Below are 89,525 nucleotides of genomic sequence, written 5' to 3' on the forward strand. Positions count from 1 at the left end.
GGGGGCTTTCCTGTGGGAGCGACGTGAGTCGCGAATACGGGATGTGGGGCGCCTAGGACCCCACCACCGTCGTGCGCGGGCTGAAGCCGATGGCGCCGTCGCTGCGGGCGGAGACGATCATCTTGACCATGCTGCCGGGGATCATCACTTCGATCTGTACGGTCTTGCCGTCCGGCGCGAGGCCTTCCAGGGTCATTTCGATCAGCGCGCCGGCGGTGTCGATCTCGCGGCACAGGATGTGCGGTTCGCCGCCTTCCACCTGTACCAGATAGGGCTTGATCGCCTCGCCCAGCGCTTCCAGCGCCTGCGGGAAGAAGAACACCGCGTAGCCTTCATTTCCGTTCATGGTCCGATCCTTACTTGAGTTCGATGCCGAGGGCTTCGGCGGCGTCGCGCGCGATGGCGCGGGCGGTATCGACGTCGGCGGCGCGCGCCAGGGTCACGCCGACCCGGCGATGGCCTTCCACGCGCGGTTTGCCGAACAGGCGCAGCGCGGTGTCCGGCGCCGCCAATGCCTTGTCCACGTTCGAGAACACCGGCACGCCATGGCCGTGCGCCAGCACCGCGCACGAGGCCGACGGGCCCTGCTGGCGGATGACCGGAATCGGCAGGCCAAGGATGGCGCGCGCGTGCAGCGCGAACTCGCTCAGTTCCTGCGAAACCAGGGTGACCAGGCCGGTGTCGTGCGGACGCGGCGAGACTTCGCTGAACCACACCTCGTCGCCCTTCACGAACAGCTCGACTCCGAACACGCCCCAGCCGCCCAGGTTGTCGGTGACCGCGCGCGCCACCGCCTGCGCGTTTTCCAGCGCGCGCGCCGACATCGGCTGCGGTTGCCAGCTCTCGCGGTAGTCGCCGTCGCGTTGCAAATGACCGATGGGTTCGCAGAACGAGGTGCCGCCGGCGTGGCGCACGGTCAGCAGGGTGATTTCGTAGTCGAAATCAATGAAACCCTCGACGATGCAGCGGCCGGCGCCGGCACGGCCGCCGGTCTGCGCGTATTCCCAGGCCGGCGCGATGTCGGCGGCTTCGCGCACCGTACTCTGGCCCTTGCCGGAGGAGGACATCACCGGCTTGACCACGCACGGCAGGCCGATGGCGGCGATGGCCTCGCGATACTCCGCCTCGGTGTCGACGAAGCGGTACGGCGAGGTCGGCAGGCCGAGGGTTTCGGCGGCCAGCCGGCGGATGCCTTCGCGATCCATGGTCAGGCGGGCGGCGCGCGCGGTCGGGATGACCCGGACAGCGCCCTCGGCTTCCAGCGCCACCAGGGTGTCGGTATGGATGGCCTCGATCTCCGGGACGACCACGTGCGGGCGTTCCCGCGCGACCAGCGCGCGCACCGCGGCCGGATCCAGCATGTCCAGCACGTGCGAGCGGTGCGCGACCTGCATGGCCGGAGCGTCGGCATAGCGGTCGGCGGCGATGACTTCCACGCCCAGCCGCTGCAGTTCCAGCGCCACCTCCTTGCCCAGTTCGCCTGACCCCAGCAGCAGGACCCGGGTGGCGTGGGGGCTGAGCGGGGTGCCGAGGTCGACCATGGGACGGAATTCCGATGCGGGGAGGGAGCGGCATTCTACCGGCCCGGCTCCCCCGCCCTTCCCGGCCGACGGACGGCACTTGCCAAGTGATATCATTTTGATATCTTTCCAGCCAACAAGGAGAGACCACCATGAAAGAGAATCCCATCCGCTCGCTGCCCGGCATCCCCTTCCTGCTCGCCCTGCTGGCCGTGACCGCCCTGGCCGTCTGGCTGTTCGTCAGCGGCATCGGCCCCGATCCGAAGTACTCCGGCGTCGTCTCCGGCGCGCGCATCGCCGCCGGCGTCATCCTGGGCGTGTTGGCTTTCTTCAGCCTGATCGGCCTGTACACCGTGCAGCCCAACCAGGCCGCGGTGGTCAGCCTGTTCGGCAAGTACGTCGGCACCGTCAAGGACAACGGCCTGCGCTGGAACAACCCCTTCTACTCCAAGAAGAAGGTCAGCCTGCGCGTGCGCAACTTCGAAAGCGGCAAGCTCAAGGTCAACGAGCTGGACGGCAGCCCGATCGAGATCGCCGCGGTGATCGTGTGGCAGGTGGTCGATGCCTCCGAGGCCGTCTACAACGTGGACGACTACGAGAGCTTCGTGCACATCCAGTCCGAATCCGCGCTGCGGGCGATGGCCACCAGCTATCCCTACGATCAGCACGAGGAAGGCCAGTTGGCCCTGCGCAGCCACGCCACCGAGATTTCCCAACACCTGAAGAACGAACTGGCCGAACGCCTGGCCGACGCCGGCGTGCAGGTCATCGACGCGCGCATCAGCCACCTGGCCTACGCGCCGGAAATCGCCCAGGCCATGCTGCAGCGCCAGCAGGCCAACGCGGTGATCGCCGCGCGTACCCGTATCGTCGCCGGCGCGGTCGGCATGGTCGAGATGGCGCTGGCCGAACTGCAGAAGAACGGCGTGGTGCACCTGGACGAGGAGCGCAAGGCGCAGATGGTCAGCAACCTGCTGGTGGTGCTGTGCGGCGATCGCAGCACCCAGCCGATCGTCAACACCGGCTCGCTGTACTGAGCCGGGCGGAAGGCAGGCGTCGTGGCCGAGAAGAAAGCCTATCCCCTGCGCATCAGCGCCGACGTGCTGAACGCGGCGCAGCGCTGGGCGGATGACGAGTTGCGTTCGCTCAACGCGCAGATCGAATACGTGCTGCGCGATGCGCTGCGCAAGGCCGGGCGCCTGCCCAAACCGTCGCCCTCGCCGGACGCCGACAGCGACGACGAGTAATCCCGCCACGACAGGCGCAAGGTCGCGGTCCACCGCGACCCGGACAAGGAGAAGGACATGAGCAAGCGTTGGACCTACCAGGTCATCGAAGTGAAGCCCGGCCTGATGGGCGGCCTCAAGCGCGAGGATCTGCAGAACGAACTCAATCGGCTGGGCGCTCAGGGCTGGGAACTGGTCAATACCATCGTGCCCGCCCCGATGGCCGCGGTGCAGATGGTGTTCAAGAAGGAGGCTTGAGATGCGCGTTGCGTTGTGGATTGTGCTGGCGCTGGGCGCGCTGTTCTCTTCGGCGGCGCTCGCCTCCGACGCATCCGTGGCCGATGCGCCCGCCCCCCTCGCCAAGCGCCTGCTGGACCACCTGGAAGCTGGCGAATACGCCGCCGCCGAAGCGATGTTTTCACCGGAAATGGCCGCGGCGGTCCCGCAGGACAAACTGAAGGCGACGTGGGAATCCCTGCACGCGCAATTCGGTGCGCTGCGCTCCCGTGGCGAACCCGAAATCTCCCCGCATCAGGACGCGCACTTCGTCGTGACCCGGCTGGAGTTCGCCAAAGGCCCCATCAACGCGCAGGTCGCGGTGAACGCAAAGGGACAGATCGCCGGTTTCCTGCTGAAACCGATGCCGGTGCAGCCGCCGGTTGCCACGCCCGTGCCCGCCGACGCGTCCTACCTTGAGCGCGACCTTAGCGTGGGCAGCGGCGAGCGGGCGCTGGCCGCCACCCTGGCGATGCCCAAGGGCGCCGGTCCTTTTTCCGCGGTGGTGCTGGTGCACGGCTCCGGCCCGCAGGATCGCAACGAAACCATCGGCCCCAACCGCCCGTTCCTGGACATCGCCCGCGGCCTGGCCGCGCAGGGCATCGCGGTGCTGCGCTACGAGAAGCGCAGCAAGGCGCGTCCGCAGGATTTCACCGGCGGCAAGTTGTTCACCGTCGATGACGAGGTCACCGACGACGCGGTTGCCGCCGTCGCCACCCTGCGCGCGCAGCCCGGCATCGACGGCAAGCGCGTGTTCGTGTTCGGCCACAGCCAGGGCGGCATGCTGGCGCCGCGCATCGCGCAGCGCTCGGGCCAGGTGGCCGGCCTGATCCTGTTCGCCGCGCCCGCGCGTTCGCTGCTGACGATCCTACCGGAGCAGAATCGCTACCTGCTGGGCCAGCGCGGACCGCTGGACTCGGCGACACAGGCGTTCCTCGACAAGCTGGACACGCAGATCGCCCATGTGCGCAGCGATGCGCCCGACGATTCCACCCAAACGCCGCTGGGGCTCCCCGCGCGCTACTGGCGCTCGCTGGAAGCCATCGATCAGGTGGCCGAAGCCAAGGCACTTCAGCTCCCACTGCTGCTGTTGCAGGGCGGCCGCGACTTCCAGGTCGTCGATGCGGACTGGCAGCGCTGGCGCAGCGGACTGGCCAACGATCGCCAAGCGACCTTCCGGCACTACCCGGCCCTGAATCACCTGGGCATCGCCGGTGAAGGCGCCGGCACGCTGTCCGAATACCAGCGCCCCGGCCAGGTCGATCCGCAACTCATCGCCGACACCGCGCGCTGGATCAAGGAACACTGAGCATGACCCGCGATTTCCCCGTTGCCCCGCTCGACCGCTGGACCTTGCTCGGCCTGTGGCTGCCGATGACCAGCGCCATGGCGATTGCGGTGGGTGCCGTGCTGTGGAACACCAGCGAAGCCGTGCCACGCGGCTTGCTGTTCACCCTGCCCTTCATGCTGCTGGTCGGTGTGGTCCTGCACGTGCTGCTGCGCCGTCGCCGCATTCTGCTGGAACATGGCGAGCTGAAGATCACCGCGACCATGTTCCGCAAACAGCTTCCGGTCAGCGCCATCGATCTGGACAAGGCCCGCATCGTCAATCTCGACGAACACACCGAACTCAAGCCCGCGTTGAAGACGAATGGTTTCAGCCTGCCCGCGTTCACCGCCGGCCACTATCGCCTGCGCAACAAGGCCAAGGCGTTCTGCCTGATCAGCGACCGCGCGCGGGTGCTGGTGCTGCCGCTGCGCGACGGTCCGCTGGTGCTGCTGAGTCCCGAGAAACCGCGGGAATTGCTGGACGGTCTGCGCGAGGTGGCGGCTTCCGCGCCACGCGGCTAAGCTGCCGGGCATGCCTACCCCCCCGGTTCCGCTCACGACCCGCCTGCTCAACACACCCGACGTGGAGTTGTGGCCCGGCGGCCTGCTGCGCGCGCGCGGTAACGCCGATGCGCGCATCCTCGCGCGCGCCCGGCGGGTGCTGCGACGCAAGCGCGACGGCCGCTACCTGGCCGCGGAGTTGCCCGAGGGACTGATGCCGCTGATACCGGGGCTGCCACGCGAGTCCGGCATCGAGGCCGCGCTGGATCGACTGGATCACGATGGCGGCGGACGTGGCCCGTGGCGGGGCGAAGCCAGTGAACTGCCACTGGACGCGCTTTGCGACCACCTGCATGCGCTGGGCCTGGATGACGGCTACGGCGAACGTACCGGCCTGCCACTGGTGGCCGAACCGGACACGCTGGCCTTCGCCGGTTTCGATCGCTACCGCCGTGCCCTGTGGCTGACGCACGCCGCCGCGCGTGGCTGGCTGGGCCTGCGCGACGCCGCCGCGCGCGAGGGCGTGGTGCTGGAGGCCATCTCCGGCTATCGCAGCCACGACTACCAGCTCGGCATTTTCGAACGCAAGCTCGCGCGCGGGCAGACGGTGGAGGAGATCCTCTCGGTCAACGCCGCACCCGGCTACAGCGAGCATCACAGCGGCCGCGCGCTGGACATCGGCGCGCCGGACGAGCCGCCCGCCGAGGAGAGCTTCGAGCACACCGCCGCATTCGCATGGCTGGTGGCGAACGCCGGCGCATTCGGCTTCTCGCTCAGTTACCCGCGCGACAACCCGCACGGCATCGTCTACGAGCCGTGGCATTGGTGCTTCGCCGCTGATGTCGCGGCCGATGCGAACTGAAGCCGAACGCCAGCGCCGACGGCTGTTGCAGGCCATGGCATTCGGCGGCGCGGCCGCCGCCGCCGGCTGCCGTCGCGACAACGCGGAGGCCGGTACGGTCAGCGACGTCACCGATATCGATCACATTCCGGTCGCCGGCCAGATCCGCCCCACCACCACCGCCGTCCTGCAGCAGGCGCTGCGCCGGACCCGCGGGCCGATCTCGATTGGCGGCGCACGCTACAGCATGGGCGGGCAGATCGCCACCGACGGTTCCACCCACGTCGATATGCGCGGCATGAAGCGCCTGCTTCGCCTGGATGTCCCGGCGCGCACCGCGCGCGTGCAGGCCGGCATGTGCTGGCGGGATCTGCAGGATCATCTGGACCCGCACGATCTGGCGGTGCGGATCATGCAGAGCTACAGCAATTTCTCGATTGGCGGCTCGCTGTCGGTGAACTGCCATGGCCGCTACGTTGGCGCCGGTCCACTCGCGCACTCGGTGCGCGCGCTGCAACTGGTGACCGCCGACGGCGGGGTACACGAACTGGATCGGCAGCGCTCTCCGGAACTGTTTTCCGCCGTGCTGGGCGGTTATGGCGGCCTGGGCGTGGTCACCGAGGTGGAACTGGATCTGGACGAGAACTTCCCGATCCGGCGCGACGCGCAGCGGGTGGCGCTGGACGAGTATCCGGAGTTCTTCCGCGAACACGTCCATGCGCGACCCGGCATCCTGCTGCACAACGCCGATCTGATGCCGCCGGATTTCGACCGCCCCCTCGCGATCAGCTGGACCCGCACCGATCAGCCGCTCACCCTCGCCGAACGGCTGGTGCCGCGCCATCTCGACTACGGGCGTGAGCAGAACCTGATCTGGACCGCGTCCGAACTGCCGGGCGGCGGAGCGTTGCGGGAGAAATTCCAGACCGATCGGATCCTGCGCGAGCCCGTGGTGGTCATGCGCAACCACGAGGCCAGCCTGGACGCCGCTTCGCTGGAACCACGCACGCGCATGGTGTCCACCTACCTGCTGCAGGAGTACTTCATCCCGGTGCGGTCATTCGCGATCTTCGCCCGCAGGATGGCGGCGATCCTGCGCCGGCACGAGGTCAACGCGCTCAACGTCTCGATCCGGCATTCGCCGGCCGATACGGTATCGCTGCTGAAATGGGCGCCGCAGGAGGTGTTTTCCTTCGTGCTGTACCACAAGCAGCGCGCCTGGTCCGGCGCCGACCGGCAGGCCGGCACTTGGACCCGGCAACTGGTCGACACCGCGCTGGCGCTGGGCGGACGCTACTACCTGCCCTATCGGCTGCATGCCACGCCGGAGCAGTTCCACCGCGCCTATCCGGAAGCCGCCGCCTTCGCCGCGCTCAAGCGCCAGGTCGATCCGCAACGCCGTTTCCGCAACCGCCTGTGGGACAAGTACCTGCCCGCTTGAATCCAACCATCCATCACGCGTCTGGGGAGAATGCCGTGACCGACACCAATCCGTATTCCACGCCTGCCGCGGCGATTTCCGCCACGCAGGTACCGGACATTGAGATTCCCGAAGAAATCTCCCGTCCCATCAAGCATGGCTGGGTGGCTGCCTGCGTCACCGGCGCATTGACGCTTGTCCTGACGTTGCTGTCGCAATTCGGCGCCTCGGCCAATCGCACCGAGCTGTGGAACCTGCTGGACGTGGGCCTGGTCGCTGTCCTCGCCTTCGGCATCTACCGCAAGAGCCGGATCGCCGCCACCCTGATGCTGTGCTATTTCGCCGTGTCCAAGATCCTGATGATGATCGCGGAAGGCATGCCGACCGGCCTGGTGGTCAGTTTCATCTTCCTCATCTTCTATTTCCGCGCGACGGTCGCCACCTTCCGCTACCACCGCTTCCTGCGCGAAGTGAAACGCAGCCCGCCGCCGCCACGTCGCCGCCTGAGCGACGATCCGTTCTTCCAGGCATCACCGGCAGCCTCGGCAAATGCGGCGCCAGGCGTCCCCGGCGATACGGGAACCGGTACGCCGATGCCCTGAGATCTCCCGCGGAAAACGGAAGGCTTCCGCCACAGGAAGAGAAGGCCGCTTAGCGAGTCGCACTACCGCTATCGCCATCATCCCGCTGGAAGCAACGGACTTGAGCGAGATCAATGTGCCGCGCGCGTGGGCTGCCGATACTCGCGGCGTTCTCCCGACGTGGCCGCCCCGATGTTCTCGACCCATGCCAGCTATCGTCCGTCGCTGGTTGCCCTGCACTGGCTGACCCTGCTGTTGCTGAGCGGCGTCTACGCCACCATCGAGTTGCGCGGCCTGTTCCCGCGCGGCAGCGATGCGCGCGAGCTGATCAAGACCGCGCATTTCCTGCTCGGCATCAGCGTGTTCGGCCTGACCCTGCTGCGCCTGCTGGTGCGGGTGTCGTCACCGACACCGCCGATCGCGCCGGTGCCGCCGACCTGGCAGAGATTGGCGGCCGGCACGATGGCGCTGGCGCTGTACGGGCTGATGCTGGTCACGCCGGTGCTCGGCTACCTGCTGCTCAATGCGGAAGGTACTTCGCCCACGTTGGGCGGCTGGGCATTGCCGTCGCTGATGGCCGCACAGGAAACCCTGGGTGACGGGCTGAAGGAATGGCACGAAACCATCGCCGTCGCCGGCTACTGGCTGATCGGGCTGCACGCGCTGGCGGCGCTCTATCACCATCATGTCCGGCACGACGACACCCTGCTGCGCATGACGTTCCGGCGCTGACGCGCAACGCGGAGCCTGTTCCGCCGCGGCGCCCAGGGACCGGACGCCGGGGGTTCGGCGGAGCAGGCTCCGCCTTGCGCACCGCCGCGTAGAGCGGAGCTTGCTCCGCTTCCAAGGCATGCCGGATCTTCCAAAAGCAGCGGAGCGAGCTCCGCTCTACATAGCCCATTGCGTAGAGCGGAGCTTGCTCCGCTTCCACGGTACGCCGGACCCTCCCAAAGCAGCGGAGCGAGCTCCGCTCTACGGGGTCAATCCTGGGAGCGCTTGGTGGGCGTTTTGGCCTCGGTGCCGAAGTCGGCGATGCGCCACAGGTACTGAGCGGCATAGGTGCGGTACGGACCCCAGCGCTCGCCGCGGGCCACCAGTTCCTTCGGGGTCGGCGCGATTTCAAGCTTGTCGACGAACTGCGCGCCCTTGCGCACGCCCAGATCGTCCACCGGCAACACGTCGGGGCGACCGAGCCGGAACATCAGCATCATTTCCACCGTCCAGCGGCCGATGCCGCGGATCGGCACCAGCGCCTCGACGATGGCGTCTTCGCTCATGGTCGACATCCGTCGCAGGTCGGGAATCTCGCCGCGTGCCTCGCGCGCGGCCAGGTCGCGCAGGGCCAGGGTCTTGTTGCCGGACACGCCGCAGGCGCGCAGCGCGATGTCGTCGATCCGGCCAAGTGTGTCGAAATGCAGCCGGTTGCTGCCGATCGCGGTTTCCACCCGTCCGACGATCGTTGCCGCCGCCTTGCCGCTGAGTTGCTGGTACAGGATGGCGCGGGCCAGCGCATCGACCGGATCGAACGGCTTGCGCCAGGTCGGTTGCGGTTCGATGTAGCCGATCCGCTTCATCCACGTGCCCAGCTTGCGGTCGCGCCGGCTCAGGTGATCGAAGGCCGCCTCGGTATCGAATCCGCGCGAATAGCGGGGCATGGACTTACCTGCGCACCGCGTCGATGGCCCACAGCAGCCAGCCCGCCATCAGCGCCATGCCGCCGGCCGGCGCCAGCTGGGTGGACAGGCCGGCGAACACCGCCGCGATCAGGCTGCCGGAAAACAGCAGCGTGCCGGCCAGCAACAGGAACAGGCCGGTCTTGCCCAGCCAGCGGGTCGTTCCCGGCGCCAGCGCGGCCAGGGCGATGCCATGACCGAACGCAAACAGCGCAGCGGTTTCCAGCCGCGACTGGGCCGCCGCTTCGCTGATCGCATGGGCGGCGTAGGCCGACAGGCCGACCGAGGCGCCGGCCAGCAGGCCGCCGCACAGGGCGAACACGGAGGGTTTGCGTTGGCGTCGGTCGTAATGCATCAGCGTGGCGTCCTGCGGGTGCCGGCAGCCGTCCTTCCGCGCGGGAAAAACGGCCGCACAAAAAAACAACGCGCCGCAATGAGCGGCGCGTTGTCGGGTTCACGCATGGGACCTTGCACGAACAAGGCAGGAATCCCGAAGCGGATTACTTGATGGCCCAGTAGATGTCGAACTGGCCGTCGGCCTCGAACGACTTGTCCACGCCGCTCTTCCAGGACTCGTACGGACGATCGACCACTTCGTAACCGTTGGTGACGGCCCAGGCACGCAGCGCGCTGCGGTTGGCGTCCAACTCGGCCATGAAGCCGGTGTAGTTTGCGAATGCGGAGCGGTGGGCCTTGGTGACCACGTGCTCGACCGGGGCGCCGGACGGGATGGTGACCTTCAGGTCACCGGTCGAGGCGACCGGAGTGGAGGTGGCCGGCACCGGAACCGGGATCGGGTTGCCATCCTTGTCCTTGGCGTCGGCGCTCGGAGCCTTCGGACCGGTGCCCGCCTTGCGGACCGGCAGGGCGACGTCGAACGCGTACTTCTCCGCGCCGAAATCGGTGGTGATGATGCGGACCGGGCCGGCGGCTTCCAGGCCATTGGCGTCCATCACCCGCTTGATCCACTCCTGGTTGGACTTGATCGAAGCCTTGATGGCGTCGTTGTTGCGGTCGATGTTGCCGGCGTTGACGACCAGCAGGTCCTCGGCGGGCAGCTCGACGATCTTCAGGCCGGTCAGCTTGCTGCCTTCGGTACGGTAGTCGAAGTTCGGCACGGTGGCCAGCATGTTGGTCAGCTTGGACAGGCCGGCCTTGACCGCGTCGCCGACGTGGCGGCTGACGTACATGCCGGCGTAGCGGCCGATCAGGTTCCAGCCGTAACTGACTTCATAGGTCTGGGTGATCTTGACGTTGCGGTTGTTCTTGCCGGTCGGCTCCAGGTTGAACGCGGTGACCTTGTCCGTACCCAGCTTCTGATCGGTGATCGCGTAGACGATCTTGCCGGTGCCGCCGTTCGGCGCCGGGCGCTCGCTGGCGGTGATTTCCCAGCTGCCCTTGCCCCACTGGCCCTTGGAATCGTAGTCGACGCGGGCGCCGACGCCGGCGTGGCCTTCGTCGCCACCGGAATAGGAAAGTTCGTTGGCGGCGTGCGGCAGCAGCGGGTTCCAGTCCTTCAGACGGCGCACGTTGTTCAGCGTGTCGAACACGATGGTCATGCGGCGGTTGGTCTCGGCGCTTTCCTCAAGCTGACGCTTGGAAGGCAACACCAGGCCGATCACCAAAAACAGCGCCAGGACCAGCGCCAATGCAATCAGGAACTCGATCAAACGGGTCATTCAGGGAGTCTCCGGGGGCCGGTGCCTCGGCCATTGAAAATGTGCACCGCGCATCCTATCAGGCTTGGCGGGTTCCGCGCAGCCCATTCCGGTGACGGATCGCGCCCTTGTTCCGAACGCCCGGAAACACGCGCCCTTCACGCCCTTTTCGGGACCGCAACGGCCCCGTCGGCGGCGCCGGGATGCCGGCGCCTCATAGGCAGACCAATCGCGACCGGACCGCCGCCGGTCGCCGCCCCGCTCAGACCAGTTGCAGCTCGAACGCCTTCAGGACCGCGCGGGTGCGGTCGCGCACGCCGAGCTTGGAGAGGATGTTGGAGACGTGGTTCTTGATGGTGCCCTCGGCCACGCCCAGCGAATTGGCGATCTCCTTGTTGGAGAAGCCGCTGGCCATCAGCCGCAGGATTTCGGTCTCGCGATCGGTCAGCGGGTCAGGGCGATCCAGGCTGACGAAATCGTTGCGCATGTGCTCCAGCCCGGACAGCAGTCGCTGGGTCACCGCCGGCTGCACCAGGGATCCGCCATCGGCCACGGTCCGGATGGCACCCACCAGTTGTTCCAGCGATACGTCCTTGAGCAGGTAGCCCTTGGCGCCGGCCTTCAGTCCGGCCAGCACCAACTGGTCGTCGTCGAAGGTGGTCAGGATGATCGCCGGCGGCAGCTGGCCGGCGCGGGCCAGCGCCTGCAGGGCCTCCAGGCCGGACATCACCGGCATGCGCATGTCCATCAGGACCACGTCCGGCTTGACCTGGGGAATCAGCTCCACCGCCTGCTTGCCGTCCGCGGCTTCGGCGACGACCTCGATGCCGTCGTCCAGCGCCAGCAGCGAGCGGATGCCCTGGCGCACCAGGGTTTGGTCATCGACCAGGCAAACACGGATCACAGGCTACCTCCAGGGGCTGTCTCGGACAGCGGTTCGGTTTCGGGTTCGGCGCGCAGCGGGAGCACGCCGGTGCTCTCGGCCGCGGGGAGCCGGATGTGCAGGCAAAAGCCCTTGCCAGGCTGGGTTTCGATGTCCAGGGCGCCGCCGTACTGGGCCAGGCGCTCGGCCATGCCGCGCAGGCCGTTGCCGGAGATCACGGCGTCGGCGCCGGCACCGTCGTCGCGGGCGTCGATGAGAATGCTCCCGGCCTCGCGCCGGCAATGCACCCACAGGTTGCGGGCGCCGGCGTGGCGGACCGCGTTGGTGATGATTTCCTGGGTGCAGCGCAGCAAAACGTGGGCGCGCTGGGGGTCGTCCAGGGTCAGCGGTTCCTCGATGTCCATGTGGATGGCCAGCGCCGGCACCTTCTCGGCCAGCGGCAGCAGGGCCGCTCCCAGATCGATGGCGCCGCTGTCGCGGAGCTGGCTGACCGCCTCGCGTACGTCGGTCAGCAGCAGCCGGGCCAGGGTATGGGCCTGGCGCACGTGTTCCTGGGCCCGGCCCTCGGTGATGTGCCCGGCCACTTCCAGGTTCAGGCTGAGCGCGGTCAGGTGATGGCCCAGCAGGTCGTGCAGTTCGCGGGAGATGCGGGTGCGCTCGTTGACCCGCGCGCTCTCGGCCAGCAGTACCCGGGTGGCGCGCAGTTCCGCGTTCAGCCGGCGCTGCTCCTCGCGCGCCTCGGCCTGCTGGCGGGCCACGTAGGCGGTGATCAGCACGAACGCGGCGAAGCCCACGTAGAAGGCCGACTGGAACAGGGCCTCCCAGAAGTTGAAGTCCTCCAGGGCCATGAATGACCACACCAGCGGCGCGTGCCCCAGCAGCAGCCAGGCGATGGCCACCCGCAGGTTGAGCAGCCAGGGCAGCACCCCGGCCACGATCACCATCAGCATGGCGCTCAGGCCGGTCCGGCTATAGACGCCCACCGCCACGGCAGCCAGGGTCAGCACCAGCGCCAGCGGGATGTTCCAGGCCTGGGACACCCGCGCCCCGCGCGCACCCAGCGAACGGGTGGCGAACCAGTAGCAAATGCCGAAGGTGAAATAGGCCAGCGCGGTCAGCGGAATGTCCACGCCCTTGCCGTCCGCGCCGCTGGACGGCGGCAGGAACCACACGTTCAGGACGATCGGAATACCGACCAGGGCCCAGGTATACAGGCCGGTGGCGCGTAGCAGGCGGGTGTGGCTGAGTCGTCCCAACATGGGCGCAGTTTAGGCGCAATCCCCGGCCCCGGCCGTCCATCGAAAGTCATGCGACAGACCGCCGGTCCGCCCCGGCCGGTTCACGGACCGCTTACCCGGAAGCTGCCACCCTCCCGCCACAAATGCGATAATCCGCCATCGGCCGCCGCGCTGCGGCCGCCCGAACGAAAGCCTTTTGCAAGACCTCCCGCCCCGGAGCCGAGTAATGTCGATTGTCATCCGCGACGTGCGCGAGCACGAGCTGGATTCCGTTCTAGCCCTGAACAACAATGCCGGACTGGCGATCCTGCCGCTGGATTCGGCCAAGCTTCACCGCTTCTACGCGCAGGCCGAATACTTCCGCGTCGCCGAACGCGACGGCAACCTGGCCGGCTTCCTGGTGGGCTTCGGCTCCGATGCCGACCATGACAGCAGCAACTTTGCCTGGTTCCGCGAACGCTATCCGCAGTTCTTCTACATCGATCGCATCGTGGTCGCCAGCCGCCGTCGCGGCGGTGGCGTCGGCCGCGCGTTCTACGCGGACGTGCAGAGCTATGCCGAACTGCGCTACCCGCAGCTGGCCTGCGAGGTGTTCCTCGATCACGGCGCCGATCCGGCGCTGCTGTTCCATGGCAGCTTCGGCTTCCGCGAGGTCGGCCAGAACACGATGGCCGACGTCGACGTGCGCGCCAGCATGCTGATGAAGGAACTGTGCAGCTACCCGTGGGTGCAGGAAACCTACGGCGACGCCCTGCCCGACCTGCCCTGGGCCCGTACCCGCGCGCTGGCCGCCTCGCGCACCGAACGGCCCACCGGGACATGAGCGTGACCTCAGCGAACCTTGACTACGAACAGGCCGGCGAACTGAAGATCGGCCAGGTCGGCATCGCCAACCTGCGGGTCAGGACCCTGGATGTCGAGCAGCTCGTGCGCGAGATGCGTGAACGGGTCGAACGCGCACCCAAGCTGTTCGGCCGCGCCGCCGTCATCGTCGATTTCGGTGGCCTGATCCGCACCCCGGACGTGGACACCGCGCGCGCGCTGATCGACGGCCTGCGCGGCGCCGGCGTCATTCCGGTGGCGCTGGCCTACGGCACCCGCGAAATCGAGCAACTGGCCGAACAGCTCGGCCTGCCGCTGCTGGCCAAGTTCCGCGCCCAGTACGAACGGGTCGACGCGGCGCCACCCGCGCCCGCCCGCCCGGCGCCCGCGCCGGAGCCGGCTCCCGCACCCGCCAAGCCCGCCGCGGCGGCCAAGGCGGCCGCCAACGCCGGCAAGCCGGGCCTGATGCAGAAGACCCCGGTGCGCTCGGGCCAGCAGCTGTACGCGGAAAACCGCGACCTGACCGTGCTCAGCACCGTCGGCGCCGGCGCCGAAGTCATCGCCGACGGCTCCATCCACATCTACGGTGCCCTGCGCGGCCGCGCCCTCGCCGGCGCCCAGGGCAACACCGATGCGCGGATTTTCTGCCGCGAGTTCCACGCCGAACTGGTCGCCGTCGCCGGCCACTACAAGGTGATGGAGGAAGTACCCCAGGAACTGCGCGGCAAGGCCGTGCAGATCTGGCTGGACCAGGACCAACTCAAGATCGCCGCCCAGGACTGACGCGGCCCTACCTCACTAGAAGAACGACCAAGGAGAACACCATTGGCTGAAATCATCGTAGTCACGTCCGGCAAGGGCGGCGTCGGCAAGACCACCACCAGCGCCAGCATCGCCTGCGGCCTTGCCCGTCGCGGCAAGAAGGTCGCGGTCATCGACTTCGACGTCGGCCTGCGCAACCTGGACCTGATCATGGGCTGCGAACGCCGCGTGGTGTACGACTTCGTCAACGTCACCCAGGGCGAGGCCACGCTGAAACAGGCGCTGATCAAGGACAAGCGTTTCGAGACGCTGTACGTCCTGGCTGCCTCGCAGACGCGCGACAAGGACGCGCTGACCAAGGAAGGCGTGGAGAAGGTGCTGAAGGACCTGGGCGACGACGGCTTTGACTACGTGGTCTGCGATTCGCCGGCCGGCATCGAGAAAGGCGCGTTCCTGGCGATGTATTTCGCCGACCAGGCCATCGTGGTGGTCAACCCGGAAGTGTCCTCGGTGCGCGACTCCGACCGCATCCTCGGCCTGCTCGATTCCAAGACCCGCCGCGCCGAGAACGGCGAGCCGCTGAAGGCCAACCTGCTGCTGACCCGCTACAGCCCCGCGCGCGTCGAGGGCGGCGAGATGCTGAGCATCAAGGACGTGGAGGAGGTGCTGGGCCTGAAGACCCTGGGCGTGATTCCCGAGTCCGGTGACGTGCTCAACGCGTCCAACAAGGGCGAACCGGTGATCCTGGATCTGGAGTCCCCGGCCGGCCAGGCCTACGACGACACCGTCGCCCGCCTGCTGGGCGAGGAGCGCCCGCTGCGTTTCACCACCCTGGAGAAGAAGGGCTTCTTCAGCAAGCTGTTCGGAGGTTAAGGCATGGGTCTGTTCGATTTCCTGCGTACCAAGAAGAACACCGCCGAAACCGCCAAGAACCGCCTGCAGATCATCATCGCGCAGGAACGTTCCTCGCGTGGCGGTCCCGACTACCTGCCGCTGCTGCGCCGCGAGCTGCTGGAAGTCATCAAGAAATACGTCAACGTGGATGCCGAGGCGGTCAAGGTCGATCTGATCAAGGACGGCGAACACGACGTGCTCGACATCTCGGTCGCCCTGCCGGAAGGCCAGGGCTGACCGTATTGCACGGAATTCCCCGGGTAGGAGCGGCCTCCGGCCGCGAGCTTCTCCTGCCCGGCTCCGCGGTTGTGGGCGANAGAAAAAAGCTCGCGGCCGGAGGCCGCTCCTGCGTTGTCTTGATCGGGAAGAAAGAGCTCGCGGCCGGAGGCCGCTCCTACCTTGAATTGATGGAATGGGCTTCGAGCCGATGAACACCACCGACGCATCCGTTCCCGAAGTCCTGCGCGTGCGTGATCGCGTGTTCGCGGATCTGGCGGATCTGCTCGCCCGCTACGATCTGCGCCTGCATCGGGTCGCCGACGGCGAGAAGATTCCCGGCAGTTTCTGGGGCGAGCCGGAGGCCGGCGTGATTGCCGACAACGTCTACGTCCGCGGCGACACCCCGCTGCATTCGATGCTGCACGAGGCCTGCCACCTGATCGTGCTGACCCCGGAACGGCGCGCGGCGGTGCATACCGACGCCACCGATTCGGACATCGAGGAAGACGCCACCTGCTACCTGCAGATTCTGCTGGCCGACGGCATTCCCGGCGTCGGCCGCGAACGCCTGATGGCCGACATGGATGCCTGGGGCTATTCGTTCCGGCTGGGCACCACCCGCGACTGGTTCGAGGGCGACGCCGAGGACGCGCGCCAGTGGCTGGGCGAACGCGACCTGCTGGCACCGCGCTTCGGCCAGCGGCACGCGGCCTGAGATGTCCGCCAGGCCGCACGCCCCCTACCCACCGCTGGGCGCGCACTGGGACGGCCTGACGGTATTGGCACGCGGCGCCAACCGCCTGTGCGCGCTCGATCCGGACGACGCCGGGCATTGCCTCAAGTTCGAACTGCATCCCGATGAACGCCCCGCGGCGGGCCTGCGCGCGCGCCTGCGGCGTTCGCTGGCGCGGAGACTGCCGGCGCTGGGCGAAAACGCCACCGAACTGCGCGCCTGGCGGCGCCTGCGCGCGCGCATCGGTTCCGCGCTCGACGGCTGGCTCGCGCCCTGCACCGGCATCGTCGCCACCAGATGGGGCCCGGCGCTGCGCTGCGTGCTGGTGCGCGATGCCGACGACGCGATCGCACGCAGCCTGTACGCGCACCTGTTCGAAGGCACCCGCTCGTCGCCCGATTCGCTGTGCGCGGCGGTCGACGCGATGGAACGTGAATTGCTGGCCCACGACGTGCCGCTGTTCGATCTGAATGCCGGCAATTTCGTCGTTGCCGGATCCGCCACACAGCCCCGGCTGGTGTGCGTCGACGCCAAGTCCACCCTGAGCGGCAAGGAGATCCTGCCGTTCTCGCGCTGGTCGCGACGCTTGATGCACCGCAAGATCCGGCGCCGGGCCGGGCGGTTGCGCCAGCGCATCCGCGCCGCCCTTGCGGACGCACCGCCTCCGCACTAGCCTTCCGGGTTCCTGCGCCTGCCGCACCCTCGAAGGACTTCCCGTGAAGCAACGCCATCTCCTGCTCGCACTCGCCGTCGGCGCCAGCGTGCTGGCCCTGTCCGCCTGCAAGAAGGACGAATCCAAGGATGCCACCGCACCGGCCGCCGCCCCCCAGGGCGAAACCGCGGATCAGTTCATCGCCCGAGTGAACCAGGAACTGCGCAAGATGTATCCGGAGATCACCGCGTCGCAGTGGTTGTCCAACACCTACATCAACGACGACAGCCAGTTGCTGGAAGCCAAGTACAACGAGCGCTACCTGGCGCAGCTGAACGTGTGGATCGAGCAGGCCAGGAAGTTCGAGGGCCAGCAGATGTCGCCGGAAACCGCGCGCGCCATCCAGTTGCTCAAGCTCTCCACCGCCATGCCCGCGCCGAAGGATCCGGCCAAGCTGGAGGAAATCACCAAGTTGGCGTCCAAGATGGGCGGCATGTACGGCGCCGGCAAGTACTGCACCGGCGAAGGCGACGCGAAGAAGTGCCGCGACCTGGGCCAACTGGAAGACGTGCTGCGCAGCAGCCGCGACTACGACGCGCAGCTGGACGCCTGGCAGGGCTGGCACACCATCGCCCAACCGATGCGCAAGGACTACACGCGCTTCGCCGAACTGGTCAACGAAGGCGCCAAGGAACTGGGCTATGCCGACGCCGGCGAGATGTGGCGCAGCGGCTACGACATGACCCCGGCGGAAATCGCCGCCGAGACCGATCGCCTGTGGGGCCAGGTCAAGCCGCTGTACGAACAGCTGCACTGCTACACCCGCACCAAGCTGCAGGCCACCTACGGCGTGGAGAAGGGCCAGGTCAACGGCATGCTGCCGGCGCACCTGACCGGCAACATGTGGCAGCAGGACTGGGGCAACCTGTGGGACATGCTGCAGCCGTACAAGAACGCCGGCAGCCTGGACATCAGCGAAGCGCTGAAGGCGCAGTACCAGGCCGATTTCGTCAAGGAGCTGGGCAAGGCGGGCCCGGCGCCGACCACCGAGCAGCAGTTCCAGGCCGAACGCGCCGCGCAGTTGGCGGTGGCCAAGCAGATGACCGAGCGCGCTCAGGATTTCTACGTCTCGCTGGGCATGCCCAAGCTGCCGGAGAGCTACTGGTCCAGGACCCAGTTCATCAAGCCGCTGGACCGCGACGTGGTCTGCCACGCCAGCGCCTGGGACATGAACATGGGCGGCGAGCCGGGCGGCGGTCCGGACGTGCGCACCAAGATGTGCATCAAGCCCAATGAGGAAGACTTCACCACCATCTACCACGAACTGGGCCACGTCTATTACTACCTGGCCTACAACAAGCTGCCGCCGCTGTTCCAGAACGGCGCGCATGACGGCTTCCACGAAGCCATCGGCGACACCATCGTGCTGGCGATGACCCCGGACTACCTCAAGTCGATCGGCCTGGTCGGCGACCAGCAGCAGAGCCACGACGCACTGATCAACGCTCAGATGCGCATGGCGCTGGCGAAGGTGTCGTTCATGCCGTTCGGTCTGATGATCGATCGCTGGCGCTGGGGCGTGTTCGACGGTTCGATCAAGCCGGCCGACTACAACAAGGCATGGTGGGATCTGAAGGCCCGCTACCAGGGCGTGGCGCCGGTGAACGCGCGCGGCGAGGACTTCTTCGATCCGGGCGCCAAGTACCACGTGCCGGGCAACACCCCGTACACACGCTACTTCCTCTCGCACATCCTGCAGTTCCAGTTCTACAAGGGCCTGTGCGACGCCGCCGGCTACAAGGGTCCGCTGTACAACTGCAGCTTCTACGGCAACAAGGTCGCCGGCCAGCGCTTCTGGGCGATGCTGGAGAAGGGCGCCAGCCAGCCGTGGCAGGCCACGCTGAAGGAACTGACCGGCACCGAGAAGATGGACGCCAACGCGGTGCTGGAGTACTTCGCCCCGCTGCAGGAATGGCTGAAGCAACAGAACGAAGGCCAGACCTGCGGCTGGCAGCCCACGCCGCCGGCCACCACCGCCGCGGCGCCTGCCGCGCCGGCGAAGGCGGAACCGGCCAGGAAGCAGGGCTGATTTTCGCTTGAAGCGATACGACAAGGCCGGCGCAAGCCGGCCTTGTTCGTTGTGACGCGCACGCCCATGGTCCACGCCGCCATCGCTGATACCATTCCCCGACCAGGGACGAATCAGGGGGACCACCATGGGCAAACGAATCCATCTCGGTTGGACAATGCTGGCATTGGCCTGCGCCATCATCGCGCCGACGGCCTGGGCGCAGAGCGTGCCGGGTGAAACCAGCCGCACGCAGGCAGCGCCGTCCGCGCACTGGCGCACACCCGATTTCAACACCCTGCAGAGCGCGCGCGTGCGTTATCGCGAAATGCCGATCCAGCGCCTGTTCAATCTGCAGAAACGCAACGCGGCACGGCAGATGAAACCGGTACAGGTCGGCATGGGACGCCGGCTGAGCACCGAAGGCGTCACCACGCTGGCCCAGCCTGCGCTGAGCTGGCGCGCACTCGGGCACGGTGCATCGACAGCGCGCGTGGAGATCAGTTCGCCCGACGCGCTGGCCGTGCGCGCCGGCCTGCAGGTCACCGCCCTGCATCCGGACGTGGAACTGCGTTTCGCCGGCTCCGACCATCCCGACCGGATTGTCGCGGTGGTGACCGCACGCGAAGCCCAGCGCCAGGTCGATGCGCAGGGGCTCTACTGGACGCCCAGCACCGATGGCCAGACCCAATACATCGAAATCTACCGTCCCGCGCACGTCGTTGCGGCCATGGCACGCCTCAATGCCCCGCAACTGGTGCACCTGCTGGCCAACAGCCGCAGCGACTTCAAGATCCTGGAAAAGATCGGCGAGTCGGAAAGCTGCAACATCGACACCGCCTGCCGGGTCGCCGAACTGGGCGACCGTTTCGTCCGTGCCAAGAACGCGATCGCGCACATGCAGTTCATCAGCAAGGACGACAGTGGCCAGACCGGCGTGTTCATCTGCACCGGCACGCTGCTCAACGACACCGCGACCGGTACCCAGACCCCCTATTTCTATTCCGCGCATCACTGCATCAGCGACCAGGGCGTGGCCTCCACGCTCAATACGTTCTGGCGCTACGAAGCCACCAGCTGCAACAGCGGCGTGTCGCAAGCCGTTACCCAGTTGACCGGCGGCGCCACCTATCTGTACTCCAGCAGCGACACCGATGCCCTGCTGTTGCGGCTGGCCGACCCGGCGCCGGCGGGTGCCGAGTTCAGCGGATGGGACGCCGCCGCCCTTCCCGCTTCCAGCACCATCCTCGGCATCCATCATCCGTCGGGCGACGCCAAGAAGGTTTCCTCGGGCCAGCAGATTCCGGCCAGCAGCGACGCCACCCACAACGGCGTGGCCTGGCTGAGCGGCAGTACCGAGGGCGGCAGCAGCGGATCGGGCCTGTTCACCCTGCACGCCGATGGCTATCGGTTGCGTGGCGGCCTGCAGGGCGGCGACGCCAGCTGCGCGAATAGCGGCTCGACATCCAATACCCAGAATCGCGACTGGTATTCGCGCTTTGACGTGGCCTATCCGCATATCCGGCAATGGCTCGCGCCCACCACGCCGATCCTGATGAATGGATCGCAGCCGTTGATTCCGGGCCAGGCCAATGCGGTGTCCGCCGGCAGTGCGCCGGCCGTTCCCCGGTTCAAGACTCGCGCCGTCTTCAAGCAACGTGGCGTGTTTCGCCGGTATCCGACCCCCAGCCCGTAGAGCGGAGCTTGCTCCGCTTCCCGCCGCCTCGCGCTCCGGCCCCGTCATCCCGGCCAACGCATTGATGGCTTGATCCACTGATGTCGTGCGGTTCCGGGCGTGCGTGCCCTGTCAGCGGAGCAAGCTCCGCTCTACGGGTCCGGCTTCACTGTCACTTCAAGCGCAACGGCGATGGTGGGCGCCTCGTTCGCAACGGAGTGTCCGCATGCCCACCGTGTTTGCCCACGCCCTGGTTCCCGTCGCCGTTGGTCTTGGTCTGGGACGCCGGCGTATCCCCGCGCGCTTGCTGATTGCGGGCGCGGTGGCGGCGATGCTGCCGGATGCGGACGTGGCGGCGTTCAAATTCGGTATCGCCTACGCCGATGCGCTGGGGCATCGCGGCGCCAGTCATTCCCTCGTGTTCGCGCTGCTGTTGGGCACGTTGACGGCGCTGTGCCATCGCCCGCTGCGTGCGAAGGCATGGCCCGCCTTCTTCTTCGTCGGCCTGTCCGCGCTGTCGCATCCGCTGCTGGACATGCTGACCAACGGCGGCCTGGGCGTGGCCCTGCTGTGGCCGTGGTCGGAGCAGCGTTTCTTCGCACCCTGGCAGGTCATCGAGGTATCGCCGTTCGCGCACCGGTTCTTCAGCGCGCGCGGCGTGGAGGTGCTGTGGTCGGAAGCCCGCTGGATTGGCGTGCCGGCGTTGTTGCTGATGGCGACGCTAGCCACACCACGTTTCTTGTGGGAGCGACGTAAGTCGCGATGAAGCATCCAGCTGTCGCGACTCATGCTCCTTTGTAGGAGCGACGTGAGTCGCGACGAGGCATTCCCCCATCCGGCCGCGACTGACGTCGCTCCTACAAGGAAACCATTCAATGCTGGGTGGGGGCGGCGTCCGGTTCGGAATCGGCGTCTTCGGCGCCGGCGCTCATCTCGGCTTCCAGCTTCTTCTCGAAGTCCTCCAGGCTCATGCCCTGGGCGGCGGCTTCGATGACGGCGGTGTCGCGCAGCTCATCCGAGTAAACCAGCCGCACCGGCTGGCCGTTGGCTTCGTGCAGGGCGGCGGCGCGCTTGATCATCGTCAGCACCTCGGCGGCGCTGTCGGAACTGCCGGCGATGCGGCCGTCCATGCCCAGCACCCACACGCCGGCCTGGCGCACGATGCCGGCCAGCAGATCGCCCTGCGGATTTCGCAGCTCGGCATGCGGCTCGATCGCCGGGGCATTGGCGCGAGCCAGGTTGCGTGCCTTGATCGCCCTGCGCTTCTTGGCGTCGCGGCGGGCCTTTGAATGGGTGGACATCGGGGATTTCCTTGTCGGAGCTCAGATCTGATCGGTGGGTTCAAGCGCGGCGGGTTCTTTCGGACAGGCTTCGGCGCGTCGGCTTACCTGCGCTTCCCAGCGCCACATCGCCCAGCCGGCCAGCGTCAGCACGCCCGCGCCCAGCGCCAGCCACAGCCCGTGCCGGCTCAACAGCGCGGAAACCACGCCGGCGATGATCGTGTTGACCAGCAGGTTGCTGAAGGCCTGCAACGACGACGCCGCGCCGCGCTGGCGCGGATACATGTCGAGAATGGCCAGGGTGAGGATCGGGAAGATCAGTGCCACGCCGAACGCCGACAGGCACATCGGCAGCACCGCCCACGGAATGCTGATCGCATCCCCCGCCCATGCGTTGTAGGCGATGTTGGCGAGCGTCGACACGCCCATGCAGGCAAAGCCGATGCGGGTCAGCTGGGTGCCGCTGATGCGGCCGGCGGCGCGGCCGGACACAAACGCGCCCAGGGTCATGCCGCCGATGGTCGGCAGGAACAGCCAGGCGAACTGCTGCTCGTTCAAGCCCAACCGATCCATCACGAAGATTGGCGCCGAGGCGATGTACAGGAAGATGCCGCCGAAGCTCAGCGAACCGGCCGCCGCCAGCCGCTGGAAACGCGGATTCAGGGCGATGGCGAAGTAGTCACGCAACAGGTGCTTGGGCGACACCTTCACCCGCACTTCCGGCGGATGGGTTTCCGGCAGCCACAGGCCGACGGTCAGCAACAGCAGCAGCGAGAAGCCGGCCAGGAACCAGAAGATCACCGGCCACGCGCTCCAGCCCAGGATCCAGCCGCCGATGATCGGCGCGATCGCCGGGGCGATGCCGAAGATCATCGACACCTGGCTCATCAGCCGCTGCGCGTCGTCGCCATGCAGCACATCGCGGATCACCGCGCGGCCGACGATGAAACCCACGCCGGCCGAGAAACCCTGCAGCGCGCGGAACAGCAGCAGCGTGGTCATGTCGCGCGACAGTGCGCAGCCAATCGACGCCAGCAGGAACAGGAACAGCCCGCCCAGGATCACCTTGCGCCGGCCGAACGCATCCGACAGCGGGCCGTGCACCAGGCTCATCAACGCGTAGGTCAGCAGGTAGATGCTGATGACCTGCTGCATCGCCAGCTTGTCCGCGCCCAGCTGCGCACCCATCGCGTTGAACGCGGGGAAGATGGTGTCGATCGAGAACGGGCCGAACATGGCCAGCCCGCCCAGCAGCAGGGCCAGGCGGCGGTTGGACGGCAGCTTGCGGACGCCGGTCATGGCGCGCTCCCGACCGCCGAAGGGTCCACCGGCGGCGAAGTCGGCGGGCCCTTCAGCTCGACCGTGTTGCCTTCCGGGTCCCGCAGGTACTGGGACGGTCCCATGCCGTCGGCGCCGTAGCGCTCACCGAATTCGGCCAGGGTCGCCCCGGCCGCTTCCAGGTACGCCGCCAGCGCCTCGCGGTCGAACGGTTCCACCCGCAGGCACAGGTGGTCGACGTTGTGGCCTTCCGGCCCTGGCGCGGCCCCGCCCAGCCGGCCCAGCTTGCCGTCCACCGGCACAAGGTCGATCAGCGACTCGCCGGCCCGCAGTTGCAACAGGCCCAGCTCCGGCCGGTCCCGCTCCACCGTGCAGCCCAGCACCCCGCAATAGAAGGCGCGCATGGCCGCCAGGTCGCGGACGCGCAGGACGATGTGGTCCAGGCGCAGGAGTCGGAAAGGGGGCGCATTCATGAACAGGGATGGCCGGCGCGGGGGGCCGGACATGGTAAGGCCAACCGGGACGATGCGGGCGGCCGCAGGCTATAATCCGCGCCGCAAGACCCAGGTGGGAGAAGCGGGGAAACCCGCTGCCGAAGGCGCAAACGCCCGTAATCGCTCAGGCCCGATACCACCCCCGCTGCAAACACTCTGGAGAGATCGGCCACGCGCCGGCGCCGAAGGGGCACGAAGCACCACCGCGACCTCGTCCGCGGCGCTTCCAAACTCTCAGGCAAAAGGACAGAGGGGCACCCACGTGCGCACTTCGCACGCCCGGCTTCATGCCTTTTCCGGATGCCCCTGCCCATGTCCCAGACTCCGTCCTCGCTTCGCGATCTCGAGCACCACGACGCTTTCATCGCCCGCCACATCGGTCCCAACGACGCCGAAATCGCGCACATGCTGCGCGTGGTCGGCCACGACTCGCTGGAGGCGATGACCGACGCCATCGTGCCGGCCAACATCAAGTCCGCCGCGCCGCTGGCCCTGCCCGAAGCGATGACCGAGGAAGAGGCGCTGGCCAAGATCCGCGCCGTCGCCGACCGGAACCAGGTGTTCAAGAGTTTCATCGGCCAGGGCTACTACGGCACCCACACTCCGAAGGTGATCCTGCGCAACATCCTGGAGAACCCGGCCTGGTACACCGCCTACACCCCGTACCAGGCGGAAATCTCGCAGGGCCGCATGGAAGCGCTGATCAACTTCCAGACCATGATCACCGACCTGACCGGCATGGAAATCGCCAGCGCCTCGCTGCTGGACGAAGCCACCGCCGCCGCCGAGGCGATGACCCTGGCCAAGCGTTCGGCCAAGTCGAAGTCCAACGTGTTCCTGGTCGCCGGCGACACCCATCCGCAGACGATTGAAGTCCTGCAGACCCGTGCCGAGCCGCTGGGCCTGACCGTGGACATCGTCCGTTCGACCGAAGCGTTCCATGAAAAGCTCGCCGCCGGTGACTACTTCGGCGTGCTGGTGCAGTACCCCGCGTCCAGCGGCTGGCTGGAGGAATGGGGCCGCGACGCGGAGATCATCCACGGCCACCAGGCGCTGTTCGTGATGGCCACCGACCTGCTGGCGCTGACCCTGCTCAAGACCCCGGGCGAGATGGGCGCCGACATCGTGGTCGGCAACACCCAGCGCTTCGGCGTGCCGTTCGGCTTCGGCGGCCCGCACGCGGCCTTCATGGCCTGCCGCGACGCCTACAAGCGCTCCATGCCGGGCCGCCTGATTGGCGTGTCGGTGGATGCCGACGGCAATCCCGCCTACCGCCTGACCCTGCAGACCCGCGAGCAGCACATCCGTCGCGAGAAGGCCACCTCCAACATCTGCACCGCGCAGGTGCTGCTGGCGGTGATGGCCTCGATGTACGCCGTCTACCACGGTCCGGAAGGCCTGACCCGCATCGCCAGCCGCGTCGCCCGCCTGACCGCCATCCTGGCCGAAGGCCTGCGCGCGCTCGGCCACGCCACGGTGCACGCCAGCGCGTTCGACACCCTGTGCATCGACGCCGGCGACGCCGCCGAGGCGATCCTGGCCCGCGCCAGGCAGGCCCGCATCAACCTGCGCGTGCGTGGCAACGGCACGCTGTGCATCTCGCTGGACGAAACCACCACCCGCGCCGACGTCGAAGCGCTGTGGGGCGTGTTCGCCACCCCGGGCGCCACCCTGCCGGGCATCGACGCGCTGGACGCCAGCGCCCCCTCGCTGATCCCGGAAGCCCTGCGCCGCACCAGCCCGTTCCTGACCCACCCGGTGTTCAACACCCACCACAGCGAGCACGAACTGCTGCGCTACATGCGTGCGCTGGCCGACAAGGATCTGGCGATGGATCGCACCATGATCCCGCTGGGCAGCTGCACCATGAAGCTCAACGCCACCGCCGAGATGATCCCGGTGACCTGGCCGGAGTTCGGCAACCTGCACCCGCTGGCCCCGGCCGATCAGGCGCAGGGCTACAAGGAACTGATCGACGGCCTGGAAGCCATGCTGGTCGAATGCACCGGCTATGACTCGGTCAGCCTGCAGCCCAACTCCGGCGCGCAGGGCGAATACGCCGGCCTGCTGGCCATCCGCGCCTACCACCGCTCGCGCGGCGAGGCCAAGCGCGACATCTGCCTGATTCCCGAATCCGCGCACGGCACCAACCCGGCCAGCGCGCAGATGTGCGGCATGCAGGTGGTGGTCACCAAGTGCGACAGCAACGGCAACGTCGATGTCGAGGACATCCGCCGCGCCGCCGAGAAGTACAGCGATCGCCTGGCCGCGATCATGATGACCTACCCCTCTACCCACGGCGTGTTCGAAGAGGACGTGGTGGAGATCTGCAACATCATCCACCAGCACGGCGGACAGGTGTACACCGACGGCGCCAACATGAACGCGCTGGTCGGCGTGGCCAAGCCGGGCAAGTGGGGTTCGGATGTCTCCCACCTCAACCTGCACAAGACGTTCTGCATTCCGCACGGCGGCGGCGGCCCGGGCGTGGGTCCGTGCGCGGTCAAGTCGCACCTAGCGCCGTTCCTGCCGCGCACGCTGGGCGGTGAAGGCGACGTGGGCATGGTATCGGCGGCCAGCTTCGGCAGCGCCAGCATCCTGCCGATCAGCTGGATGTACATCACCCTGATGGGCTCGGCCGGCCTGCGCAAGGCCACCCAGGTGGCGCTGCTCAACGCCAACTATGTCGCCAAGCGCCTGGCCCCGCACTACGAGACCCTGTACACCGGCCGCAACGGCCTGGTCGCGCACGAGTGCATCCTGGATCTGCGCCCGCTCAAGGACGCCACCGGCATCAGCGCCGAGGATGTGGCCAAGCGCCTGATCGACTTCGGCTTCCATGCCCCCACCCTGAGCTTCCCGGTGGCAGGCACGCTGATGGTCGAGCCGACCGAGAGCGAATCGCAGCACGAACTGGATCGCTTCATCGACGCGATGATCCAGATCCGCGAGGAAATCCGCGCGGTCGAGGACGGCCGCCTGGATCGCGAGGACAATCCGCTCAAGCATGCTCCGCACACCGCCACCCAGGTCAGCGCCAGCGAATGGACCCACGCTTATCCGCGTGAACTGGCCGCGTTCCCGCTGCCCAGCCTGAAGCTGCAGAAGTACTGGCCGCCGGTCGCACGCGTGGACAACGTGCACGGCGACAAGAACGTGTTTTGCAGTTGCATCCCGGTGGAAGCCTTCGCCGGCGAACCGGAAGCCTTCAGCGAGCCGAACGTGATGTAAAAAAAAAAGCCCCGCGATGCGGGGCTTTTTTTTGGGGAGTACTCGCACGCTGCAACGCCCCCTTCCCCCGCCCGCGGGGGAAGGTGCCCGAAGGGCGGATGGGGCAGTTCGTATGCCTTCATCTCTCAGATTTCTCTCCGCGCCAAAAGCAAGCGCTTCTCAACAGCCGAATGGCTGGTCAATCCCCCGTCACCCGCTTCGCGGGTGCCCGCCCCCTTTTTCAAAGGGGGCTTTTCAAGTGCGGTTCACCGGCCATCCGCTGTTCCTCCCCCTTCGGAGAAGGGGACTGAGGGGGATTTGCTTTTGTTTCCCCACACCTACATCCCTCCCGCCAGCGAGGGAAGCTGCTCGAAGTCGGAGATGAGCAACCCTAAAGCTGCTTGATGAGGTTATGACTCACCGTCAAATACCCCAGTCGCGCATACAAAGCCTGCGCACCCGCATTGTGTGCGAAAACATGCAAGCCAATCCGATCGATCCCCTGCGCGCGCACCTGCGCCTCCATCGCCGTGAACGCAGCGGCGGCATAGCCACGACGGCGATGCGCCGGATGCACAAGCACGTCATAGACATGCACCTGGCGCTGCTCGCCTTCGGTGTATACGCCGTACCACAGCGATCCCACCGTGCCTTCCTCGCCGGCAACGATCTCGAACAGATAGTGATCCGGCGTGGCCGCTCCCTGCGGCAGCAATTGCGCGAAGGCTTCCTGCGAGCGCTCACGCGCACCTTCGGCGGGCCAGCGTCCGGCAGAGACATTCTCCGCGGCGTAATTTTCCACTGCGACATGCAGGAACGTGCGGAACGCGCGCTCACTCATCGGGACCAGCGAAACCTCGGACATGGACGAAAGCCGCGGGACGGGAGCGGCGACTCTATCCCAGTCCGGCGTCACACGCGTGGCGGCGGCGCGGCGGGAACCGGAATCGACGGGCGGGTCCCGTCGCTCAGCGCCATCAGCTGGCAGAACGTGGCGTCATAGGCCGCCGCTTCCTCCTGATAGCCGGCGATGGCCCGCAACGAACCGCGCGCGGCCAACTTCTGCGCGACCGCGCGCAAGCGCTCGCCATCCGGATGGGTCTGCACCAGCGCCGCCATCCAGACGGTCAACGCTTCCAGTTGACCGATGGCGCGCGCATCGGTGGCTTCCAGCCGGCACAGGTGGGTATGGATCTGGGTGTCTGACAACAGCATGCAATCGACTTCCGACATAAGGGGGCACCGCCGCAAAGCCCCCCTCTCCGCGTCGTTGGTTTCCCTCACGCGGCGGGCACGACGGATCGGACAGGCCGCACGCGCCATGGTCATTCACCGTTCGGGCCGGTGAAGCCGGAACTGAATATCCGGCTCCCCGTATTCAGCCACATGCCGGCCCGCCCAATTCCCTCAGCCCTCGCCCGCCGACAGGGTTTCCTCGTCCTGGTCGTATGCCGGCGGGTAATAGAAGTTGAGCGTCTTCAGGAAGGTCCGCCCGGTATTGCGGATCTCGTGGCGCTCGCCGTGTTCGATCACCAGCAGGCTGCCCGCGCGCAACGTCTGCCGCTCGCCTTCGATGGTGGCCACGCCGGTGCCGGACACCACATACAACCACTGGTCCGCACCGCGATGCCGGTTGTCAGGCCCGCCCTCGGCCTCGCCCGGCGCGATCACCATCTCCGCCGCTTGCACCTCCCGCACCGCGAAAGCGGTACGAAAGCCTTGTCCAAACCGCAGGTGTTTGTAGTGCATGCCGGCTCCAAATTGTCATTGCGGCATTGGCCGTAGCCGGCGCGCGCCCTTCCCCCGCGTGCGGGGGAAGGTGCCCGAAGGGCGGATGGGGGCAATCCGTCCAGCATCCGCAGTGACAGCCTCACCCCAACCCCTCAATGCCGCAGATTCACCTCGGCCACGCGATCGCGGTAATGCTTCTTCGGATCCATGCCCAGCATCAACTTCACTCCGGCCAGCATCGAGTTCTCGTTCAACCAGATTTCCGCGTGCTCGGCGTCGAAGCGCAACAGGGCCAATCGCGGATCCTCCATCCCGCCTTCGTACCAGGCGGCCAGATACGGATTCCACAACCGGTCGACCACTTCGCGATCCGTATGCTCCACCAGCATCCCGTTGACACTGGCGAACAGGTCATGGCCCTTCGCGCAGAACGTGGCGATGGCGCGCTGCGGCGTGCCCACGCGCTGGGCCAGGCGATTGTCGGTGGTGGTGAAGAACCAGATGGGTCCGTGTTCCTCGTCCTCCATCTGCGCAGTCATCGGACGGGTGTGGCCGTCCTCGGCGCCCTCCAGGCCAATCATCATGACCATGTCGGACTTCAGCAGCTTCCAGAATTTCTTTTCGAGTTCCTGTGGCGTATGCATGACGATACTCCCTCGAAACAGGTGGCTTCACGCTAGCCCCGCACATGTCACGCCGCCGTCAAGCAAGCGTTATCGCCGTGATAGTCGCGCCCGCCAACCGTCCTTCGCCGCCTGTTCACGCCGACGGGACTAACACAGGCTCGTTGTCCGAAGGAGGACGCCGCCATGCCGGAAGAAAAAACCCGCCGCGCGGTCGAACGCGACAAGCGCGAAGGCAAGTCCGCCAGCACCCAGGCGGGCGAATTCGTTCGCGAGGAAATCGAACACGTGCGCGAAGGCAAGCACGGCGTCCAGAACACCCAGCAGGCCATCGCCATCGGCCTGTCCAAGGCCCGCCGCGCCGGCATCGACGTCGAACCCGGCGAAACCGCCTCGCCGGCGATCAAAAAGAAAGCCCGCAAGGACATCGCCAAGGGCAAGAAGAAGACCGCCGCAGCGAAGCGGCCCGCCGCCAAGCGCTCGACCGGTGCCAAGAAGGCGTTGAAGACCGCCAGCAAAACGACCGCCAAGAAAGCCGTCAGCCGCACCGCCCTGTCCAAACAGGCCAAGAAGGCGGCCAGCAAGCGCACCGCCGCCGACCGTTCCGCCGCGGCAAAGAAAGCCGCCCGCACCAAGGGCCCCGCCAAGCGCTCGGCCGCCGCCAAGAAGGCCGCGCGTACCCGCAAAAAGGCATCCTGACCACCCGGTGGGCCTCGGCCCACCATTGCCGTCGCCGGGCGCCAACTCCGGGTGAAGCCAGAAGGCTCACCCACCGCCCGGCACCGCGATGGTGGACCCAGACCCACCCGACCACGCTCCGCGGCCTCTCCCCCCTGCACCGTCCAACACCCGCGTAGAGCTGAGCTTGCTCCGCTGCTGTTGCCCCACCCCGGCCGCCGGGCAAGCCCGGCGCTACAGTCCTGGTATACGCTTGCCGATATCGCCGATACGGCCCTGGGGAGGGCCGGCGAGGAAGTGGAGCTGGCGGCCGCGCGCCACCGGCAAGGATGTTTGAAGGATCAATCGGGGAATCGCCATGCACCTGTTCCGTCCGCTCGTCGCGGTCGCCTGCCTGTGGCTGGTCGGCTGCGCGCACAACGTCGCCTATCGCGTGCAGCCTGCATCGGCCACGCCCTGCCAGGAAACCGAGCAGCGCGACTGCCGCGCGGCGATCCGTCATCCGCTGCGCAGCGGGCCGGACGGCGCCTACATCACCTATGTCGAATTCGATGACCAGGGCGCGCTGCACGATCGCGCGCGCACCCGCCAGGCGCTGGACCTGGTGCGCGAACGCACCCGCCAGCGCGCCACCCTGCTGGTGTTGTTCGCGCACGGCTGGAAACACAACGCGGAGGTGGGCGACGAGAACGTGCGCGACTTCCAGGCCCTGCTGGTCAAACTGCGCGCCAACCTGGCCGCCTATGAGGACGAGCACAAGATTCCGCCGGAACAACGCCGCCAGGTCGAAGGCGTCTACCTGGGCTGGCGTGGCCTCAGCGCCAAGTGGGAACCGGGCAAGGAACTGACCTTCTGGCGCCGCAAGGCCACCGCGCATCGCGTGGGCACCGACGGCGCCATCGAGGTCATCTCCGAACTGTCCGCGCTGCGTTCGCAGCCGGCGGCCAACGGCGGTCGGCACGCGCTGGTCGTCGCCGGCCACAGCTTCGGCGGCGCGCTGGTCTACAACGCCACCGAACACCTGCTGATGCGCGAACTGGTGGAAGCCCAGCAATGCGTGCCCGCCGCCGGACCCGGCGGCCCGCAATTGAAGATCGCACCGTTCTCCAATACCCGCGTGGAATCCGCTGAAGGAGCAGCGTTGCAGAAGGACGCCTGCAAACAGGTCCCGGCCTCGGTCGCGGACATGGTCATCCTGGTCAACCCGGCCTTCGAAAACACCCGCTACGACCCGCTGGAAGCGCGCTCGCGGCAGACGCCCTTCGCGCGCGGGCAGATGCCGATCCTGGCGGTGTTCATGTCGGAAAAGGACAAGGCCACGCGCTACGCCTTTCCCGCCGGTCGTTTCTTCTCCACCCTCACCAACAACTACACCACGCAGGGCCAGCGCAAACGCGACCTCGTTGCACTGGGCCACCTGAAGGAAAAGTGGACCCACACCCTGGATGTGCCCAACCGGACCCGGCAGCTGTTGGGCATCCAGAGCCTGATGGGCATGAAGACGCTCAGCCAGGTCGCCGACGCCATCCGTCCCAACTATCCGGGCTGGGATGACTTCATCTGCGGCAACGAAAACACCTGGAGCCTGGACGGCGTCGAACTCAAGCGCTACCAGGACAACCCGGTCGATCCGGATCCGCATTCGCCCTACATGGTCGTGCGGGTGAAGGGGAAACTGGTCAACGGCCACAACGCGATCTGGGGCGAAGCCTTCAATGGCTTCGTGGAGAACCTGGTCACGGCGCGCTTCGCCGGGGGCTCCGAGATGCGTTGTCAGGGTAACCGCCCCAGCCGCGTCCCCTAGCCGGTTCACGGTCTACCATCGCCACCGCCGGCTCTCGTCTGCGCAAACCATCGCGCCGCATCGGAACGTCCGCGCTTCCCATCCCACAGGGCGAGCCGAGCCCCCTGTGTGCTTGCGGTCACGCAGCCTGGGCGGTTCGTCATTCCTTCGGTGCCGTTCGCACCAGCGCGCTCCCGGCCGTCGCCGCCACTGGATAGCCTCCTGTCGCCGCTAATGGCACCGCTCGCCGCGCCCGCGGTGATGACCAAGGAGATGAACATGAAAATGTGGAAGATGATGTGGAAGCCGGCACTGGTGCTGCTGGTATTGCAGGCCGCCGCCTGCAGTTCGATTGCGCAGAAGACCAACAACCTCAGCGACGACAAGATCAAGTCCCAGACCGGTGGTGCGCTGGGCTACATGCCGGAAGACCTCACCCTGGTCAGCCGCCGCACCGAAGGCACCAACACCTACGTCGCCCTGAAGGCCAAGGACGGCAAGGAATTCAACTGCATCGTCAACGGCGGCAACCTGCTGTCGATGGGCATGACCAACCCGCCGGTCTGCTCGCCCAAGGGCCAGCCGGTCAAGGCCGCGCCGTTCGGGCAGTAAACCGTGGCGCCGGGCTTGCTCGGCATCCGCCCCGTAGCGCCGAGCTTGCTCGGCGCCGTATGCCCCAACCTCACGCCAGAAGCAGCGGAGCAAGCTCCGCTCTACGCGTCGAATCCTTTCATTTCCAGCAACATGTCCAGCCGCTTCTGCCGCAGCGAGCCGGGCTTGTACTGCTTCAACCAGCCTTCCGGCTTGTCGGACAGGAACTGGAAGGGCGGCGCTTCCTTCCCCATCTCATCCGCCTGCTGCCGGACCGCGCGGAAGTAGTAATGGAAGAAAATGCGGTTGAACTCGGTGAAGTAGATGTCCGCGACCCGCCGATTGCCGCGAATCAGCAGCATGTTCTCGTCGCTCTCGTTGGTTGACGCCTTGCTGAAATTGGCCGAACCGGTGACCACGATGGGGTCCGGCCCCAGCGGATCACGCAACAGGAACTTGGAGTGCACGTAGCTGACGTGCGAGTTGAACTTGAGTATCCGCGCGTTGGTTTCCCGCGCCCATTGGTAGGCCGGATCATCGATGTAACTTCCCCATGCCTTGTAGATGTTCTGGCTGGCATTGAGGGTGACAAATTCCTCGGCGTTCTTCTTCCCCGGTTTATCCTGCTTTTCGAGCAGCATCAGCAGCAGGTGGCCGTCCTTGGTGTTGTCGCCTAGCTTGTCCTTGAACTGTTTGCCGACCCCGAACGCCAGGGTGATGCAGGCGTTGTAGTCCGCCTCATCCACCAGGTTGACGTACAGGTCCAGCACGCCCGGCCCGCTGCGAGGACTGAACACGGGCGAGGCCCCCTTGGGAATGTCCTCGCGCGCCAGAGGCACCTCGCACAGTTCCTCCACCGCGTCGCGCAACTCGGTGTTGCGCTGCCTCGCCTCCGGGTCGTCACGGACGGCACCCGGATCGGTTTCCAGCAGTTCCCAATAGCGATGGAAGGCATCGGCCACTTCCTCGTTGCGCAGCCAGTGCCCCACATTGGTCTGTCCATGGATTCCGCCGACCGAGAGATTGGTGGACCCGGTCCAGACCTGTGCAGGCTTCCGCGCCTTGCCTTTCAACAACACCATGAACTTGTTGTGCTGAATGTTGTTGGGGCGCGCTTCGCGCAGGATGACCGCCTTTTTCGGAATGCCCGCCGCCTTGATCATCGCCAGGTTCTCCTCCCGCGGAAAGGGAGGCTCTAGCTTGCCGGTCTTCTTGTTCTTCTTCGCGTTCTCCTTGGCATCGACAATCAGCTTTACGTCCACGCCGCGCTGGATGGCCGCCTTGAACGCTTCGGCCGCTGGCGGATAGCGGAACTCGTAGAAGCAACCACGCAACGCATCGCCCTTCTTGGCCTGTTGAATGAACTTCAACAGTGCCTCATCCAGATCCCGGCTCAGCCACGCCAGGGCTTCCTGCTGCTTGGCTCCTTCCAGTTGATCCGGGCGCCGATTGCCGAACTTCGCCGTATACGCCTGGCTGCTGGCCACACCGCGATTGAAGAACACATCGTGCTCGCCCGTGCTGTACAGCTTTTCCGTCCGCACCTCGATGGTCACCGCCGGACCGCGCTCCAGATTCTTCGGCTTACCGCGCATCGGATAGAAATGGTAGGTGTAGTCGCGCCCGTCCTTGGCGGTGAAGTCGCTCCAGATGAAATCCTGGACGGGATGCTGTTCCGTGCTGACACGCGTGTTTTCGCCGGGTACCGGAATGATGGATTCGAACACCTTGAATCCGGGCATGAAGTACCGCTGGTCCTCCGCCGGATCCTCCCGCTCGATGGCGAATCCCAGCAACCCCTTGCGCGCGGCGGCGCTGGCATGGATGCCGAAACTGATGGTGTTGACGCCGGTCACCGCAAAAATCTGGAACCCCTGCTGGCTCTTGGACTTGAAGCGCATTGCACGACCCTCCTGGCGCGATTCGACGCCGCCACCATGGCGACGCCGTGGTGCTCGTTATGCGGAAATCGAAAATGCGGGAGTCGCGGCCAGATACTCGGCGAGATGGCCGCGCTCCCTGGCGTTCGCGCGCGGCATGGCCCGGCGCGCGCAGGCGGCGCGTCCTTGCGTCCAATGTTGCCTGCGGGCAATGGCCTGACTCATGCCGACTCCCTCGGCATCAGCGGGAATGGAGATCCGTCCTCCCTGACCACGCGACAATGCCGTCGGGTCGGCCACAGAAAAGCCACCGTTCGTCGGTGGGCCGAAGCGCAGACGCAAGCCTGCCTGTCAGGTCAGTCCGACTGCCCGACGAAAGGCAAAAAACGTGGTTGTTGGCCGTCCAACACCGTACATTGGCGTTATCAGCGTGGAACCGGGCGACACCGCCACCCGGTTCCTTGCCAGCGAAGTACCACCTAGCGCGGCTGCCAGCTCGTGTGTTTCAACACGAAGTCCAGCTCCTCGGTCCACTTTTCCAGGATGTAGGCCCAGTCGCCCACCGGCGGGGTGGGCTCGTAGCGGTTGGACAGCTCGCTGCGTGAGCGGGCCAGTGTGGTGGTCAGGCGGACGCGTTCGCGCAGGCCGTACAGCAGGTGGTAGGCGTCCTGGGTCAGCAGGTAGCCGGTGCGCTTCTTTTCGCGCGGGGGATGGCGGTTCGAGTGAGAGTGATGGCGATCGTCGCCCATGGCATTGCTCCCTTGCAGTACAGAGGCCCGCCTGCACGCGCAGGCGGGATGTCGGGAGGCTCGAAACCGCACTAAGACGGCGGGCGTATTCCCCTTGTGGGGTGTTGTATTAGCCGCCCTCCCGACACAGGAAGCCTGCGACGGGAAATTATGCCCGAACGTGAGTTCGGGCATAAAAAACCCACCAGTGTTTCGGAGGTGGGTACCGCTTAGTGAGGAGTTTCGAGGCTCCGGGGGCAATGGTTAGGGGCTGGGGTGGGTGGTGTCAACGCACATTGAGCCTATCTATTCCCAGTGAGTTGAGCATTGAGTGAAGGCGACGTGACTTTACGGGGATGTCCAAGCCGGCATAGGCGAATGACCTTAAATTCGACTAAACGTCCGCTTGTTCGTCTAACTCCATGGACCTAGTATCAGCTGCGCGGAACAAGGGTTCCCTGACACAAAACAGTACAACGCAATTCTGTTGATATGAGATAAAAACTATCTTCAATAAAAATACGTCACCTGGAGACTCCATCCAGACTATGGACTAGATATTCTTGGACATTCCAAAACCAACAAATTCTGAAATACAAGATCGCCTACTAAGACGCTATCGTCGCTTATGGATTTCCCGCATGGATCTGATAGAGGCAACTGCTGCAATCGACCTCATAGATAAGTCAGGCCTGAGGCGATCGATTAGTGGGGAACACCCCATAGACCTCATCATACTTACGACTGCGTTAGTGGTCGCTTACGCGCGTCCATTCGTGGACACTCGCGGACAATCTCAATTAGCTGAACGCACAGCTCCTGGCTCAGTTCTTCGCGAACTCACTCGTTCTCAACGCGAACTTCATGATTTCATGATTCGCCTAAGGCAAAAAGAGATCGCGCACTCAGATGCAGACTCTCTTGACCTAAGTATTCGGTTTTTTCCGGGAGGCGATTCGGCAGTATCCAGAATCACCAGAGAGCCATTGAGTCGGAAAGACCTTAGATCACTTCGAATAGTTATTCAAAAAATAAGCAAGGAGATAGAAAATCAATGCGAAGCCATGAGATTCAATCTTCCACATAACACCTGGCTATAAATACTGGGAAACAACAAGCCACCTGGAACTACCCAAGTAAAACCACCAGGAATAATTTTCGCGCCGGAGTAATATCAATGCCCTGGAATGGTGTTCGTAGAATCATTTGGTCTAAGCATTTCGATGAAATGGAGGTAATAGGAAATCGCCATTTCAGCGTTGGCGTCCCTATCAAATCCGATCCCGAGTTCAAGGCCATGATGTTTGCTGCCGGAATTACTCACGTTGATGGAAACAAATCCATTGACTATATCTATAAGAGGCATCGCGAAGAGTACTTGTCTGCATTTGATGATGACCTTAGGTGCCCTACCGGAAGTCTAAAAGAGCTGACGCTTCACGTAGGAGATATTGCAGGCAGCTATTCAAATCTACTCAGCACAGGGCGGTTCAGTTCCGAACCTCGATCTGGTCAAGTATATGCTGCAAATGTTCTTATTCGAATGCGGTCAACCTTTCACGCTGTCAACCAATTAATTCTTGGCGGACTAGCACTAGAAGCGGAGTCCATTGTTAGACAAGAACTAGAACAGTGCGCATGGGCTTTCGCAGTCACAAAATTAGACGACTTGGAAGAAATAGACGACACGTCGCCAACCAAGTCCGTGTCCCTACTCAAATTTTATTTCCCCGGCGCTGGGCGTATCTACGGAAAACTAAGTGAAAGTGTGCACGCGAGCTTGTCCTCACAAGAACGATTCTTCAATTTCCATAGAGACGAGATCCGGATTTCCATTAGAGATAGAGATAATTGCAAGCTGGCTTCGTTGTATTCCGTAATGCTATTAGATGCTTATGCTCGAATATCCGAAACACTTCTTCCAAGCATGACACACGTGAGAAGCAGCAACTCTTATTCGAGAAAAATGCACAAGTACGACTTGGCTGAGCGTTATGCAGATCTATTCACGGACACGGAGCGATCGATGTATCGCTCTTGGCGGGGATTCTAGTCCATCTTAAGCCCACGCTCGTTTTCAGTTCATTCCAATCTTGTTGTTATATCTATAGGCATTTTTGCTCGATCCGGAGCACTGCGCATCTTGCAAAAAGCCGCGCCCGCGGGGGTTCTTTCACCAATTTAACGATCTCAACTCAAGCAAACGGATCCCATTAAATCATTGCAGATCGCGTTCCGTGCCCGCTGAGAAAATGGCCAGCGAGTGGACGCGGGCGGCAGCGGCGAGCCTGACAAAATTCGGTTACAAGTGGCTGCTAAGATGCCTCGCCTCTCATGCCTCTGATCTCGTTTCTCCAGTCGCCCGAGCTGGAAAGAGCCGTGAAACGGCCATCTCGCTCAACAAACAACGGCCCGTTACCGGCCAATGCATGGCTAATGTTTCCGCTACCAAGGTACGCGGAAGTGTTGTAGAAGAAGATCCATCCGCCATCTGCGCCCGCAGGCTCATATCTCGCGATGGACAGTTCCTGCCCCACTTCGGACTCCCGAGCTTTCAGGTAGCCAAGGGCGATTTCCTGGGCCTTGTTTAAATCGATGCTCACGCTTCCCGTCCTTTTTATCGTAGGCCGCCAGAGTTTTCGTTTCGGACATACTTACAAAAAAAAAAGCCCCGCAATACGGGGCTTTTTTTACTACTCAATCGGCCTCAAGCCCAACCTCAACTCAAGCAAACGGATCCTGCAACGTCATCGTATGGTCGCGGTCCGGGCCGGTGGAGACGATGGCCAGCGGGCAGCCGGACAGTTCTTCCAGGGCGCGCAGGTAGGCGCGGGCGGCTGGGGGCAGCTTGTCCCATTCGGTGATGCCGTGGGTGGTTTCGGACCAGCCGGGGAATTCCAGGTAGACCGGCTCGCATTCTTCCCAGCCCTGGGCGTCCAGCGGGGCGTACTCGGTTTCCTTGCCACGGTAGCGGTAGGCGATGCACATCTTCAGCTTTTCCATGCCGTCCAGCACGTCCAGCTTGGTGATGCACAGGCCGGTGATGCCGTTGATGGCCACCGCACGCTTCAACGCGACGATGTCGATCCAGCCGCAGCGGCGGGGACGGCCGGTGGAGGCGCCGTATTCCTGGCCGCGGTCGCGGATGCCCTGCCCCACTTCGTCATCCAGTTCGGTCGGGAACGGGCCGCCGCCGACGCGGGTGGCATACGCCTTGGCGATGCCCAGCACGTAGTCGATGGCATCCGCGCCCACGCCGCTGCCGGCCAGCGCGCCGCCGACGGTGGTGTTGGAACTGGTGACGTAGGGATAGGTGCCGTGGTCGATGTCGAGTAGGGCGCCCTGGGCGCCTTCGAACAGGACGCGCTTACCCTGCTTGCGCAGGTCGTGCAGGATGCCGGCCACGTCGGACTTCATGGGCTGGACGTATTCGCCGAAGGCCAGCGCTTCGTCATAGACCTGCTGGAAGTCCACCGCGTCCACGCCCAGGTACTTGGTGAGGACGAAGTTGTGGTAGTCCAGCGCGGCGCGCAGCTTTTCGGCCAGCTGGTCGGGGTAATGCAGATCGGCGATGCGGATGCCGCGACGGGCCACCTTGTCTTCGTAGGCGGGGCCGATGCCGCGGCCGGTGGTGCCGATGGCCTTGCCGCCGGCAGCCTTCTCGCGGGCCTGATCCAGGGCGATGTGGTACGGCATGATCAACGGTGCGGCCGGGGAAATCTTCAGGCGCGAGCGCACGTCCACGCCGCTGGTTTCCAGTTCCTCGATTTCCTTGCGGAGGGCGGCCGGGCTGATGACCACGCCGTTGCCGATCAGGCACAGGGCGTCGGGCCGCAGGATGCCGGAGGGAATCAGGTGGAGGACGGTCTTCTTGCCGTTGATGACCAGGGTGTGGCCGGCGTTGTGGCCGCCCTGGAAGCGGACGACCGCACCGATTTCCTCGGTGAGCAGGTCGACGATTTTGCCTTTGCCTTCATCGCCCCACTGGGCGCCGAGAACGACGACTGACTGACCCATGACGGGTAACTCCTTCGCTTGTTGGCGACCATCGGGGCCGCCGGGATGGGCCGGACCGGGCGCGGCGTTACCGATGCGGGCCGTCTCCATCGGGGAGGGGTCCACTACGCTGTGCCCAGACACGGAAAAAGCCGGCGGGGTTGGCTCTGGCGAGCGCCCGTCCGGCTTTTGTGCATTATCCGGGTTTTGGGTGAAGGGGGCTACCCCGATGGCTGAATGGGGGGCAATCCGGTCAAGGGGCCCTGCCCTCGCCGCCTTGTAGGAGCGGCGTAAGCCGCGACCGTGCTGCGAGGCCGCCCTGGGATTTTTCGGTCCCGTCCTGTTGGCGGTCGCGACTTACGTCGCTCCTACAGGAGCTGCGGGGAAGTCAGTGGCGCAGCCACCACAGCAGGGTCAGGCCAATGATCAGGACCAGGCCGCCGGCCTGGCGGATCTGGGCGTCGGGCAGGTTGAGCAGTTGCAGGGCCAGACGCTTCCACAGCCCCGGCGAGACCAGCAGGAACAGGCCTTCCAGGACGGCGACCAGGCAGAGGGCGGACCAGAGATCGGGCATTTTGAGGCCGGGAATCGGGAATGGAGAATCGGGAATCGTGGGCCGCTGACGAACGGGCCGTTTGCGGGCGACCGCCTTGTTCCCGTTTCAGGAGCTTGGCGGTTTCACCGCCCGGTCCGGGCCGGGAATGGGAAAACCGATTCTCGATTCCCCACTCCCCATTCCCGGAGCGACCGCGTCAGCGATCGCTCTTGAGGTACTGCAAAAACGGATCATCCTTGTCCAGGACGATGACGCTGTTGCCGTCGGCGAAGGACTTCTTGTACGACTCCAGGCTGCGCTGGAAGGCGAAGAACGCGGGGTCCTTGTTGGCGGCGGCGGCGTAGATGCGGGCGGCTTCGGCGTCGCCTTCGCCGCGCAGGCGCTGGGCGTCGCGTTCGGCTTCGGCCACCAGCACGGCCTGGTCGCGATCGGCCTGGGCGCTGATGGTGCGGGCCTGCTCTTCGCCTTCGGCGCGCAACTGGCTGGCGACCTGCTTGCGCTGGGCGCGCATGCGCTCGTAGACGTCGGTGATGACCTGGCTGTCGGTGGGCAGGTCGATCTGCTTCAGGCGCAGATCGGTGATGCGCATGCCCAGGGTGGCGGCGCCCTCGTTGATGGCCTTGAGCTGGGCGGTGACGATCTGGTTGCGATCGCCGGAGACCAGCTGGGTCAGGGTGCGGGCGTTGATTTCGTTGCGCAGCGAGTCGGTGATGATCGGCGCCAGGCGATCATTGACCAACTTCTCGTCGCCGCCGGTGGCGCGGTAGAACGCGCGCACGTCGGAGATGTGGCCCACGGCGAAGAAGTCGATGCTGACGTCCTTGCGCTCGGAGGTCAGGTAGCGCTCGGGCTGGGTTTCCAGCACCTGGAAGCGGCGGTCGAACACGCGCGCGGTTTCCACCAGCGGCCACTTGAAGTGCAGGCCGGGCGGGATGTCGGCGCGGGCCACGCGGCCCAGGTTGAGGACCAGGCCGGTCTGGTCCTCGCGGACCACGTACACCGAGCCCATCAGGCCCAGCACGATGGCGACCAGCAGCGCCACGATTGCGGGAAGTCTCATCGTCCACTCTCCTCACGTCCGGCCGATCGCGCGGGACGCTCGGCACTGCGCAGCGGGGTTGTCGCGCTGCTTTCCACGGCGGGCATCACCACTTCCGGCGCCGGGGCGCTGGACGATGCCGGTGCGGCACCCGTCTGCGCGGGCATCGGCAGGTAGATCAGCTGGCGGCTGTCGCCGCCGATGACCTTGCGGTTGTTCTGTTGCAGCACCTGCTGGACGGTATCCAGCCACAGGCGCTTGCGGGTCACGTCCGGCGCGTTCTTGTACTGCTCCTGGAGCAGGCTGAAGCGGTCGGCGTCACCCTGGGCGCGGGCGACGGTGGCGGCCTTGTAGCCTTCGGCCACGGTGCGGGTACGCGCCGCGGTACCACGTGCCTCGGGCACGATGCGGGCGGCGTAGGCACGCGCTTCGTTGACCAGGCGATCCTTGATCTGCTGGGCCGAGTTGACCTCGTCGAAGGCCGGCTTCACTTCTTCCGGCGGACGCGCGTCGGGCAGGTTGAGTTCGGTCACGACCAGGCCGGTCCGATAGGTATCCAGCGAGGCCTGCAGGCGCTCCTTGGCCTGGCTGCCCAGCGGGCCCCGCTCGCCGAGCACGGTGTCCAGATCCGAGCGGCCCACCTGTTCGCGCACGGCGCTCTGCGCGGCCTGCTGCAACACGTCGTCGGCGTTGCGCGAGCCGTACAGGTACAGGCGTGGATCGGCGATGCGGTACTGCACGTTGACCGACACGGTGACGATGTTCTCGTCGCGGGTCAGCACCGGCATGGTGTTGCTGAAGTTCTTGATCTCGGTGGCGTTGACCTTGGTGACGCTTTCAATCGGCCACGGCCACTTGAAGTTGGGTCCCGGCTGCATGACGCGGGAGAACTGGCCGAAGCGCAGGACCACGCCGCGCTGCTGTTCGCCGATCAGCTGGAAGCTGGAGAACAGGACCAGCAGCAGCAGCGCCACGCCGATCCAGCGCAGCGGGCCGTTGCCGTCGAAGGAACCGCGCAGGCGATCCAGCAGATCGCCCAGTCCGCCGCCACTGTTGCCGCCGCGGGGATTCCAGCCCCGTCGGTTGTCGTTGTTGCCGTTTCCGCCGCCGCTGCCAGAGCCGCCGCTTCCAGGGGTGTTCCAGGCCATGCCCACTCCGTCGTCAATGATGCGTGGGCCGAAACCGACGCGTTTCCGATTCTACAAGATAGGGCCGCCCGGCCGCCGGACAAGGGCTGAAGGGCATGGGGCGGGCGGTTTTTTGCCGGGTGGCTGGCGGATGCGGGGATGTTTTGCGGGGTGGGCGGGTTTCCGGTCGCGACTTACGTCGCTCCTACACGGGTTCCCTGCTCCCGCTTCCCTGTAGGAGCGACGTCAGTCGCGACCGAGAAGGATGGCCCGCAAGGTGCCCTGTCGGCTGGCAGAGATCACGTCGCGACTGAAGTCGCTCCCACACACGGGCTCCCTGCCGCTCCCTGTAGGAGCGATGTGAGTCGCGACCGGGAAATTGGATGCCGCAGGAAGTTCTGTCGCGCCGGTGGGGCTGCGGTCGCGACTGACGTCGCTCCTACAGTTGGCGGGTCAGAAGGTGTCTTCGACGGGTTCGGGGAGCAGGGTTTCCAGGGCGTGGCCGCCCGCTTCGGCGGCCAGCCGGCGCGCGTCGGCCAGGGCCATGTCCAGGTCCAGGTGCCAGCCGGTTTCGTCGTGGCGTTCGCCGCGCACCGCGCCGAGCGCGTGCAGACGGGAACGCAATCGCGCCGAGCGCTCACCCAGGTGCACGGTGCCGATGATCCGTTCCAGCCCGAGTTTCTGTGCCAGCGCTTCCTTCAGCACATCCAGCCCTGCGCCGTCGCGCGCGGAAATCCACACGCGCTCGTGGCCTTCGTTGGGCTGGTCGTGGCGCGGTTCGGCGCCTTCGATGCGATCGATCTTGTTGAACACGAGCAACTGCGGAATGTCGCCGGCGCCAATCGCCTGCAACACTTCATCGACCTGGGTGATGCGTTCCTCGCGCAGCGGATCCGCGGCGTCGATGACGTGCAGCAGCAGATCCGCCTCGCGCGCCTCGGACAGGGTGGAGCGGAACGCGGCGACCAGTTCGTGTGGCAGATCGCGGACGAAGCCGACGGTGTCGGCCAGCACCACGCCGCCGCCGGGCAGCTCGATGCGGCGCACGGTGGGATCGAGGGTGGCGAACAGCTGGTCGGCGGCGTAGGCCTCCGCGCCGGTCAGCGTATTGAACAGGGTGGATTTGCCGGCATTGGTGTAGCCGACCAGGGCCACGCGCGGCAGTTCGCTGCGCACGCGGGCGCGGCGCATCTGGGTGCGCTGCACTTCGACTTTTTCCAGCCGCTTCTGCAACTGCTCCACCCGCTTCTGCAGCAGGCGGCGGTCGGTTTCCAGCTGGGTTTCACCCGGGCCGCGCAGGCCGATGGAACCACCGCGCTGGCGCTCCAAGTGGGTCCAGCCGCGCACCAGCCGGGTGGCCATGTGCTTGAGCTGGGCCAGTTCCACCTGCAGCTTGCCTTCGTGGCTGCGGGCGCGCTGGGCGAAGATGTCCAGGATCAGGCCGGTGCGATCCAGCACGCGGCGTTCCAGGAATTTCTCCAGGTTGCGCTCCTGGCCGGGCGAAAGCGGATAGTTGACCAGTACCAGATCCGCGCCGGTGGCTTCGGCCGCGGCCTTGACCTCTTCCAGCTTGCCGCTGCCGATCAGGGTGGACGGATTGGGCCGATCGATGCGGGCGGTGAGCAACGCCGCGATGCTGGCGCCGGCGGAGCGGGCCAGATCGGTGAATTCCTCGGCGGCGCCATCATCCGGCGGGCCGCCGGCGTGGGGCTGGATCAGGAGGGCGTGTTCGCCTTTGCGGGAACGTTCGAACATGGAAAGCGGTTTGGACTCGATTTCAGGGAGGATCCGGTCGCGCCAAGCGCCCGGATCCCATCACATGGGGGCGGTCGCCCCGGATTTCACCCTGGAATCTCCACCGGTTCCCCGGGTGTTTACTCGGTGTCTTCTTCTTCTTCGCCCGCCGCGCCGCCCTCATTGGACTGCACGTAGCCGCCACCCGGTCCCACGCGCACGTTGCGCGCCGGCACCACGGTGGAAATGGCGTGCTTGTAGACCATCTGGCTGACGGTGTTGCGCAGCAGGACCACGAACTGGTCGAACGATTCGATGGTGCCCTGCAGCTTGATGCCGTTGACCAGGTAGACCGAAACCGGCACCCGCTCGCGGCGCAGAGCGTTCAGGAAAGGATCCTGCAAGGATTGCCCCTTGGACATTGTGGCGAACTCCCGAAGTGTTGCTTATAGGAATAATTGTGGTGTTTCCGGGTCCGCGCGCTTGTATCCCCTGGCGGCCCGGCCCCCGATGTTACACAACCGGGGCGGTTTGACCAGCTACGGGGCGCCCAGAAATTGCTGCCGGGCCCGCTCCAGGGCGGCCTGGTCGCACCCGGGGTCGAACCAGCGGGCGTCCAGTTCGCCCCGCAGCCAGGTCAATTGGCGCTTGGCGAGCTGGCGGGTGGCGTAGATGGCGCGGTCGCGGAATTCGGTGGCGGAGACGGCGCCGTCCAGGTGTTCCCAGGCCTGGCGGTAGCCCACCGCGCGTACCGCCGGCAGGTCCAGCGGCGCGGCCACGGCCTGCATTTGCGGCAGCGCGCGCAGCCGACGGACCTCGTCCAGGAAGCCCTCGGCCAGCATGGCGTCGAAGCGCTGTTCGATGCGCGCGTGCAGCAAGGCGCGATCGGCCGGTGCCAGCACCAGCTTGAGCACGCGGAACGGCAGGCGCGGCGGCCCGGGTTCGCGCTGCCACTGGCTGATCGGCTTGCCGCTGAGCCGGTAGACCTCCAGCGCACGCTGGATGCGCTGCGGGTCGGTGGCGTGGATGCGCGCGGCCGCCTCGGGATCGACCTGGGCCAGCTCGGCATGCAGGGCCGGCCAGCCGCGCTCAGCGGCTTCGGCGGCCAGCGTGGCGCGGGTGTCCGGGTCGGCTTCCGGCATCGGCGCCAGTCCTTCCAGCAGCGCACGGAAGTACAGCCCGGTGCCGCCGGCCAGAATCGGCAGCCTGCCGCGCGCGGCGATGTCGGCCAGCGCCGCGCGCGCGTCGGCGGCGAATTCGGCGGCCGAATAGGTCTGCCACGGATCCCGCACGTCGATCAGGTGATGCCGCACCCGCGCCTGCATCGCCACATCCGGCTTGGCCGCGCCAATATCCAGCCCGCGATACACCAGCGCCGAATCGATGCTGACGATTTCGCCATTGCAGTGCTCGGCCCACTCCATCGCCAGCGCCGTCTTGCCCGAGGCGGTCGGGCCCATCAGGGCAATGGCGAGGGGACGGGTGTCGGCGGGCATGGGGGTGGTTGGGGATTCGGGATTCGGGATTCGGGATTCGGGATTCGGGGAGGTTGGGCTTTTGCCTCCCCCTTTGAAAAAGGGGGATTGAGGGGGATTTGCTTTTGGCGCCAAGAGCAAGCGCATTTCAACAGCCGAATGGCTGGTCAATCCCCCGTCACCTGCTTTGCAGGTGCCCGCCCCCTTTGTAAAAGGGGGCTATACATACTTGGGGGACTGAGGCGGCCTCAATCCTCATCCGGCCAGCGAATCGCCGGCGCCGCGGCTTTGGCGCGCGGCTGCGGCACCGCGGCCACCGCATTCCACACCTTCAGCGCATCCACCGTGGCGGCCACATCATGCACGCGCACGATCGCCGCGCCACGCTGGGCGGCAATCAGGTGCGCGGCGACCGATGCGGCGACGCGCTCGCTGGCGACATCACGCCCGGTCAGTTCTCCCAGCGAGCGTTTGCGCGACAGCCCCGCCAGCACCGGCACGCCGAGTTCGACGAAGCGCTCCAACTGCGCCAGCAATGCAAGGTTGTGCCGGGTGTTCTTGCCGAAGCCGAAACCGGGATCGACGAGGATATTCTTCTTGGCGATGCCGGCCATCTCCGCGGCGAAGATGCGCTCGGCCAGGAAGCGATGGATGTCGCCGACCACGTCGTCGTAGTCCGGCGCTTCCTGCATGGTGCGCGGCTCGCCCTGCATGTGCATCAGCACCACCGGTACGCCGAGGGCGGCGGCGGCTTCGAGCGCGCCTTCGCGACGCAGGCCGTAGATGTCGTTGATCATGCCGGCCCCGGCCTGCACCGCCGCGCGCATCACTTCCGGCTTGAAGGTGTCGATGCTGATCGGCAGCGTGGTTTCCTTCGCCAGCCGCTCGATCACCGGCACCACCCGACGCAGTTCTTCTTCCACGGAAACATCCGCGGCGCCGGGACGGGTCGATTCGCCACCGATGTCGAGGATGTCCGCACCCTCCTCCGCCAGCTTCAGGCCATGGGCGACCGCCGCCTCCAGGGTGTCGTGCGCGCCACCGTCGGAAAACGAATCCGGGGTGACGTTGACGATGCCCATCACTTGCGGGCGATCGAGCTTGAGGATGCGGCCGGCACAGTCGAGTTGCGGTGTGGTGTCGAACATCAATCGGGATCCTTGGGTTTGCGGGAAGCGGCCGCGGCGGACAGCCCGCCGCCAATCGCCACGCCCAGCGCCAGCCACAGGGCCAGGTTGCCGGTGGCCACGCCGACGGCGGCGCCGATGGCGATGCCCAGCGCGATGGCCACGCCGGGGTTGGTCTTGAAGTTCTTCATGAAGGACTCCTTCGCGCGTTCGGCCGCCCGATGCGGCCCATTATCCACGCAAAACAAAAGACGGCCGAAGCCGTCTTTCGTGACCTTCCGGATGAGCGCCCGACTCAGGTCTGGGCGGCCGGACCGCCCAGCGGCGGCAGCGGGCGCGATTCCGGCTTGTCGCCGTCCTTGCCCGACTTGCCCCAGCCGGCCGGCGGCGGCGGCTCGCGGCCCTCCATGATGGCGTCGATCTGCGGCGCATCGATGGTCTCGTACTGCAGCAGCAACTGGGACATCGAATGCAGCTTGTCGAGGTTTTCGGTCAGGATGCCCTTGGTGCGCAGGTAGGCGCGATCCAGGATCGCCCGGACCACTTCGTCGATGCGGCGCGCGGTCTCGTTGGAGACATTCTTGTGCTGGGTGACCGAGCGGCCCAGGAAGACTTCATCCTCTTCCTCGCCATAGGCGATCGGGCCCATCTCGTCGCTCAGGCCCCACTTGGTGACCATGTTGCGGGCCATCTTGGTGGCGCGCTCGATGTCGTTGGAGGCACCGGTGGTGACCTTGTCGGCACCGAAGATCAGCTCCTCGGCGACGCGGCCACCGTACAGCGAACAAAGCTGCGACTCGATGGCGACACGGTTGAGGCTGTACTTGTCGCCTTCCGGCAGGTACATGGTCACGCCCAGCGCGCGGCCGCGCGGGATGATGGTGACCTTGTAGACCGGGTCGTGCTCCGGCACCAGCCGGCCGACGATGGCATGGCCGGCCTCGTGGTAGGCGGTGAGGGTCTTCTCGTCCTCGCTCATGGCCAGCGAGCGGCGCTCGGTGCCCATCAGGATCTTGTCGCGCGCGCGGTCGAAGTGATCCATGCGCACTTCCTTGGCGTTCTCGCGGGCGGCGAACAACGCGGCCTCGTTGGCCAGGTTGGCCAGGTCGGCGCCGCTGAAGCCGGGGGTGCCGCGGGCGATCACCATCGGTTCGACGTCATCGGCCAGCGGCAGCTTGCGCATGTGCACACGCAGGATCTGCTCGCGGCCCTTCACGTCGGGCAGGCCGACCACCACCTGGCGGTCGAAGCGGCCCGGGCGCAGCAGCGCCGGGTCCAGCACGTCCGGACGGTTGGTGGCGGCGATGACGATCACGCCCTCGCCTCCTTCGAAGCCATCCATTTCGACCAGCAGCTGGTTCAGGGTCTGCTCGCGCTCGTCATGACCGCCGCCGAGGCCGGCACCGCGATGGCGGCCGACCGCGTCGATTTCGTCGATGAAGATGATGCACGGCGCGTGCTTCTTGGCCTGCTCGAACATGTCGCGCACGCGGCTGGCGCCGACGCCGACGAACATTTCGACGAAGTCGGAACCGGAAATGCTGAAGAACGGCACGCGGGCTTCGCCGGCGATGGCCTTGGCCAGCAGGGTTTTGCCGGTGCCGGGCGGGCCAACCATCAGCACGCCGCGCGGAATCTTGCCGCCCAGCTTCTGGAACTTGCCCGGATCACGCAGGAACTCGACCAGTTCGCCGACTTCCTCCTTGGCCTCGTCGCAGCCGGCGACGTCGGCGAAGGTGATCTTCACCTGGTCCTCGCCCTGCAGCTTGGCGCGCGACTTGCCGAAGCTCATGGCGCCCTTGGCGCCACCGCCGCCCTGCATCTGCCGCATCATGAAAATCCAGAAGCCGATGATCAGCAGGACCGGCAGGAAGTTCAGCAGGATCACGCCCAGGCTGATGCCCGATTCCGGCGCGTCGCGGGTGATGGTGACGTTCTTGCGGACCAACTGGTTGACCAGTTCATCGTCGGCCGGGCCGTAGACCGTGCCAGTCTGGCCGTCGGCGCGCTTGTACTCGATGGCATTGGTGGTCAGGTTGCCGTCCTTGGTGAAGCGCACCGAGGACACGCGGCCATTGTCGACCTCGCGCAAGAACTCGGAGTAGGTGACTTCGCCACCACCGGCACCCCCGCCCATCTTCGGCGAAAAGCTCTGGAACACCACCATCAAGACGACGGCGACGACTACCCACAGCAGCAGATTCTTGGTCAAGTCGTTCATCCTCATCGGCCCCGCCGTTCCTCTTTCACGATATCCACGTTAAGCCACCTTACTTCATCCGGGCACGTTTGCCCTGCCCCAGCGCATAGACCTCCGGCGACCGCTTGCGCGAGGCGTCCGGCTTGCGGATGACCACCTTGTCGTACCGGCGCCTCAGTTCCTTGACGTAGTCGTCGAAACCGGTGCCCTGGAACAACTTGATCAGGAACGCACCACCGGGCTTGAGGTGGCCATCGGCGAATTCCATCGCCAGTTCGGCCAGATACATCGCCCGCGGCTGGTCCACCGCATCCACACCACTCTTATTGGGGGCCATATCGGACAGCACAAGGTCCACCGGCTGCCCGTCCAGCATGGACTCCAGCTGGGATAACACGGCCTGTTCCCTGAAGTCTCCATGAAGGAATTCGACGCCGGCCAGCGGCGGCATGTCCAGGATGTCCATCGCCACCACCCGGCCGTTGTCGCCCATGGCCTGGCGGACGAACTGGGACCAGCCGCCCGGGGCGGCCCCCAGGTCGACCACCACCATGCCCGGCTTGAGCAGGCGATCGCGTTCCAGCAGTTCTTCCAGCTTGTAGGCGGCGCGCGAGCGCATGCCCTCGGCCTGCGCCTTCTTCACGTAGGGGTCGGAAAAGTGCTCGCGGAGCCAGCGTTGGCTGCTTTTGCTGCGTGTGGCCATGAGGGCGTCAATCTCCGCCGGCCTTGCGACAGCGGGCGGAACGGCGGCGGGAAAGGCCGCCATGATACCCTGAACACCCTTTCCCACCCTGATTTGTGCATGCCCGTCGTTCTGACCTCCGCCCAGACCCGTTTCCTGCGTGGCCAGGCCCATGACCTGAAAGCGCTGCTGCAGATTGGCGGCAAGGGAGTCACCCCGGCGTTCATCGCCGAACTGGACGGCGTGCTGGAACATCACGAGCTGATCAAGGTGAAGGTGGCGGGCGAGGACCGCGAGGCCCGCGACGCGATGATCGCCGAGCTGGCCGAGCAGACCGGCGCGGCGCTGGTCCAGCGCATCGGCCACACCGCCGTGCTGTACCGCCCCAGCAAGGAACGCCGCCAGATTGTCCTGCCGCGGGCCTGACGGCCTGCCCGGCTCCGAGTCGCCTCCCATGCAACTGAGCCACGAACTCCCCGACTACGCCTACACCCTGCGCGCGGCCGACGGCCGCAGCGCCAAGGTCAACGATCGCGTGCTGACCGCCAGCTTCGTGCTGTCGCCGTCGGAGCTGCGCGAGGACTGGGGCCCGCGCGACGTCGCCTCGCTGACGCCCGAGGACCTCACCCCCCTGCTGGCGTTGCAGCCGGAGGTCATCCTGCTGGGGACCGGTGACCGCCAGATCTTCCCGCCGGCCGCGGTCATGGCCGCCGGCCTGACCCGCGGCGTGGGCATCGAGGTGATGACCAATGCCGCCGCCGCCCGCACCTTCAACGTGCTGGCCAGCGAGTCGCGCCGGGTGGTGGCCGGGTTCCTGCTGGACGCCCCGGCCGCGTGAACCGGCGGCGGGCGCTGATCGCGCTGCTGTCGCTGCTCCTGCTGGCCGCCTGCCAGCGCGCCCTGTTCCCGCCGGAAACCGTCGAACAGCGCTTCGCCCGCTGGCACCGCGACCACGCCGCCGAGGCTGGCGCCTATCAAGACTGGCTGGCGTCACAAGGCGTGGCCGAGGTCATGCCGTTGTCGTCGCTGCTGCGGACCTCGCGGCGTTGGCAACGGTGCGAGGCCGCCGAGTTCGCCGTGCCGCCCCAGGCCGAATGGGCCGGGATCCTGCCGACCCTGCGGTTGCTGCGGCAACTCCAGACGGAAGGGCTGGTGGATGGCCGGCGCATCCGCTCCGGCTGGCGCGACGCGCACACCAATGCCTGTTCCGGCGGCAGCACGCGCAGCCAGCATCTGCGCAACCGCGCGCTCGATCTGGATCTGGATCCTGCGGTGCCACCCGAACGTCTGTGCGGTTACTGGCGGCGGCATGGACCTGCCTTGCGGATGGGCCTGGGTTTCTACTCCACCGGACACATCCACATCGATACGGCGGGCTTCCGCACCTGGGGCAACGATCACACCCGGCGCACGTCGCTGTGCATGCAATCACCACATTCCCTGTAGGAGCGACGTAAGTCGCGACCCGATAGGCTTCCGCTCAAAAGGCATCGCGACTGACGTCGCTCCCACAGGAGGGGTCGTTGCGCCGTGACGTTTGACCCAATATGCAGTGGCGGGCGTGATGTGAGTCGCTGGCCTGCGGCGTGCCGATGATTTCCGGTCGCGACTTACGTCGCTCCTACAGATTGGCTGCGCACGGTTCNTGTAGGAGCGACGTAAGTCGCGACCCGATGGGTTTCCGCGCAAGGCATCGCGACTGACGTCGCTCCCACAGGATGGGTCATGGCGCTGAGGAGTGCCTGGCTTGGACACAAAATACGGTTTCAGGCCCGCGGGCGCCGATGGTTTCCGGTCGCGACTTACGTCGCTCCTACCGAGGAGGAGCGAGCGTCGCGACGGGTATTTCGCCCGCAGGAAGGAAAGCTCAGCGCTTGGGCAGGTACAGCTGCGGATCCACCGGCTTGCCGTTGTAGCGGATCTCGAAATGGAGCATCTCGCGGGCGGCACCGGAGCTGCCCATTTCCGCAATCTGCTGCCCGGCCTTCACGTTCTGGCCTTCGTTGACCAGGCGCTTGCGGTTGTGACCATAGGCCGACAGCCAGGCTTCGCTGTGCTTGACGATGATCAGTTCGCCGTAGCCGACCAGGCCGGCGCCGGAATACACCACCACGCCGTCGGCGGCGGCGCGCACCGCCTGGCCGCCGGAGCCGGCGATGTCGATGCCCTGCTTGGTGGCGTCGCCGGCGATGAAGCGTCCGATCACGTGGCCGTCCGCGGGCCAGCGCCAGTTGAAACCGCTGCTGACCGGTGCGGCCTGCGGCGGCGACGGTTTGGGCGCGGTGGTGGCCGGCGGCGTCGTGGGACGCGGCGCGGTACCCGTCGTGGCGGCGCCGGTGCTGGCCGGCGGGCGGCTGCCGGAGGATGGATACAGGCGCAGGGTCTGGCCGGGATAAATCGTGTAAGGCGAGCCGATGCCGTTCCAGGCGGCCAAATCACGGAAGTCGATGCCGTTGCGGAAGGCCAGGCCGTACAGGGTGTCGCCGCGCTGCACGCGCACGGTCTGCCCATACTTGGGCTGCGACACGATCCTGCCACCGCCCGAGGAACCGGTCTGCCGGACCACCGTGCTGTGGCAGGCCGCCAGGCCGGCCATCACCGCGATGCTCAGAACAAGGGCACGTGTGGCTTTCGTCATCCGTTCACTCACCTTCTGCGGATACCAGGAATCAGGTGGAGGCGCGCCAGACCAGCCAGCCGACCAGCGCCACCACCAGTGCGGTGGCAATCCAGCCCACCGGTTCGATCCAGCGGCGCAGCGCCGCCTCGGCACGCGCCCCGCCCAACCGGATCGCGATGCCCAGCAGGTACACCCGCTTGCCGCGTCCGATCAGCATGCTGAGCACGTATTGCAGCATAGGCACGCCCACGATACCCGACGCCCACGTGAACACCTTCATCGGGATGGGCATGAAGCCACCGAGTACCAGGAAGGTGAAGACCGCCCACGGCGATTCGGCCATCTTGGCCTTCACCAGGCCGATACCCGCCTCGATGCTGTCGAGCATGCCCAACGCGGCGAACAGCGGCTTGAGCGCCTCGAAGGCGTAGTGGCCCAGCGCGTAACCGACCAGCGCGCCGGCCATGGAGCCGGCCAGGCTGAGGGTGGCGAACCACAGCGAGCGCTTCGGATTGGCCACGCACATCGGGGCCAGCATCACCTCCGGCATCACCGGGAAGATGATCGCCTCGATGAAGCTCAATCCGGTCAGCAGCGCGGGCGCGCGCGGATGCCGGGCCCACTGGATCGCGCGCTCGTACAGCGGTTTGAAGATCTGCATCCGCGATCAGTCCAGGGTGCCGGACAACAGGGGAACGAACACGACCGGCGCCAGGGTTTCCTCCTGCACGCTGCCGTCCTCGCGCTTGGTCAGCTTGACCAGCGATTGCGAACCGGAGCCGCCAACCGGGGCGATCAGATGACCGCCCACCGCCAGCTGTTCGATCAGCGCGTTGACCAGCGCCGGCGCGGCGGCGGTGACCAGGATGCCGTCGTAGGGCGCATGCTCCGGCCAGCCAATGCGGCCGTCGTCATGCTTGCTGCGCACGTTCATGCCGAGCTGGCGCAGGCGTTTGCGCGCCTGGCGCAGCAGGTCGCCGATGCGTTCGACGGTATAGACCTCCAGTCCCAGCGCGGCCAGCACCGCGGCCTGGTAGCCGGAACCGGTGCCGATTTCCAGCACCTTCTTCGGCGCGCCCTGCAGCAGCGCCTCGGTCATGCGTGCCACCACCCACGGCTGCGAGATAGTCTGGCTGTGGCCGATCGGCAGCGCGGTGTCCTCGTAGGCGCGCGTGGCCAGCGCCTCGTCGACGAACAGATGGCGCGGCACCAGCCGGATGGCGTTGAGCACGGTCTCGTCGCGGATGCCGGACTCGCGCAGGCGCTCGACCAGGCGATCGCGCACGCGCTGCGAGGTCATGCCCATGCCCACGGCTTCCGGTTGCAGGCGCAGCCGCGGGGTCACGCCGGGTTCTCCAGCGAGGAGGTCAGGCCATCGACCCAGCCGGCGACCTTTTCCAGCGCCTGGTAGCGGGTCAGATCGACGTGGATCGGGGTGATGGAGATGTTGCCCATGCGCACGGCATGGAAGTCGGTGCCCGGGCCGGCATCCTGTTCCGGACCGGCCGGCCCGATCCAGTACACGGTGTTGCCGCGCGGATCCTGCTGGGTCACGCAGGGTTCGGAGCGATGGCGGTTGCCGAGCCGGGTGACCTCGAAGCCACGCACTTCGCTCCACGCGCGATCCGGCACGTTGACGTTGAGGATGGTGTCGGCGGGCAGCGGATCGGCCTTCAACCGGGCAACGATTTCCACCGCGGCGCGCGCGGCGGTTTCGAAATGGCGCGGCTCGTGATTGCGCGAGACCAGCGACATCGCCACCGCCGGCAGGCCGAGGAAGCGCCCTTCCATCGCCGCCGACACGGTGCCGGAATAGATCACGTCGTCGCCGAGGTTGGCGGAATTGTTGATGCCGGACACCACGATGTCCGGTTCGAACTCCAGCATGCCGGTCAGCGCCAGGTGCACGCAGTCGGTCGGCGTGCCGGCGACGCTGCAGGTGTAGTGGTCGATCCGCTTGAGCCGGATCGGCAGATCCAGGGTGAGCGAGTTGCTGGCGCCGGAACGATCGCGATCCGGCGCGATGACGAACACTTCATGGCCGGCCTCGCGCAACCCCTCCGCCAGAATGCGGATGCCGGGGGCGTCGACGCCGTCATCGTTGCTGACAAGTACGCGCATGTGCTTCCTCGGGGGACGGCCCATGATACCGGAAGCGGATGACCGCTTCCCGCGCTTGCGTCACGCGCCCGCCGCGCTACGCTGTGGGCCATGTCCGATCCCCCCGAAGACGACGACGCCGCCTTGTTCCGCCAGGCCATCGGCGAGGTGAAGCCGATGGCGGACGCCGCGCCGCCTCCGCGGCCGCCGAAGCCGCGCCCCGCCGCGCGCATGGCCGAACGCGACGAGGTGGACGCGCGCAGCGAGTTCCAGCGCGGGCTGGACGATCTGGCGCTGCTGGAGGCCGGCGACGTACTCAGTTTCCGCCGCGACAAGGTGCCGCCGCGGGTGTTCCAGCGCCTGCGCAAGGGCCAGTTCTCGGCCCAGGACGAACTGGATCTGCACGGCGCCACCGCCGCCGAGGCTGAACGCCTGCTGCGCCAGTTCATGCAGGAGGCCCATGCACACGAGCATGGTTGCGTGCGCATCATCCACGGCAAGGGCCGTCGCAACGAGCGCGAGATTCCGGTGCTGAAGAACCTGGTGGATCGGCTGTTGCGCCAGCGTGGCGACGTGCTGGCGTTCCATTCCGCGCCCGCCTCGCAGGGCGGGACCGGCGCGGTGCTGGTGCTGCTGGCGCGGCGCTGACCGGCCGGCGCGATACTGCACGCCCATCGAATCGACGCATGCGGCAACCACCGGCCCCGCTCCGCCATGCCCTCGCGAATGAAGCGCGGCCGCCCGCTCAGGATGCCTGCGCCTCGCGATCCGCTTCCACGACTTCGCCCAGCTCATGCAGCAGCGCGGTGGCGTAGCTGCCCGGCGGCAGCGCGAAGCCCAGCGACAGCACGTCGTCGGCGAGCCATTCCCAGGCCATCGCCTGCGGGCGCAGGCGCAGCGCGCGGCGTTCCTGGCGCAGCTCCGCCTGCTCGAGTCCGCCGCGCAAGCGATGGGCGGTATCGTCGGCCAGCGCGGCCAGTTCCAGTTCACGGCATTCCCCGGTGCTGCGCAGTTCCCCGGCGCCCCATAGCGGGCCGCTGGGGTGGATGTCGAATGCGGCCAGGCGCTGCGCCAGGGTGTCGTTCCACGGCTCCGGGCCGAATACGCTGCGACTGCCGTCCAGCATCCACACTTCGCCGTCCATGCCCTGGTTCCAGTTGCCTGCGGTGATGCGGGCCGTCAACACCCGGTTGAACAGCTCTGAACGCGCGGCCGACAGCAGCATCGAGCGCTGATCGCGGCGCACGCGGCGGCCACCGAACATCGCCAGCGCCGCGGCGATGTTGCCGCCGTCGCGGCCGAACCGTTGTTCGCCGAACCAGTTGGGCAGACCCTGCGCGGCGATGTCCGCCAGACGCTGTTCGATCTCCGCGCGATCCCCGCGCACATCGCGCAATACCAGCACGAAACGGTTGCCTGCCAGCGCGCCGCGCGGCAGCTTGCGGTTATGCCAGGTCGATTCCAGCACCTGCAGGTCGTCCGCGTTGAGGGCGGCGATGTCAGGGGCATTGCGCCTGGGCAGGTGCACGCTGAAGCGCTGGCGGGTCACCGCGTGGCGATCCTTCAGGCCCGCATAGCCAATCGCCATCTCCTGCAGTCCGGCCCAGGCGGCGATGCGCTTGGCCGCGAAGGCGGTATTCATGCCACGCTTCTGCACGGTCAGCAGCAAGTGCTCGCCCTCGCCGGTGGGTTCGAACCCGGCCAGTTCCTCGACGAAGAAATCCTCCGGCGTGGCGCGGAAACGCGCCGCCAGCACCGATGCGCCGAAGGCGCGCGGCAGATCCGAGCTCACGCACGCACCAGCAGCACCACCGCCTGCGCGGCGATGCCTTCGCCACGGCCGGTGAAGCCGAGCTTCTCGGTGGTGGTCGCCTTGATGGCGATGGCGTCGATGTCGGTTTCCAGGTCCTGGGCGATGGCGGCGCGCATCGCGTCGGCGTGCGGGCCGACCTTGGGCCGTTCGCCGATCACGGTGACGTCGGCGTTGCCGACGCGCCATCCGCGCTCGCCGATCAGGGCATTGCAGTGGCGCAGGAAATGGCGGCTGTCCGCGCCTTTCCAGCGCGGATCCGAAGGCGGGAAATGCTTGCCGATGTCGCCCAGCGCGAGCGCGCCGAGAATGGCGTCGCACAGCGCGTGCAGGACCACGTCGCCGTCGCTGTGCGCCAACACGCCGCGATCGTGCGGCACGCGCACGCCACCCAGCATCAGATGGTCGCCGTCGCCGAAGGCGTGGACGTCGAATCCCTGGCCGATGCGGATGGAAGGAAGGTCGTGCATGTGCATATCCAACAAAAAAGAAGCCGGGTTGTCACCGGGAGAAGCGCCGCGCCGGGACGGCACTCTCGCCGGAGAATCAGCGGCCGCGCTGCGCCAGTATGAACTCGAAGCGCGCCAGATCCGCCGGGGTGGTGATCTTGAAGTTGTCCTCGGCGCCTTCGATCAGCAGCGGGCGCAGGCCCTGTCGCTCCATCGCCATCGCCTCGTCGGTGACTTCGATGCCATTGCCGGCGGCGGCTTCCAGCGCGCGTTGCAGGTGCAGGCGGCGGAACAGCTGGGGGGTGAAGGCACGCCACAGCCGCTCGCGCGGTTCGGTGCCGTCGATACCGCCGTCGTCGCCGGCCCGCTTGAGCGTGTCGCGCACCGGCGCGGCGAGGATGGCGCCGACCGGGTCGTTGCGTCCGCGTTCAAGCAACTGGGCCAGATCGGCCAGCCCGAGGTTGGGCCGTGCGGCGTCGTGCACCAGCACGAAGTCGTCGGCGCGCACGTCGTCGGGCAGCGCGTTGAGCCCGGCCAGCACCGACTCGGCGCGGGTCGCGCCGCCGGTGCAGGTCAGCAACGGCCGGCCGGCGAACGAGGTCCAGCCCGGCCAGTCCGCATCGTCGGCCGACAACGCCAGCACCGCGCCCAGCACGGCATCGTGCGCGAACAGCGCCTCCAGCGTGTGTTCCAGCAGCAGCCGGCCGGCCACGCGCAGGTACTGCTTGGGAATCTCGCCACCGAAGCGCGTGCCGCGCCCGGCGGCGGGAATCACCGCCCAGATCCCGGCCATCAGGGCTGGTGCTCCGGTTCGGCGATCGGGGCCGGTTCGGCGGCGGCTTCACCGTCCTCCGCGGCCACGGGCGGCGCTGGCACCGGTGCGGTCGGTTCCACCACCCGGTAGAACTTCTCGCCCGGCTTGATCATGCCCAGTTCGCTACGCGCGCGTTCCTCGACCGCCGCCTCGCCGGACTTGAGGTCCTCGACTTCGGCGGCGAGCGCGTCGTTGCGTTCCTGCAGGCCGGCGTTCTCGCGTTTCTGCACGACCACCTGGCTTTCCAGCGCGACCACTTCACCTGAACTGCCCGCGCCGAACCAGAACCGGTATTGCAGCCAGGCCAGCAGCAGCGCCAGTACCAGCAGCAGCCAGACCAGTCGGCGCATGGCTTACTTCTTCAGCGAGACGAAGGCGTTGCGGCCCGCATAGCGCGCCGCGCTGCCCAGTGCTTCCTCGATGCGCAGGAGCTGGTTGTACTTGGCCACGCGATCGCTGCGGCACAGCGAGCCGGTCTTGATCTGGGTGGCGGTGGTCGCCACCGCGATGTCGGCGATGGTGGTGTCTTCGGTTTCGCCGGAGCGGTGCGAGACGATCGCCGCGTAGTTGGCGTGATGGGCCATGGCGATGGCTTCCAGCGTTTCGCTGAGGGTGCCGATCTGGTTGACCTTGATCAGGATGGCGTTGGCCGTGCCGGACTCGATGCCTTCCTTGAAGATCTTCGGGTTGGTGACGAACAGGTCGTCGCCGACCAACTGCACCTTGTTGCCGATGCGATCGGTCAGCAGCTTCCAGCCGGCCCAGTCGTCCTCGGCCAGGCCGTCCTCGATGGTGATGATCGGGTACTGGGCGGCCCAGTCGGCCAGGAAGTCGACGAACTGCTCGCTGGTCAGGCGCTTGCCCTCGCCCACCAGGTGGTACTTGCCGTTGTCGAAGAACTCGCTGGAGGCGACGTCCAGGCCCAGCAGCACGTCCTCGCCGGCGGTGTAGCCGGCGCGGCCGATGGCTTCCAGGATGGTGTCCAGCGCTTCGACGTTGCTGCGGAAGTCCGGGGCGAAGCCGCCCTCGTCGCCCACCGCCGTGCTCAGGCCGTGGCCCTTGAGGACCGACTTGAGCGAATGGAAGATTTCGGTGCCCGCGCGCAGCGACTCGGCGAAGGAGTCGAAGCCCACCGGCAGCACCATGAACTCCTGGAAGTCCACGTTGTTGTCGGCATGCGCGCCGCCGTTGATGATATTCATCATCGGCACCGGCAAGGTCACCGCGTCGCCGCCGGCCAGATAGCGCCACAGCGGCTGTTTGCGCGAGGCGGCCATCGCATGGGCGTTGGCCAGCGACACGCCCAGCAGCGCATTGGCGCCCAGGCGCCCCTTGTTCTCGGTGCCGTCCAGGTCGATCAGACGGCGATCCAGGCCTTCCTGATCGGCCGAATCGAAGCCATGCAGGGCATTGGCGATCGGGCCGTTGACGTTCTCGACCGCCTTGCGCACGCCCTTGCCCAGGTAGCGGGTCTTGTCGCCATCGCGCAGTTCCACCGCTTCCTTGGTGCCGGTGGAGGCGCCGGACGGCACCATCGCGCGGCCGAACGAGCCGTCGGCCAGGGTGACTTCGGCTTCGAGGGTGGGATTTCCGCGGCTGTCGAGGATTTCGCGGGCGTGGACTTTGGCGATCGTGGTCATGAGGGGTCGGCCAGACTGTTCAGTTTGAGTAAGGGGACGAAATCGTTCGGAAGGTTACAGGTTTCCGGGGCCAGACGGGCGATGTAGAGGGCCAGCAGGCCAGTGGCCTGCAATTGGCGCGCGCCCGCCGGCGAGCTGATTTCAGCCCCTTCATGATACTGCTCGACCATCGTTCCGACGTTCAGCATGCCGGCCAGCAGGTCATTGGCGCGCCCCTGGGCATCGGCCGGCAGCTCGTAGCCGAACGACTTCGAGATACCCACATGGGCCAGCAGTTCGTAGGCGGCCTTGAACAGGCGCGGCAGTTCCGGGCTGTCGGCGAAGCGGGCGTTTGCTCCCTCCAGGTCGAAACCATGGTCGTTGCCCCGCGCAAGGCACTGCCTGACCTGCGGCATCGCCGCCATCAGGCGCGTGTATTCGGCTTCGCTCCACACGCTCGAATAGGCCGGTCCCGTCCTGCAGCGCAACCGGTCGTCGGCGGTGCGCAGGCCGCGCGGGTTGTCCGGTGTGGTCATCAACAGGCGGACGAACGTCTCCGAAGGGGCGCAGCGGCCACCCATCATCTGCGAACCGAACAGCCGCTCCATGCCGGCGCCGCGCAACTGGTGCGCGGCCCGCGGCCCGGTCAGCGGCCCCAGCATGGAGGCGGCCATCGGCAGCATCGCCAGCTCTCGCATCTGCTTCATCAGTTCCTTGCGACCACAGCTTGGCGCGTCGAGCGGAGTCGCCAGTTCCGGCACCTCCACCAGGCGGGCGTAGTCACGGATCTGCCGTTCCAGTTCTCCCGAGGCCATCACCGCCTCCATGCGTTCACCGAACTTGCTGTCGTCCCGATCCTCACGGCCACGTCCGGCTTCGCACTGCCGGAGCTGCTCCAGTTCGGTGACAAAGGCGTCGCGTTCGGCCGGCGTCCAGGGCACCACGGACGCCTTGCGCAGGAGGTCGACCAGTTCGGCGCGACGCACGGGATCGGATTCGGCCCTGGCGGCGAATGCGGGCAGTTCGGATTCGGTCAGCGGCAATACCTTGGAGCCGGCCAGATCCTCGGGGTCTTCCGGCATCCTCCATGCGTCGGATTCCCGTGCCTGGGCCATCGACATGCCGGCCACTACCAATGCCAACGCCCATGCGCAACGACGGCCGGAAAAACGAGTGGGTACAGGACGGAGGAATTGGAAGCGGAGCGTGCGCGGGGAAGCGCCGGGGATACGGATCATGCGTAGACAAACACCGGAAATGAAAGAAGAACAGCCGGATTCGGCCACGCCTCGATTATCCCCACCGGGTTGGCCCCTGCCAAATCACAATGACGTGCGCAGTGGATGCTTGTCGTACGAATCACACGCTCGCCCGCAAAACCGTTCAACGCGTCTTCGGCGAGGCGGATTGCTCATGGAGGCGCAGGATGATCTCCAGCCCTTCATCCATCCCCTGCTCCGGAGCCGACAGGCGCCGCGAAAACGGATGCACCCGCAGGTGGCGCGCATCGACCGCACCATCATCATCCGCCATGACCAGCGCCAGGGTGCCCACGTTTTCCCCATGCACCAGCCAGGGACCGCAGGCGGGCCCGGGCGCATGCCCCGGAAGCGGGGAGTACGGATCCGATTCGAACAGCACGCCGTGCGCCGCCGGGCGCCCCTTGATGGCTTCGACGAGTTCGTAGTCCGCTTCGACCTGCATGTAGGTGCCGCCTGAGGGTGGCGCCATTTTCCGATAGCGGATCAGGCGCGCGACGAAGACGTGGCTGCTTTGCCGGTAGCCTTCCGCCAGATCGTCCTCGGGAATGCCGCTGCCGATCGAACAGGCGAGCGCGGGAGTCCCTGCCCCCGCGATGCCCAGGATGCTCAGCAACCACAGCGATTTCATCGCCGGCCGCATGTCCGTGGATGGCTTACAGCGTCTGTTCCAGGAACGCCGAACGCTTGGTGACCGAATCCAGCGCCAGCAGGGTTTCCAGCAACGCTTCCATCTTGTCCAGCGGCCACGCGTTGGGGCCGTCGGACAGCGCCTTGGACGGATCCGGATGGGTCTCGGCGAACAGGCCGGCCACGCCGACCGCAACCGCCGCGCGCGCCAGCACCGGCACGAACTCGCGCTGGCCGCCGGAGCTGCTGCCCTGCCCGCCCGGCAACTGCACCGAGTGGGTGGCGTCGAACACGACCGGGCAACCGGTATCGCGCATCACGCTGAGCGAGCGCATGTCGCTGACCAGATTGTTGTAGCCGAAGCTGGCGCCGCGTTCGCACACCATGATGTCGTGGTTGCCGGTGGACTTGGCCTTCTCGACGACCGGCTTCATGTCCCACGGCGACAGGAACTGGCCCTTCTTGATGTTGACCGGGCGGCCGGCCGAACAGACCTTCCTGATGAAATCGGTCTGGCGGACCAGGAAGGCGGGGGTCTGCAGCACGTCCACCACCGAGGCGACTTCGTCCATCGGGGTGTATTCGTGCACATCGGTCAGCACCGGCACGCCAATCTGCTTCTTCACCTCGGCCAGGACCTTCAGGCCCTCTTCCATGCCGGGGCCGCGGAAGCTGGTGCCGGAGGTGCGGTTGGCCTTGTCGAAGCTGGACTTGAAGATGAAGTTCATCCCCAGCTTTCCTGTGATTTCCTTCAGCCGGCCGGCGACATCCAGTTGCAGTTGCATGGACTCGATCACGCAGGGACCGGCGATCAGGAACAGGGGCTTGTCCAGGCCGACTTCAAAACCGCAGAGTTTCATTGCAGTACCTCGTAGGGGCGACGTCAGTCGCGACCGTAACACCAGGACACCGGCCCGGATCGCGACGCGTCGCGACCGGTCCGGAGCGCGTTCAGGCGCGCGCTTCCTTCAGCAGCTTGCCACCGGCCTTGCGCTCGCGCGCGGCGCGGATGAAGCCGACGAACAGCGGATGGCCGTCGCGCGGGGTGGACAGGAATTCCGGATGCGCCTGGCAGGCCAGGAACCACGGATGCACCGCGCGCGGCAGTTCGACCATTTCCACCAGCAGGTCGTCCATCGACTTGGCGGAAACCACCAGTCCGGCGTCTTCCAGCTGGGTGCGGTAGCGGTTGTTGAACTCGTAGCGGTGGCGGTGGCGTTCGGCCACCACGTCCTTGCCGTACAGCTCGCGCGCCAGGGTGCCGGGCTTGAGCCGGGCTTCCTGCAGGCCCAGGCGCATGGTGCCGCCCAGATCCGAGCGCTCGTCGCGCTTCTCGACATCGCCGCTGGCGGTGCGCCATTCGGTGATCAGCGCGATCACCGGGTGCGGCGACTGCTTGTCGTTCTCGGTGCTGTTGGCGCCTTCCAGGCCGGCCACGTGGCGGGCGTAATCCACCACCGCCGCCTGCATGCCGTAGCAGATGCCGAAGTACGGCACGCCGGTCTGGCGGGCGTGACGCGAGGTCAGCACCTTGCCTTCGAAACCGCGATCACCGAAGCCGCCCGGCACCAGGATGCCGTCGACGCCGTCGAGCAGCGACATGTCGCTGTCTTCCAGTTCCTGGGCCTCGATCCACTTCAGGTTGACGCGGGTGCGCTGGCGCAGGCCGCCGTGCTTGAGCGCCTCGCCGACCGACTTGTAGGCGTCCTGGTGATCGACGTACTTGCCGACCACCGCGATGGTGACTTCGTCCAGCGGGTTGAGGGTGGCGTCGACCGCCGCCTCCCACTCGGACAGATCCGCCTCGCGGGCGCCGTCCAGGCGCAGCTGGCGGATGGCGATCTCGTCCAGTCCCTGCCCGTGCAGGCCCAGCGGAATCTTGTACAGCACGTCCACGTCCGGAACGCTGATCACCGCGCGCTCGGGCACGTTGGTGAACAGCGAGATCTTGCGGCGCTCGGAATCCGGAATCGGCTGCTCGGAGCGGCACAGCAGCACGTCCGGCTGGATACCGATGGAGCGCAGTTCCTTGACCGAATGCTGGGTCGGCTTGGTCTTGAGTTCGCCGGCCGCGGCCACGAACGGCACCAGGGTCAGGTGCATGAACAGCGCCTTCTCCGGCCCGCGTTCGGTGCGGATCTGGCGGATCGCCTCCAGGAACGGCAGCGATTCGATATCGCCCACGGTGCCGCCGATTTCCACCAGCGCCACGTCATGGCCCTCGGTGGCCTCGTCGATGCAGCGGCGGATTTCGTCGGTGATGTGCGGAATCACCTGCACGGTCGCGCCCAGGTAGTCACCGCGGCGTTCGCGGCGGATGACGTTCTCGTAGATGCGGCCGGTGGTGATCGAATGCTTGCGGCTGAGCCGGGTGCGCACGAAGCGCTCGTAGTGGCCCAGGTCCAGGTCGGTTTCGGCGCCGTCGTCGGTGACGTACACCTCGCCGTGCTGGAACGGGCTCATGGTGCCCGGATCGACGTTGATATAGGGGTCCAGCTTCATCATCGTGACCTTCAGGCCACGTGCTTCTAGGATGGACGCAAGCGAAGCGGCGGCGATGCCCTTGCCTAGCGAGGACACGACGCCGCCGGTGACAAAAATAAGGGGAGTCATTGGCAGGGCTCCGGAAAGCCATAGTCTACCGGCAACGCCGGGTTTCTAAAAGCCGAACGCCCCGCTCAGGCGGGGCGTCCGGGGGTGCCGAACAGGCTCGAAAGCCTTGTGCGGCAAAGGTTTCGCGGGAATCAGGGCTTGCGCTCTTCTTCCTCTTCCTGGCTGCCGGATTTCTTGCCCTGCTCGCCCTTCTGCTTGGCGCGCTCGGCGGCGGCGGCCTCGTTGGCGGCCCGGCGCTGCGCCTTGCGGTCGGCATCGGAGGAGTCGGACTGCGAGGACCTGGACTTGTCGGCGTCCTGGCTACCGGACTTGGACTGCGCCAGCGCCAGGCCGGCGGCGGCGGCCGTCACGGCGGCCAGGGTGAGGATCAACAGCTTGCGCGGTTTCATGGCTCGTCTCCATTCACTCGTTGCATCGCCAGATGGGGGCCGGAACGGCGGCATTCAACTGACGCGCGCACGATACCGCATTGGCGCTCGCCCGCTCCTGAACGTGCAAAAACGGCGCGCTGGCCGCACACTTCGCGTCTCGCCGCATCGCGGGACCGACACGTTCCCGATGCGCAGCCGCCCGGGCCTATCGCCTGGCCGGCCTCCCTGCCGCGCCCCGACACACGAGCATCCGACCACCGAACATGAGCAGTCGCTACAACGCCGCCGACATCGAAGTCCTTTCCGGCCTGGATCCGGTCAAGCGCCGCCCGGGCATGTACACCGACACCGCGCGCCCGAACCATCTGGCGCAGGAAGTCATCGACAACTCCGTGGACGAGGCGCTGGCCGGCCACGCCGGCGAGATCGAGGTCACCCTGTACAAGGACGGCAGTTGCGAGGTCAGCGACGACGGCCGCGGCATGCCGGTGGACATCCACCCGGAAGAGAAGATCCCGGGCGTCGAGCTCATCCTCACCCGCCTGCACGCGGGCGGCAAGTTCAGCAACCGCAACTACACCTTCAGCGGTGGCCTGCACGGCGTCGGCGTGAGCGTGGTCAATGCGCTGTCGAAGAAGGTCGAGATCTTCATCAAGCGTGAAGGCAACGAGTACCGGATGGAATTCCGAGACGGCGACGCTGCCTCGAAGCTGGAAGCCGTCGGCACGGTCGGCAAGAAGAACACCGGCACCCGCCTGCGCTTCTGGCCGGACGCCAAGTACTTCGACACGCCCAAGTTCAACGCGCGCGCCTTGCGCCACCTGCTGCGCGCCAAGGCGGTGCTGTGCCCGGGCCTGACCGTCAAGCTGTACGACGAGGCCACCGGCGAGCGCGATACCTGGCATTACGAGGACGGCCTGCGCGATTACCTCAAGGGCGAGATGCAGGGCCGCGAGCTGCTGCCACCGGAGCTGTTCGTCGGCCAGCTGAAGAAGGACACCGAGATCGTCGACTGGGCCGTGGCCTGGGTGCCGGACGGCGAACTGGTCCAGGAAAGCTACGTCAACCTCATTCCGACCGCCCAGCACGGCACCCACGTCAACGGCCTGCGCAGCGGCCTGACCGATGCGCTGCGCGAGTTCTGCGACTTCCGCAACCTGCTGCCGCGCGGGGTCAAGCTGGCCCCGGAGGACGTCTGGGACCGGGTGGCCTTCGTGTTGTCGCTGAAGATGACCGACCCGCAGTTCAGCGGCCAGACCAAGGAACGCCTGAGCTCGCGCCAGGCCGCCGGTTTCATCGAGGGCGCCGCCCACGACGCCTTCAGCCTGTGGCTGAACCAGCACGTCGACCTGGGCGAACGCATCGCCCAGATCGCCATCGAGCGTGCCGCCGCGCGGCTGAAGACCGAAAAGCAGGTCGTGCGCAAGAAGGTCACGCAGGGTCCGGCCCTGCCCGGCAAGCTGGCCGACTGCATCAGCCAGGACCTGTCGCGGACCGAGTTGTTCCTGGTCGAAGGCGACTCGGCCGGCGGCAGCGCCAAGCAGGCACGCGACAAGGACTTCCAGGCGATCCTGCCGCTGCGCGGCAAGATCCTGAACACCTGGGAGGTCGCTTCGGGCAGCGTGCTGGCCTCGCAGGAAGTGCACGACCTGGCCGTGGCCATCGGTTGCGACCCGGGCAAGGAAGACATCTCCGGTCTGCGCTACGGCAAGGTGGTGATCCTGGCGGACGCGGATTCCGACGGCCTGCACATCGCGACCCTGCTCAGCGCGCTGTTCCTGCGCCATTTCCCGGCGCTGGTGCAGGCCGGCCACGTGTTCGTGGCGATGCCGCCGCTGTTTCGCGTGGACGTGGGCAAGCAGGTGTTCTATGCCCTGGACGAGGAGGAAAAGCGCCTGCTGCTGGAGAAGATCCAGCGCGAGAAGATCAAGGGCGCGGTCAACGTCACCCGCTTCAAGGGCCTGGGCGAAATGAATGCCTCGCAGTTGCGCGAGTCGACCATCCACCCCGACACCCGCCGGCTGGTCCAGTTGACCGTCGAAGACGGCGACCAGACCCATTCGCTGATGGACATGCTGCTGGCGAAAAAGCGCGCGGGCGAGCGGAAGAGCTGGTTGGAGACCAAGGGAGATCTGGCTTCGCTGGAAGTCTGATCACGGCGACCCACCGCCGGCGACCGTGGCGACGGCGGTGCCACCCGCGCCAGCCATGCCCCCAGGGCATGGCTTTGGCTCGACGGCTGATTCCGGATGCTTCGCCGCGTCCCACGCTGGCAGCGTGGGCAGTTGGAGACCTAAACCCTGAAGGCGCTACTCGCATCGCCCGACGCCTGATCGCCCTGCGAACATTTCACACTGGCCTGTTCGGGGCCGTCCTCCCCGTCCCCTGATGCACCGCCCGGTGACAAGCTACCCATCGGAGTGGCACCATCCGCGCACACCCGCACAAGTTCCTGGGGAGGAACCGTGTACGCATCAAATGGATTGAAGTGGGCTGCACTGGTGTGCGCCCTGTGGGTAACGAGTGCGTCTGCACAATCAGTCACGGTGGAAGATTTCGCCCGACACGGCACCGTAAGCGCCGTATCACTGTCGCCCAGTGGCAAATATGTTGCCATGGCGGTACCCACTGAAGATGGCCTGGAAACGCAGCTGCAGATCGTTCCTCTCGATGGCAGTGGCAACGTGCAGGTGCTGCGGTTCGGCCCACAGCAACACGTCTCGGATCCCATATGGAGTGATGACGACCAGATCGTCGTGTCGCGCGCCAAGATGGAAGCTTTGCACGCGCGCCCCTACAGCTATGGCGAACTGCTTTCATCGGACGTTCGTGGCAAGACCCAGGAAACCCTGTTTGCTTACGTCAAGGACGACGGTGCCCGCACAGGTCGCCGCAAGGACCAGGGCTTCGCCGACATCGACCACATACTGGAAAATGAACCCGGCAGCGTGCTGGTGGATTTCACCTGTTGGTCGAGCGTCTGCGGCGAAGAATCTCCAACCGTTATCTACAAAGTCAATACCCGGACTGGCAGCCGTCAGGAAATCGAGCGTTCATCCCGACCGGCCAACTTCTACTACGACCGGGATGGCAAGCCACGCCTGCGTATCACCAGAAGCCCCAACGACTTACCCGTCCTCCACTATCGCCCCGCTGCGGGAGGAGACTGGCAAGCCGTGCCGAAGAGCCTAGCCGGGTACACGATGTATGGCCTAACTTTCGACAAGGACAACAACACCGCATACGCATTGATTTCCGATAAGCGCGAGCCCGCACAACTATATAAAGTCGACTTCACCAGCGGCACGCGCGATCTGCTGATCGGTCGTGACGACGCAGCCGTGACCCGACTGTTGTATGGCGGCCATGATGGCGTCCCCTTCGGTGTCATCTTCGATTCGGACAAGCCATCCATCCGCTATCTGGACAACACTTCCGAGTGGGCCAAGCTGCATGCGGGTCTGCTCAAGGCATTCCCCGGCCAGATGGTCAGCATTCTCGACTTCAGCCGCGACAACCAGAAAGTTCTGTTCACTACTTGGTCGGACCGGCACCCGGGGAGCTACTACGTACTGGACCGCAGTGCAGGCAAGGTCCAAATGATCAGCCAGGTGCGCGCCTGGATCAAGCCCGAGCAGATGGCCCCCATGCGGCCTTTCGAGTTCAAGACAAAGGACGGTCTGAAGTTGTTCGGCTTCTACACCGCCAAGGTGGGCGCCACGGGTCCGCAGCCGCTGGTTGTCATGGCCCATGGCGGCCCTTACGACGTGTACGACAGTTGGACGTTCGACGACGACGTGCAGTTCCTAGCCAGTCGCGGCTATGCGGTGTTGCAGGTCAACTTTCGTGGCTCGGGTGGACGTGGTGAAGCGTTCGAGCAGCTGGGCTACCGCGAATGGGGCGGCAAGATGATGGACGACATCGCCGACGGCGTGCGTTGGGCGATCGACAACAAGCTCGCCGACCCCGATCGCATCTGCACGTACGGTGCCAGCTTCGGCGGTTATGCCGCGTTGATGAACCCGATCCGGTATCCGGAACTGTACAAGTGCGCCATCGGGTATGTGGGCGTCTATGATCTGCTGGTCATGCACAAGGAAGGCGATATCCAGGGCACCAAATCCGGACGCCGCTACCTCGATCGCGTCCTGGGTGACGATCCCGCCACGTTGGCCGCCAACTCGCCCGCCCGCAATGTCGACAAGATCAAGATCCCGGTGATGCTGGTGCAGGGTCGCCTGGATCAGCGCGTACCGATGGATCAGTTCAACGCGCTGGAAAACGCGTTCAAGAAACAGGGAACTCCCGTGGAAACGCTGGTCGTCGGCGGCGAAGGCCATGGTTTCTACAAGCCGGAGAATCGCGCCGAGTTGTACCGGCGCATGGAAGTGTTCCTGGCCAAGCACCTGGGCAAGTGAGCTGAGCCTTCACGCCGCGTCGCCNCGCGGCCCTGAACAATACGTTTACCCCGGCAATGCGATAAACGACCTGCTCCTTCCAGGACAGGCCACGCGTGCAATCACATCCCTACACCTTCGGACTCGAAGAGGAATACTTCCTGGTCCGTCGCAATCGTCGGCGCCTGCGGCACATGCCGCGGGCGTTCTTCGACCGTTGCCACGAGGCGTTGGGCGATCGCGTGGGCAGCGAGCTGCTGCAGACCCAGGTGGAGGTGCAGACCAACGTCCACCACGATCCGCACGAGGCACGACGCGATCTTCACCACCTGCGCCGCACGGTTGGCGCCGTCGCAGCCGAGCATGGCCTGGCCATCCTCGCCGCAGGCACGCATCCCATGGGCCTGTGGCGCGATCAGCGCAGCACCGACAAGCCGCACTACGACCGGGTGATGGAGCAGCTGCAGATGCTGGGCCATCGCAACCTGGTCTGCGGGCTGCACGTGCACGTGCAACCGGCCGACACCTCCGCGCGCATCGACCTGCTGCGGCGCCTGCAACCCTTCATGCCGCTGCTGCTGGCGGTCAGCACCTCCTCGCCGTTCTGGATGGGCCATCCCACCGGGTTGATGGGCTACCGCCAGACCGCCTACCAGGAAATCCCGCGCACCGGCCTGCCGCCGCTGTTCGCCAACCAGGCCGCCTACGACCGTTACGTGGCGCGGATGGTGCAATCCGGCACCATCGAGGACGCCAGTTTCCTGTGGTGGGCGATCCGCCCTTCCCTGCGCTTTCCCACCCTCGAGTTGCGGGTGCCGGACTGCTGCACCGATGCCGATGACGCGCTGGCGCTGGCGCAGCTGTTCCGCTGCCTGGTCCGGCACCTCGAACACCATCCGGAGCGGCACGCCGGCCTGGACGCCGGCGTGCAGGCGATCATCGCGGAAAACCTGTGGCGGGCACAGCGCCACGGCTATGACGCCGGCCTGATCGATCTGGCCAGCGGCCGACTGGTGCCGGTGCGCGAAATGCTCCGCAACCTGCAGCAGGTACTGGAAGAGGACATCGTCGCGTTGGCGGCAGGAGAAGCGTTCGAACAACTGTGGAAGATCCTCCAGCACGGCACCAGCGCGCATCGGCAGTTGGCGATCTACCGCGATCGTCGCAGTGCCGGCGAAGGCCGGCTGGACGCGTTGCAGGCGGTGGTGGACTGGTTGGCCGACGCGAGCATGCCGGCGGCGGAGACCTGACGAAGCTCAACCCGGGTCGGCGCGCTTCACGCTGGATGGCGGGATGCGGTGGGTCGGTTGCAGCTGGGCGAAAATCGCCGCCGACGCCATCGTGATCAGACCCACGCAGACGAAGGTCCAGCGGAAGGCCGACAGCGCCTGGCCCTGCAGGGGATGCAGGACGATATTGCCGAACACGCCCAGCAGGCTGCCCGCCAGCGCAACGCCGATACTCATCGCCAGCATCATTGTCATCGACAGCAGGCTGTTGCCGCTGCTGGCCAGATCGCCGTCGAGATCACGCAGGGCCAGGGTGTTCATGGCGGTGAACTGCAGCGAGTTGACCGCGCCGAAGATGGCGAAATGCAGCAGGTGCAGCCACAGCGGCTGGTCGGCCGATATCAGCGCGAAGCTGGCCATCGCCAGCCCCACCAGCACGGTGTTGCCGACCAGCACCTTGCGATAGCCCAACCGCTGCACCAGCGGCACCACGATGCGCTTGGAGAACATGCCGGCCAGCGCGGCCGGGATCATCAGCATGCCCGCCGACATCGGCGAGAAGCCCAGGCCGACCTGCAGCATCAACGGAATCAGGAACGGCATGCCGCTGCTGCCCATGCGCGAGAACAGGTTGCCCAGCAAGCCGATGCTGAAGCTCGGCACCCGGAACAGCGCAAGCGGGAACAGTGGCCGCGGAGCGCGCGCGGCGTGCAGCCAGTACGCCACCAGCCCGGCCAGTCCGAACACCAGCAGCACCACCATCGCGCCGCGGCTCCCGGCATGGTCGGACAGGCTGTCCAGCGACAGCGACACCGCCACCATGCCGAATGCCAGCAGCACGTAGCCGAGCGCGTCGAAACGCACCCGCGGACCACGCAGGTCCGGCATCCAGCGCAGCGCCGCCACGGTGCCCAGCACACCCAGTGGCAGGTTGATCAGGAAGATCCAGTGCCAGGAGGCGACTTCCACCAGCCAGCCGCCGAGCGTGGGGCCGATCAGTGGCCCGATCAGGCCCGGCACGGTGACGAAGCTCATTGCCGCCAGGAAATCCTTGCGCGGCACCGCGCGCAGCACCGCCAATCGTCCCACCGGCAGCAACATCGCCCCGCCAATGCCCTGCAGCACGCGCGAGGCCACCAGTTGCGGCAGGTTCTGCGAGAATGCGCAGGCCAGCGAGCCCAGGGTGAACAGGGTCACCGCGGCGATGAAGATCCGCTTGGTGCCGAAATGATCCGCCAGCCAACCCGAAGCCGGAATCAGCATCGCCACGGTCAGTGCGTAGGCGACCACCACGGCCTGCATGCGCAGCGGCGACTGCGCGAGATCACGCGCCATCGCCGGCAGGGCCGTATTGACGATGGTGCTGTCCAGCATCTGCATGAACACCCCGGCCGCCACCAGCCACAGCAACGGCCGAAGGGCGGTGTCGGGTGTCGGCGGGCCGGAGGCGTTCATGCGTTCATTGTGCCCGCGCCGGTCCGGCGGAAGGATGAAGGCCGTGGCCGCATCCGCGCCTCATGCGGCCTTCTGCCGCGAGACCACGAACACGCCGGACATCACCAGCACGGTGCCGGCGACCTGCCACGGTCCCATCGGCTCGCCCAGCAGCAACAGGCTCAGGACAATGGTCGAGACCGGACCGATCATGCCGATCTGCGCGGCCAGCGCCGAACCGATGCGCGATACCGCCATCATCACCATCAGTACCGGCAGCACCGTGCAGACGGTGCCGTTGAGCAGCGAAAGCCACCACACCGTCGCCGGTACCGCCAGCAGATCCGCCGGCGGCCGCAGCAGCAGGAACTGGCCGATGCACAGCACGCTGGCCACGCTGCTGGCGTAGGCGGTCAGGCGCACCGCGCCGACCCGGCGCACCATCTCGCCACTGCCGACCAGATAGATCGCATAGGCCAGCGCGCTGCCGAACACCAGCAGGCTGCCCAGCGCGATGTTGCCACCGCCCAGCGACCAGTCGTGGCCGAACGCCAGCGATACGCCCGCATAGCTGATCACCAGCGCCACCAGTTGCGCGCGGCTGGCGCGGCGACGGAACACCAGCAGGCCGATCGCCAGTACCAGGGTCGGGGTGAGGTACAGGATCAGCCGTTCCAGGGTGGCGGTGATGTAGGCCAGCCCGGCGAAGTCGAGGAAACTGGCGAGGTAATAGCCGAAGAAACCCAGGCCGATGATCTTCAGCCCGTCACCCCGCGCCAGCGGTTCGGCGCGGCGCGCGGCCCAGGCCCCCATCAGCAGGAAGAACGGAAGCGCGACCAGCATGCGCAGCGCCAGCAGCGTGATCGCATCCACGCCGTGCCGGTAGCCGAGTTTGACGATGATGGCCTTGCCGGAAAAGGCGATGGCGCCCAACGCGGCCAGCGCGAACCCACCCAGCAGCGGGCGCGGCGCGGCGGCGCCGGAAGGCGCCGCCTCCGGATCCAGTACCGCGCTGGCGGATTCGTCCTGCTGTGCCTCGTCGTCCTGCCCGACCCTGCTCATCGGGGAGCGGGCGCGGCGGCGCGAAAGCAAGGAAGGCGTGACGCGTGGGGGGAAATGCGCTCAACCATGCGCGCATTCTAAACCCGGCGCGATTTGACCAGGCCGGTCGGCTCAGGCCGGATGCACCGTTCCATCCGTCGCCGCCGCGACATCCGGCCTCCGACGCATGGGGGGCAGGTGCCAATAGGTCAGCGCGCGCCACGCCCATTCCAGCGGTCCGTAGCGGAAATGGCGCAGCCACAGCCAGCTGAAGGCGACCTGCAGGGCGAACACCACCGCCACGAACGCCATCTGGCCGGGGCGGGACAACTGCCCCCAGTAACCCAGGCCATAGCCGAAGAAGAACAATGTGCTGATCACCGATGCGCCGATGTAGTTGGTCAGCGCCATCCGGCCCGCGAAGCCCAGCGGCGCCAGCCAGCGGGCGGCGCGCGTGCCCAGCAGCAGGACCATGCCCGAGAAGTAGCCCAGGCATAGCAGCAGCGCGCCGAGCTGGAACAGCGACATCGCGGCCATCCGCGCCGGATCGCGCCCGCCCAGGCCGTCGCCGGGGAAGCTCGGCACCAGCCACACGCTCAGCAAGGTGATCGCCATGCCGATCGGCAGGGTCCACGCCGCCAGCCGCCGGAACAGTGCCGCGTGTTCGCGCAACCGCGCAACCACGCCGGAACGGACGAACCAGAATCCGATCATGAACATCGGCAACGCCATGAAACTCAATCCGGCGGCCTGCGGCATGTCCTCGGCGAACTTGTCGGCACGGTAGCGGACCGCCTCGGCGTAGCTGCCGCGGCTGTCGATGCGGATTTCCTCGACCCGTTCCTTCGCGCGCTCGGCCAGGCGTTCCTGGCGCTTGGCCGCCTGCTCGGCGGTTTCCGGGGAGCGGATCTGCGGATACACCGCGGTCACGCCGGCGCCGATCAAGCCCAGCACGAACATCAGCGAGTACAGGGTCACGCCCCACTTCCAGTAGCGCGCCACGCTGCCGCGATGCAGGAAGAACATCATCACGCCGACCAGCACCAGCAGTATCAGCGCCCCGACCACGGCGTCGGACTTCAACACCACCGCCATCACCGCGAAGGACACCAGCAGGCCCAGCCAGATCTTCCAGTTGCGGGTAACCACCAGCAGCAGCGCCAACGCGGTGATGGCGTAGTTGTGCAGGATGTCGCCGGTCCAGATCAGGACGAAATGCGCACTGCCGAACAGCAGCAGGCCCAGGATGCGGCGCAGGTACGGCGCCAGGAACGGGCGTCCGCGCGTCTCCGCGCGCCCGAGCATCACCGCGAAGCCGATGCCGAACAGCAGCGAGAACAAAGTCCAGAACTTGCCCTGCACGAATACGTACACCAGCCAGCTCACCGCGTAATCGATGCCGTGCAGCGACGGGTCGATGCCCCGGCCCAGTTCGCTGATCGGGCGGGTGAACCACTCGATGTTCATCAGGAAGATGCCGATCAGGGCGAAGCCGCGAATGATGTCGAGGGCGGCGATGCGTTCGCCGGCATCGACGGGCTCCAGCGCGGCACCGGCTTGCCCGGGCGTTGCGGTGGTGGCGGAAACGTCCTGGTGCATGGCGGCTCTCCTGTGTCGGCGCACCATAGCGCCGGCACCCGCACCTCTCAGGTGCCGGAGGTCACCCAACTGTCGGCACGGCCCGCCGCCGGTCGGATCGGCGGCGTCGACCCGATGGACCCTTCAGCGCAGCAGCACCACTTCCTCGGCCGAGGTCGGATGGATCGCCACGGTGTCTTCCAGATCCCGCCGGGTGATGCCGCGCCGGATCGCCACCGCGAAGCCCTGCAGGATCTCGTCGACGCCCTCCCCCAGCAGATGCAGGCCGACCACCTTTTCTTCCTCGCCCACGCACACCAGCTTGAACAGGCTGCGCTGCGGCGAATCGGCCAGCGCATGCAGCATCGGGCGGAAGCGTGCCCGGTAGACCCGTACGGCGGCGTCACCGAAGCTCGCGCGGGCCTCTTGCTCGGTCATGCCGACCTTGCCGATGGGCGGATGCGAAAACACCACCGTGGCGATATCGCGGAACTCCAGCCGCGACTCCGGCTTGCCACCGTACAGGCGATCCATCAGCCGGCGCGCGGCGGCGATCGCCACCGGCGTCAGCGCGGGTCCGGCGGTCACGTCGCCCACCGCGTGGATGTTCGCCATGGTGGTGTCCTGCCATTCGTCGACCCGCACGTAACCGCGCGCATCCACTTCCACGCCGGCATTCTCCAGGCCCAGGCTGGCGGTGCTGGGTACCCGGCCGGTGGCGAAGAACACCTTGTCGAAGGGATCACTGCGTTCGCCGTTCGCGTCGACCAGTACTACCTTGCCGTCACCGGCCGGCCGCAGTTCCGCCAGCGCGTGGCCGAAGTGCGCGCGCAGGCCATGCTGGCGATTGTCCTCCAGCAGATCCGCGGCCAGCTCGTGATCGAATCCCTCCAGCAGGCGCTGGCCACGCACGAACAGTTCCACCTGGCTGCCCAGCGCCTGCATCACGCCGCCCAGTTCCACCGCGATGTAGCCGCCGCCGATCAACGCGACCCGCGCCGGCGGATCGCAGAGCTGGAAGAAGTCGTCGGACACCAGGCCCAGTTCGGCGCCCGGCACCGGCGGACGGCGCGGGCGGCCGCCGGTCGCGAGCAGGACGCGCTCGCCCCGCAGTCGCGCGCCGTCGCTGTTCTCCACGGTATGCGTGTCGACCAGTTGGCCGCGACAGGGCATCCAGACGATGCCGCTTTCGTCCAGCCGCTTGCGGTAGCTGGTATGGATGCCGGCGATGTAGCGCTGGCGATGGACGATGAACTCGCGCCAGTCGAGCGGCTGCGATTCCAGCTTGAATCCCAGTTGCGCGGCCAGCGCGATGCGCTGGGCGGTGTCGGCGGCCAGCCACATCGCCTTCTTCGGCACGCAGCCGACGTTGACACAGGTGCCGCCCAGATCCGCCGGTTCCAGCAACGCCACCCGCGCGCCATGGGCCGCGGCGCGGAAAGCGCCGGCGAGCCCGCCGGAACCACCGCCTATCACGATCAGGTCGAAGTCGGTCTGCGGCTTCATGAAAAACGCTCCGGTCGATAAGGAAGGGGATCGATGGCCGGCGGCCGGCCGGTGATCAGGTCGGACATCAACTGGCCGGTGGCGGCGCTCATGCTGATGCCGAGCATGCCGTGGCCGGCGGCCAGCCAGAGCCGTTCATGGCGGGGAACCCGACCCAGTAGCGGCAGATCGTCCCAGGTCATCGGTCGCCAGCCGCACCAGCGCTCCTGCACCACCTCGCCCACCGGATCGCGCAGGAACTCGCGCGCGCCGCGCTCCAGCGCGGCCAGCCGGACTTCGTTGAGGCGGTCGTCGTAGCCGGAAAATTCCATCGTGCTGCCCAGGCGGAAGCCGCTGTCCCAGACGGTCACGCAGACCGAACGGTCTTTCAGCACCAGTGGGCGCTTAGGCACCCGCTCCGGACGGCTGTAGGTCACCGAGTAGCCCTTGCCTGGCTGGATGGGAATCGACAGGCCGAGCCGGCGCGCGAATTCCGGCGTCCACGCGCCGAGCGCGAACACCGCTTCGCGGCCCTGCCGCGTTCCGCGCGAGGTGTGCACGCGCACGCCGTCGCGCGCCTCGTCGAAACCGAGCACGCGGCACTGCGTTTCGATCACCCCGCCACGTTCGCGCACGGCGCGCGCGAGTTCGGCGACGTAGCGATCCGGACGCAGACGGGCGTCGTCGGGGAACCGGATCGCGCCGGCGACGCCTTCGCGCATGGCAGGTTCCCGGGCTTCGTACTCGGCGCCGGCAATGATTTCGCTGTCGATGCCGAATTCCCGCAGCGCCTGGCATTCGCGCACGTAGCGCTCGAAATTACGCGGATCGCGGAACACGTAGTCCAGCCCTTCTTCCTGGAACTCGCAGCGCAACGCGTAGCGTTCGACCCAGGTCACCAAGCGGGCGCGCGAATCATCGAGGATGGCCGCGCGTGCGTGCGTGCTCTCGCGCCAGTCGCGTGGATTGCAGCGCGCGGCGAACCGCAGCAGCCAACGCCACAGCGCGGGATCCACGCGCGGTTTCAGGTACAGCGGCGCGTCCGGCGTCAGCATCCAGCGCAGCGCCTGCCGCACCACGCCCGGCGCGGCCAGCGGCGGCGCGTGGCTGGGCGTGATGGTGCCGCAGTTGCCGTGCGAGGCACCGGCGCCCACCTCGCCCGCTTCCAGCACCTGCACCGTCCGCCCGGCTTCCAGCAAGGCCAGCGCGGTGGACAGCCCGATCGCGCCGGCTCCCAGGACCAGAACGTCGTCATTGCGATGCATCAGGCGTGCGTCCCGTTCATCGGCCATCGCCGCGCGCACGCATATATCCCCACCGACGACCCGGTGTTCCATACGGAGACAGGCAGTGTGGACATGTCAAGCGTAATCCGTGGAAGGTAACGGTCATTCTCTGTCTTTCTTCACATGGTTTCTATTGACACCAATTGTCCCGGGACAACATCGTTGGGACATCGCCGGTCGTGTCCGCTACCGCGCGATGGAACGCGCCCCACCGCTTCCGATCCTGTTCCGAATCCTGCTGTCGCAACACCCACATCCACACATCACAGGGGTCAGCAAGCAATGCAACGGAAGATCAGCGTCATCACCACGGCCATCGCCACCATCCTCGTCACCTCTCCGCTCTACGCCGCCAACGCCGACCAGACGCCCGCCGCCAGCCGCGCCAAGGGCCTGGCCGTCGGCCATGCGGCCGCGCTGAAGAGCAGCGACGGCGACGAGTTCGTCGCCCGCGATGTTATCGTCGATCGCGACGGCACGGAGCACGTGCGCCTGGATCGCCGCTACAAGGGACTGCCCGTCATCGGCGGCGACGTGGTGATTCACTCCAGGAATGGAAAGCTCAAATCCACCAGCCTCACCCTGCGCGGCAACGGTCGCCCGGCACTCAAGGCCGGCATCGATGCCGATGCCGCGGTGATCTCGGCCGGCGCCGACTTCAAGGGCCAGATCGACGACATCGGCAGCCAGGGCCTGGTGATCTATGCGCGCGGCGCGCAGCCGGTGCTCGCCTACGAGGTGCGGGTACGTGGCGTGTCCGACAGCCAGGGCGAGGCCGACATGCGCTACTTCGTCGACGCGCACAGCGGCAAGGTGCTGGATCACTGGAACATCATCCACACCGCGGCGGCGGTCGGCACCGGCCAGACCCTGTTCCTGGGCGACGTGGCCATCACCACCAATTCGATCAGCGGCGGCTACCAGATGGTGGATCCCACCCGTGGCGGCGGCAATACCCGCGACGGCCTGGGCAAGGAGATCAGCCGCGTCTACAGCACGGCCGCGATCATGACCGACGCCGACAACAACTGGGGCAACAACACCGAGTCGCAGGTGGCCAGCGAGGCTTCCGACGCGCACTTCGGCGTGGCCGCGACCTGGGACTATTACAAGAACACCTTTGGCCGCAATGGCATCTACAACGATGGCGTCGGCGTGAAGAGCATCGTCAACGTCACCTTCCGCGGCGGCGGCGGCCCGGCCACCGGCGGCAACGCGGGCTGGTACGGCGCGCCGTACAAGTTCATGGCCTACGGCCTGGGCACCTCGACCTGGTACCCGGTGGTGTCGATCGACGTGGCCGGCCACGAGATGACCCACGGCGTGACCGAAGCCACCTCCAACCTGGCCTACTCCGGTGACGCCGGCGGTCTCAACGAGGCGGCCTCGGACATCATGGGCACGATGGTCGAGTACTACATCAACAACGCCAACGATCCGGGCGACTACCTGATTGGCGAGAAGATCTACCGCAGCAATCCGGACGGCAAGAAGGCGCTGCGCTACATGTTCCGTCCCGGCGACGCGGACGCTGGCCGTTCCTACAACTGCTATCCGGCGGCGGGCTTCGCCGGTGTGGATCCGCACTACTCGTCCGGTCCGGCCAACCATTTCTTCTACCTGCTCGCGGAAGGCGCGGTTTCGCCGGCCGGCTTCAGCTACACCGCCAGCCAACTGGTCTGCAACGGCGATACCGGCGTGACCGGCATCGGTCGCGACGCCGCCCAGCGCATCTGGTACCGCGCCCTGACCGTGTACATGACCTCCAACACCACCTATCCGCAGGCCCGCACCGCCACGCTCAACGCGGCCAGCGACCTGTACGGTGCCGGCTCGGCGCAGTACAACGCGGTGGCGCGTGCGTGGAGCGCGGTCAGCGTCAACTGATCCGGTTTCGTCAACGCGGCAAAGGAAACGGCCCGCGCGAGCGGGCCGTTTTCTTGTCCGGAGCCACCCTCAGGCGGATGCGGGGCTGGCGCGCATCGGCTGTGGCCGCAGGTAGGTCAGCGAGCGCCAGACCCACTCCGCCGGACCGAACCGGAACCGCGCCAGCCACCAGCGGCTGTACAGCACCTGGATCAGGAACAGCGTGAACACGAACACCACCTGCCACGCACGCGGCAACTGGTCCAGGTAACCGAATCCGTAGCCGTTGAAGATCAGCGTGCACACGATCGATTGCATCAGGTAGTTGCTCAGCGCCATCCGGCCGGCCGGCGCCAGCCAGTGCAGCAGCGGCGCGGTCGCCGCCGACTGCACGCCCTTCACGATCCAGCCCACGTAGCCGAACGCCATCAGCACGCTGCCGACGGAACTGGCCACGAACGCCAGCGACGCGTGCAGGTTGATGTTGTTGAAATCCGCAGTGGGCTCCATCCAGAACGACAGCAGCATCAGGGCCAATCCCAGCGGCAGCGCGCCCCAGCGCAGGAACGCGAACAGGCGCGGAAAACGATCCGGCGCGGCGATGGCGCCGCTCTTCACGAACCAGGTGCCGAACAGGAACATGCCGAACACCGTGGGCCCGATGAACAGCAGGTTGCTGAGCATGAAGCCGACGTCCCTGGCGCGCTGGATGACGGCTTCCAGGTAGGTGCCCGAGCCGTAGGCGCTGCGCTGGGCTTCCAGCATCGCGTTCATCTCCGCGCCCGCCTTCGCCATTTCGCTGTTCCAGTTGGCGCCTGCGGCCGGATCCATCTGCATCGCCGATCCCACCAGTCCCAGCAGCAGCATCATTCCGGACGATGCCAGGTAGGTCAGGCCCGCGATCCAGGGCAGCCACTTGGCAGGCACGTTGCGGAACGCCAGCAGGAAAAACGACAACAGCGCGTACATCAACAGGATGTCGCCCGACCAGATCAGCAGGCCATGGATCACGCCGATGACCAGCAGCACCAGGCTGCGCCGCCAATACACGCCCGCGAACGGTTGCCCACGCGCCTCGGCGCGGGTCGACATCACCGCGAAGCCCATGCCGAACAGCAGCGAGAACAGGGTGTAGAACTTGCCCTGCACCAGGATGTAGATGAGCGCATCGGCGGTACGGTCCACGCCGGTCAATGCCGGGTCGAGCCCGGAGAACGACTGGAACAGCGGGCCGGCCATGCCCTCGATGTTCATCAGCAGGATGCCCACCAGCGCGAAGCCGCGCAGCACATCCATGGTCTCGATGCGTTCGCTGGCGGCGACGGGCCGCAGCGGTGCGTCCGGATTCGACGATATGGCGCCCATGTCCTTGCTCCCTGGAATCGTGGCGCATTAAAGCATGTTGACGCTTCCCGGCCAGCCATCCGCCGGAACGGAAGCGGGTGTAACCTCGCGCCCATCGCGCTGCCTCCCGCGTCCGTCCCGCCGCCGTTCCCCGCCGCAACGCCTTCGGAGAAATCCGCCATGACGCCCTTCCGCCTGCGACTTGCCGCCCTGTTGCTGGCCGGCCACGGTCTGCCCGTGTTCGCCGGCACGCCGGATGGTGCGCTGCTGCACCCCGTCAACCCGCCCGGCGCCACCATTCCCAATGTCTCGCAGGCCATGCGCGTCGATGGCGGCAAGCTGTTGCTGCTGTCCGGCCACGTGCCGTTCCGCGCGGACGGCAGTCTGGTCGAAGGTCCGCTGGAGGATCAGCTGGAACAGGTCATGCGCAACCTGGACGCCACCCTGCGCGCGGCCGGCAGCGATTTCTCCCACGTGGCCCGGCTGACGCTGTACATCCGCGACTTCGATCCCGCGCAGTTGCCGGCCATCCGCAAGGTGCGGGATCGCTGGATCGACCCGAAGCGGCCGCCCGCCAGCGCGCTGGTCGGGGTGCAGGCGCTGTTCCAGCCCGGCGTCCGCATCGAGGTGGACGCCATCGCGGTCATTCCGGAGTCCGACGGCGGTGCCCCGCGCGCGCCCTGAGCGGAAAGAACGCGGACACGCCGGACACGGAAACGAGAACGGCCCGCTCGCGCGGGCCGTTTCTTTTTGCATCGCGGGAAAGTGCGTCCGCTCAGTGGTGATGGCCGCCGTCGCCGTGCACGTGGCCGTGCTCGACCTCTTCCGGCGAAGCTTCGCGCACCTCGACGATTTCGACGTCGAAATGCAGATCCTTGCCCGCCATCGGATGGTTCAGGTCGACGTCGACCACGCTCATGCCGATCTTCTGGATGGTCACCGCGCGCGGGCCGAAGTTGGTGTTCAGCACGACCTGCTGGCCCGGCACGAGCTTCTGGGTGCCGAAGTGCTTCTTGGGCACGCGCTGGCTCAGCCCGTCGCGACGCTCGCCATAGGCTTCGGCGGCGGTCACGTCCACGCTGAAGCTCTCGCCGGCTTCACGGTCCTGCATCGCGTTCTCCAGACCCGGGATGATATTGCCGTGGCCGATCAGGATGGCGAGCGGCTCGCGGTCCTTCGAGCTCTCCAGCGGCTCCTGGCCGACTTCGGAGACGGTGTAGTGGAAACGGACGACGCTGTCTTTTGCGATTTTCATTCGGGACTCTGGAATAGGGGCTGCCGGCGGCAGGCGTGGTGGCTTGTCGGCCAGGTGGATTGCGGGCGAAGATGCGCCACAATGAAGACCGTGCATTATCCCGGCTTGGACCGCCTGCCGCCACCCGCGGCCTCCCGCGCAACGGTCGTGGTCGCCGTGCTGCTGGCCGCCCTGCTGGCCGGCTGCGGCGGCGGCAAGGAAACCGTCCGCCGCCCCGCCCCGCCCCCGGTCCGGGAGTGGCCACGGGTCGAGGCCGAGGACCCGGCGGCGGCCAATGCGGTGCTGATGCGGGCCATCGGCCTGGTCGGCACGCCCTATCGCTACGGCGGCAATACCCCCGAATCCGGCTTCGACTGCAGCGGGCTGGTGGCCTACGTTTTCCGCGACATGCTGGACCTGAAGCTGCCCCGCACTTCCGGCGAACTGGCCAAGGTGCAGGGTCCGCGCATCGAGCCGCGCCGGCTGGCGCCGGCCGATCTGGTGTTTTTCGGCAACCGCGGCAGCGTCAGCCACGTCGGCATCTATGTGGGCGAAGGCCGCTTCGTGCATGCCCCCAGTACCGGAGGGACGGTCCGGCTGGACCATCTGGATGGCAGCTACTGGCGCGACCATTACACCGGCGCCAAACGGGTTCTGCACTGAGTCCGGCCATTTTTGTGACCCAGGCCCGACATAATTAACGAATAAATAACGATTTGTGAACCAAATCGAGGCGATATGACGGCACTATTGCCGCTTCGCATTTTTCCCGACCCCGCGTGACGACCGACGACCTGCCGCCAGGCCAGCCCGCCGCCACCCACCGCACCCCGCGGGGCGTGAACCGTTTCCTTTCCCTGGTGCTGCTGGCCGCCGCGAGCATCCCCGCGTGGGCCCAGCAGCATGTGCCGGGCGCCGATGCGGTGGAGACCGACGTCGTGGAAGCCGCCGCGGCGGTCAATGCCCCGGAAGCCGTTGCCACCAAGCCGACCTCGTTCAGCATCAAGGAAAAGGCGGCCGAAGCCGCCACCGCCACCCTCACCGCCCTCCTGCCCCGCCTGGCGGCCAGCGACAGCCTGCCGCTGCTGGACCGGTCCACCATGGTGGCCGGCGACCTCAGCCGCCTGCTGGCCGGCTACGACCTGAGCAAGGACGGTGTGGTCAAGGACGAGGGCGGCAAGATCCAGGCCGTGCTCAAGCGTGCGCTGACCCTGATGGGCACGCCCTACCGCTGGGGCGGCACCTCGCCGGACAGTGGTTTCGATTGCAGCGGGCTGGTCGGTTACGTATTCCGCACCGCGCTGGGTATCGAACTGCCACGCGTGTCCCGCGACATGGCCTCGCAGGCCAACGGCCAGATGATCGCCAGCCGCGACGAACTCCAGCAGGGCGACCTGGTGTTCTTCGGCCGCAAGGGCCGGATCAACCACGTCGGCATCTACGTCGGCGAAGGCCGCTTCCTGCATTCCCCCAGCACCGGCAAGGACGTCCGCGTGGACAGCCTGACCACCGGCTATTGGGCGCCGCGCTTCATGCAGGCCCGCCGCGTCGCGATGTAAGCGGCTCCGGGACGCCCGTTGCGCGCGTCTCGACCCAACTCTTCGAATACAGGATGCGGATGTGGGAGCGACGTGAGTCGCGAGCTTTTCGTTTGTCCACGCTCTGTCAGAAACAAGCTTGCCGGACTGGCGGTGGATTTCCAGACGCCCAGGCACATCTCGTCGNCCCACAATGGGCGGTTCCTGGGATCTCCTTGTAGGAGCGACGTGAGTCGCGAGCTTTTTTGCGCGTTGTCCACCACATGGGGCGGTCCTCCCGCCTGTTGCCGCGCGTCCTATCATCCACCCGGTCGCGACTTACGTCGCTCCTACAGAGGAAGCCGCGCCTCAGGTCGTCGCGCCCGCGCTCTGGTAGTGGGCGACGGTTTCCTCGATGCCCTTGCTCAGTTCCATCACCTTGAGCGCGTACTCGGCCAGGCGGCAGTCCTCCGGCGTTTCCGGCTTCCAGGCCGGCACGGCGGTCGGCTTGCCCTCGACCTGGTCCAGGGCGACGAACACGATGATGCAGTGCGTGCACAGCCGCGATTCGCCGCCCATCGGGTCGCGGGCGCGCACGTCGACCGCGAAGTGCATGCTGCTGGTGCCGGTGTAGACCAGCTTGGCCGACACCGTCACCAGATCGCTGGTGCGGATCGGTGCGACGAAGCGGATGCCGCCCACCGCCACGGTCACGCTGTAATGGCCGCTCCAGCCCACCGCCGCGGCATAACCGACCTGATCGATCCACTTCATCACGATCCCGCCGTGCACCTTTCCGCCGTAGTTGACGTCGGTGGGCTGGGCCAGGAAACGGAAGTTCAGTTCGCGCTGTTCACCGCTCATGGGCTTCTCCTCGGGGGAGTGGCAAAGATACGCCAGTCGCTACCGGACCGGCACAGGGACCGCCGATAAAAAAAGCCGGCGCGGACGCCGGCTTTGAATGACAGGGAGTTGCGGTCCTGCGGATTACTTCTGCGAGGTCTGGAACGTACCGTAGGGCTTGAGCTGCTCGGCGATCGCCTTGCCATCACCGACCACGATGATCGACTGCCGCTTCGGGTCGAAATACTGTTTCGCCACCGCCTGCACCTTGGCCGCATCCACCTGGCGCAGGCGTGGCACGTACTGGCCCAGGAAATCCGACGGCAGGCCGATCAGCCAGTTCTTCGCCAGCGTGCCCGCGACTGCGCCCTGCAGCTGGTTGCTGAGGACATAGTCGCCGGCGATGTAGCGCTTGGTGTCGTCCAGTTCCCTGGCCGGTACCGGTTCGTTGCGCAGGCGATTGAATTCGCCGAAGAACTCCTTCAGCGAGGCGCCGGTGACCTCGTTGCGCACGTCGGCCTGCGAGACCAGGTCACCGCCCGCGCGGGAAGCCGACAGGCGCGTGCCAGCGCCATAGGTGTAGCCCTTCTCCTCGCGCAGGTTGAGGTTGACCCGGCTGCTGAAACCGCCGCCCAGCACGATGCGGGTGAGCTGCAACGGAATGTAATCCGGATCGGTGGCCGCGAGCGCCGGCTGGCCGATGCGCAGGGTGGACTGCACGCTGCCGTCACGTTGAAGCAGCACGAACTTCGGCGTGGCGGTACGCGCGGGAGCCACGGTATCCGCCACTTCGCCGCCGGTGCCCTTCCAGTTGCCGAATGCCTTCTCCGCCATCGCGAAACCTTGCGCGGGCGTGACCCTGCCGGTGATCACCAGCAGGCTGCGATCCGGATGGAAGCGGCGCGCGTGCTCCGCGCGCAGCGCGGGCGTGGCAAGTGCTGCGATGCCGGCTTCGCTGAGCTGGGTGCGCGCATACGGATGGTCGCCGTACACCGCCGCCAGCATCGCGCGGTTGGCGCGGAACGACGGCTGCGCCTCGTTGGCCTTCAACTGCTGTGCCGCATTGGCCTGGGCCAGCTTGACCTCGTTTTCCGGGAAGATCGGCTCGCGCACGACCTCGGCCAGCAGGTCCAGCATCGGCGCGGCCTGGCTGGCGAGCGCGTCGGCGTACACGGTGACGCCGTCATTGCTGGCACCGGCGCCGATGCTGCCGCCGTAGCCCTGCGCGGTTTCGGCGATGGCGCGCGAATCGCGGCGCGCGGTGCCCTCGGTCAGCAGGCCGGCGAACAGGCTGGCGAAGCCGGAAGCGTTCGGCGCATCCGCGGCCAGGCCGGCGTTGCGTACTGCCAACACGTAGTCCACGCGCGGGATACCGTCGCGCGGCACCACCCACACTTCCAGCCCGTTGGCGAGCGTCTTCTTTTCAATCTGCGGCACCGGCAGCGGCTTGTCCGGCGCGTATGGCGGCAGATCCTTCGGCAGCATCGGCTCGGCGGCGTACGCCGCGCCGGCGAACAGCGTGGTCAGGGCGAGGGCAATCGCGGTCTTGTGCAGGCTCATCGGGATTCTCCTCATTCCTTCTTCGCCGACGGCGCCAGCATCGCCGCGGGCTTGCGGTCGATGACGGTGCGGTTGGCCGGGGTCAGGTAGGTGGCGGCGACGCGCTTGACATCCTCGGAGGTGACGTTCTGGATCCAGCCGGGAATCTGGTTGGCGACGTTGGCATCGCCCCACAGCGTCTGCAGCTTGGCCAGGGTGTCGGCGCGATTCAGGAACATTTCCAGGCCGTTGTACCAGTCAGCCAGCAGCTGGGTCTTGATGCGCGCCAGGGTCGCGTCGTCGGCGCCTTCGCGGGCGATGCGGGCGATCTCTTCATCCATGCCCTTGAGCACCGCGTCCGCATCGGTGGTCGGCTTGTACAGCGCGAACACGGTGAACAGCGTGGGGCCGTCGTATTCCCATTCGCTGGTCAGGCCGTACAGCGATTCCACGTTGAGCGCGAGTTCGCGGCCCTTGACCAGGCCCTGGTACAGCCGCGAGGCGTCGCCGTTGGCGAGCAGCGCGCCCAGCACCGCCATCGGCGCCTGATCGCGGCTGCCGCGATCCGGCATCTTCCAGGCCGCGGCGATCGCCGGCACCTGCGCCAGCGCGTCGCTCTGCTGCACGCGTTTTTCCTGCGTGTTCAGGCCTTCCTTGTAGTCCGGCGCGGCCGGGGTGGCGCGCGCGGGAATGCCGCCGAAGTACTTCTGCGCCAGCGCGAAGCCCTGCTCCGGGGTGACGTCGCCGGCGATCGCCAGCACCGCGTTGTTGGGGCCGTAGTAGTCACGGTGGAACGCCTTGACGTCCTCCAGGCTGGCGTTCTCCAGATCCTCGAAGCTGCCGTAGCCGTCGTGGTTGTTCTCCCACTTCTGGAACGCCTGCTGGCCGATGTCGATCCACATGAAACCGCCGTAGGGCTGGTTCTTCACGTTGACGCGGATTTCCTCCTTCACCACATCCTGCTGGTTCTTCAGCGTCTCGGCGTTGAAGTCCAGGGTCTTCATGCGATCGGCTTCCAGCCACAGGATCGCGTCCAGCGAGGACACCGGCGCGGTCTCGATGTAGTTGGTGAAGTCGGCGCGGGTGGAACCGTTGTTGTTGCCGCCGCCGCCGGTGATGACGCTGTCGAACACGCCCTTCTTCGCGTTCGGCGTGCCCTGGAACATCAGGTGCTCGAACAGATGGGCGAAGCCGGTGCGGTTGCGCGGCTCCAGGCGCATGCCGACATGGTAGACCACGCTCACGCCAACCACCGGCGAGCTGTGATCCTCGGAGATGACCACGGTCAGGCCGTTGTCGAGTTTCTTGACGGCGACCGGGACGGTCCAGCGGTCGGTGTCGGCCGCCATGGCCGGCAACGCGAGCAGCAGGCCGGCCAGGAAACCGGCGGCGGTGCGGATGCGCATCGGGAATCTCCCCAGTAGAGTCCCCGCAGCCTACGCCGCCCTGTCACGCCCGCCCCGGCCCGGAAGTCATGGCCGGGCCCGCTTGCCTCAGCGGCGGACGACGTAGTGCATGCCCACCGAGGCCGGGCCGACATCGGCGAAGCCGTATTGCGCGTACAGATGTTTCGCCTCGCCGTCGGCGATCAGCGAGACGTGCGCGCTGTCCAGAGTGTTGGCCTTCAGCCAGGCATCCAGCGCGTTCATGATGCGCTTGCCCAGCCCGCGCCCCTGGTGTTCCGGCTCCACCGCGATGTCCACCACCACGAACGACAGGCCGCCGTCGCCGATGATCCGGCCCATGCCGATGGCGCGGCCCTCGTGCAGGAGGCTCACCCCGTAGAGGGTGTTGGGCAGGCCGCGCTCGGCGGCCTCCTGCGACTTCGGCGACAGTCCGGCGACCGCGCGCAGCCGACGGAAATCCTCGACGCCGGGGAAGCGCTCGACCAGCACGTAGGGATCAGACGGCGCGTTCATCGGAACCCTCGCCCTCTTCCAGCCCGAGGTTGGTCGGCGCGGCCTCGTAGACATTGCGATCCAGCAGGCCGGTTTCCTTGGCCACCAGTACCGGTACCACCATCTGCCCGGTCACGTTGGTCATCGTGCGCATCATGTCGAGCACGCGATCGATCGCGTACAGGTAGCCGATGGTTTCCAGCGGCAGCCGGGCCGCGGTCAGCACCACCGTGGCCATCACCACCGCGGTGCCGGGCACGCCGGCGGTGCCGAAGCTGCCCAGCACCGAGGCGATCAGCACGACGAAGTACTGGTCCGCACTGAGCGGGTGGCCGGTGTATTGCGCGATGAAGACCGCGCACAGCGCCGGATAGATCGCGCCGCAGCCATCCATCTTGATGCTCGCGCCCAGCGGCACCGCGAACGAGGCGTAGTTCCTGTCCACGCCCAGGTTGTGGGTGACCGCGCGGATCGCCGCCGGCATCGAGGCGAAGCTGGAGGAACTGACGAACGCAACCTGCATCGCCGAAGCCGCGCCGCGGAAGAACTTCCACGGGTTCAGGCCATGGCTGAGCAGCAGCAGGCTGTAGGTAATCACGATGTGCAGGGCGCAGGCCAGGTACAGCGCACCGACGAAACTCGCCAGCGGCAGCAGCTTGCCGAAGCCATAGGTGCCGACCAGCGAGGCGATCAGGCCGAAGGTGCCCAGCGGGGTCACTTCCAGCACGAAGCGGGTGACCTGGATCATGATTTCGCTGCTCTCGCCGGCCAGCTTGCGCGCCGCGGCCACGCGATCGCCCAGCTTGACCATCGCGAAGCCCAGCAGCGCGGCGAAGAAGATCACCGGCAGGATCGAGCCCTTGCCCGCCGCCAGCACGGTTTCACCCGCTGCGTTCTTGGTGGTGCCGATGCCGGTCAGCGCATGGAACGGATTGGACGGCACCACGTCCAGCAGCACCTTGATCGGACTGGGCACATCCTTGGGCACGTAGTTGGGATCCACCTGCAGCGTGGTCACGCCCACGCCCGGCTGGACGATCACGCCCACCGCGAGGCCCACGCCCACCGCAAGCGCCGCGGTAACCACGAACCACAGGAAGGTCCGCCCGCCCAGCGCGGCGACCGATTGCTGGCCATGCAGGCTGGAGACCGCGTTGATGACGGCGAAGAACACCAGCGGCACCGCGATCATCTTGATCAGGGTGACGTACAGCGTGCCCAGCGGACCGAACCAGGTGTCGGCGGCGGGTCCCAGCAACCAGCCGGCCAACGCGCCGAGCACGAAGCCCCCGACCACCCGTTGCCAGAACGGGATCCTCAACCACGCGGAGACCAGCTTCATCGGCAGCCCTGAAAATACGGAATCCCGAACGATAGCCCAGCGCCGTCCCATACGCGACGGCATGGCTGGAAAGGCCGCGTGTCATGAACAGGACACTGTCACCGGGCCATAATGCCCCGTTGCCTTGCCTGGAGTCCCTGATGCGTCGTACCGCCGTCCTGCCCGTCCTGGGCATGTCCCTCGCCACCCTGCTCGCCGGCTGCGCCACGACGCCCGCGACCTCCTCCGCCCCGACGGCGGCACCCCGCATCGATGTCCCGGTCGTCGCCCATCCCGGCGGCGAGACGCCGGCCTGGTGGTATCGCAACGGCGCCGCCCGCGCCGCCGCCAACGGCGCCATGAACGGACGCGCGAAGAACGTCATCCTGTTCCTTGGCGACGGCATGAGCCTGACCACCGTCGCCGCCGCGCGCATCCTCGACGGCCAGCGCAAGGGCGGTTCGGGCGAGGAGAACCTGCTGAGCTGGGAGCGCTTCCCGCACACCGCCTTCAGCAAGACCTACAACACCGATTCGCAGACGCCGGATTCGGCCGGCACCATGACCGCCATCACCACCGGCGTGAAAACCCACATGGGCGCGATCGGCGTCAGCGCCGGACGCCGCGACGACTGTGCCGACAGCCTCGGCAAGGCCGCGCTCACCTGGCTGGAACTGGCCGACAGCGCCGGCCTGGCCACCGGCATCGTCAGCACCGCCCGCCTGACCCACGCCACCCCGGCGGCGACCTACGCGCACGTGCCGGATCGCAACTGGGAAAACGACACCGACCTGCCCAAGGCCGCGGTCGAACAGGGATGCCGCGACATCGCCCAGCAACTGTTGACCTCCTCGCGCTTCGGCCACGGACCGACCGTGGCGCTGGGCGGCGGCCGCGCCGAATTCACCAGCACCGAGCAGCGCGATCCGGAATACGACGACAAGGTCGGCGAACGCCTCGACGGGCGCGATCTGCCGGCCGAGTGGCTGAAGGCCAATCCGGGCGGCCAGTACGTGTGGAACCGCAAGCAACTGGAAGCGGCCAAGGACGCGCCGCGCCTGCTGGGCCTGTTCGAGCCGGATCACATGCAGTTCGATCATGACCGCTCGCGCACCGACACCGGCGAGCCTTCGCTGGCCGAACTGACCCGTGCCGCCATCCACACGCTGTCGCGCAGCCAGGACGGCTACGTGCTGATGGTCGAAGGCGCGCGCATCGATCACGCCAACCACTACGGCAACGCGTTCCGCGCGCTCGACGAGACCATCGCCATGTCCGAGGCCGTGCAGGCCGCGCTGGATGCGACCTCGCGCGAGGACACCCTGATCGTGGTCACCGCCGATCACTCGCACACGCTGAACTTCGTCGGCTATCCGGTGCGCGGCAACCCGATCCTGGGCAAGGTCCGCGGCCAGGGTGGCGAGGACGACGTGCCCGGCGATCTGGCGCGCGACCAGACCGGCCTGCCGTTCACCACGCTCAGCTACGCCAACGGCCCCGGCTACACCGGCGAGAGCAACCAGCAGAAGGCCGGTCCGAAGCGTTTCATCCATGCGCCCAGCAACGTCGAGACCAGCGAAGGCCGGCCCGACCTGACCGCCGTGGACACCGAGCATCCGGACTACCTGCAGGAATCGCTGGTGCCGCTGAAGTCCGAATCGCACGGCGGCGAGGACGTGGGCATCTGGGCCATCGGCCCGGGCAGCGACGCGGTGCGCGGCACCGTCGAGCAGAACACCATCTACCACTTTATCGTCCAGTCCACGCCGAAGCTGCGCCAGCGCCTGTGCGCGGCCAACACCTGCAACGCCGACGGCGTACCGGTGGAACTGCCGAAACCAGCGGATTTCGAGAAGAAGCCATGAACCGAAACGCCCGGGCCAAGCCCGGGCGTTTTCCCTTGTAGGAGCGACGTCAGTCGCGACCGTTGGGCTGCACGGTCGCGGAGTTTTCCCGGTCGCGACTCACGTCGCTCCTACAGACACCCCGATTGTGGGAGCGACGTCAGTCGCGAGCTTTTGGAATGAATCGACGGGCATCGCGAA

88 protein-coding genes and 1 riboswitch are annotated in these 89,525 nt (G+C 66.6%); of the genes, 34 read left to right on the plus strand and 54 right to left on the minus strand.

Going from position 1 to position 89,525, the window contains the following annotated elements; translation table 11 throughout:
• Positions 1-52: 52 nt before the first annotated feature.
• Both ACTJI2_RS17150 and purT read right to left on the minus strand, forming a co-directional pair.
• Positions 53-346: a hypothetical protein gene (locus tag ACTJI2_RS17150; protein WP_141456134.1), complete on the minus strand. Its 294-nt coding sequence runs from the start codon at positions 344-346 to the stop codon at positions 53-55.
• A gap of 10 nt (positions 347-356) precedes the next feature.
• Positions 357-1,541, minus strand: coding sequence for a formate-dependent phosphoribosylglycinamide formyltransferase (gene purT, locus ACTJI2_RS17155; RefSeq protein WP_440842836.1), 1,185 nt, complete (start codon positions 1,539-1,541; stop codon positions 357-359).
• Between the two features lie 131 nt (positions 1,542-1,672).
• On the opposite strand from purT, the gene ACTJI2_RS17160 reads away from it, so the two are divergent.
• The 9 genes from ACTJI2_RS17160 (at position 1,673) to ACTJI2_RS17200 (ending at position 8,426) form a co-directional block, all read left to right on the plus strand.
• Positions 1,673-2,557 (plus strand): SPFH domain-containing protein, encoded by an 885-nt coding sequence (locus ACTJI2_RS17160; RefSeq protein ID WP_440842837.1) that lies wholly within the window; start codon positions 1,673-1,675, stop codon positions 2,555-2,557.
• Between the two features lie 21 nt (positions 2,558-2,578).
• Complete coding sequence (locus ACTJI2_RS17165) at positions 2,579-2,767, plus strand: Arc family DNA binding domain-containing protein (RefSeq protein ID WP_183638132.1); 189 nt, start codon at positions 2,579-2,581, stop codon at positions 2,765-2,767.
• 57 nt (positions 2,768-2,824) lie between these two features.
• Positions 2,825-3,004: a DUF4177 domain-containing protein gene (locus ACTJI2_RS17170; RefSeq protein WP_183638134.1), complete on the plus strand. Its 180-nt coding sequence runs from the start codon at positions 2,825-2,827 to the stop codon at positions 3,002-3,004.
• A 1-nt stretch (position 3,005) separates the two neighbouring features.
• Positions 3,006-4,331 carry an alpha/beta hydrolase gene (locus tag ACTJI2_RS17175; RefSeq protein WP_440842838.1) on the plus strand — a complete coding sequence of 442 codons (1,326 nt, stop codon included), beginning with the start codon at positions 3,006-3,008 and terminating at the stop codon, positions 4,329-4,331.
• Between the two features lie 2 nt (positions 4,332-4,333).
• Complete coding sequence (locus ACTJI2_RS17180; RefSeq protein ID WP_318287508.1) at positions 4,334-4,873, plus strand: PH domain-containing protein; 540 nt, start codon at positions 4,334-4,336, stop codon at positions 4,871-4,873.
• Between the two features lie 10 nt (positions 4,874-4,883).
• Complete coding sequence (locus ACTJI2_RS17185; protein ID WP_440842839.1) at positions 4,884-5,714, plus strand: M15 family metallopeptidase; 831 nt, start codon at positions 4,884-4,886, stop codon at positions 5,712-5,714.
• Complete coding sequence (locus ACTJI2_RS17190) at positions 5,704-7,134, plus strand: FAD-binding oxidoreductase (protein ID WP_440842840.1); 1,431 nt, start codon at positions 5,704-5,706, stop codon at positions 7,132-7,134. Before ACTJI2_RS17185 ends, ACTJI2_RS17190 begins: the two co-directional genes overlap by 11 nt.
• A gap of 35 nt (positions 7,135-7,169) precedes the next feature.
• Positions 7,170-7,715 (plus strand): hypothetical protein, encoded by a 546-nt coding sequence (locus ACTJI2_RS17195; RefSeq protein ID WP_440842841.1) that lies wholly within the window; start codon positions 7,170-7,172, stop codon positions 7,713-7,715.
• Between the two features lie 171 nt (positions 7,716-7,886).
• Complete coding sequence (locus ACTJI2_RS17200; RefSeq protein ID WP_440842842.1) at positions 7,887-8,426, plus strand: cytochrome b; 540 nt, start codon at positions 7,887-7,889, stop codon at positions 8,424-8,426.
• Positions 8,427-8,674: 248 nt separating this feature from the next.
• Here ACTJI2_RS17200 and ACTJI2_RS17205 read toward each other — a convergent pair whose 3' ends face one another.
• The 5 genes from ACTJI2_RS17205 to ACTJI2_RS17225 form a co-directional block, all read right to left on the minus strand.
• Positions 8,675-9,349 carry a DNA-3-methyladenine glycosylase family protein gene (locus ACTJI2_RS17205; RefSeq protein WP_440842843.1) on the minus strand — a complete coding sequence of 225 codons (675 nt, stop codon included), beginning with the start codon at positions 9,347-9,349 and terminating at the stop codon, positions 8,675-8,677.
• A 4-nt stretch (positions 9,350-9,353) separates the two neighbouring features.
• The gene (locus ACTJI2_RS17210) at positions 9,354-9,722 is read right to left on the minus strand and encodes a DUF423 domain-containing protein (protein WP_440842844.1); all 369 of its coding nucleotides are present in this window, start codon (positions 9,720-9,722) and stop codon (positions 9,354-9,356) included.
• Positions 9,723-9,867: 145 nt separating this feature from the next.
• Entirely contained in the window at positions 9,868-11,046 is a 1,179-nt protein-coding gene (locus ACTJI2_RS17215; RefSeq protein WP_183638158.1) for a polyketide cyclase, read from the minus strand.
• A gap of 241 nt (positions 11,047-11,287) precedes the next feature.
• Positions 11,288-11,929, minus strand: coding sequence for a response regulator (locus tag ACTJI2_RS17220; protein WP_440842845.1), 642 nt, complete (start codon positions 11,927-11,929; stop codon positions 11,288-11,290).
• Positions 11,926-13,167: a sensor histidine kinase gene (locus ACTJI2_RS17225; RefSeq protein ID WP_183638162.1), complete on the minus strand. Its 1,242-nt coding sequence runs from the start codon at positions 13,165-13,167 to the stop codon at positions 11,926-11,928. The genes ACTJI2_RS17220 and ACTJI2_RS17225 overlap by 4 nt, the downstream gene beginning before the upstream one ends.
• A 205-nt stretch (positions 13,168-13,372) precedes the next feature.
• On the opposite strand from ACTJI2_RS17225, the gene ACTJI2_RS17230 reads away from it, so the two are divergent.
• The 9 genes from ACTJI2_RS17230 (at position 13,373) to ACTJI2_RS17270 (ending at position 21,737) form a co-directional block, all read left to right on the plus strand.
• Entirely contained in the window at positions 13,373-13,969 is a 597-nt protein-coding gene (locus tag ACTJI2_RS17230; RefSeq protein WP_183638165.1) for a GNAT family N-acetyltransferase, read from the plus strand.
• Positions 13,970-13,971: 2 nt separating this feature from the next.
• Positions 13,972-14,751 (plus strand): septum site-determining protein MinC, encoded by a 780-nt coding sequence (gene minC, locus ACTJI2_RS17235; protein ID WP_440842846.1) that lies wholly within the window; start codon positions 13,972-13,974, stop codon positions 14,749-14,751.
• Positions 14,752-14,793: 42 nt separating this feature from the next.
• Positions 14,794-15,603, plus strand: a complete 810-nt coding sequence (gene minD, locus ACTJI2_RS17240; RefSeq protein WP_141456119.1) for a septum site-determining protein MinD — start codon at positions 14,794-14,796, stop codon at positions 15,601-15,603.
• A 3-nt stretch (positions 15,604-15,606) separates the two neighbouring features.
• Positions 15,607-15,861 (plus strand): cell division topological specificity factor MinE, encoded by a 255-nt coding sequence (gene minE / locus ACTJI2_RS17245; RefSeq protein ID WP_141456118.1) that lies wholly within the window; start codon positions 15,607-15,609, stop codon positions 15,859-15,861.
• A 190-nt stretch (positions 15,862-16,051) separates the two neighbouring features.
• Complete coding sequence (locus tag ACTJI2_RS17250; protein ID WP_440842847.1) at positions 16,052-16,558, plus strand: hypothetical protein; 507 nt, start codon at positions 16,052-16,054, stop codon at positions 16,556-16,558.
• 1 nt (position 16,559) lies between these two features.
• Positions 16,560-17,249, plus strand: a complete 690-nt coding sequence (locus tag ACTJI2_RS17255) for a YrbL family protein (protein ID WP_440842848.1) — start codon at positions 16,560-16,562, stop codon at positions 17,247-17,249.
• Between the two features lie 43 nt (positions 17,250-17,292).
• Positions 17,293-19,317, plus strand: a complete 2,025-nt coding sequence (locus ACTJI2_RS17260) for a M2 family metallopeptidase (protein WP_440842849.1) — start codon at positions 17,293-17,295, stop codon at positions 19,315-19,317.
• Positions 19,318-19,444: 127 nt separating this feature from the next.
• Positions 19,445-20,992 (plus strand): hypothetical protein, encoded by a 1,548-nt coding sequence (locus tag ACTJI2_RS17265; protein WP_440842850.1) that lies wholly within the window; start codon positions 19,445-19,447, stop codon positions 20,990-20,992.
• A 205-nt stretch (positions 20,993-21,197) separates the two neighbouring features.
• Complete coding sequence (locus ACTJI2_RS17270; RefSeq protein WP_440842851.1) at positions 21,198-21,737, plus strand: metal-dependent hydrolase; 540 nt, start codon at positions 21,198-21,200, stop codon at positions 21,735-21,737.
• A gap of 106 nt (positions 21,738-21,843) precedes the next feature.
• On the opposite strand, the gene ACTJI2_RS17275 is transcribed toward ACTJI2_RS17270, so the two are convergent.
• From ACTJI2_RS17275 to ACTJI2_RS17285, 3 genes are read right to left on the minus strand one after another with little or no spacing between them, the layout of a single operon-like run.
• Complete coding sequence (locus tag ACTJI2_RS17275; RefSeq protein WP_440842852.1) at positions 21,844-22,272, minus strand: hypothetical protein; 429 nt, start codon at positions 22,270-22,272, stop codon at positions 21,844-21,846.
• A gap of 21 nt (positions 22,273-22,293) precedes the next feature.
• A complete protein-coding gene (locus ACTJI2_RS17280; protein WP_440842853.1) occupies positions 22,294-23,550 on the minus strand; it encodes a multidrug effflux MFS transporter in 1,257 nt (418 codons plus the stop codon).
• Positions 23,547-24,002: a VOC family protein gene (locus tag ACTJI2_RS17285; protein WP_440842854.1), complete on the minus strand. Its 456-nt coding sequence runs from the start codon at positions 24,000-24,002 to the stop codon at positions 23,547-23,549. Before ACTJI2_RS17285 ends, ACTJI2_RS17280 begins: the two co-directional genes overlap by 4 nt.
• A 167-nt stretch (positions 24,003-24,169) precedes the next feature.
• A riboswitch (glycine riboswitch) is annotated at positions 24,170-24,283 on the plus strand.
• A gap of 52 nt (positions 24,284-24,335) precedes the next feature.
• On the opposite strand from ACTJI2_RS17285, the gene gcvP reads away from it, so the two are divergent.
• On the plus strand, positions 24,336-27,254 hold the full coding sequence (gene gcvP / locus ACTJI2_RS17290) for an aminomethyl-transferring glycine dehydrogenase (RefSeq protein ID WP_440842855.1): 2,919 nt from the start codon (positions 24,336-24,338) through the stop codon (positions 27,252-27,254).
• Positions 27,255-27,624: 370 nt separating this feature from the next.
• Here the strand turns inward: gcvP and ACTJI2_RS17295 are convergent, their stop codons facing one another.
• The 4 genes from ACTJI2_RS17295 to ACTJI2_RS17310 form a co-directional block, all read right to left on the minus strand.
• Positions 27,625-28,098 carry a GNAT family N-acetyltransferase gene (locus ACTJI2_RS17295; protein ID WP_440842856.1) on the minus strand — a complete coding sequence of 158 codons (474 nt, stop codon included), beginning with the start codon at positions 28,096-28,098 and terminating at the stop codon, positions 27,625-27,627.
• Positions 28,099-28,145: 47 nt separating this feature from the next.
• On the minus strand, positions 28,146-28,448 hold the full coding sequence (locus ACTJI2_RS17300; RefSeq protein WP_318287521.1) for a hypothetical protein: 303 nt from the start codon (positions 28,446-28,448) through the stop codon (positions 28,146-28,148).
• A 192-nt stretch (positions 28,449-28,640) separates the two neighbouring features.
• Entirely contained in the window at positions 28,641-28,982 is a 342-nt protein-coding gene (locus ACTJI2_RS17305) for a cupin domain-containing protein (protein WP_440842857.1), read from the minus strand.
• A gap of 134 nt (positions 28,983-29,116) precedes the next feature.
• A complete protein-coding gene (locus ACTJI2_RS17310; RefSeq protein ID WP_183638193.1) occupies positions 29,117-29,608 on the minus strand; it encodes a pyridoxamine 5'-phosphate oxidase family protein in 492 nt (163 codons plus the stop codon).
• A gap of 165 nt (positions 29,609-29,773) precedes the next feature.
• Between ACTJI2_RS17310 and ACTJI2_RS17315 the strand changes: the two genes are divergently transcribed.
• From ACTJI2_RS17315 to ACTJI2_RS17325, 3 genes are all read left to right on the plus strand, one after another.
• A complete protein-coding gene (locus ACTJI2_RS17315; protein WP_440842858.1) occupies positions 29,774-30,286 on the plus strand; it encodes a DNA-binding protein in 513 nt (170 codons plus the stop codon).
• 337 nt (positions 30,287-30,623) lie between these two features.
• Positions 30,624-32,069, plus strand: coding sequence for a hypothetical protein (locus ACTJI2_RS17320; RefSeq protein ID WP_440842859.1), 1,446 nt, complete (start codon positions 30,624-30,626; stop codon positions 32,067-32,069).
• A gap of 258 nt (positions 32,070-32,327) precedes the next feature.
• Positions 32,328-32,660 carry a hypothetical protein gene (locus ACTJI2_RS17325; RefSeq protein ID WP_183638197.1) on the plus strand — a complete coding sequence of 111 codons (333 nt, stop codon included), beginning with the start codon at positions 32,328-32,330 and terminating at the stop codon, positions 32,658-32,660.
• A 101-nt stretch (positions 32,661-32,761) separates the two neighbouring features.
• Here ACTJI2_RS17325 and ACTJI2_RS17330 read toward each other — a convergent pair whose 3' ends face one another.
• The 14 genes from ACTJI2_RS17330 to rlmE all read right to left on the minus strand — a co-directional run bounded on the left by ACTJI2_RS17330 (position 32,762) and on the right by rlmE (position 49,204).
• Positions 32,762-34,540, minus strand: coding sequence for a phospholipase D-like domain-containing protein (locus ACTJI2_RS17330; protein ID WP_440842860.1), 1,779 nt, complete (start codon positions 34,538-34,540; stop codon positions 32,762-32,764).
• 458 nt (positions 34,541-34,998) lie between these two features.
• The gene (locus ACTJI2_RS17335; RefSeq protein ID WP_183638211.1) at positions 34,999-35,268 is read right to left on the minus strand and encodes an XAC0095 family protein; all 270 of its coding nucleotides are present in this window, start codon (positions 35,266-35,268) and stop codon (positions 34,999-35,001) included.
• Positions 35,269-37,562: 2,294 nt separating this feature from the next.
• The gene (locus ACTJI2_RS17340; protein ID WP_440842861.1) at positions 37,563-37,850 is read right to left on the minus strand and encodes a YrhB domain-containing protein; all 288 of its coding nucleotides are present in this window, start codon (positions 37,848-37,850) and stop codon (positions 37,563-37,565) included.
• A gap of 121 nt (positions 37,851-37,971) precedes the next feature.
• On the minus strand, positions 37,972-39,264 hold the full coding sequence (locus ACTJI2_RS17345; RefSeq protein ID WP_141456083.1) for an adenylosuccinate synthase: 1,293 nt from the start codon (positions 39,262-39,264) through the stop codon (positions 37,972-37,974).
• Positions 39,265-39,631: 367 nt separating this feature from the next.
• Positions 39,632-39,817: a DUF2065 domain-containing protein gene (locus ACTJI2_RS17350; protein ID WP_183638220.1), complete on the minus strand. Its 186-nt coding sequence runs from the start codon at positions 39,815-39,817 to the stop codon at positions 39,632-39,634.
• A 178-nt stretch (positions 39,818-39,995) separates the two neighbouring features.
• Complete coding sequence (gene hflC / locus ACTJI2_RS17355; RefSeq protein ID WP_141456081.1) at positions 39,996-40,859, minus strand: protease modulator HflC; 864 nt, start codon at positions 40,857-40,859, stop codon at positions 39,996-39,998.
• Positions 40,856-41,986 carry an FtsH protease activity modulator HflK gene (hflK, locus tag ACTJI2_RS17360; RefSeq protein WP_183638227.1) on the minus strand — a complete coding sequence of 377 codons (1,131 nt, stop codon included), beginning with the start codon at positions 41,984-41,986 and terminating at the stop codon, positions 40,856-40,858. The genes hflC and hflK overlap by 4 nt, the downstream gene beginning before the upstream one ends.
• Positions 41,987-42,418: 432 nt before the next feature.
• Positions 42,419-43,720 carry a ribosome rescue GTPase HflX gene (gene hflX / locus ACTJI2_RS17365; RefSeq protein ID WP_141456079.1) on the minus strand — a complete coding sequence of 434 codons (1,302 nt, stop codon included), beginning with the start codon at positions 43,718-43,720 and terminating at the stop codon, positions 42,419-42,421.
• A gap of 119 nt (positions 43,721-43,839) precedes the next feature.
• Positions 43,840-44,121: an RNA chaperone Hfq gene (gene hfq / locus ACTJI2_RS17370; RefSeq protein ID WP_141456078.1), complete on the minus strand. Its 282-nt coding sequence runs from the start codon at positions 44,119-44,121 to the stop codon at positions 43,840-43,842.
• Between the two features lie 117 nt (positions 44,122-44,238).
• Entirely contained in the window at positions 44,239-45,195 is a 957-nt protein-coding gene (miaA, locus tag ACTJI2_RS17375; protein ID WP_440842862.1) for a tRNA (adenosine(37)-N6)-dimethylallyltransferase MiaA, read from the minus strand.
• Positions 45,196-45,422: 227 nt separating this feature from the next.
• Entirely contained in the window at positions 45,423-46,322 is a 900-nt protein-coding gene (folP, locus tag ACTJI2_RS17380) for a dihydropteroate synthase (protein WP_440842863.1), read from the minus strand.
• On the minus strand, positions 46,322-46,492 hold the full coding sequence (locus ACTJI2_RS17385) for a hypothetical protein (protein ID WP_181444283.1): 171 nt from the start codon (positions 46,490-46,492) through the stop codon (positions 46,322-46,324). Before ACTJI2_RS17385 ends, folP begins: the two co-directional genes overlap by 1 nt.
• A 104-nt stretch (positions 46,493-46,596) precedes the next feature.
• The gene (ftsH, locus tag ACTJI2_RS17390) at positions 46,597-48,522 is read right to left on the minus strand and encodes an ATP-dependent zinc metalloprotease FtsH (RefSeq protein ID WP_440842883.1); all 1,926 of its coding nucleotides are present in this window, start codon (positions 48,520-48,522) and stop codon (positions 46,597-46,599) included.
• A 49-nt stretch (positions 48,523-48,571) separates the two neighbouring features.
• Positions 48,572-49,204 (minus strand): 23S rRNA (uridine(2552)-2'-O)-methyltransferase RlmE, encoded by a 633-nt coding sequence (rlmE, locus tag ACTJI2_RS17395; RefSeq protein ID WP_440842864.1) that lies wholly within the window; start codon positions 49,202-49,204, stop codon positions 48,572-48,574.
• A gap of 99 nt (positions 49,205-49,303) precedes the next feature.
• On the opposite strand from rlmE, the gene yhbY reads away from it, so the two are divergent.
• The 3 genes from yhbY to ACTJI2_RS17410 are packed head-to-tail and all read left to right on the plus strand — an operon-like array spanning position 49,304 to position 50,629.
• Positions 49,304-49,609, plus strand: coding sequence for a ribosome assembly RNA-binding protein YhbY (gene yhbY / locus ACTJI2_RS17400; protein WP_183638258.1), 306 nt, complete (start codon positions 49,304-49,306; stop codon positions 49,607-49,609).
• Between the two features lie 28 nt (positions 49,610-49,637).
• On the plus strand, positions 49,638-50,021 hold the full coding sequence (locus tag ACTJI2_RS17405) for an Mth938-like domain-containing protein (protein WP_192199332.1): 384 nt from the start codon (positions 49,638-49,640) through the stop codon (positions 50,019-50,021).
• Positions 50,018-50,629, plus strand: coding sequence for a D-Ala-D-Ala carboxypeptidase family metallohydrolase (locus ACTJI2_RS17410; protein WP_440842865.1), 612 nt, complete (start codon positions 50,018-50,020; stop codon positions 50,627-50,629). The genes ACTJI2_RS17405 and ACTJI2_RS17410 overlap by 4 nt, the downstream gene beginning before the upstream one ends.
• A 421-nt stretch (positions 50,630-51,050) precedes the next feature.
• On the opposite strand, the gene ACTJI2_RS17415 is transcribed toward ACTJI2_RS17410, so the two are convergent.
• Genes ACTJI2_RS17415 through surE form a run of 4 tightly spaced genes read right to left on the minus strand, consistent with a single transcriptional unit; the run spans position 51,051 to position 53,924 of the window.
• The gene (locus ACTJI2_RS17415) at positions 51,051-51,833 is read right to left on the minus strand and encodes a peptidoglycan DD-metalloendopeptidase family protein (RefSeq protein ID WP_440842866.1); all 783 of its coding nucleotides are present in this window, start codon (positions 51,831-51,833) and stop codon (positions 51,051-51,053) included.
• A gap of 19 nt (positions 51,834-51,852) precedes the next feature.
• A complete protein-coding gene (locus ACTJI2_RS17420; protein WP_192199330.1) occupies positions 51,853-52,464 on the minus strand; it encodes a YqaA family protein in 612 nt (203 codons plus the stop codon).
• Between the two features lie 6 nt (positions 52,465-52,470).
• On the minus strand, positions 52,471-53,148 hold the full coding sequence (locus tag ACTJI2_RS17425; RefSeq protein WP_440842867.1) for a protein-L-isoaspartate(D-aspartate) O-methyltransferase: 678 nt from the start codon (positions 53,146-53,148) through the stop codon (positions 52,471-52,473).
• Positions 53,145-53,924 (minus strand): 5'/3'-nucleotidase SurE, encoded by a 780-nt coding sequence (gene surE, locus ACTJI2_RS17430; RefSeq protein WP_141456067.1) that lies wholly within the window; start codon positions 53,922-53,924, stop codon positions 53,145-53,147. The genes ACTJI2_RS17425 and surE overlap by 4 nt, the downstream gene beginning before the upstream one ends.
• A gap of 90 nt (positions 53,925-54,014) precedes the next feature.
• Here surE and ACTJI2_RS17435 point away from each other — a divergent pair, with 90 nt between their 5' ends.
• Positions 54,015-54,551, plus strand: coding sequence for a Smr/MutS family protein (locus ACTJI2_RS17435; protein ID WP_440842868.1), 537 nt, complete (start codon positions 54,015-54,017; stop codon positions 54,549-54,551).
• Positions 54,552-54,648: 97 nt separating this feature from the next.
• Here the strand turns inward: ACTJI2_RS17435 and truD are convergent, their stop codons facing one another.
• From truD to ACTJI2_RS17485, 10 genes are all read right to left on the minus strand, one after another.
• Positions 54,649-55,695 (minus strand): tRNA pseudouridine(13) synthase TruD, encoded by a 1,047-nt coding sequence (gene truD, locus ACTJI2_RS17440; RefSeq protein ID WP_440842869.1) that lies wholly within the window; start codon positions 55,693-55,695, stop codon positions 54,649-54,651.
• Positions 55,692-56,183, minus strand: a complete 492-nt coding sequence (ispF, locus tag ACTJI2_RS17445; RefSeq protein ID WP_183638283.1) for a 2-C-methyl-D-erythritol 2,4-cyclodiphosphate synthase — start codon at positions 56,181-56,183, stop codon at positions 55,692-55,694. The genes truD and ispF overlap by 4 nt, the downstream gene beginning before the upstream one ends.
• Positions 56,184-56,259: 76 nt before the next feature.
• Entirely contained in the window at positions 56,260-56,958 is a 699-nt protein-coding gene (gene ispD / locus ACTJI2_RS17450) for a 2-C-methyl-D-erythritol 4-phosphate cytidylyltransferase (RefSeq protein WP_141456094.1), read from the minus strand.
• Entirely contained in the window at positions 56,955-57,326 is a 372-nt protein-coding gene (gene ftsB / locus ACTJI2_RS17455) for a cell division protein FtsB (protein ID WP_440842870.1), read from the minus strand. Before ftsB ends, ispD begins: the two co-directional genes overlap by 4 nt.
• Positions 57,327-57,329: 3 nt before the next feature.
• Complete coding sequence (eno, locus tag ACTJI2_RS17460) at positions 57,330-58,616, minus strand: phosphopyruvate hydratase (RefSeq protein ID WP_183638289.1); 1,287 nt, start codon at positions 58,614-58,616, stop codon at positions 57,330-57,332.
• Positions 58,613-59,881, minus strand: coding sequence for a hypothetical protein (locus tag ACTJI2_RS17465; protein ID WP_440842871.1), 1,269 nt, complete (start codon positions 59,879-59,881; stop codon positions 58,613-58,615). Before ACTJI2_RS17465 ends, eno begins: the two co-directional genes overlap by 4 nt.
• Before the next feature lie 97 nt (positions 59,882-59,978).
• Positions 59,979-60,485, minus strand: a complete 507-nt coding sequence (locus ACTJI2_RS17470; protein WP_440842872.1) for a hypothetical protein — start codon at positions 60,483-60,485, stop codon at positions 59,979-59,981.
• 25 nt (positions 60,486-60,510) lie between these two features.
• Complete coding sequence (gene kdsA, locus ACTJI2_RS17475) at positions 60,511-61,344, minus strand: 3-deoxy-8-phosphooctulonate synthase (protein WP_440842873.1); 834 nt, start codon at positions 61,342-61,344, stop codon at positions 60,511-60,513.
• Positions 61,345-61,435: 91 nt separating this feature from the next.
• Positions 61,436-63,097: a CTP synthase gene (locus tag ACTJI2_RS17480; protein WP_141456059.1), complete on the minus strand. Its 1,662-nt coding sequence runs from the start codon at positions 63,095-63,097 to the stop codon at positions 61,436-61,438.
• Positions 63,098-63,228: 131 nt separating this feature from the next.
• A complete protein-coding gene (locus tag ACTJI2_RS17485; RefSeq protein ID WP_440842874.1) occupies positions 63,229-63,486 on the minus strand; it encodes a hypothetical protein in 258 nt (85 codons plus the stop codon).
• Between the two features lie 245 nt (positions 63,487-63,731).
• On the opposite strand from ACTJI2_RS17485, the gene parE reads away from it, so the two are divergent.
• From parE to ACTJI2_RS17500, 3 genes are all read left to right on the plus strand, one after another.
• Entirely contained in the window at positions 63,732-65,621 is a 1,890-nt protein-coding gene (gene parE / locus ACTJI2_RS17490; RefSeq protein WP_183638303.1) for a DNA topoisomerase IV subunit B, read from the plus strand.
• A 393-nt stretch (positions 65,622-66,014) separates the two neighbouring features.
• Positions 66,015-67,886, plus strand: coding sequence for an alpha/beta hydrolase family protein (locus tag ACTJI2_RS17495; protein WP_440842875.1), 1,872 nt, complete (start codon positions 66,015-66,017; stop codon positions 67,884-67,886).
• Between the two features lie 95 nt (positions 67,887-67,981).
• Positions 67,982-69,115: a carboxylate-amine ligase gene (locus ACTJI2_RS17500; protein WP_440842876.1), complete on the plus strand. Its 1,134-nt coding sequence runs from the start codon at positions 67,982-67,984 to the stop codon at positions 69,113-69,115.
• A 6-nt stretch (positions 69,116-69,121) separates the two neighbouring features.
• Here ACTJI2_RS17500 and mdtD read toward each other — a convergent pair whose 3' ends face one another.
• From mdtD to ACTJI2_RS17525, 5 genes are all read right to left on the minus strand, one after another.
• Positions 69,122-70,549: a multidrug transporter subunit MdtD gene (mdtD, locus tag ACTJI2_RS17505; protein WP_203322196.1), complete on the minus strand. Its 1,428-nt coding sequence runs from the start codon at positions 70,547-70,549 to the stop codon at positions 69,122-69,124.
• Between the two features lie 60 nt (positions 70,550-70,609).
• A complete protein-coding gene (locus ACTJI2_RS17510) occupies positions 70,610-71,533 on the minus strand; it encodes a DMT family transporter (protein ID WP_440842884.1) in 924 nt (307 codons plus the stop codon).
• A 168-nt stretch (positions 71,534-71,701) separates the two neighbouring features.
• A complete protein-coding gene (locus tag ACTJI2_RS17515) occupies positions 71,702-73,168 on the minus strand; it encodes a DUF418 domain-containing protein (protein WP_440842877.1) in 1,467 nt (488 codons plus the stop codon).
• A gap of 123 nt (positions 73,169-73,291) precedes the next feature.
• Positions 73,292-74,653 carry a glutathione-disulfide reductase gene (gorA, locus tag ACTJI2_RS17520; protein WP_440842878.1) on the minus strand — a complete coding sequence of 454 codons (1,362 nt, stop codon included), beginning with the start codon at positions 74,651-74,653 and terminating at the stop codon, positions 73,292-73,294.
• Positions 74,650-75,897: an NAD(P)/FAD-dependent oxidoreductase gene (locus ACTJI2_RS17525; protein WP_440842885.1), complete on the minus strand. Its 1,248-nt coding sequence runs from the start codon at positions 75,895-75,897 to the stop codon at positions 74,650-74,652. The genes gorA and ACTJI2_RS17525 overlap by 4 nt, the downstream gene beginning before the upstream one ends.
• 303 nt (positions 75,898-76,200) lie before the next feature.
• Between ACTJI2_RS17525 and ACTJI2_RS17530 the strand changes: the two genes are divergently transcribed.
• Positions 76,201-77,805, plus strand: a complete 1,605-nt coding sequence (locus ACTJI2_RS17530; RefSeq protein WP_192199318.1) for a M4 family metallopeptidase — start codon at positions 76,201-76,203, stop codon at positions 77,803-77,805.
• 69 nt (positions 77,806-77,874) lie between these two features.
• On the opposite strand, the gene ACTJI2_RS17535 is transcribed toward ACTJI2_RS17530, so the two are convergent.
• Positions 77,875-79,149, minus strand: coding sequence for a DUF418 domain-containing protein (locus ACTJI2_RS17535; RefSeq protein ID WP_440842879.1), 1,275 nt, complete (start codon positions 79,147-79,149; stop codon positions 77,875-77,877).
• A 159-nt stretch (positions 79,150-79,308) separates the two neighbouring features.
• Here ACTJI2_RS17535 and ACTJI2_RS17540 point away from each other — a divergent pair, with 159 nt between their 5' ends.
• Positions 79,309-79,812 carry a RidA family protein gene (locus ACTJI2_RS17540; protein ID WP_440842880.1) on the plus strand — a complete coding sequence of 168 codons (504 nt, stop codon included), beginning with the start codon at positions 79,309-79,311 and terminating at the stop codon, positions 79,810-79,812.
• 91 nt (positions 79,813-79,903) lie between these two features.
• Here ACTJI2_RS17540 and ACTJI2_RS17545 read toward each other — a convergent pair whose 3' ends face one another.
• A complete protein-coding gene (locus tag ACTJI2_RS17545; protein WP_183638327.1) occupies positions 79,904-80,383 on the minus strand; it encodes an FKBP-type peptidyl-prolyl cis-trans isomerase in 480 nt (159 codons plus the stop codon).
• Positions 80,384-80,464: 81 nt separating this feature from the next.
• Here ACTJI2_RS17545 and ACTJI2_RS17550 point away from each other — a divergent pair, with 81 nt between their 5' ends.
• Both ACTJI2_RS17550 and ACTJI2_RS17555 read left to right on the plus strand, forming a co-directional pair.
• Positions 80,465-81,025, plus strand: coding sequence for a C40 family peptidase (locus ACTJI2_RS17550; protein WP_192199315.1), 561 nt, complete (start codon positions 80,465-80,467; stop codon positions 81,023-81,025).
• Between the two features lie 116 nt (positions 81,026-81,141).
• Positions 81,142-81,921 carry a C40 family peptidase gene (locus ACTJI2_RS17555; RefSeq protein ID WP_440842881.1) on the plus strand — a complete coding sequence of 260 codons (780 nt, stop codon included), beginning with the start codon at positions 81,142-81,144 and terminating at the stop codon, positions 81,919-81,921.
• Between the two features lie 327 nt (positions 81,922-82,248).
• Here the strand turns inward: ACTJI2_RS17555 and ACTJI2_RS17560 are convergent, their stop codons facing one another.
• From ACTJI2_RS17560 to ACTJI2_RS17580, 5 genes are all read right to left on the minus strand, one after another.
• Complete coding sequence (locus tag ACTJI2_RS17560; RefSeq protein ID WP_141456042.1) at positions 82,249-82,743, minus strand: acyl-CoA thioesterase; 495 nt, start codon at positions 82,741-82,743, stop codon at positions 82,249-82,251.
• Positions 82,744-82,866: 123 nt separating this feature from the next.
• Complete coding sequence (locus ACTJI2_RS17565) at positions 82,867-84,282, minus strand: M16 family metallopeptidase (RefSeq protein WP_440842882.1); 1,416 nt, start codon at positions 84,280-84,282, stop codon at positions 82,867-82,869.
• An 11-nt stretch (positions 84,283-84,293) separates the two neighbouring features.
• Positions 84,294-85,667, minus strand: coding sequence for a M16 family metallopeptidase (locus ACTJI2_RS17570; RefSeq protein WP_318287549.1), 1,374 nt, complete (start codon positions 85,665-85,667; stop codon positions 84,294-84,296).
• 87 nt (positions 85,668-85,754) lie between these two features.
• Positions 85,755-86,180 carry a GNAT family N-acetyltransferase gene (locus ACTJI2_RS17575; RefSeq protein WP_183638337.1) on the minus strand — a complete coding sequence of 142 codons (426 nt, stop codon included), beginning with the start codon at positions 86,178-86,180 and terminating at the stop codon, positions 85,755-85,757.
• Positions 86,164-87,501: a dicarboxylate/amino acid:cation symporter gene (locus ACTJI2_RS17580; protein WP_318287550.1), complete on the minus strand. Its 1,338-nt coding sequence runs from the start codon at positions 87,499-87,501 to the stop codon at positions 86,164-86,166. The genes ACTJI2_RS17575 and ACTJI2_RS17580 overlap by 17 nt, the downstream gene beginning before the upstream one ends.
• A 140-nt stretch (positions 87,502-87,641) precedes the next feature.
• On the opposite strand from ACTJI2_RS17580, the gene ACTJI2_RS17585 reads away from it, so the two are divergent.
• Complete coding sequence (locus tag ACTJI2_RS17585) at positions 87,642-89,345, plus strand: alkaline phosphatase (protein WP_318287551.1); 1,704 nt, start codon at positions 87,642-87,644, stop codon at positions 89,343-89,345.
• Positions 89,346-89,525 lie beyond the last annotated feature (180 nt).

The organism is Pseudoxanthomonas sp. 22568 (assembly GCF_052044485.1).
GTDB classification, from domain to species: Bacteria; Pseudomonadota; Gammaproteobacteria; order Xanthomonadales; family Xanthomonadaceae; genus Pseudoxanthomonas_A; species Pseudoxanthomonas_A beigongshangi.

What these genes read in the sequence shown, in the direction of transcription:
- ACTJI2_RS17150 (WP_141456134.1), bottom strand. Translation starts at nt 346, where the DNA reads ATGAACGGAAATGAAGGCTACGCGGTGTTCTTCTTCCCGCAGGCGCTG.
- purT (WP_440842836.1), bottom strand. Translation starts at nt 1,541, where the DNA reads ATGGTCGACCTCGGCACCCCGCTCAGCCCCCACGCCACCCGGGTCCTG.
- ACTJI2_RS17160 (WP_440842837.1), top strand. Translation starts at nt 1,673, where the DNA reads ATGAAAGAGAATCCCATCCGCTCGCTGCCCGGCATCCCCTTCCTGCTC.
- ACTJI2_RS17170 (WP_183638134.1), top strand. Translation starts at nt 2,825, where the DNA reads ATGAGCAAGCGTTGGACCTACCAGGTCATCGAAGTGAAGCCCGGCCTG.
- ACTJI2_RS17175 (WP_440842838.1), top strand. Translation starts at nt 3,006, where the DNA reads ATGCGCGTTGCGTTGTGGATTGTGCTGGCGCTGGGCGCGCTGTTCTCT.
- ACTJI2_RS17180 (WP_318287508.1), top strand. Translation starts at nt 4,334, where the DNA reads ATGACCCGCGATTTCCCCGTTGCCCCGCTCGACCGCTGGACCTTGCTC.
- ACTJI2_RS17185 (WP_440842839.1), top strand. Translation starts at nt 4,884, where the DNA reads ATGCCTACCCCCCCGGTTCCGCTCACGACCCGCCTGCTCAACACACCC.
- ACTJI2_RS17190 (WP_440842840.1), top strand. Translation starts at nt 5,704, where the DNA reads ATGCGAACTGAAGCCGAACGCCAGCGCCGACGGCTGTTGCAGGCCATG.
- ACTJI2_RS17200 (WP_440842842.1), top strand. Translation starts at nt 7,887, where the DNA reads ATGTTCTCGACCCATGCCAGCTATCGTCCGTCGCTGGTTGCCCTGCAC.
- ACTJI2_RS17205 (WP_440842843.1), bottom strand. Translation starts at nt 9,349, where the DNA reads ATGCCCCGCTATTCGCGCGGATTCGATACCGAGGCGGCCTTCGATCAC.
- ACTJI2_RS17210 (WP_440842844.1), bottom strand. Translation starts at nt 9,722, where the DNA reads ATGCATTACGACCGACGCCAACGCAAACCCTCCGTGTTCGCCCTGTGC.
- ACTJI2_RS17215 (WP_183638158.1), bottom strand. Translation starts at nt 11,046, where the DNA reads ATGACCCGTTTGATCGAGTTCCTGATTGCATTGGCGCTGGTCCTGGCG.
- ACTJI2_RS17225 (WP_183638162.1), bottom strand. Translation starts at nt 13,167, where the DNA reads ATGTTGGGACGACTCAGCCACACCCGCCTGCTACGCGCCACCGGCCTG.
- ACTJI2_RS17230 (WP_183638165.1), top strand. Translation starts at nt 13,373, where the DNA reads ATGTCGATTGTCATCCGCGACGTGCGCGAGCACGAGCTGGATTCCGTT.
- minE (WP_141456118.1), top strand. Translation starts at nt 15,607, where the DNA reads ATGGGTCTGTTCGATTTCCTGCGTACCAAGAAGAACACCGCCGAAACC.
- ACTJI2_RS17250 (WP_440842847.1), top strand. Translation starts at nt 16,052, where the DNA reads ATGAACACCACCGACGCATCCGTTCCCGAAGTCCTGCGCGTGCGTGAT.
- ACTJI2_RS17255 (WP_440842848.1), top strand. Translation starts at nt 16,560, where the DNA reads ATGTCCGCCAGGCCGCACGCCCCCTACCCACCGCTGGGCGCGCACTGG.
- ACTJI2_RS17265 (WP_440842850.1), top strand. Translation starts at nt 19,445, where the DNA reads ATGGGCAAACGAATCCATCTCGGTTGGACAATGCTGGCATTGGCCTGC.
- ACTJI2_RS17270 (WP_440842851.1), top strand. Translation starts at nt 21,198, where the DNA reads ATGCCCACCGTGTTTGCCCACGCCCTGGTTCCCGTCGCCGTTGGTCTT.
- ACTJI2_RS17275 (WP_440842852.1), bottom strand. Translation starts at nt 22,272, where the DNA reads ATGTCCACCCATTCAAAGGCCCGCCGCGACGCCAAGAAGCGCAGGGCG.
- ACTJI2_RS17280 (WP_440842853.1), bottom strand. Translation starts at nt 23,550, where the DNA reads ATGACCGGCGTCCGCAAGCTGCCGTCCAACCGCCGCCTGGCCCTGCTG.
- ACTJI2_RS17285 (WP_440842854.1), bottom strand. Translation starts at nt 24,002, where the DNA reads ATGAATGCGCCCCCTTTCCGACTCCTGCGCCTGGACCACATCGTCCTG.
- gcvP (WP_440842855.1), top strand. Translation starts at nt 24,336, where the DNA reads ATGTCCCAGACTCCGTCCTCGCTTCGCGATCTCGAGCACCACGACGCT.
- ACTJI2_RS17295 (WP_440842856.1), bottom strand. Translation starts at nt 28,098, where the DNA reads ATGTCCGAGGTTTCGCTGGTCCCGATGAGTGAGCGCGCGTTCCGCACG.
- ACTJI2_RS17300 (WP_318287521.1), bottom strand. Translation starts at nt 28,448, where the DNA reads ATGCTGTTGTCAGACACCCAGATCCATACCCACCTGTGCCGGCTGGAA.
- ACTJI2_RS17305 (WP_440842857.1), bottom strand. Translation starts at nt 28,982, where the DNA reads ATGCACTACAAACACCTGCGGTTTGGACAAGGCTTTCGTACCGCTTTC.
- ACTJI2_RS17310 (WP_183638193.1), bottom strand. Translation starts at nt 29,608, where the DNA reads ATGCATACGCCACAGGAACTCGAAAAGAAATTCTGGAAGCTGCTGAAG.
- ACTJI2_RS17315 (WP_440842858.1), top strand. Translation starts at nt 29,774, where the DNA reads ATGCCGGAAGAAAAAACCCGCCGCGCGGTCGAACGCGACAAGCGCGAA.
- ACTJI2_RS17320 (WP_440842859.1), top strand. Translation starts at nt 30,624, where the DNA reads ATGCACCTGTTCCGTCCGCTCGTCGCGGTCGCCTGCCTGTGGCTGGTC.
- ACTJI2_RS17325 (WP_183638197.1), top strand. Translation starts at nt 32,328, where the DNA reads ATGAAAATGTGGAAGATGATGTGGAAGCCGGCACTGGTGCTGCTGGTA.
- ACTJI2_RS17330 (WP_440842860.1), bottom strand. Translation starts at nt 34,540, where the DNA reads ATGCGCTTCAAGTCCAAGAGCCAGCAGGGGTTCCAGATTTTTGCGGTG.
- ACTJI2_RS17335 (WP_183638211.1), bottom strand. Translation starts at nt 35,268, where the DNA reads ATGGGCGACGATCGCCATCACTCTCACTCGAACCGCCATCCCCCGCGC.
- ACTJI2_RS17345 (WP_141456083.1), bottom strand. Translation starts at nt 39,264, where the DNA reads ATGGGTCAGTCAGTCGTCGTTCTCGGCGCCCAGTGGGGCGATGAAGGC.
- ACTJI2_RS17350 (WP_183638220.1), bottom strand. Translation starts at nt 39,817, where the DNA reads ATGCCCGATCTCTGGTCCGCCCTCTGCCTGGTCGCCGTCCTGGAAGGC.
- hflC (WP_141456081.1), bottom strand. Translation starts at nt 40,859, where the DNA reads ATGAGACTTCCCGCAATCGTGGCGCTGCTGGTCGCCATCGTGCTGGGC.
- hflK (WP_183638227.1), bottom strand. Translation starts at nt 41,986, where the DNA reads ATGGCCTGGAACACCCCTGGAAGCGGCGGCTCTGGCAGCGGCGGCGGA.
- hflX (WP_141456079.1), bottom strand. Translation starts at nt 43,720, where the DNA reads ATGTTCGAACGTTCCCGCAAAGGCGAACACGCCCTCCTGATCCAGCCC.
- hfq (WP_141456078.1), bottom strand. Translation starts at nt 44,121, where the DNA reads ATGTCCAAGGGGCAATCCTTGCAGGATCCTTTCCTGAACGCTCTGCGC.
- miaA (WP_440842862.1), bottom strand. Translation starts at nt 45,195, where the DNA reads ATGCCCGCCGACACCCGTCCCCTCGCCATTGCCCTGATGGGCCCGACC.
- folP (WP_440842863.1), bottom strand. Translation starts at nt 46,322, where the DNA reads ATGTTCGACACCACACCGCAACTCGACTGTGCCGGCCGCATCCTCAAG.
- ACTJI2_RS17385 (WP_181444283.1), bottom strand. Translation starts at nt 46,492, where the DNA reads ATGAAGAACTTCAAGACCAACCCCGGCGTGGCCATCGCGCTGGGCATC.
- ftsH (WP_440842883.1), bottom strand. Translation starts at nt 48,522, where the DNA reads ATGAACGACTTGACCAAGAATCTGCTGCTGTGGGTAGTCGTCGCCGTC.
- rlmE (WP_440842864.1), bottom strand. Translation starts at nt 49,204, where the DNA reads ATGGCCACACGCAGCAAAAGCAGCCAACGCTGGCTCCGCGAGCACTTT.
- yhbY (WP_183638258.1), top strand. Translation starts at nt 49,304, where the DNA reads ATGCCCGTCGTTCTGACCTCCGCCCAGACCCGTTTCCTGCGTGGCCAG.
- ACTJI2_RS17405 (WP_192199332.1), top strand. Translation starts at nt 49,638, where the DNA reads ATGCAACTGAGCCACGAACTCCCCGACTACGCCTACACCCTGCGCGCG.
- ACTJI2_RS17420 (WP_192199330.1), bottom strand. Translation starts at nt 52,464, where the DNA reads ATGCAGATCTTCAAACCGCTGTACGAGCGCGCGATCCAGTGGGCCCGG.
- surE (WP_141456067.1), bottom strand. Translation starts at nt 53,924, where the DNA reads ATGCGCGTACTTGTCAGCAACGATGACGGCGTCGACGCCCCCGGCATC.
- ACTJI2_RS17435 (WP_440842868.1), top strand. Translation starts at nt 54,015, where the DNA reads ATGTCCGATCCCCCCGAAGACGACGACGCCGCCTTGTTCCGCCAGGCC.
- ispF (WP_183638283.1), bottom strand. Translation starts at nt 56,183, where the DNA reads ATGCACGACCTTCCTTCCATCCGCATCGGCCAGGGATTCGACGTCCAC.
- ftsB (WP_440842870.1), bottom strand. Translation starts at nt 57,326, where the DNA reads ATGCGCCGACTGGTCTGGCTGCTGCTGGTACTGGCGCTGCTGCTGGCC.
- eno (WP_183638289.1), bottom strand. Translation starts at nt 58,616, where the DNA reads ATGACCACGATCGCCAAAGTCCACGCCCGCGAAATCCTCGACAGCCGC.
- ACTJI2_RS17470 (WP_440842872.1), bottom strand. Translation starts at nt 60,485, where the DNA reads ATGAAATCGCTGTGGTTGCTGAGCATCCTGGGCATCGCGGGGGCAGGG.
- kdsA (WP_440842873.1), bottom strand. Translation starts at nt 61,344, where the DNA reads ATGAAACTCTGCGGTTTTGAAGTCGGCCTGGACAAGCCCCTGTTCCTG.
- ACTJI2_RS17480 (WP_141456059.1), bottom strand. Translation starts at nt 63,097, where the DNA reads ATGACTCCCCTTATTTTTGTCACCGGCGGCGTCGTGTCCTCGCTAGGC.
- ACTJI2_RS17485 (WP_440842874.1), bottom strand. Translation starts at nt 63,486, where the DNA reads ATGAAACCGCGCAAGCTGTTGATCCTCACCCTGGCCGCCGTGACGGCC.
- parE (WP_183638303.1), top strand. Translation starts at nt 63,732, where the DNA reads ATGAGCAGTCGCTACAACGCCGCCGACATCGAAGTCCTTTCCGGCCTG.
- mdtD (WP_203322196.1), bottom strand. Translation starts at nt 70,549, where the DNA reads ATGAACGCCTCCGGCCCGCCGACACCCGACACCGCCCTTCGGCCGTTG.
- ACTJI2_RS17515 (WP_440842877.1), bottom strand. Translation starts at nt 73,168, where the DNA reads ATGCACCAGGACGTTTCCGCCACCACCGCAACGCCCGGGCAAGCCGGT.
- gorA (WP_440842878.1), bottom strand. Translation starts at nt 74,653, where the DNA reads ATGAAGCCGCAGACCGACTTCGACCTGATCGTGATAGGCGGTGGTTCC.
- ACTJI2_RS17525 (WP_440842885.1), bottom strand. Translation starts at nt 75,897, where the DNA reads ATGCATCGCAATGACGACGTTCTGGTCCTGGGAGCCGGCGCGATCGGG.
- ACTJI2_RS17530 (WP_192199318.1), top strand. Translation starts at nt 76,201, where the DNA reads ATGCAACGGAAGATCAGCGTCATCACCACGGCCATCGCCACCATCCTC.
- ACTJI2_RS17535 (WP_440842879.1), bottom strand. Translation starts at nt 79,149, where the DNA reads ATGGGCGCCATATCGTCGAATCCGGACGCACCGCTGCGGCCCGTCGCC.
- ACTJI2_RS17540 (WP_440842880.1), top strand. Translation starts at nt 79,309, where the DNA reads ATGACGCCCTTCCGCCTGCGACTTGCCGCCCTGTTGCTGGCCGGCCAC.
- ACTJI2_RS17545 (WP_183638327.1), bottom strand. Translation starts at nt 80,383, where the DNA reads ATGAAAATCGCAAAAGACAGCGTCGTCCGTTTCCACTACACCGTCTCC.
- ACTJI2_RS17550 (WP_192199315.1), top strand. Translation starts at nt 80,465, where the DNA reads ATGAAGACCGTGCATTATCCCGGCTTGGACCGCCTGCCGCCACCCGCG.
- ACTJI2_RS17560 (WP_141456042.1), bottom strand. Translation starts at nt 82,743, where the DNA reads ATGAGCGGTGAACAGCGCGAACTGAACTTCCGTTTCCTGGCCCAGCCC.
- ACTJI2_RS17565 (WP_440842882.1), bottom strand. Translation starts at nt 84,282, where the DNA reads ATGAGCCTGCACAAGACCGCGATTGCCCTCGCCCTGACCACGCTGTTC.
- ACTJI2_RS17570 (WP_318287549.1), bottom strand. Translation starts at nt 85,667, where the DNA reads ATGCGCATCCGCACCGCCGCCGGTTTCCTGGCCGGCCTGCTGCTCGCG.
- ACTJI2_RS17575 (WP_183638337.1), bottom strand. Translation starts at nt 86,180, where the DNA reads ATGAACGCGCCGTCTGATCCCTACGTGCTGGTCGAGCGCTTCCCCGGC.
- ACTJI2_RS17580 (WP_318287550.1), bottom strand. Translation starts at nt 87,501, where the DNA reads ATGAAGCTGGTCTCCGCGTGGTTGAGGATCCCGTTCTGGCAACGGGTG.
- ACTJI2_RS17585 (WP_318287551.1), top strand. Translation starts at nt 87,642, where the DNA reads ATGCGTCGTACCGCCGTCCTGCCCGTCCTGGGCATGTCCCTCGCCACC.